At 66.3% G+C, this 82,073-nt stretch carries 81 protein-coding genes and 1 other RNA gene; 43 read left to right on the top strand and 39 right to left on the bottom strand.

All coding sequences use genetic code 11. From position 1 onward, the window contains the following. Positions 1-180: 180 nt before the first annotated feature. The 8 genes from QUV35_RS11480 to ompA all read right to left on the bottom strand — a co-directional run bounded on the left by QUV35_RS11480 (position 181) and on the right by ompA (position 5,518). Positions 181-402, bottom strand: coding sequence for a hypothetical protein (locus QUV35_RS11480; RefSeq protein WP_300873829.1), 222 nt, complete (start codon positions 400-402; stop codon positions 181-183). Between the two features lie 357 nt (positions 403-759). After that, positions 760-1,011: an AlpA family transcriptional regulator gene (locus QUV35_RS11475; RefSeq protein ID WP_300873827.1), complete on the bottom strand. Its 252-nt coding sequence runs from the start codon at positions 1,009-1,011 to the stop codon at positions 760-762. Positions 1,012-1,085: 74 nt separating this feature from the next. After that, a complete protein-coding gene (locus tag QUV35_RS11470) occupies positions 1,086-1,586 on the bottom strand; it encodes a hypothetical protein (protein ID WP_300873825.1) in 501 nt (166 codons plus the stop codon). A 3-nt stretch (positions 1,587-1,589) separates the two neighbouring features. After that, a complete protein-coding gene (locus QUV35_RS11465) occupies positions 1,590-2,828 on the bottom strand; it encodes an integrase arm-type DNA-binding domain-containing protein (RefSeq protein WP_300873822.1) in 1,239 nt (412 codons plus the stop codon). Between the two features lie 189 nt (positions 2,829-3,017). Further along, positions 3,018-3,394, bottom strand: a transfer-messenger RNA (tmRNA) gene (gene ssrA, locus QUV35_RS11460). A gap of 12 nt (positions 3,395-3,406) precedes the next feature. Next, positions 3,407-4,072 (bottom strand): HAD-IA family hydrolase, encoded by a 666-nt coding sequence (locus tag QUV35_RS11455; protein WP_300873848.1) that lies wholly within the window; start codon positions 4,070-4,072, stop codon positions 3,407-3,409. Between the two features lie 8 nt (positions 4,073-4,080). Continuing rightward, a complete protein-coding gene (ubiG, locus tag QUV35_RS11450; RefSeq protein WP_300873818.1) occupies positions 4,081-4,788 on the bottom strand; it encodes a bifunctional 2-polyprenyl-6-hydroxyphenol methylase/3-demethylubiquinol 3-O-methyltransferase UbiG in 708 nt (235 codons plus the stop codon). A gap of 67 nt (positions 4,789-4,855) precedes the next feature. Continuing rightward, positions 4,856-5,518 carry an outer membrane protein OmpA gene (ompA, locus tag QUV35_RS11445; protein WP_300873845.1) on the bottom strand — a complete coding sequence of 221 codons (663 nt, stop codon included), beginning with the start codon at positions 5,516-5,518 and terminating at the stop codon, positions 4,856-4,858. A 260-nt stretch (positions 5,519-5,778) separates the two neighbouring features. Here ompA and gyrA point away from each other — a divergent pair, with 260 nt between their 5' ends. From gyrA to lapB, 9 genes are all read left to right on the top strand, one after another. Continuing rightward, on the top strand, positions 5,779-8,418 hold the full coding sequence (gene gyrA, locus QUV35_RS11440) for a DNA gyrase subunit A (protein WP_300873815.1): 2,640 nt from the start codon (positions 5,779-5,781) through the stop codon (positions 8,416-8,418). Beyond that, on the top strand, positions 8,418-9,524 hold the full coding sequence (serC, locus tag QUV35_RS11435) for a 3-phosphoserine/phosphohydroxythreonine transaminase (RefSeq protein ID WP_300873813.1): 1,107 nt from the start codon (positions 8,418-8,420) through the stop codon (positions 9,522-9,524). Before gyrA ends, serC begins: the two co-directional genes overlap by 1 nt. A gap of 24 nt (positions 9,525-9,548) precedes the next feature. Further along, positions 9,549-10,646, top strand: a complete 1,098-nt coding sequence (gene pheA / locus QUV35_RS11430) for a prephenate dehydratase (RefSeq protein ID WP_300873810.1) — start codon at positions 9,549-9,551, stop codon at positions 10,644-10,646. Further along, positions 10,646-11,524, top strand: a complete 879-nt coding sequence (locus QUV35_RS11425; RefSeq protein WP_300873843.1) for a prephenate dehydrogenase/arogenate dehydrogenase family protein — start codon at positions 10,646-10,648, stop codon at positions 11,522-11,524. The genes pheA and QUV35_RS11425 overlap by 1 nt, the downstream gene beginning before the upstream one ends. A gap of 34 nt (positions 11,525-11,558) precedes the next feature. Next, a complete protein-coding gene (locus QUV35_RS11420) occupies positions 11,559-13,568 on the top strand; it encodes a bifunctional 3-phosphoshikimate 1-carboxyvinyltransferase/cytidylate kinase (RefSeq protein WP_300873807.1) in 2,010 nt (669 codons plus the stop codon). A gap of 184 nt (positions 13,569-13,752) precedes the next feature. Beyond that, on the top strand, positions 13,753-15,438 hold the full coding sequence (gene rpsA, locus QUV35_RS11415; RefSeq protein ID WP_069045964.1) for a 30S ribosomal protein S1: 1,686 nt from the start codon (positions 13,753-13,755) through the stop codon (positions 15,436-15,438). Between the two features lie 93 nt (positions 15,439-15,531). Beyond that, positions 15,532-15,852 (top strand): integration host factor subunit beta, encoded by a 321-nt coding sequence (locus QUV35_RS11410; RefSeq protein ID WP_300873800.1) that lies wholly within the window; start codon positions 15,532-15,534, stop codon positions 15,850-15,852. A gap of 59 nt (positions 15,853-15,911) precedes the next feature. Continuing rightward, complete coding sequence (locus QUV35_RS11405; protein WP_300873798.1) at positions 15,912-16,214, top strand: lipopolysaccharide assembly protein LapA domain-containing protein; 303 nt, start codon at positions 15,912-15,914, stop codon at positions 16,212-16,214. After that, positions 16,204-17,349, top strand: coding sequence for a lipopolysaccharide assembly protein LapB (gene lapB / locus QUV35_RS11400; RefSeq protein WP_300873796.1), 1,146 nt, complete (start codon positions 16,204-16,206; stop codon positions 17,347-17,349). The genes QUV35_RS11405 and lapB overlap by 11 nt, the downstream gene beginning before the upstream one ends. 24 nt (positions 17,350-17,373) lie before the next feature. Here the strand turns inward: lapB and QUV35_RS11395 are convergent, their stop codons facing one another. Both QUV35_RS11395 and QUV35_RS11390 read right to left on the bottom strand, forming a co-directional pair. Next, complete coding sequence (locus tag QUV35_RS11395; protein ID WP_300873793.1) at positions 17,374-21,045, bottom strand: hydantoinase B/oxoprolinase family protein; 3,672 nt, start codon at positions 21,043-21,045, stop codon at positions 17,374-17,376. 5 nt (positions 21,046-21,050) lie between these two features. After that, positions 21,051-21,593: a winged helix DNA-binding protein gene (locus tag QUV35_RS11390; RefSeq protein WP_300873790.1), complete on the bottom strand. Its 543-nt coding sequence runs from the start codon at positions 21,591-21,593 to the stop codon at positions 21,051-21,053. Between the two features lie 171 nt (positions 21,594-21,764). Between QUV35_RS11390 and QUV35_RS11385 the strand changes: the two genes are divergently transcribed. The 5 genes from QUV35_RS11385 (at position 21,765) to crcB (ending at position 26,188) form a co-directional block, all read left to right on the top strand. Beyond that, a complete protein-coding gene (locus QUV35_RS11385) occupies positions 21,765-22,739 on the top strand; it encodes a TRAP transporter substrate-binding protein (protein WP_300873788.1) in 975 nt (324 codons plus the stop codon). A 114-nt stretch (positions 22,740-22,853) separates the two neighbouring features. Further along, positions 22,854-23,357 carry a TRAP transporter small permease gene (locus QUV35_RS11380; protein ID WP_300873785.1) on the top strand — a complete coding sequence of 168 codons (504 nt, stop codon included), beginning with the start codon at positions 22,854-22,856 and terminating at the stop codon, positions 23,355-23,357. Next, entirely contained in the window at positions 23,350-24,645 is a 1,296-nt protein-coding gene (locus QUV35_RS11375; protein ID WP_300873783.1) for a TRAP transporter large permease subunit, read from the top strand. Before QUV35_RS11380 ends, QUV35_RS11375 begins: the two co-directional genes overlap by 8 nt. A gap of 81 nt (positions 24,646-24,726) precedes the next feature. Further along, on the top strand, positions 24,727-25,713 hold the full coding sequence (locus QUV35_RS11370) for a recombination-associated protein RdgC (RefSeq protein WP_300873781.1): 987 nt from the start codon (positions 24,727-24,729) through the stop codon (positions 25,711-25,713). A gap of 109 nt (positions 25,714-25,822) precedes the next feature. Next, positions 25,823-26,188, top strand: coding sequence for a fluoride efflux transporter CrcB (gene crcB, locus QUV35_RS11365; RefSeq protein ID WP_300873841.1), 366 nt, complete (start codon positions 25,823-25,825; stop codon positions 26,186-26,188). Positions 26,189-26,205: 17 nt separating this feature from the next. Here the strand turns inward: crcB and QUV35_RS11360 are convergent, their stop codons facing one another. The 5 genes from QUV35_RS11360 to QUV35_RS11340 form a co-directional block, all read right to left on the bottom strand. After that, entirely contained in the window at positions 26,206-26,523 is a 318-nt protein-coding gene (locus tag QUV35_RS11360) for a hypothetical protein (protein ID WP_300873779.1), read from the bottom strand. After that, complete coding sequence (locus tag QUV35_RS11355; RefSeq protein ID WP_300873776.1) at positions 26,510-26,764, bottom strand: MoaD/ThiS family protein; 255 nt, start codon at positions 26,762-26,764, stop codon at positions 26,510-26,512. The genes QUV35_RS11360 and QUV35_RS11355 overlap by 14 nt, the downstream gene beginning before the upstream one ends. A 57-nt stretch (positions 26,765-26,821) precedes the next feature. After that, a complete protein-coding gene (locus QUV35_RS11350) occupies positions 26,822-28,108 on the bottom strand; it encodes an FAD-dependent oxidoreductase (protein ID WP_300873773.1) in 1,287 nt (428 codons plus the stop codon). A gap of 81 nt (positions 28,109-28,189) precedes the next feature. Next, positions 28,190-30,037, bottom strand: coding sequence for an aldehyde ferredoxin oxidoreductase family protein (locus tag QUV35_RS11345; RefSeq protein WP_300873771.1), 1,848 nt, complete (start codon positions 30,035-30,037; stop codon positions 28,190-28,192). A 42-nt stretch (positions 30,038-30,079) separates the two neighbouring features. After that, the gene (locus QUV35_RS11340; RefSeq protein ID WP_056275763.1) at positions 30,080-30,556 is read right to left on the bottom strand and encodes a 4Fe-4S dicluster domain-containing protein; all 477 of its coding nucleotides are present in this window, start codon (positions 30,554-30,556) and stop codon (positions 30,080-30,082) included. 242 nt (positions 30,557-30,798) lie between these two features. On the opposite strand from QUV35_RS11340, the gene QUV35_RS11335 reads away from it, so the two are divergent. Then, positions 30,799-31,929 carry a helix-turn-helix domain-containing protein gene (locus QUV35_RS11335; RefSeq protein WP_300873767.1) on the top strand — a complete coding sequence of 377 codons (1,131 nt, stop codon included), beginning with the start codon at positions 30,799-30,801 and terminating at the stop codon, positions 31,927-31,929. Between the two features lie 10 nt (positions 31,930-31,939). Here QUV35_RS11335 and QUV35_RS11330 read toward each other — a convergent pair whose 3' ends face one another. Beyond that, on the bottom strand, positions 31,940-32,713 hold the full coding sequence (locus tag QUV35_RS11330; RefSeq protein WP_300873764.1) for a TOBE domain-containing protein: 774 nt from the start codon (positions 32,711-32,713) through the stop codon (positions 31,940-31,942). A gap of 74 nt (positions 32,714-32,787) precedes the next feature. Here QUV35_RS11330 and modA point away from each other — a divergent pair, with 74 nt between their 5' ends. The 3 genes from modA to modC are packed head-to-tail and all read left to right on the top strand — an operon-like array spanning position 32,788 to position 35,318. Beyond that, positions 32,788-33,534, top strand: a complete 747-nt coding sequence (gene modA, locus QUV35_RS11325; RefSeq protein WP_300873762.1) for a molybdate ABC transporter substrate-binding protein — start codon at positions 32,788-32,790, stop codon at positions 33,532-33,534. Between the two features lie 3 nt (positions 33,535-33,537). Further along, entirely contained in the window at positions 33,538-34,221 is a 684-nt protein-coding gene (modB, locus tag QUV35_RS11320) for a molybdate ABC transporter permease subunit (RefSeq protein ID WP_300873759.1), read from the top strand. Beyond that, positions 34,218-35,318, top strand: a complete 1,101-nt coding sequence (gene modC, locus QUV35_RS11315; protein ID WP_300873756.1) for a molybdenum ABC transporter ATP-binding protein — start codon at positions 34,218-34,220, stop codon at positions 35,316-35,318. Before modB ends, modC begins: the two co-directional genes overlap by 4 nt. Before the next feature lie 12 nt (positions 35,319-35,330). On the opposite strand, the gene QUV35_RS11310 is transcribed toward modC, so the two are convergent. The 11 genes from QUV35_RS11310 to QUV35_RS11260 all read right to left on the bottom strand — a co-directional run bounded on the left by QUV35_RS11310 (position 35,331) and on the right by QUV35_RS11260 (position 43,613). Next, the gene (locus QUV35_RS11310) at positions 35,331-35,885 is read right to left on the bottom strand and encodes a DUF427 domain-containing protein (RefSeq protein ID WP_300873754.1); all 555 of its coding nucleotides are present in this window, start codon (positions 35,883-35,885) and stop codon (positions 35,331-35,333) included. A gap of 18 nt (positions 35,886-35,903) precedes the next feature. Continuing rightward, positions 35,904-36,149: a PsiF family protein gene (locus QUV35_RS11305; RefSeq protein ID WP_300873751.1), complete on the bottom strand. Its 246-nt coding sequence runs from the start codon at positions 36,147-36,149 to the stop codon at positions 35,904-35,906. A 124-nt stretch (positions 36,150-36,273) separates the two neighbouring features. After that, the gene (locus QUV35_RS11300; RefSeq protein WP_300873749.1) at positions 36,274-36,699 is read right to left on the bottom strand and encodes a DUF3597 domain-containing protein; all 426 of its coding nucleotides are present in this window, start codon (positions 36,697-36,699) and stop codon (positions 36,274-36,276) included. A gap of 84 nt (positions 36,700-36,783) precedes the next feature. After that, positions 36,784-37,575 carry a hypothetical protein gene (locus QUV35_RS11295; RefSeq protein WP_300873746.1) on the bottom strand — a complete coding sequence of 264 codons (792 nt, stop codon included), beginning with the start codon at positions 37,573-37,575 and terminating at the stop codon, positions 36,784-36,786. A 34-nt stretch (positions 37,576-37,609) separates the two neighbouring features. Continuing rightward, positions 37,610-38,479 (bottom strand): ABC transporter ATP-binding protein, encoded by an 870-nt coding sequence (locus tag QUV35_RS11290; RefSeq protein WP_300873743.1) that lies wholly within the window; start codon positions 38,477-38,479, stop codon positions 37,610-37,612. Next, on the bottom strand, positions 38,476-39,474 hold the full coding sequence (locus QUV35_RS11285; protein ID WP_300873741.1) for an iron ABC transporter permease: 999 nt from the start codon (positions 39,472-39,474) through the stop codon (positions 38,476-38,478). The genes QUV35_RS11290 and QUV35_RS11285 overlap by 4 nt, the downstream gene beginning before the upstream one ends. 4 nt (positions 39,475-39,478) lie before the next feature. Continuing rightward, positions 39,479-40,519 carry an iron ABC transporter substrate-binding protein gene (locus QUV35_RS11280; RefSeq protein ID WP_300873739.1) on the bottom strand — a complete coding sequence of 347 codons (1,041 nt, stop codon included), beginning with the start codon at positions 40,517-40,519 and terminating at the stop codon, positions 39,479-39,481. Next, positions 40,506-41,240, bottom strand: a complete 735-nt coding sequence (locus QUV35_RS11275; RefSeq protein WP_300873737.1) for a molybdate ABC transporter substrate-binding protein — start codon at positions 41,238-41,240, stop codon at positions 40,506-40,508. The genes QUV35_RS11280 and QUV35_RS11275 overlap by 14 nt, the downstream gene beginning before the upstream one ends. Before the next feature lie 65 nt (positions 41,241-41,305). Next, entirely contained in the window at positions 41,306-42,049 is a 744-nt protein-coding gene (locus QUV35_RS11270) for a substrate-binding domain-containing protein (protein WP_300873838.1), read from the bottom strand. 65 nt (positions 42,050-42,114) lie between these two features. Next, positions 42,115-42,879 carry an ATP-binding cassette domain-containing protein gene (locus QUV35_RS11265; protein WP_300873735.1) on the bottom strand — a complete coding sequence of 255 codons (765 nt, stop codon included), beginning with the start codon at positions 42,877-42,879 and terminating at the stop codon, positions 42,115-42,117. Next, entirely contained in the window at positions 42,876-43,613 is a 738-nt protein-coding gene (locus tag QUV35_RS11260) for an ABC transporter permease (RefSeq protein WP_300873733.1), read from the bottom strand. Before QUV35_RS11260 ends, QUV35_RS11265 begins: the two co-directional genes overlap by 4 nt. Positions 43,614-43,766: 153 nt before the next feature. Here QUV35_RS11260 and QUV35_RS11255 point away from each other — a divergent pair, with 153 nt between their 5' ends. After that, positions 43,767-44,894: a substrate-binding domain-containing protein gene (locus tag QUV35_RS11255; protein ID WP_300873730.1), complete on the top strand. Its 1,128-nt coding sequence runs from the start codon at positions 43,767-43,769 to the stop codon at positions 44,892-44,894. A 16-nt stretch (positions 44,895-44,910) separates the two neighbouring features. On the opposite strand, the gene coaBC is transcribed toward QUV35_RS11255, so the two are convergent. Then, positions 44,911-46,137: a bifunctional phosphopantothenoylcysteine decarboxylase/phosphopantothenate--cysteine ligase CoaBC gene (gene coaBC / locus QUV35_RS11250; protein WP_300873728.1), complete on the bottom strand. Its 1,227-nt coding sequence runs from the start codon at positions 46,135-46,137 to the stop codon at positions 44,911-44,913. A 111-nt stretch (positions 46,138-46,248) separates the two neighbouring features. Here coaBC and QUV35_RS11245 point away from each other — a divergent pair, with 111 nt between their 5' ends. Genes QUV35_RS11245 through QUV35_RS11225 form a run of 5 tightly spaced genes read left to right on the top strand, consistent with a single transcriptional unit; the run spans position 46,249 to position 51,069 of the window. Further along, a complete protein-coding gene (locus tag QUV35_RS11245) occupies positions 46,249-47,919 on the top strand; it encodes a CTP synthase (protein WP_300873726.1) in 1,671 nt (556 codons plus the stop codon). A 13-nt stretch (positions 47,920-47,932) separates the two neighbouring features. Continuing rightward, the gene (gene kdsA / locus QUV35_RS11240; RefSeq protein ID WP_300873724.1) at positions 47,933-48,790 is read left to right on the top strand and encodes a 3-deoxy-8-phosphooctulonate synthase; all 858 of its coding nucleotides are present in this window, start codon (positions 47,933-47,935) and stop codon (positions 48,788-48,790) included. A gap of 44 nt (positions 48,791-48,834) precedes the next feature. Further along, positions 48,835-50,118 (top strand): phosphopyruvate hydratase, encoded by a 1,284-nt coding sequence (gene eno, locus QUV35_RS11235; protein WP_300873722.1) that lies wholly within the window; start codon positions 48,835-48,837, stop codon positions 50,116-50,118. Between the two features lie 2 nt (positions 50,119-50,120). Then, on the top strand, positions 50,121-50,405 hold the full coding sequence (locus QUV35_RS11230) for a septum formation initiator family protein (protein ID WP_300873721.1): 285 nt from the start codon (positions 50,121-50,123) through the stop codon (positions 50,403-50,405). A gap of 4 nt (positions 50,406-50,409) precedes the next feature. Then, positions 50,410-51,069 (top strand): ATP-binding protein, encoded by a 660-nt coding sequence (locus QUV35_RS11225; RefSeq protein WP_300873719.1) that lies wholly within the window; start codon positions 50,410-50,412, stop codon positions 51,067-51,069. 147 nt (positions 51,070-51,216) lie between these two features. On the opposite strand, the gene QUV35_RS11220 is transcribed toward QUV35_RS11225, so the two are convergent. Beyond that, positions 51,217-52,194 (bottom strand): Hsp33 family molecular chaperone HslO, encoded by a 978-nt coding sequence (locus QUV35_RS11220; RefSeq protein WP_300873717.1) that lies wholly within the window; start codon positions 52,192-52,194, stop codon positions 51,217-51,219. Positions 52,195-52,244: 50 nt separating this feature from the next. Beyond that, positions 52,245-52,769 carry a gamma carbonic anhydrase family protein gene (locus QUV35_RS11215; protein WP_300873715.1) on the bottom strand — a complete coding sequence of 175 codons (525 nt, stop codon included), beginning with the start codon at positions 52,767-52,769 and terminating at the stop codon, positions 52,245-52,247. Positions 52,770-52,807: 38 nt separating this feature from the next. On the opposite strand from QUV35_RS11215, the gene QUV35_RS11210 reads away from it, so the two are divergent. Together QUV35_RS11210 and dbpA are read left to right on the top strand one after the other, a co-directional pair. After that, complete coding sequence (locus QUV35_RS11210) at positions 52,808-53,653, top strand: ferritin-like domain-containing protein (protein ID WP_300873713.1); 846 nt, start codon at positions 52,808-52,810, stop codon at positions 53,651-53,653. A 16-nt stretch (positions 53,654-53,669) separates the two neighbouring features. Continuing rightward, positions 53,670-55,064, top strand: a complete 1,395-nt coding sequence (dbpA, locus tag QUV35_RS11205; protein ID WP_300873711.1) for an ATP-dependent RNA helicase DbpA — start codon at positions 53,670-53,672, stop codon at positions 55,062-55,064. A 9-nt stretch (positions 55,065-55,073) separates the two neighbouring features. Here the strand turns inward: dbpA and QUV35_RS11200 are convergent, their stop codons facing one another. Next, positions 55,074-57,299 (bottom strand): ATP-binding protein, encoded by a 2,226-nt coding sequence (locus QUV35_RS11200; RefSeq protein WP_300873709.1) that lies wholly within the window; start codon positions 57,297-57,299, stop codon positions 55,074-55,076. A gap of 88 nt (positions 57,300-57,387) precedes the next feature. Here QUV35_RS11200 and QUV35_RS11195 point away from each other — a divergent pair, with 88 nt between their 5' ends. The 5 genes from QUV35_RS11195 to msrA all read left to right on the top strand — a co-directional run bounded on the left by QUV35_RS11195 (position 57,388) and on the right by msrA (position 60,327). Further along, positions 57,388-57,639, top strand: coding sequence for a DUF3297 family protein (locus QUV35_RS11195; RefSeq protein WP_300873706.1), 252 nt, complete (start codon positions 57,388-57,390; stop codon positions 57,637-57,639). 49 nt (positions 57,640-57,688) lie between these two features. Next, the gene (locus QUV35_RS11190; RefSeq protein WP_300873704.1) at positions 57,689-58,267 is read left to right on the top strand and encodes a DUF1439 domain-containing protein; all 579 of its coding nucleotides are present in this window, start codon (positions 57,689-57,691) and stop codon (positions 58,265-58,267) included. A gap of 22 nt (positions 58,268-58,289) precedes the next feature. Then, positions 58,290-59,156 carry a PA4780 family RIO1-like protein kinase gene (locus tag QUV35_RS11185; RefSeq protein ID WP_300873702.1) on the top strand — a complete coding sequence of 289 codons (867 nt, stop codon included), beginning with the start codon at positions 58,290-58,292 and terminating at the stop codon, positions 59,154-59,156. 65 nt (positions 59,157-59,221) lie between these two features. Further along, complete coding sequence (gene msrB / locus QUV35_RS11180; protein ID WP_300873700.1) at positions 59,222-59,719, top strand: peptide-methionine (R)-S-oxide reductase MsrB; 498 nt, start codon at positions 59,222-59,224, stop codon at positions 59,717-59,719. After that, positions 59,716-60,327, top strand: coding sequence for a peptide-methionine (S)-S-oxide reductase MsrA (msrA, locus tag QUV35_RS11175; protein WP_300873698.1), 612 nt, complete (start codon positions 59,716-59,718; stop codon positions 60,325-60,327). Before msrB ends, msrA begins: the two co-directional genes overlap by 4 nt. Before the next feature lie 137 nt (positions 60,328-60,464). On the opposite strand, the gene xerD is transcribed toward msrA, so the two are convergent. Then, positions 60,465-61,385, bottom strand: a complete 921-nt coding sequence (gene xerD / locus QUV35_RS11170; protein WP_300873696.1) for a site-specific tyrosine recombinase XerD — start codon at positions 61,383-61,385, stop codon at positions 60,465-60,467. A gap of 134 nt (positions 61,386-61,519) precedes the next feature. Between xerD and QUV35_RS11165 the strand changes: the two genes are divergently transcribed. The 5 genes from QUV35_RS11165 to QUV35_RS11145 all read left to right on the top strand — a co-directional run bounded on the left by QUV35_RS11165 (position 61,520) and on the right by QUV35_RS11145 (position 66,564). After that, positions 61,520-62,479 (top strand): TAXI family TRAP transporter solute-binding subunit, encoded by a 960-nt coding sequence (locus QUV35_RS11165; RefSeq protein ID WP_300873694.1) that lies wholly within the window; start codon positions 61,520-61,522, stop codon positions 62,477-62,479. Between the two features lie 105 nt (positions 62,480-62,584). Beyond that, positions 62,585-64,651, top strand: a complete 2,067-nt coding sequence (locus QUV35_RS11160; RefSeq protein ID WP_300873692.1) for a TRAP transporter permease — start codon at positions 62,585-62,587, stop codon at positions 64,649-64,651. A gap of 3 nt (positions 64,652-64,654) precedes the next feature. Continuing rightward, the gene (locus QUV35_RS11155; RefSeq protein WP_300873690.1) at positions 64,655-65,086 is read left to right on the top strand and encodes a DUF1850 domain-containing protein; all 432 of its coding nucleotides are present in this window, start codon (positions 64,655-64,657) and stop codon (positions 65,084-65,086) included. Positions 65,087-65,123: 37 nt separating this feature from the next. Next, positions 65,124-66,044 (top strand): AEC family transporter, encoded by a 921-nt coding sequence (locus tag QUV35_RS11150; protein ID WP_300873688.1) that lies wholly within the window; start codon positions 65,124-65,126, stop codon positions 66,042-66,044. Between the two features lie 55 nt (positions 66,045-66,099). Then, entirely contained in the window at positions 66,100-66,564 is a 465-nt protein-coding gene (locus tag QUV35_RS11145) for a CreA family protein (protein ID WP_300873836.1), read from the top strand. Here the strand turns inward: QUV35_RS11145 and QUV35_RS11140 are convergent, their stop codons facing one another. From QUV35_RS11140 to QUV35_RS11130, 3 genes are read right to left on the bottom strand one after another with little or no spacing between them, the layout of a single operon-like run. Then, positions 66,565-67,299, bottom strand: a complete 735-nt coding sequence (locus QUV35_RS11140; protein ID WP_300873686.1) for a hypothetical protein — start codon at positions 67,297-67,299, stop codon at positions 66,565-66,567. Continuing rightward, positions 67,296-68,300: a mammalian cell entry protein gene (locus tag QUV35_RS11135; protein WP_300873684.1), complete on the bottom strand. Its 1,005-nt coding sequence runs from the start codon at positions 68,298-68,300 to the stop codon at positions 67,296-67,298. The genes QUV35_RS11140 and QUV35_RS11135 overlap by 4 nt, the downstream gene beginning before the upstream one ends. A gap of 6 nt (positions 68,301-68,306) precedes the next feature. Further along, positions 68,307-69,113 (bottom strand): ABC transporter permease, encoded by an 807-nt coding sequence (locus tag QUV35_RS11130; protein ID WP_300873682.1) that lies wholly within the window; start codon positions 69,111-69,113, stop codon positions 68,307-68,309. 155 nt (positions 69,114-69,268) lie between these two features. Between QUV35_RS11130 and QUV35_RS11125 the strand changes: the two genes are divergently transcribed. Then, positions 69,269-70,831: an acyl-CoA synthetase gene (locus QUV35_RS11125; RefSeq protein ID WP_300873680.1), complete on the top strand. Its 1,563-nt coding sequence runs from the start codon at positions 69,269-69,271 to the stop codon at positions 70,829-70,831. Positions 70,832-70,955: 124 nt separating this feature from the next. Here QUV35_RS11125 and queG read toward each other — a convergent pair whose 3' ends face one another. Next, complete coding sequence (gene queG, locus QUV35_RS11120; protein WP_300873678.1) at positions 70,956-72,053, bottom strand: tRNA epoxyqueuosine(34) reductase QueG; 1,098 nt, start codon at positions 72,051-72,053, stop codon at positions 70,956-70,958. A 42-nt stretch (positions 72,054-72,095) separates the two neighbouring features. Between queG and tsaE the strand changes: the two genes are divergently transcribed. Both tsaE and QUV35_RS11110 read left to right on the top strand, forming a co-directional pair. Further along, a complete protein-coding gene (gene tsaE, locus QUV35_RS11115; RefSeq protein WP_300873833.1) occupies positions 72,096-72,623 on the top strand; it encodes a tRNA (adenosine(37)-N6)-threonylcarbamoyltransferase complex ATPase subunit type 1 TsaE in 528 nt (175 codons plus the stop codon). After that, positions 72,620-74,065: an N-acetylmuramoyl-L-alanine amidase gene (locus tag QUV35_RS11110; RefSeq protein WP_300873676.1), complete on the top strand. Its 1,446-nt coding sequence runs from the start codon at positions 72,620-72,622 to the stop codon at positions 74,063-74,065. Before tsaE ends, QUV35_RS11110 begins: the two co-directional genes overlap by 4 nt. Here QUV35_RS11110 and QUV35_RS11105 read toward each other — a convergent pair. The 3 genes from QUV35_RS11105 to QUV35_RS11095 all read right to left on the bottom strand — a co-directional run bounded on the left by QUV35_RS11105 (position 74,062) and on the right by QUV35_RS11095 (position 76,658). Next, positions 74,062-74,580, bottom strand: coding sequence for an aromatic-ring-hydroxylating dioxygenase subunit beta (locus tag QUV35_RS11105; RefSeq protein ID WP_300873674.1), 519 nt, complete (start codon positions 74,578-74,580; stop codon positions 74,062-74,064). The genes QUV35_RS11110 and QUV35_RS11105 overlap by 4 nt on opposite strands. Then, complete coding sequence (locus QUV35_RS11100) at positions 74,577-75,911, bottom strand: aromatic ring-hydroxylating dioxygenase subunit alpha (protein ID WP_300873672.1); 1,335 nt, start codon at positions 75,909-75,911, stop codon at positions 74,577-74,579. The genes QUV35_RS11105 and QUV35_RS11100 overlap by 4 nt, the downstream gene beginning before the upstream one ends. A 93-nt stretch (positions 75,912-76,004) precedes the next feature. Next, entirely contained in the window at positions 76,005-76,658 is a 654-nt protein-coding gene (locus QUV35_RS11095) for a DedA family protein (RefSeq protein WP_300873670.1), read from the bottom strand. A 35-nt stretch (positions 76,659-76,693) separates the two neighbouring features. Between QUV35_RS11095 and mutL the strand changes: the two genes are divergently transcribed. From mutL to miaA, 4 genes are all read left to right on the top strand, one after another. After that, positions 76,694-78,655 (top strand): DNA mismatch repair endonuclease MutL, encoded by a 1,962-nt coding sequence (mutL, locus tag QUV35_RS11090; protein WP_300873668.1) that lies wholly within the window; start codon positions 76,694-76,696, stop codon positions 78,653-78,655. Between the two features lie 175 nt (positions 78,656-78,830). After that, on the top strand, positions 78,831-79,697 hold the full coding sequence (locus QUV35_RS11085; RefSeq protein ID WP_300873666.1) for an alpha/beta fold hydrolase: 867 nt from the start codon (positions 78,831-78,833) through the stop codon (positions 79,695-79,697). Between the two features lie 68 nt (positions 79,698-79,765). After that, positions 79,766-81,037 (top strand): multidrug effflux MFS transporter, encoded by a 1,272-nt coding sequence (locus QUV35_RS11080; RefSeq protein ID WP_300873664.1) that lies wholly within the window; start codon positions 79,766-79,768, stop codon positions 81,035-81,037. 13 nt (positions 81,038-81,050) lie between these two features. Next, positions 81,051-82,022, top strand: a complete 972-nt coding sequence (miaA, locus tag QUV35_RS11075; protein WP_300873662.1) for a tRNA (adenosine(37)-N6)-dimethylallyltransferase MiaA — start codon at positions 81,051-81,053, stop codon at positions 82,020-82,022. Positions 82,023-82,073 lie beyond the last annotated feature (51 nt).

Genomic DNA, 82,073 nt, shown 5'->3' with positions numbered 1-82,073 from the left:
TCGCTGGCCTTCACGCCATCGGGAACTACACGGGGTTTTGAACACCATCCCTAACCGTAGTGATGTTGACTTGTCCTGCGTAGATGTCAGCGGCTGTTTCTTTGATTACCTTACCGTTAGCCAAGCGAAAGGTCTTGCTGACGATGGCTGGTTTTCGAGCGTTTACGATTGAAAAGGCGATCATTGAAATACCGCCCTTCGCGCGTCATAAATTGCCGCTAACTCTGCGTCGGTCGCATCCTTGTTGATAGCAGCACCGATCAGCATGATGCGCCCACAAAAACCATCGGGCTTGATCCGCACCAGCATTGGCATTCCTACAATTTTTTCGTCAGCCCTAGATAGCCGGTAGCGAGTAGTTCTGCCTGGGTTTTCACGGAACCAGAGTTGATCTTCGTTCATACCCACCACACTTTGAATCACTGCGTAGTATTTTTTTAATCGTGGGCTAGTCTCTATGTGGTGATGGCATCGGACTGCGAAACGTGTGTGCATAACATCGGTGTCACCGACTGTTAGGACTGGGCCTTGAGCACCACATATTGAGCATAAGTGTTCACGCAGTGGATTGATCTGCCAATCTAAGGCGCGTTGTCGCGCGGACGTTTTCATTGATAGGTCTTTCGTTGAAGAAAACCCGAGTTAGCGCGAACAGCATCAAACCGTTAAAATCACGTCAGCATTTGAAGTGATGAGCCGGGTAGCGTGGACGCGCTACCCGGTTTTATTTTTGGCTGATGATGTCGGGATTGGTAGCAGTCATGCTGCCACCTGCAGCAGTTCGCTACGCCTTGCGTGCAAGCGCAGCACAAGCTCGCGAATCTGATCATCTGTCTGACCAGCAATCCGAGCGGCATTGATGGCCAAGATCTCGCCATCGGGCCAGCCCACCGAGCGGACGTTGATGTTAACGGGCTTGGGCCAAAGCCCCTTTTTCATCAAGCTGTAGATGCTCGCAGTCGAGCGGTACCCAGTTGCTGCCTTGCAGGTCTCTAAGCGCCAGATATTCATGAATACTCCCTATCCCGCCTTGGCGGTTGTTGCGATAAGTGGAGTAGACAAGCGGATTCAAAAGTGAACCCGGTTCAGTCACGTTTGTCTTTTGCTTGCCTTAGCAGGTTGCGGATGTGGTGTGGCGTGACTTTTAAACGGGCTGCCAACTTCGCCGCAATGTTGCGCTTCTCCGTGCCAGCGTCCAGCTCTTGTTGATACAACCTTTCCACCGCTTCCGGTGTGCAGCGCATATTTTTTCGCCTTGCAACGCCAGATTCGAGTCCCGCCACACGCCCTTTCTGGGCTAAAAATTTCTCCAGCCCCAAAATAACCAAAACGGCTAAAGCCTCGGGGCTGGGCGGGTGAGCTTGAACGTACCGTGTCCAGCCTTTCATATCAGCTTTCTCAAACGCTATGAACAGGCTTTCGGCCTCGAAGTTGGTGATAGCGTTCTCCATGTACTGGCCCCACTCGTCCAGCCGCTTTGGGTTTGGCGTTATGCCCATGGCCAGGCCAGCCTCGCGCCAGTTGTCCCAAAACTCCACGTGGTCTAGGTCGCTGAGTACCAACTTTTGGCGGTTAACTTTGTCCATCGCTCACGCCCTCTTAAATTCGAGAACCTCACCACCAGCGGCCAGCTTGTCCAAGTAATCGACCCACTGCTGCACCATCTCAAAACGCTGCTTGAGGTACTGGGTGCGGTTGTAGCTACGCCCTAACCTGTCTCTCGCACCATGGGCGAGGTTGGCTTCAATCATCAGGGGGTCAAGGCCCAGTTCGTCCACCAGCAGCGTCCTGGCGACTGCCCTGAATGCATGCGGCTTCTGCTCTTCTCCAAAGCCGATCGCATAGAGAGCGCTTCTGACCGTGTTGTCGCTGATTGGGCGGTCATGGCTACGCTCGCCGGGGAAAACGTATCGACCGTGCCCAGTAATGGGTTTCAGCCCTTCCAGCAGCGCCACGGCCTGAGTGGGCAGCGGGACAACATGGGCCTCACCGTCCGCTTTTTCTTGAACAGTGCGCTTCATCTTGGCGCTTGGAATCGTCCACGTTGCCGCCGATAGGTCAAGCTCTCCCCACTCCATCATTCGCAAATTGCCGGGACGCTGGTAAAGCATGGGCGTCAACTGGAGGGCCACTCTGACCACCACCCCGCCTTTGTAGTGCTTGATGGCTCTCATCATCTCGCCCACGCGCTTGGGGTCTAGGATGGCTGCAAAGTTTTTGGCGTGATAAGGCTTTAGCCGGGCCTTCAGCCCTTCGGTGACGTTGCGCTGTTCTGCATGGGCCGTGGGCAACCAGTAGTCCCAAACCTGTCTGGCGATATCCAAAACCCGGTGTGCTGTCTCGATGGCCTGCCTGTCTTCTATCTTTTGCAGCGCTGCCATCAGTTCCATAGCGTGTAGCTGGGCCATCGGACGTTTGCCTATCCATGGAAACAGATCCCGCTCCATGCGCCTGAAAACGGTCTTAGCGTGTACCTCTGACCACTTGGTAAGCTGCCTGGAGTGCCAATCGCGGGCCACGGCCTCGAAGGTATCGTCAGCCTGTGCGCTGGAGTGGAGTTTGGCCACCTTCTTGGCATGAATGGGGTCTACCCCCTTGCGCTTGAGTGCCTTTGCCTCGGCCTGCTTTGCCCTTGCATCGGCCAGCCTGATCTCGGGGTAGCTACCGAGCGCCAGCCGCATCTCTTTGCCATCCTTGCGGTACTTCAGGAACCAGCGTCTAGAGCCAGCAGGGCTGACCTCAAGGTAAAGCCCCCCAGCATCGGGGAACCTCGCTCTGGCTTTGTCAGGTGGGCAGGCAGTGGCTCTGCAAGCGGCATCGGTCAACATACGGGGGAACCTCTTGGGGGAACAAAACTACCCCCGATTGGCTTTTGGGGGAACACATGCCCCCGATGTTCCCCCGGCTATATCTGGCTGTCAATACCGCTTCCTGTCAGCCCTTGGAACAGAAGAGTGATGTTTTTCAAGGAAAAAGGCCGCTAAGTGGTGAAACTTAGCGGCCTTTAAACAGAGTGATGGTGGAGCTGGGGGGATTTGAACCCCCGTCCGCAAGCCTTCTTCGAGCAGTTCTACATGTGTAGCCGTCTGATTTGAGTCTCGCCGCCCGAGTCGCGCAGTGGCACGCTAAACGGAAAGCCAGCATCCTTGAGTCTCGCTCTGCGCCAAGGTGCCCGACGCAGAGCCAGCCGATGAAATTATCCTTGCAGCCGGGAGGTCTTGCGACCCCCTTGCCCAGCCCATCGGCCTGCTGTTGCAAGGCTCACCGCTGATTAAGCGGCGAGTGCGAAACGTTCGTCGTTTGCAGTTGGTTTTTTTCTGTTGCTTTACGAGGTGACAGAACCTCGACATGCCCTGCTGCGCGTCCGAACCCACGTCGAAACCAGTGCAGCCCCAAGTCGGCTAGTTTAAGACGTTTCGAGCAATTGCAAGACCTCAAGCGGCGAAGAAACTTCAGCGTCCGCACCCCAGGTTGCCACATCGGCTCCAGCGCCCAGGTAACCATATCGGGCTGCGACAGTCTTCATGCCTGCAGCCTGCCCGGCACGGATGTCCCGCTCATCATCGCCAACGTACACACACTGCGTCGGCAGCAAGGACAAACGGCGAGCGGCTTCCAGCAAAGGGGCAGGATGTGGCTTGGCGTGGGGCGTCGTGTCGCCGCAGATCACGGCGGACGCCGACTCGAACAGACCCATGGATTGGGTGATGGGCAACGCGAAGCGTTGGGCCTTGTTGGTCACCACTCCCCAGAGCAAACGCCGCTCGAGCAACGACGCCACAAGTTGGTCGACCTCATCGAACGCCCGCGTGCGCTGGGTCAGGCAGCCTTCGTACAAAAGGAAGAACTCTTCCCTGTAGTGCTCGTAGTTCGAATGTTGTGCGTCCATGCCGAAAGCCACATGCAGCATGCCCCGCGCCCCAGAACCCACATGGGGTCGATACTCTGCCAACGGTTTGGATGCAAGGCCCCTGCGCAGACGCATTTCGTCGGCTGCGGCTCCCAGATCGGGGGCGCTGTCTATGAGAGTGCCGTCCAGATCGAACAGAACAGCGCGTACACCCTTGAAGATCAAGGAATTCATGCCTTGCGGGTGGCGAACAGGTAGTTGACGCTGGTGTCGTCGCTCAACCAGTAGCGGCGCGAGAGCGGGTTGTATTCCATGCCACGCGTCTCGGTCAATTCAAGCCCGACACCACGTGCATAACCGGCCAGTTCGCTTGGCTTGATGAACTTGGCGTATTCGTGTGTTCCTTTGGGAAGCAATTGAAGGACGTACTCGGCCCCCAGGATCGCGAACAGGAAAGACTTCGGGTTGCGATTGAGCGTCGAGAAGAACACCCAACCGCCTGGTTTGACCAGCGTGGAACAGGCCCGCACGATCGAGGAGGGGTCAGGCACGTGCTCCAGCATCTCCATGCATGTCACCACGTCAAAAGCACCAGGTTCCTGCAAGGCCATGGCTTCTGCGCTGATCTCAAGGTAGTCGACGTTGGAAGTACCTGCTTCCAACGCATGCAACTGTGCGACCTTGAGGGCCTTGACGGAGAGATCGATTCCGGTGACCGACGCGCCCTTGCGGGCCATGGCATCTGAAAGGATGCCTCCACCGCAACCAATGTCCAGCACCCGTTTGCCTTCGATCCGCGCCAACGAATCTATCCAGGTCAACCGCAATGGGTTGATTTGATGCAACGGTCGAAATTCGCTTTCGGGGTCCCACCATCGATGGGCCAGATCGGAAAACTTGGCCAATTCTGCAGGATCGGCATTGAGGTTTTGGTTCATGCGTTGATTATCGTCAGCCCAAGAAAAAACCGCGCCAAGGCGCGGTTTTCTTGAGAATCCCGAGGGATTAGCGATTGGAGCGGGTGCCCACCACTTCCACTTCAACGCGGCGGTTCTTGGCACGGCCTTCGCGAGTGGCGTTGTCGGCCACGGGCTGGGTCAAGCCCTTGCCTTCGGTGTAGATGCGGTTGCTTTCAATGCCTTTGCTCACCAGGTAAGCCTTCACGGCTTCGGCGCGGCGGTTCGACAGGGCCTGGTTGTAACCAGCGGCACCGGTGGAATCGGTGTGGCCGACGGCGATCACGACTTCCAGGTTGATGCCGGAAACCTTGCTGGCGAGGTCGTCGAGCTTGGCTTTGCCTTCGGGCTTGAGGACGGCCTTGTCGAAGTCGAAGAACGCATCGGCGGCGTAGGTCACTTTGGATGCAGCAGGAGCAGGAGCGGCGGCCGGAGCGCGGGCAGGCGCTGGTGCCGGGGCAGCAGCAGGGGCGGGTGCTGGAGCCGGTGCGGGCGCGCGCGCGGGAGCTGCAACCGGAACGATGGCACCGTCGCAACCAACAGCAGCCGTTGCTGGCGTCCAGCTGGCATCGCGCCAGCACAGTTCGTTGGTACCGTTTTTCCAGGCCAGATCGCTGGTGCCATTGCGCCAGTTGTCGATGGTTTGGGCGCCGGCGGCCGTTGCCATGGCGGCGGTTGCGATCAGCATTGCCACTTTGTTGAGTTTTTTCATGGTTTTCCTCTTGGTAAGCCGCAGACTATCTGCGTACAAAAAAAGACGCTTGAAGTGACCACCACTCAAAACGCTGGATTTCATTGTGCCACAAGCGTCAAACGGCAGACGGGCGGCTCTGGTGCCTCGGGGACTCAATTCCAGCATCACCTGCATTCGTTGTTGGGTTACAACAAACAGTACGGGGTAATCTGCCATGGCGCGCCCCGTAAAATGGCGGGTTGCCTTTTGGCCCACCCGACGCCCATCAGCCCCTGCCCATGACACAGTTCGCCAAAGAGACCCTGCCCATCAGTCTTGAAGAGGAGATGCGCCGCAGTTACCTCGACTACGCGATGAGCGTGATCGTCGGGCGGGCACTGCCCGATGCGCGCGACGGTCTCAAGCCCGTGCATCGCCGGGTGCTGTTTGCGATGCACGAACTCAACAACGACTGGAACCGGCCGTACAAGAAATCGGCCCGTATCGTTGGTGATGTGATTGGTAAATACCATCCCCACGGGGACAGCGCGGTGTACGACACCATCGTGCGCATGGCGCAGGATTTTTCGTTGCGGCACATGCTGGTGGACGGTCAGGGCAACTTCGGTTCGGTGGACGGCGACAACGCAGCGGCCATGCGGTACACCGAAATCAGGTTGTCCAAGATCTCGCACGAGATGCTGGCAGACATCGACAAGGAGACTGTCAACTTCGGCCCCAACTACGACGGCTCCGAGAAGGAACCGCTGGTACTGCCGTCGCGCTTACCCAATTTGTTGGTCAATGGCTCTTCGGGCATCGCGGTGGGCATGGCCACCAACATCCCGCCGCACAACCTCAACGAGGTGGTGGACGCCTGCCTTCACCTGTTGAAGCACCCGGAAGCCTCCATCGACGAACTGATGGAGATCATTCCAGCGCCCGACTTTCCCACCGCCGGCATCATCTATGGCATCAATGGCGTGAAAGACGGCTACCGCACCGGCCGCGGACGGGTGGTGATGCGTGCCAAGTGCCACTTCGAGGACATCGACCGTGGTCAGCGCCAGTCGATCATCGTGGACGAGTTGCCCTACCAGGTGAACAAGAAGACGCTGCAGGAGCGGATCGCCGAACTCGTGCATGAAAAAAAGATCGAGGGCATCAGCCACATTCAGGACGAGTCCGACAAATCGGGCATGCGGTTGGTGATCGAGCTCAAGCGGGGCGAAGTGCCCGAGGTGGTGCTCAACAACCTGTACAAACAGACCCAACTGCAGGACACCTTCGGCATCAACATGGTGGCATTGGTGGACGGGCAGCCCCGCCTGTGCAACCTGAAGGACCTGATCCAGGTCTTCCTGGAGCACCGCCGCGAAGTCGTGACCCGGCGCACGGTGTTCAACCTGCGCAAGGCACGCGAGCGCGGCCATGTGCTGGAAGGCCTGGCCGTGGCACTGGCCAACATCGACGATTTCATCCGCATCATCCGCGAGTCGCCCACTCCTCCGGTCGCCAAAGCCGAGTTGATGGCCCGCCCATGGGACAGTCAGCTGGTGCGCGAAATGCTCACCAGGACCCGCGCCGATGGTGGTGTCATCAATGCCGACGACTACCGTCCGGACGGTCTGGAGAAGGCGTTCGGCATGGGTGGCGATGGCCTGTATCGATTGTCGGAGACGCAGGCGCAGGAGATCCTGCAAATGCGTCTGCAACGCCTGACCGGGCTGGAGCAGGACAAGATCGTGGCGGAGTACAAGGAGGTCATGGGCGAGATCGACGATCTGCTCGACATCCTGTCCAAGCCGGAGCGGGTCTCGACCATCATCAGCGACGAACTGGTCATCGTGAAACAGGAGTTCGGCCAGACCAAGCTGGGCGCGCGCCGCAGCGAGATCGAACACAACGCGCAGGACCTGGCCACCGAAGACCTGATCACACCCACCGACATGGTGGTCACGCTCAGCCACAGCGGCTATATCAAGAGCCAGCCTTTGTCCGAGTACCGGGCGCAAAAACGAGGAGGACGGGGCAAACAGGCCACGTCCACCAAGGAAGACGACTGGATCGACCAGCTCTTCATCGCCAACACGCACGACTACATCCTGTGTTTTTCCAACCGGGGCCGCCTGTACTGGCTCAAGGTCTGGGAGGTGCCCGCCGGCTCGCGTGGATCGCGCGGCAGGCCGATCGTCAACATGTTCCCGCTGCAGGAGGGTGAAAAGATCAACGTCGTGCTGCCGCTGACGGGCGAGATGCGCAGCTTCCCGTCCGACCACTACGTCTTCATGGCCACGAGCATGGGCACGGTCAAGAAGACCGCACTGGATGAATTCAGCAACCCACGCAAGGCGGGCATCATCGCGGTGGACCTGGACGAGGGCGACTTCCTGATCGGTGCGGCGCTCACCGACGGGCAGCACGATGTCATGCTGTTCAGCGACGGTGGCAAGGCCGTGCGCTTCGACGAGAACGATGTGCGTCCGATGGGGCGCAACGCGCGCGGCGTGCGCGGCATGATGATCGAGGAGAGCCAGAGCGTGATTGCCATGCTGGTGGCCGAAGACGAAGACCAGAGCGTGCTGACCGCCACCATCAACGGCTACGGCAAACGCACACCGATTGCCGAATACACGCGCCACGGACGCGGCACCAAGGGCATGATCGCCATTCAGCAGACCGAGCGCAACGGCAAGGTGGTGGCCGCCACGCTGGTGCACACCGATGACGAGATCATGCTGATCACCGACAAGGGCGTGCTGGTGCGCACACGGGTATCGGAGATACGCGAAATGGGGCGTGCCACTCAAGGCGTCACGCTGATCGCGCTGGACGAAGGCGCCGAGCTTTCGGGTTTGCAACGCATTGTCGAAAACGATGCCAACGTTCCAGAGCTCGAGGAGACGGACGGGGCGGGCGATCCGGGCCCTGAGGCGTGATGGCACGCCCGTTCAATTTCTCGGCCGGCCCTGCGGCCATGCCCGTCGAAGTGCTTCAGCAAGCGGCCGATGAAATGCTCGACTGGCACGGCAGCGGCATGGGCGTGATGGAGATGAGCCACCGCGGCAAGGAATTCAGCGCCATCATCGAAGCGGCAGAGACCGACTTGCGCGAGCTGCTCGCCGTTCCCCCGGAGTTCCGCATCCTTTTCATGCAGGGCGGAGGCCTGGCTGAAAACGCCATCGTGCCCTTGAACCTCTCGCGTGCCGGCAAGGTCGACTTCGTGGTGTCGGGCAGCTGGAGCGAAAAGTCCATGAAGGAAGCGGCACGTTATGCGCAGCCGCTGCTGGCCGCCAGCAACAGCGACTCGAACCACACCACCCTGCCGGCACCGGCGTCATGGACCCTCAGTGCGGATGCACGGTACGTGCACATCTGCAGCAACGAAACCATTCACGGGGTCGAGTTCCATCAGCTGCCCGACCTCAAGGCCCTTGGCAGCCGGGCGCCCCTGGTGATCGACTTCTCGTCCCACGTCGCGTCGCGAACGGTGGACTGGTCGCGCGTGGGCCTGGCCTTCGGCGGCGCCCAGAAGAATCTGGGGCCGGCCGGCCTGACCCTGGTGGTCGTGCGCGAGGACCTGCTCGGTCACGCCCTGCCCGCCTGCCCGAGCGCCTTCGACTACAAGACGGTGGCCGCCAACGGCTCGATGTACAACACGCCACCCACCTTCGGCATCTACATGGCGGGCCTCACCTTTCAGTGGCTCAAGCGCCAGACGGAGGGCGGCCTGAGCGGCGTCGCGGCGATGGAGCAACGCAACATCACCAAGGCATCGCTGCTGTACGACTTCATCGACAGCTCCTCGCTCTACTTCAACAAGGTCGCGCGGGACTGCCGTTCGCGCATGAACGTTCCATTCTTCCTGCGCGACGAATCCCTGAACGACGCTTTCCTGTCAGGCGCCAGGGCCGCCGGTCTGCTGCAACTCAAAGGGCACAAATCGGTGGGTGGCATGCGGGCGAGCATTTACAACGCCATGCCCCTGGAAGGGGTGCAGGCGCTGGTGAACCACATGCGCGACTTCGAAAAAACACGGGCTTGAATGCAGGCTCCAGAACCCAGAGACATGACCCAACCCACCCAGTCCAATGCCCTGGCGGCCCTGCGCGTTCAAATCGACGCGCTGGACCAGCAACTGCTGACGTTGCTCAACCAGCGCGCGCGCGTGGCCGAAGAGGTCGGCGTGATCAAGCGGCAGGAAGGCTCCCCGTTTTTCCGACCGGACCGCGTGGCCCAGGTCATCGAAAAAATCCAGGGCGCCAACCAGGGCCCGCTGCTGAACCAGCACGTGGCGGCCATCTGGCGCGAGATCATGTCGGCCTGCCTGGCGCTCGAAGCGCCCCAACGCGTGGCCGTGCTCGGTCCGCAAGGCACCTTTTGTGAACAGGCCGCCATCGAGTTTTTCGGCAGCGCCGCCAACCTGATCTACTGCGCCGACTTCGACGAGGTGTTTCACGCCACTGCCGCCGGCACGGCGCAGTACGGCGTGGTCGGCATGGAGAACTCCACCGAAGGTGTGGTGGCGCGATCGCTTGATCTCTTCCTGCGTTCGCCCGTGCATGTGGTCGGTGAGGTGAGCATGCTGATTCGCCACAACCTGCTGCGCCAGCTCAACACGCTCGATGGCGTCGAGGTGGTCATGGCGCACCCTCAGGCCCTGGCCCAATGCCAGAACTGGCTGTCGCAACACCTGCCGAAGGCCGAAAAGCGGGCAGTTTCCAGCAACGCCGAGGGTGCCCGGCTGGCCGCCACCAACCCCGCCTGGGCAGGCATTGCCAGCGAGCGCGCTGCCGGCCAGTTCGGTCTGCACATCGTCTCGCATGCGATCCAGGACGAAGCCTACAACCGCACCCGTTTTGCCGTGATCGCCTTGCCGCAGACGCTGGCGATGCCGCCCGCATCCGGGCGCGATTGCACCAGCCTGGTGGTGTCGGTGCCGAACCGGCCAGGCGCGGTGCACGACCTGCTCGTGCCGCTGAAGAACAACGGCGTCTCGATGACGCGTTTCGAGTCGCGCCCAGCCAAGTCCGGGCAGTGGGAGTACTACTTCTACATCGACATTGCCGGCCATCCGTCCCAGCCCCACGTTGCCGCAGCGCTTCAGGAGCTGCAGGGTCTGTGCGCTTTCTACAAGGTCCTGGGCGCGTACCCGGTGAACGAATGATGTTTGAACAACTGGGATTGATCGGCTGCGGAATGATGGGCGGGTCGTTTGCGCTGGCGCTCAAGCGTGCCGGTCTGGTCAAGCGCGTGGTCGGGTACAGCAAATCACCATCGACCACCGAGCGGGCGCGCCAGATGGGCGTGATCGACGTGGAGGCACCTTCTGCCCTGCTGGCTGTCTCCGGCGCCGACCTCGTGCTGCTGGCGGTGCCGGTGTCGGCCACCGAAGCCACTTTCAAGGCGATCCGGCACCTGGTGCGCGGCGACGTCCTGATCATGGACGTGGGTTCCACCAAGCGCGAGGTGATCGACGCGGCGCGGCGTGTGCTCAAGGATCAGGTGGGCGTGTTCGTGCCCACCCACCCGATCGCCGGCAAGGAAGTGGCCGGCGTGGAGCACGCCGATGCGGATTTGTACAAGGGTCGCCAGGTCATCCTCACACCGATCGAGCGCACGCTCACCGCGCAGCTTGAGAAGGCGCACAAGGTCTGGGCTGCGCTGGGCTGCCACGTCAAGCAGATGTCGCCGGAGGCGCACGACGCGGCCTATGCGGCGGTGAGCCACCTGCCCCACCTGGTTGCGTTCGCCCTGATGAACGGCATCCAGAGCCAGCAGCAGGCCGCCGACTTCCTGTCGCTGGCAGGCCCGGGGTTTCGCGACTTCACGCGCATCGCGGCCAGCGATCCACTGGTCTGGCGGGACATCCTGATGTCCAACCGCGAAGAGCTGCTGGCGCAGTCGCGTCTGTTCCAGCGCGCATTGCACGCCCTGGAAACCGCCATCAACGCCGACAACCCGGATGCGCTGGAGGCCCTGATCGATCAGGCCAGCAGTGCCCGCGCCCACTGGCGCATGACAGCCATCAAGCCGCAGGGCTGAGACCGCCCGACGTGGCTTGTTCGCGTCAACGCGCATGTACTCCATTCCTTTCCTCGACATTCCTCCGCTGGCTGCTGCCGGCGGCACCGTGCGCCTGCCGGGCTCCAAGAGCATCTCCAACCGGGTGCTCCTGCTCGCCGCCTTGAGCGAGGGCCACACCGACGTGGCCGACCTGCTGGACTCCGACGACACCCAGGTGATGCTCGACGCGTTGCGTCAGCTCGGTTGCCACATCGAGCCCCAAACCGACGGTGCCCTGCGGGTGCATGGCCTGGGTGGCTTGCTGCCGGTGCAACGCGCGCGGCTGTTTCTCGGCAACGCCGGCACGGCCATGCGCCCGCTGACCGCAGCGCTGGCGCTGCTGGCCTCCACGCACGGAGCCGAATTCGAACTCGGTGGTGTGCCCCGCATGCACGAGCGCCCGATCGGCGACCTGGTGGACGCCCTGCGCCAGCTCGGCTGTGCGGTGGAGTGCACGGGACAGGAGGGCTACCCCCCACTCAAGATCGGTTCGGGCTCGGCCACAGGCCTGCAACTCGACCAGCCCATCCGGGTGCGCGGCGACGTGTCCAGCCAGTTCCTCACGGCGCTGTTGCTGGCCCTTCCGCTGGCGGCGCAACAGCAGGCCATCGTGATCGAGGTGGTCGGCGAACTGATCTCGCGCCCCTACATTGAAATCACGCTCAATCTGCTCGCCCGATTCGGGGTTCATGTGCAGCGCGACGACTGGCAGCGTTTCACCATTCCAGCAGGCAGCCGATACCGCTCGCCGGGACGCATCCCGGTGGAAGGCGATGCATCCTCGGCCAGTTACTTCATTGCGCTGGGCGCCATCGCTTCGGGTGACCAGGGCATCACCATCGAAGGTGTGGGACTGGCGTCCATCCAGGGCGACATCCGCTTCGTCGAAGCCGCCCGGCTCATGGGCGCCGACATCACAGGTGAAGCCAACAGCCTGCACATCCGCCGGGGCGCATGGCCGCTCCAGGCCATCGAGCTGGACTGCAACCACATCCCCGATGCCGCCATGACCCTGGCCGTGATGGCGCTTTACGCCAACGGCACCACCACGCTGCGCAACATCGCCAGCTGGCGGGTCAAGGAAACCGACCGCATCGCGGCCATGGCCAACGAGTCACGCAAGCTGGGCGCGAGCGTCGAGGAAGGCGCGGACTTCATTCGCATCACGCCGCCCGAAGCATGGCGCCCTGCCAGCATCCACACCTACGACGACCACCGGGTCGCCATGTGTTTCTCGCTCGCCGCCTTCAACCCGGGCGGCCTGCCGGTGCGCATCGAAGACCCGAAATGCGTGGCCAAGACCTTTCCGGACTATTTCGAGACCTTGTTCGACGTGTGCAGCGCATCGCCCCGGGACATCCCGGTGCTCTGCATCGACGGCCCCACGGCATCGGGCAAGGGCACGCTGGCCGCCCGACTCGCGCAACGCCTGGGTTACCACCTGCTCGACTCCGGCGCCCTCTACCGGGCAACGGCCCTGGCAGCGCAGGACGCGGGCGTGTCGCTCGAAGACGAAGCCGCGCTCGCCCGCCTGGCCGCCCAGCTCCCCCTGGCCTTTCGCGACCACCGGGTCTTCCTGGCGGGCCGCGACATCACCGACCCGTTGCGCCTGGAGTCCACCGGGGGCATGGCGTCCAGGGTGTCGCAACACCTCGCGGTGCGCTCGGCCCTGCATGCCCTGCAACTGAGCTTCAGGCGCCTGCCCGGCCTGGTGGCCGACGGGCGCGACATGGGCACGGTGATCTTTCCCGATGCGCCCCTGAAGGTGTTCCTGACGGCGACCGCCGAGCAACGCGCCGAACGCCGCCATAAGCAATTGATTTCAAAGGGAATTGCTGCTAACATCGACAGTCTTTTGGCAGACCTGAAGGTGCGTGATTCGAGGGACTCATCCCGCGCGCATGCACCGCTCAAGCCTGCCGAAGATGCCTTGAGGCTGGACAACTCCGAACTGGACATCGAGCAATCGGTGCAGGTGGTGATGAACTGGTGGCAGGGCAAAACGGCGTTCTCGGGGAACTGAGCGCGCAACACAAACGGCCCTGACGGCACAGCCGGGCGCTCCCAGCCCGCATGTCTGACGGTTCTTTTCAACCAACCCCGCGGTGTATCGCACCGCAATGTCAACGCCGCCCACACGTCGATCCCTGCGCAAACCGAATCAAACCGGTTGACGGCGCCGACGCTGAGTGGTTTTAGGAAATTCAATGTCTGAATCTTTTGCCGCCCTGTTCGAAGAGTCCCTCAAACGCGCCGAAATGCGCTCGGGCGAAGTCATCACCGCTGAAGTTGTTCGCATCGAACACAGCCACGTGGTGGTCAACGCCGGTCTGAAGTCGGAAGCCTATGTGCCGCTGGCCGAATTCAAGAACGACCTGGGTGAACTCGAAGTGCAGGTGGGCGACTTCGTGTCCGTCGCCATCGATTCCGTCGAAAACGGTTTCGGCGACACCCTGCTGTCGCGCGACAAGGCCAAGCGCCTGGCATCGTGGATGTCCCTGGAGAAAGCGCTCGAGTCGGGCGAATTCGTCACCGGCACGACCTCCAGCAAGGTCAAGGGCGGCCTGAAGGTCATGGTCAACGGCATCAGCGCGTTCCTGCCCGGTTCGCTGGTCGACAGCCGTCCGACCAAGGACCTGACCCCGTACGAAAACAAGACCCTGGAATTCAAGGTCATCAAGCTCGACCGCAAGCGCAACAACGTGGTGCTGAGCCGCCGCGCAGTGGTGGAAGCCTCCATGGGCGAAGAGCGCGCCAAGCTGATGGACACCCTGAAAGAAGGCGCCATCGTTCATGGCGTGGTCAAGAACATCACCGAATACGGTGCGTTCGTGGACCTCGGCGGCATCGACGGTCTGCTGCACATCACCGACATGGCATGGCGCCGTGTTCGCCACCCGAGCGAAGTGGTCCAGGCAGGCCAGGAAATCACCGCCAAGATCCTCAAGTTCGACACCGAGAAGCACCGCGTCTCGCTGGGTCTGAAGCAGATGGGCGATGACCCCTGGATGGGCGTGGCCCGCCGCTACCCCCAGAGCACCCGCATGTTCGGCAAGATCACCAACATCGCCGACTACGGCGCGTTCGTGGAACTCGAGCCAGGCATCGAAGGTCTGGTGCACGTGTCCGAAATGGACTGGACGAACAAGAACGTGGCGCCATCCAAGCTGGTGTCGCTGGGCGACGAGGTCGAAGTCATGGTGCTCGACATCGACGAAGACAAGCGCCGCATCTCGCTGGGCATGAAGCAGTGCCGCGCCAACCCATGGCACGAGTTTGCCGAAGCGACCAAGCGCGGTGACCGCGTCAAGGGCCCGATCAAGTCGATCACCGACTTCGGCGTGTTCGTGGGTCTGGCCGCCGGCATCGACGGTCTGGTTCACCTGTCCGACCTGTCGTGGAACGAAACCGGCGAAGCCGCCGTTCGCAACTACAAGAAGGGCCAGGAAGTCGAAGCCATCGTGCTGGCCATCGACGTCGAGCGCGAGCGCATCTCCCTGGGCATCAAGCAGCTCGATGGCGACCCGTTCACCACCTTCGCGGCAGTGAACGACAAGGGTTCGATCGTCACCGGCAAGGTCAAGACCGTCGATGCCAAAGGCGCCGAGATCGACCTGGGCGAAGACGTGCTGGGTTACCTGCGTGCCAGCGAAATCAGCCGTGACCGTGTGGAAGACGCACGCAACATGCTGAAAGAAGGCGACGAAGTCACCACCGTGGTGGTGAACATCGACCGCAAGACGCGCAACATCCAGTTGTCCATCAAGGCCAAGGACGCCGCCGACCAGCAGGAAGCCATGGCAAGCCTGAGCCAGCAGTCCTCGCGCGAGAGCGCCGGCACCACCAGCCTGGGCGCCCTGTTGCGCGCCAAGCTGGACAACAACAACGGCTGAGTTCGATTGCCGGCGCCGGGTCAGCGTCATGCCTCACGGCATGTACCCTGAGCGGGCGCCGGTCCTTGAATGACCAAGCCCAGACCCGATCACATGACACGCAGCGACCTCGTTGAAGCGTTGGCCAGCCGGTTTGGCCAGCTGACCCACCGCGACGCCGAGTTCGCCGTCAAGGCCATCCTTGACGCCATGGGCGACGCGCTGGTCAAGGGCCACCGGATCGAGATTCGTGGCTTTGGCAGCTTCTCGGTCAATCGCCGCTCGCCGCGCGTGGGTCGAAACCCGCGTTCCGGCGAGAGCGTGATGATTCCCGAAAAGCGTGTGCCGCACTTCAAGCCGGGCAAGGCCCTGCGCGAACAGGTGGACGCCAGGACGGCAGAAATCCTCGGGCTGGACCCGAAGAAGCCCACGTGACGCTCGCTGCCCCGGCAGCGACCTGATCGCTACAATCGCCCCACCACAAAGGGGACGAATTGAAATACCTGATGTGGCTGCTCAACGCAGCCATTTTTTTTGTGTTGTTCGCCTTCGCGCTGAACAACCAGGACAGCGTGACGCTCAACCTGTTTTTCGGTGCCAGCTGGCAGGCGCCGCTGGTGCTCGTGATTCTGGTTGCCCTGGTTCTCGGGGTTTTTCTCGGTGTGCTGGTCATGCTGCCGCTGTGGCTGAGGGCCAAACGATCGCGCCGCCGCGCGGCATCGGCCACCGCCAGCACGTCCTTCGACGCCGATTCCACGCTTCTGCCCGATCCCGTCGACCGCCGTCATGGACTTTGATTTCACCTGGCTGCTGTGGGGCCTGCCGCTGGCGTTTGCGCTGGGCTGGGGCGCATCCCGCCTCGACCTGCGCCAGTGGCGCATGGAAAGCCGCCAGGCGCCCAAGGCCTACTTCCGGGGCCTGAACCACCTGCTCAACGAGCAACAGGACCAGGCGATCGATGCGTTCATCGAGGCCGTGCAGGGCGATCCCGACACAGCCGAGCTGCATTTCGCCCTGGGCAACCTGTTCCGGCGCAGGGGCGACTACGACCGGGCGGTGCGGGTGCACGAACACCTGCTGTCTCGCGCCGACCTCAGCAGCAAGGACCGCGACCGCGCGCAACACGCCCTCGCCATGGACTTTCTCAAGGCCGGCCTGCTCGACCGAGCCGAGGCCGCGCTCAACAAGCTGCAGGGCTCGGCGTTCGAAGGCGAGGCCTTGCTGGCCTTGCTCGGCATCTACGAACGTTCTCGCGACTGGCCTCGCGCCAAGGAGATCGCCCAACGACTGGAGACGGCCGAACAAGGCAGCTTTGCGCCACGTCTGGCGCATTACCTCTGCGAACAGGCCGAGATCGCACAGCGCAATGGGGACCTGGAGAACGCACTCCCGTTGCTGGAAGAGGCCGTTTTGCGGGCGCCCCAGCTGGCACGCGGCTGGATGGGCATATCGGCGCTCAAGGCGCAGGCCGGCAACACGTCCGAGGCCTTCGACGCACTGCTCCAGTTGAACCGCCACGCGCCGCAGTACCTCCCGCTGGTGGCCGCGCAACTGGCGGCCGTCGCACGCCAGTGCGGCAGGCAAGCCGAGGCGGTTGCGCTGCTGCAGGCCAGTCACGACCGTGCTCCTTCGGTGGACGTGACCGAAGCGCTGGCCGCCCTCAGCACCGACACCACGGCAGCACGGACCCGCTACCTGAACCACCTGGAACGCGAACCGTCGCTGGTGATCACGGCTCGGTGGCTGGCGGGTGAAACCCTGTCGGACCCCCTGGCGCAGGTGCCGGTGCAGCGCGCCCTGGACCAGGCGAGCGGACCGCTCAAGCGCTACCGCTGCGCCGCCTGCGGCTTCGAGGCGCGCCAGCACTTCTGGCAGTGCCCCGGCTGCCAGGCCTGGGACAGCTACCCGGCCCGGCGTGTGGAAGAGCTCTGACGATTCCCTGCGCTGCGGACAGCCCTAGGGTTTTCCGTAGCCGCCCCCACCGGGCGTGTGGATCTCGAAGATGTCACCGGGCTTCATCTCGGCCTGGCCGATGTGCCCCAGTTCTTCGACGGAACCATCCAGGCGCACAACGCGGTTGATGCCCACCTGTCCAGCCTGCCCGCCTGCCATGCCGAAGGCACCGTGCACGCGGCCGTTGGACAGGATGCTCGCGGTCATGTCTTCCAGAAAGCGCACGCGGCGCACACCGCCATGACCACCGTGCCAGCGGCCAGCTCCGCCCGAGCCTTCGCGGATCTCGTAGCTCTCCAGCCGCACCGGGAAGCGGAACTCCAGCACCTCGGGGTCGGTCAGGCGGGAGTTGGTCATGTGGGTCTGCACCACGCTCGTGCCATCAAAACCCTCGCCAGCACCACTGCCACCCGAGATCGTCTCGTAGTACTGGTGCCTGGCGTTGCCGAAGGTGAAGTTGTTCATCGTGCACTGGCTGGCCGCCATCACGCCGAGCGCACCGTACAGCGCGTTCGTGATGCAGCTGGATGTCTCCACGTTGCCCGCCACCACCGAGGCCGGCGGGTTGGGATTGAGCATGGAGCCGGGCGGGATGATCACCTTGAGCGGCTTCAAACAACCCGCATTGAGCGGAATGTCGTCGTCCACCAGCGTGCGGAACACATAGAGCACGGCCGCCATGCACACCGCGGTCGGGGCGTTGAAGTTGTTCGCTTGCTGGGCCGAGGTGCCGGTGAAGTCGATTTCTGCACTGCGCTCGGCGGTGTTCACCCGCACCGCCACCTGGATCTGCGCGCCGTTGTCCAGCGGCAAGGTAAAGGCGCCGTCCTTCAGACGCGTGACCACCCGGCGCACCGACTCCTCCGCGTTGTCCTGCACATGACCCATGTAGGCCTGCACGACATCCAGACCGAACTGGTCGACCATCTTGCGCAGTTCCTGCACACCCTTTTCGTTGGCGGCGATCTGCGCCTTGAGGTCGGCCATGTTCTGTTGCGGATTCCTCGACGGGAATTCGCCGCTCTGCAGCAGCGCCACCATCTCGGCCTCGCGCAGCACGCCACGGTCGACCAGCTTCACGTTGTTGATCTGCACGCCCTCTTCTTCGATGCGCGTCGAGAACGGTGGCATGGAGCCCGGCGTCGTGCCGCCGATGTCGGCGTGGTGACCGCGTGATCCAACGTAGAACATGGCCCCCACGCTCGGCGCTTCGCGCACGTCGCTGCCCCCCGAGGGGGCGTTCGCGCCTTGGGGCGGCCCGGCGGCGCGCAGGCCCTGCCCACCCAGGTACACCGGCGTGATCACGGTCACGTCGGGCAGGTGGGTACCACCGTGGTAGGGGTCGTTGAGTGCATACACGTCACCCGACTGCATCTTTCCCGCGTTCTCGCGGATCACGGTCTTGATGCTCTCGCCCATCGAGCCCAGGTGCACCGGCATGTGCGGCGCGTTGGCGATCAGGTTGCCTTCGGCATCGAACAGGGCGCACGAGAAATCGAGTCGCTCCTTGATGTTGACCGAGTAGGCGGTGTTCTGCAGTTGCAGTCCCATCTGCTCGGCAATGTTCATGAACAGGTTGTTGAACACCTCCAGCAGCACCGGGTCCACCGTGGTGCCCACCGCGTAAGTCACGGTGCGCGGAATGCGGCGGTCCAGCACCAGATGATCGAGCGCGGTGAGCACCGCTTCCCAGCCCGGCTCGACCACGGTGGTTGCGTTCCTTTCGGCAATGATGGCCGGCCCCGGCACCACATCACCTGGACGCATGTCCTCACGCACCACCAGGGCGGCATCGAGCCACTGGCCACCCGAATACATGCGCACGGTTTCGCGCCGCGGCACTTCGCGCGGTTCATGCGTCTGCAGCCGGGGTTCGTCGGGTGCATCACCCGCCAACACCGCTTCCACCGAAACCGCCTCCACCACCAGACGCTTGCCCTGCATCAGGAAAGCGAAGCGCTGCCGGTAAGCCGACTCAAAGCCCGCTTCGATGGCAGCGAGATCGCCAAACGGAATCACCAGGGCCGAGTCGCTGCCCTCGTAGCGCACATGCACCCTCTGGTGCACCCGGGCCTCTCCCGCGTTCACCTGCTGGCGTTCCAGCTCGGCCCGCGCGGTGTGGGCCAGGGCATCAAGCGCGTCGGCAACCAGGGGCAGGGAGTCGGCCGCCAGCGGCAGCTCCACCGCCTGCTCGCGAATCACGTTCTGGTCGGCCAGGCCCATGCCGTACGCGCTGAGCACGCCCGCCAGCGGGTGCACGAACACGCGCGTCATGCCCAGCGCATCGGCGACCAGGCAGGCGTGCTGACCGCCGGCGCCGCCAAAACACTGCAGCGTGTAGCGGGTGACGTCGTAACCGCGCGCGACCGAAATCTTCTTGATGGCATTGGCCATCTGCTGCACCGCGATGTTGATGAAACCTTCGGCCACCTCCTCGGGCGCCCGCCCGGTCTGCGTGGCGAGTTCGCCGAACTTCTGCTGCACCGCTTCCAGGCTGAGTGCCTCGTCGGCGCGGGGGCCGAACACCCTGGGAAAGTAGCCTGGCTGGATCTTGCCGGTCATGACATTCGCATCGGTCACGGCCAGCGGTCCACCGCGCCGGTAGCTGGCCGGGCCGGGGTTCGCACCAGCGCTCTCGGGTCCGACACGAAAACGGGCGCCGTCGAACGCGAGGATCGATCCGCCGCCCGCCGCCACCGTGTGGATGCTCATCATCGGGGCGCGCATGCGCACGCCGGCCACCTGGGTTTCGAACTCGCGCTCGAATTCGCCCGCGTAGTGCGAGACGTCGGTGGAGGTGCCGCCCATGTCGAAGCCGATCACCTTGTGCTGCCCGGCCAGGCCTGCGGTGCGGGCCATGCCGACGATGCCGCCCGCGGGGCCGGAGAGGATCGCATCCTTGCCCTGGAAGGCGCGCGCGTCGGCCAGGCCACCCGACGACTGCATGAAGAACAGCTTGACCCCGGGCATCTCGCCCGCCACCTGCTCCACGTAGCGACGCAGGATGGGCGAGAGATACGCGTCGACCACGGTCGTGTCGCCGCGGCTCACGAACTTCATCATCGGACTGGTCTCGTGCGAGGTGCTCACCTGGGTGAAGCCGACCTCGCGCGCCATCCGGCTCGCAGCCTGCTCGTGCCCGGCGAATCGATAACCGTGCATGAAGACGATGGCCACGCTGCGCAGACCGCGGTCAAAGGCCGCCTGCAGATCGGCGCGCAACGTCGCCTCTTCGAGCGCGTGCAGCACCTCACCCTGCGCGCCCAGGCGCTCCCGGGCCTCGATCACTTCGCTGTACAGCAACTCGGGCAGCACGATGCGACGGTCGAACAGGCGCGGCCGGTTCTGGTAGGCGATGCGCAGGGCATCGCGAAAGCCGCGGGTGGTCACCAGCAGCGTGGGCTCTCCCTTGCGCTCCAGCAGCGCGTTGGTGGCGACCGTGGTGCCCATCTTCACGCACTCCACCCGCTCGGGTGTGACGGCTTCGCCGGGTTGGAGCCCCAGCAGGTGGCGAATGCCCGCCACGGCCGCGTCCCGGTATTGCTCCGGGTTTTCAGAGAGCAGCTTGTGGGTGACCAGCGATCCGTCCGGCTTCCTGGCCACGATGTCGGTGAAGGTGCCGCCGCGATCGATCCAGAACTGCCAGCGGGTGTCGGGGCGGGTGCTCTTGGTCATGGCGTTCACAGGGATGCGGCAGAGCGGGCTGCCTGGTCGTAAATGCCGGAGAGCACGCGCAGCAGGCGCGCGAGCTCTCCGATGTCGTGGTTGAGCGCGTCGTCGGCCTTGAGCGCATTGATGAGGCAACTGTCCCGGATCTCCCGGTAGCGCAACACGTAAGCCTTGCCCGCTTCCGTCGGCCCGTAGGTCACTTCCTTGCCGTTCTTGCTGGAGAGCACCACGCCCAGCCCCTGCAGCTTCTTCAGGGCGTAGTTGATGAGGTGCGTGTCTTCCACGTTCATGATGAAGGCGATGTCGGCCAGCCGCTTGTCCCGTGCACGGTGCGTGACGTGGTGCAGCACCAGCACGTCCAGAGCGGTGAGGTCCTTCAGACCCGCTGCACTCATGCAGTGCACCACCCAGCGGTGAAAGGCATTGCCCGAGACGATGAGACCGAATTCGAACTCGCTCATCTCCGCGCTGTGGGGAGACACGAGGTGTGCCGACGACACGATGGGCTGCGAAGTTGCCGTGGCTGGCTTGCTGCTTGCTTTGGTACGGGCCATGGTGGTGGATGCCTTGATGAGGTGGGCCGAAGTTTATGTTTTTTTGCTGACGATTTGCCAATAATTTGTTGACATACAGGGAAAACACCGATCACACTTTGTCCGCTCACCGATAGAGTCCATTCGCTGCCCTGTCCTTCAGTTTCCCTCTACCTCAACGGAGCCTTCACCATGAAACGTCGCCTGTTCAGTGTCACCCTGGCCGCCTCTGCGCTGGCCTTGAGCCTGCCCGCTGCCGCACAAACCAAGTGGGACCTGCCGGCCGCCTACCCGGCCACCAACTTCCACTCGGTCAACCTGGCCACCTTCGCCGCCGATGTGCAGAAGGCCACGGGCGGCAAGCTGCAGATCACGGTGCATCCCGGCGCATCGCTGTTCAAGGCGCCCGAGATCAAGCGCGCGGTGCAGGGTGGTCAGGCGCAGATCGGCGAGATCCTGCTGGCGGCCTACCAGAACGAATGGCAGATGTTCGGCGCCGACGGCCTGCCGTTTCTGGCCACCAGCTACGCCGATTCGCAGAAGCTCTACCAGGCGCAAAAACCGATCCTGGAGAAGAAGCTGGCCGAACAAGGCATGACCCTGCTCTACACCGTGGCCTGGCCACCGCAGGGCATCTACAGCAAGAAGCCGCTGGCCAGCGCCGCCGACCTCAAGGGCAGCAAGTGGCGCGCCTACAGCCCGGCCACCTCGCGCATTGCCGAACTGGTGGGCGCACAGCCGGTCACCGTGCAGGCCGCCGAGCTGTCGCAGGCGCTGGCCACCGGCGCGGTCGAGGCCAACATGACCTCGGGCGCCACCGGTGTGGACAGCAAGCTCTACGAGCACCTGAAGTTCTACTACGACGTGCAGGCCTGGCTGCCCAAGAACGCCATCATCGTGAACAAGCGCGCCTTCGACGCGCTGGACAAGCCCACGCAGGACGCACTGCGCAAGGCCGGGGCTGACGCCGAGGCGCGAGGCTGGGCCGCCTCGCAAAAGGTCAACACCGACACGCTGGCCACCCTCAAGGCCAACGGCATGGCGGTGGAGCCACCATCGGCCGCGCTCAAGGCCGACATGCTGAAGGTCGGCGAGACCATGCTCAAGGAGTGGCTGGACAAGGCGGGCCCTGAAGGCCAGGCCATGCTGGACGCGTACAGGAAGTAAACACCCCCGCCGCGCTCCGCGCGGCCCCCTCCAGGGGGCGGCACCTGCGGCCTGGCAGAGCCAGTTCCGCGGTGCCTGCTGGTTGAGTTGGCTGGTACGCCACGAAAGATCTGGATGCGCAAATTCCTCGATTCCGTCTACCTCGGCGCGGCCTGGCTGGCCGCGCTGTTCATGATCGGCGTGCTGGTCATGGTGCTGCTGTCCGTGCTGGGCCGCCTGCTGCACTTTCATGTGCCGGGCACCGACGCCTATGCGGGCTATGCCATGGCAGGCGCGGGCTTTCTGGCGCTGGCGCACACGCTCAAGAGTGGCGAACACATCCGCGTCACGCTGATCATCGGCAAGCTCGGTGGTGGCGCCCGCCGCGGGCTGGAGCTGTGGTCGCTCACGGTGGCCGTGCTGCTGTCGGGGTTGCTGGCGTTTTATGCCTGGCGGCTCTCGTGGCAGTCGCACGTTTTTCACGACATCTCCACCTCGAGCGACGCCACGCCGCTGTGGATCCCGCAGATCCTCATGGGTCTGGGCACCACGGTGCTGCTGATCGCCTTCATCGACGAATGGGTGCTGGAACTGCTGGGCCAACGCTCGCACGCCGGCGCGGAGACGCGGCATGAATGACGTTCTTGTCACCTCGCTGCTGATCGTTTCGCTGTTTGCCCTGCTGGGCAGCGGCGTGTGGATCGGGCTCACGCTGGCCGGCGTGGCCTGGATCGGCATGGAAATGTTCTCGCCGCGCCCCGCGGGCGACGCCATGGCCATCACCATCTGGGGCTCGGCCAGCAGCTGGACGCTGACCGCCCTGCCCCTGTTCGTGTGGATGGGCGAGATCCTGTTCCGCACCAAGCTCTCGGAGAGCATGTTCCGGGGTCTTGCGCCCTGGGTCAACGCCCTGCCCGGGCGCCTGCTGCACACCAACATCCTGGGCAGCACCATCTTTGCGGCCGTCTCCGGCTCGTCGGCCGCCACCTGCGCCACCATCGGCAAGATGAGCATCCCCGAGCTCAGCAAACGCGGCTACCCGCCGGAGAAGATCATCGGCTCGCTCGGTGGCGCCAGCACGCTGGGGCTGTTGATCCCGCCCTCGATCATCATGATCGTCTACGGTGTGGCGGCCGAGGTGTCGATCGCCAAGCTGTTCGTGGCGGGGGTGATCCCCGGCCTGCTGCTGGCCGGGCTGTTCAGCGGTCACCTGATGGTGTGGGCCCTGCTCAACCCCGACAAGGTGCCGCGCAGCGATTCACGGCTGACGTTGAAAGAGAAGCTCCATGAATCGCGCCACCTGATTCCGGTCATCCTGCTGATCGGCGGTGTGATCGGCGCCATCTACACCGGCATCGCCACCGCCACCGAGGCAGCGGCCGTGGGGGTGGTGGGAGCACTCATGCTCTCGGGTGCACAGGGCTCGCTGACCCGCTCGACCTTCACCAGCTCGCTGCTCGGCGCCACACGGCTCTACTGCATGATCGCGCTCATCCTCTCCGGTGCCGCATTCCTCACGCTGGCCATGGGCTACATCGGCCTGCCCAGGCACCTGGCCGAATTCGTCACCGGCTTGCAGCTGTCGCCGGTGGTGCTGGTGATTGCGCTGGCGTTGTTCTACATGTTGCTCGGTTGTTTTCTCGACGGCATCTCCATGATCGTGTTGACCATGGGCGTGATCCTGCCCACGGTCACCGCCGCCGGCATCGACCTCATCTGGTTCGGCATCTTCGTGGTGATCGTGGTGGAGATGGCGCAGATCACGCCACCGGTGGGTTTCAACCTGTTTGTGCTGCAAGGCATGACGCAGCGCGACATCACCTGGATCGCCAAGGTCTGCATGCCCTACTTCTTCCTGATGGTGCTGGCGCTCGTGCTGCTGTGGTGGTTTCCGCAGATCGTGACCTGGCTGCCCTCGAGGATGTGACGCCGCCATCCCCTAAGATGCAAGGCCCGCCGCGCTGATCGTGGCGGGCTTTTTTCTTTTGGCAGATCAACAAGGATTTCCGTGTTCAAGAATGTGACGATCTACCGCATCGCGCCCGGCTGGAGCGCGACGCTGGAAGACATGGAGGCCGCACTGGACGCGGCCCGTTTCAAGCCCTGTGGCGCCACGCAGGACAAGTCGGTGGGTTGGGTCGAGCCTCGCGGTGAGGCGCACGGCCCGCTGGTGGAGTCGGTGGCCGGCCAGCGCATCCTGAAGTTCCAGATGGAAACCAAGGGTGTGCCCGGTTCGGTGGTGAAAAAGAAGGCGCAGGAAGAGGCCGACCACATCGAAGCCACCACCGGCCGCAAGCCCGGCAAAAAGGAAACCAGGGCACTGCGTGAAGACGCGCTGCTGTCGCTGCTGCCCCAGGCCTTTGCCCGCCAGATGAACGTGTGGGTGTGGATCGATGCACAAGCCGGCTGGCTGGTGACCGATGCCGGCAGCCAGGGCAAGCTCGACGAGCTGGTGACCGCGCTGGTGCGCGCCTTTGATGGCCTGGTGGTCACCCTGCTGCAAACGGCCGTGACGCCACAGACCGCCATGACGCAGTGGCTGTCGGCCACCACGCCCGACGAATGGCCGGGCGGCTTTTCGGTGGAGCGCGAGTGCGAGCTCAAGTCGGGCGACGAGGAGAAGTCGGTGGTGAAATTCACCCGCCACAACCTGGCCACCGACGAGGTGCGCCAGCACATCAGCGAGGGCAAACTGCCCACCCGCCTCGCGCTGAGCTGGGAGGGCCGCATCGGCTTCGTGCTCACCGAGTCGCTGCAACTCAAAAAGATCAACTTCCTCGATGGCGTGTTCGATGGCCGGCCCGACGAAGGCGAGAACGGCTTCGATGCCGACGTGGCCCTGTCCACCGGCGAGCTGCAGAAGCTGCTGCCCGAGCTGGTGGAGGCGCTCGGCGGCGAGATGGCGTTTGGCGCAGCGCCGGCTGGCGACACACCGGCCACGGCGCAGCCTGCCGCTGTCGCCGCCGACGGTGACGACGAAGGTCCACCGTTCTGAGCACCGCCTCCGTTCGGGCCGAGCCTGTCGAAGCCCCTCCACGAAACCTCGCGAGCCCTTCGACAAGCTCAGGGCGAACGGAAAGTGAGAAAGCCACGCCATGAACACCCTGCCCAGCGTCATCGCCATCTGCCTGGGCGCCTGCGTCGGCGCGCTGGCCCGCTGGCGGCTGGGCTTGTGGCTCAGCACACCCGGCGCACTGTTGCCTTGGGGCACGCTGGCGGCCAACTGGATCGGCGCCTACGCCATCGGTCTGGCCTTCGCCTTCTTCAATGCCCAGCCGCAACTCGACCCGGTCTGGCGACTGGCCATCGTCACCGGGCTGCTGGGCGCGCTCACCACCTTCTCCACGTTCTCCATCGAGGTGGTGACCCTGCTGCAGCAAGGCCGGCTGCTGCTGGCCAGCGGTGTGGCCGCTCTGCACCTGTTCGGCTCGCTGCTGCTGACCTGGCTGGGCATCAGGACACTGGGTTGAGGGCCCGGGCGCCGGCCTCAGCCGCCGCCACGCTGCATGTACAGATCGAAGCGCTTCATGAAGGCGTAGCGCTGCCCGGCGTCCAGCCCGCTGAATGCAAAATTCACCCGCAGCACCGGCATGCGCATGAGCGCGATCACCCGCGGCGGTTGCTGGGCCCAGTGCACCGAGAGCCGGCCGGGTGGCACCTCGATGTCGACCCGGCTGCCCTCGCGGTGCCAGACACAGGCGCCCACCGCCGCAGGCAGCCAGCCCAGCCACTCGGCCTCGGTGCAGCCCATGTCGCGCTCGAAGCGCTCGTCGTAGCTCGACTGCACCGCGTCAGCCTCCGGCAATCGGCGGCCAGATGGCCAGTACGTCACCCTCGACCAGCGTGGCGCTCAGGCGGTCCTCGGGCTGGATGTACTTGCCGTTGACCAGCACCAGGTGCACCAGCTTGGGCGGCAGGCCAAAGGGTTCGATGATCTGGCTGATGGGCGTGGCCGGGTCGATGTCCAGCGACACCTGGTTGCTGCGCCGGGCCTGCGGGGGCAGGTAGTCGGTGAGCGTGGCGAAGAGCTTGAAAGTGATGTTCATGGATGGCAGGGTCCCTTCGACAGGCTCAGGGCGAACGGGAAAAGGGACAGGTCATGTTCAGCGTCTGCGCTCGTCTGCAGCACCGGCCCACTGCCCCTGCCCTTGCGCACTCGCCAGGTAGGCGTCCATGAGCTTGGTGGGATCGTGCAGCAGGCGGTCTTTCCATTCACCCAGCTTCACCTGGCCTTCGACCAGTCCGCGCATCACACCCACGTGTTCGGTCCAGCCCACCGAGTTGCAGCCGACCATGACGTCGCCCTGGAACTGCAGGCTCAGGTGGCGGCCGCTGGCCTGGTCGGTCAGTTCGGCGTGTTCACCGCCGGGCACACCCTCCCAGTTGCCGAAGCTGGTGGAAATGAGGCCCAGCGTGTCGAGCACGTTGATCTGCGTCACCCCCTTGAGGTCGGCCTTCTGGCCCACCATGTTGAGCGCGGCCACGCGGGCCTGTTCGGCGGCATTGGGCTGGATGGCACTCACGATGGTCTTGCCGCTGACCTTGTCGAAAGCCTCGGCGCAGTCACCGGCGGCATAGATGCCACTGACGTTGGTCTGCAGGTGCTCGTCGGTCAACACGCCCAGCAGGCAGGTGATGCCGGAATCCTTCAAAAAGCCGATCGCCGGGCGCACGCCGGTGGCGCTGATCACCAGATCGGCTTCCACCGTCTGCCCGTTGGACAGCTTGACGCGCAGGCCCGAGTCGGGGCCGGAGCCGGCTTCGATCGCTTCGACCTTGGTGCCGGTGAAGACCTTCACGCCCTTCTTCTCGCACCAGTCGCGGATCATGCCGCCGGCCGTGGGGCCCATCATGCGCGGCACCATGCGGTCGCCCATCTCCACCACGCTGAGCGCCACGCCGCGCGCAGCCAGGGCTTCCATGATGATGCAGCCGATGAAGCCGGCGCCCATCTGCAGCACGCGGGCACCCGGCCGGGCCAGGGCCATGATGGCGCGCGCGTCTTCCAGCGTCCAGCAAGGGTGCACACCGGGCAGGTCCATGCCCGCAATCGGCGGGCGCACCGGGTGCGAGCCGGTGGCGATCAGCAGCTTGTCGAAGCTGAGCTGGCCGCCGTTGTCCAGCGTCACGGTGCGGGCCTTCGCGTCCACCGCCGTGACGCGACCCGTCACCTGCTCGATGCGCTGGTCGGTGAAGTGCGTGAGGCTCTTGCGCAGGTAGGTGCCGGTTTCCTTGACATTGCCGATCAGCAGGTAGGGAATGGCCATGCGCGAATACGGCGGTTCGGCCTCGTCACCCACCAGCGTGATGGTGTCGGCGGGGGCGTGCTTGCGAATGGTCTCGGCGGCGATGACACCGGCGGGGCCGGCGCCCAGGATGACGTGGTGCATGTCTTGTCTCCTCGAAAAAAGAAAGGGGGCAGCGTGGTGACTGCCCCCTGGGTTCAGGCCAAGGCCCTGTGGGGCGGGGCCTCAGAGGCTCAGGCGCGCCCGGGTCTCGGCGGTGGGGCGGCCTTCGCTGTCCCAGCCGCGCGCGGCGTAGTACTTGGGCAGCATCTCGGGCAGCTTGCTGACCATGCCTTTGGAGGCGCCGGTCTTGGCCGCTTCGGTCAGCAGGCGCTTGGGCAGGCTGTCGTCCTTGGACGTGAAGCCGGCGGCGTTGTTGAACTCGCGCTCCATGTTCCAGATGCGCTCGCCGATCTTCTCCAGCTCTTCGGTGGTGAATTCCTCGTTGCAAGCCGCCTGCAGCTGGGGAGCCAGGTCGGCAACACCCCAGGCGAAGGTGGTGAACACACACAGGCCCGACGAGTCGAAGGCCGCAGTGGCGTCCTGGAACGCCTTCACCAGTTCGGGCTTGCCTTCGGACTCGACCGGGTCGGTCTTGACCGGAATGCCCAGCACTTCAGAGGCGATGGTGTAGCCGCGCAGGTGGCAGGCGCCGCGGTTGGAGGTGGCGTAGGCCAGGCCGATGCCCTGGATCGCACGACCGTCGTAGGCCGGGAATTCCTGGCCCTTGACGCTCATGGACAGGTCGGGGTGGCCGTACTTCTTCGTCAACCGGGCCGAGCCCATGCCGATCTCCTTGCCGAAGCCCTCGCCCCGGGCGGTGATCTCGGCGAAGTGGGCCAGGGCCTGCGCCGAGCCGAATTTCGCGTCGATGCCAAGTTGCTCCTGCGTCAGCACGCCCATTTCATAGAGCTCCATCACCGCGCCCACGGTGGCGCCGAAGCTGATCGGATCGAACCCTTCTTCGTTGCACAGCAGGTTGGCGTACTGCAGGGCTTCCAGATCGTTCACGCCATTGGCCGCACCGAGCGCCCAGGCCGCTTCGTATTCGAGGCCGCCGTTGGCGCCCCAGTACTGCGGCTTGTTCTTCACCGTGAAGTGGTTCTCGTCCATCTTGCTGATGCGACCGCAGGCAATGGTGCAACCGAAGCAGGCCTGGTTGGTCACCAGATGCTTCTTGCCGTCGCTCTCGCGCGGCGTGACCATGGCTTCGGCCGAGATGTCCTTGGCGCCTTCGAACTGCACGTCGCGGTGGTTGCGTGTGGGCAATGCACCGATCTCGTTGATCACGTTCATGAGCACCTGCGTGCCGTAGGCGGGAAGGCCCTGTCCGGTCACCGCGTTCTCGGCCAGGATCTTCTTCTTCTCGAAGGTGGTCTTCATGAAGGCCTTGGGGTCGCGGATGTTCCCCACGCCCTTGGTGCCGCGCACCGCAATGGCCTTGAGGTTCTTGCTGCCCATGACGGCGCCCACGCCCGAGCGGCCGGCCGCGCGGTGCAGGTCGTTGACCACGGCCGCGTAGAGCACGCCGTTTTCACCCGCCTTGCCGATGCTCGACACACGAACCAGCGGGTCCTGCAGGCTCGACTTGAGCACCTCTTCGGTTTTCCAGACGCTCTGGCCCCAGAGGTGGCTGGCGTCACGCAGTTCGACGTCGTCGTCGTTGATGTACAGGTACACCGGCGTCGGGCTCTTGCCCTCGAAGATGATCATGTCCCAGCCGGCCATCTTGAGCTCGGCACCCCAGTAGCCGCCCGAGTTCGAACAGGCGATGGCACCCGTGAGCGGGCCCTTGGTGATCACGGTGTAGCGACCGCCCGTGGAGGCCATGGTGCCGGTCAACGGGCCGGTGGCCCAGATCAGTTTGTTCTCGGGCGACAGCGGATCGACCTTGGGGTCGACCTCGGTCACCAGGTATTTGCTGCCCAGACCGCGCGAGCCGATGTAGGAACGTGCCCACTCCGTGTTCAGCGCTTCGGTCTTCACGGTGCCCGCGGTCAGGTTGACGCGGAGGATTTTTCCAGCCCATGACATGTTGATGCTCCTTCAGTTGATCAGTTGGGGTCGCGCAAGGCGTCAGGCTGCAGAGGGCTGGTTGCCCAGCTTGTCGGCCCACTGCTTCATCTTGTCCATGCCGGTCCAGTTGGCATCGATGAAGGTGATGGCTGCGGTCGGGCAGGCCTCGGCGCAAGCCGGCTCGCCACCACACAGGTCGCACTTCTGGACCTTGCCGGTTTCCTGCACGTAGTTGATGGTGCCGAACGGGCAGGCAATGGTGCAGACCTTGCAGCCCACGCAGGTGGTCTCGTTGACCACCTTGGCGCCAGTCATCTTGTCCACCGTGATCGCTTCCACCGGGCAGGCGTGCAGGCACCAGGCCTCGTCGCACTGGGTGCAGGTGTAGGGCACTTTCTTGCCGGTGTGGTGGAAGTCGAAAACCTTGATGCGCGACTTTGAGGTGGCATAGGTGCCGTAGTTCTCGAACGAACAGGCCATTTCGCACTGCAGGCAACCGGTGCATTTGTCCGGGTTGATGTGCAAGACTTTTTGCATTTGTGTGTCTCCTGATGGGTAGCGGCAACCACGTGTCGTGCCTTGCCTATGTAGGGAAGTGCATAGGCATTGTTGGTCGCCAACACCACTTCACGCCAAGGGTTATCCCTAGTCGGAATGGGACGGCGAAGCGAAATTCTCAAATTGAAACAGTGCACGATGGGCATACTTGCCCACACGCACAGCGGGCCGACTTCGCGGCGCCGCAGCCTCTGACCATCCTTCCACACCCGAGCCTGTCCATGACATTGAACCGCGCCGTTCCAGCCGCTGCTCCCCCGGTGGAGCGTTTGCGCCTCATCGATGCAGCGCGCCAGTCGGTGTTGAACGACGGCGCCCTGGCGCCCTGGATCGAACCCTGGATCGATCGCTCGTGGCGGCGCTGCCTGCAGCAAGGCCTGCAACCCCGCCAGCGGCTGAATTTCCAGGCCGTCTCGGCACCGGCAACGCGCCAGGCCCTCGACGCCAGCCAGCCCTTGCTCAACGCGGCAGCGCCGGTCATCCGGTCGCTGGCGCGCACCATGGCCGACACCCACTACTTCGCCATCCTGACCAATGCGCAAGGCGTGGTGATCGATGTGAACGGTCCGATCGACCGCCACAACCCGCAGGCGGCACTGATCGCCCGCGTGGGCGTCGACTTGTCCGAACGCGCGGTGGGAACCACCGCCATTGGTGCCGCGCTGGCCGAGCAACAACCGGTCTGGCTGCACCGGGGTGAACACTTCTTCGACGAGGCTGGCGTCTACAGCTGTGCCGGCGCGCCCCTGTTCGGGCCCGACGGCCGCTGCGTCGGCATGCTCGACCTGACCGGCGTCAACGTGCCCGAGCGCCCGGCCCTCAAACACCTGGTCACCCAGTCGGCGCGCAGCATCGAAAACGCCATGGCGCTGGCCCAGCCCCACGAGCTGCTGCTGCGCATCACCTGGCCCGGCTGCACCCCAGCGGACGACAGCGACGGCCTGGTGTGCGTCGACGCCGACGGCACGATCACCGGCTCCAACCGCGCTGCGGCCACCATGCTCAGCCTGGTCGGCGGCACGCCCCCGATGCATTGCAGCGACGTGTTCGCCGTGCCCACCGACAGCCTGTTCGACATGGCCAGGCAACAGCGCACCACCACCGAGCTGCCGCTGTGGTCGGGCTTGCGCCTGCAGGTTCTGGCCCGGCACGGCCAGCACCACAGGCGGGCCGGGCAGCACGCCACGCGTCCGGCTGCCCAGGCCGGCGTCCCGCTGAAAGACGTTGAAACAGCGCTCATCCGCCAGGCGGTGGAAGATGCCCGGGGCAACGTGATGGAAGCGGCGCGGGCGCTGGGCATCAGTCGGGCCACCGTGTACCGCAAGCTGATGCGCAAACGGTCGGACGGCTGACCCGGGCGCGTCAGTCGGCCAGCCCGATCACCAGCGCGGCCGGCAGCAACTCTGCCACCGCGGCATCACCCACCCGCCCCTTGAACGGGTGGCGGGCAAAGCCCACCCAGTGTCCGCCGCCCAGCAGCGCCAGCACCACCTCGTCCTGCCGGGTTCCGGGCGAACAGCGCTCGATGTCACCGTGGAGCACGCCCGCCGCCGCCCCGGATGAAGCCAGCGACACCGTCACCGCCGTGGCCTTGCACAAGGCCAGCACCGCCAGCCCGGGCTTGAGGCCCAGCAGGTCTGCGCTTTCCTGCGTGATGCTGGAGACCAGCTGAGCGCCGCCCGGTGTGGCCAGCGTCACCTCCACCGTCGGGTCGCCCCGGGTCTGAGGCGCGCAACGCAGCACGCGACAGCGCAGCTGGTTGCGCATGCTGGTGCGCAGGCCGAGGCCGGCCTCTCCGATGGCGCCGCCGGCAAAGCGGGCCAGCACCTGCTGGCGCGCGCGGGCCATCTCGGCGGCGAGCGACAGCAGTTGCAGGCCCTGGGCGGTGATGCGCGCACCACCGCCGCCCACACCGCCCACGGTGCGCTCCACCAGCGGCACGCCGCCGAGGTTGCTCAGCGTGTCGATGGCCTGCCACGCGGCCTTGTAGCTGATGCCGACCTGGCGCGCCGCCTGCGAGATGGAGCAGCCGGCGGCCACATGGCGCAGCACGTCCAGGCGCTTGTCGGCGCTGGCGTCCGCCAGTGCCTGAGGCAGATCGGTGAGCGTGGGGGGCGTGCTTTTTCTGGTAGCCATGTGTGCTGTGGTGCCGTCTATACTTATCGTTATTCTGAATTGGAATAGCGGTTTTTTGTGAAAGTGGCGCTCCAATGTTCTCACGTTCACTGTGGTCCGCCCTGCTGTTGCTCGTGGCTGGCTCGCTGCACGCCGCCGAAGCCCAGGTGGCAGTGGCGGCCAACTTTGCCGAGCCGATCAAGGCCATTGCAGCGGTGCTGGAAAAGACCACCGGGCACACGCTCAAGATCACGGTGGGTTCCACCGGACGGCTCTACGCGCAGATCAGGAATGGCGCGCCATTCGACGTGCTGCTCGCGGCCGACACCAAGACACCCGCCCAGCTCGACACCGATGGTCTGGCGCAGCCCGGAAGCCGCTTCACCTACGCCACCGGCAAGCTGGTGCTGTGGTCGGCCGATGCGACCAGGGTGGATGCGCAGGGCGCGGTGCTCAAGAGCGGTGGTTTTCGCAAGCTGGCCACCGCCAACCCCAAGACGGCGCCGTACGGCGCAGCCTCCATCGAGGTGATCGACAAGCTGGGCCTCCTGGCGGCACTCACGCCGAAGCTGGTGCAGGGCGAGAGCATCGGCCAGACCTACAACTTCGCTTTCACCGGCAACGCCGAAATCGCACTCGTGGCCATGTCGCAGGTGCTCGAAGGTGGCAAGCTCAAGAGCGGCTCGATGTGGGTGGTGCCGCAAAACCTGTATGCGCCTATCCGGCAGGACGCGGTGCTGCTGAAAACCGGTGCCGGCAATCCGGCCGCGAAGGCGCTCATGGCGTTGCTGAAAAGCCCCGACACCCAGGCCCTCATCCGGTCCTTTGGCTACGACATCTGAGCCGTGCTGCTGACACCCTCCGACCTCCAGGCCATCGGCCTCACGCTGCAGGTGGCCGCGCTCACCACCGCCATCCTGCTGGTGCTGGGTGTGCCGCTGGCGTGGTGGCTGGCGCGCAGCCGCTCGGCGTGGAGCCGGCCGGTGGCTGCGCTGGTGTCCATGCCGCTGGTGCTGCCGCCTTCGGTGCTCGGCTTCTATCTGCTGGTGCTCATGGGACCCGAGGGCCCGGTGGGTGGGCTCACCCAGGCCCTCGGGCTGGGCGTGCTCACCTTCAGCTTTGCCGGGCTGGTGATCGCCTCGGTGTTCTATTCGCTGCCCTTCATGGTGCAGCCGGTGCTCAACGCCATGCAGGCGCTGGGTGAACGCCCGCTGGAGGTGGCGGCCAGCCTGCGAGCGTCGAAGCTGGACACCTTCTTCTCCGTGGTGCTGCCGCTGTGCCGGCCGGGCCTGGTCACCGGCGTGATCATGAGTTTTGCGCACACGGTGGGCGAGTTCGGCGTGGTGCTCATGGTGGGCGGCAACATCCCCGGCGTCACCCGTGTGGTGTCGGTGCAGATCTACGACCACGTGGAGGCGCTGGAGTACAGCGACGCTCACCGCCTGGCCGCGGTGATGCTCGGCTTTTCGTTCGTGGTGCTGCTCGCGCTGCAGCTCTACAACCACCGCCAGCGCAGGCACTCTCCATGAGCGACAGCCTGCAGCTCACCGCACGGCTGCAACGCCCGGGCTTCCTGCTCGACGTGGACCTGCGCCTGCCCGGGCGCGGTGTCACGGTGCTGTTCGGCCCGTCGGGCTCGGGCAAAACGTCCTGCCTGCGTGTGCTCGCTGGCCTGGAGCCGCAGGCCCGTGGTGTGGTGCGGGTGGATGGCGAGGTGTGGCAAGACAGCGCACAGGGCGTGATGCGGCCGGTGCACCAGCGCGCGCTGGGCTACGTGTTCCAGGAAGCCAGCCTGTTCGAGCACCTGAGCGTGCGCGAGAACCTGATGTACGGCTTCAAGCGCACGCCGGCCGCGCAGCGGCGCCACGCCTGGGACCATGGCCTGGAGCTGCTGGGCATTGCCCATCTGCTGGAACGCAGCCCGCTGGACCTGTCAGGAGGCGAACGCCAGCGGGTGGCGATCGCGCGCGCACTGGCCACCAGCCCGCGCGTGCTGCTGATGGACGAGCCACTGGCGGCGATCGATGCCGCGCGCAAGGACGACATCCTGCCGTGGCTGGAGCAACTCCACGCGCAGCTGGACATTCCCGTGGTGTACGTCACCCACTCCAGCGACGAGCTCGCGCGCCTGGCCGACCACGTGGTGCTGCTGAGCGAGGGCCGCGCGCTGTGCAGCGGGCCGGTGATGGAACTCATGACGCGCCTGGATCTGCCGCTGGCGCGTGGCGATGCAGCCGCCGCCTTGATCGAGGCGCACGCGGTCGGTCATTCAGCGGCCGATGCCTTGAGTGAGCTGGCGTTCGAGGGTGGGCGCCTGCTGCTGCCGCAAGCGGGCAGCGCCGCGTTGCCCCAGGGCTCGCCGGTGCGCGTGCGTATCCAGGCTCGCGACGTGAGCCTGTCGTTGCAGGCCCCCGAGCACAGCAGCGTGCTCAACGTGTTGCGCGCCACCGTGGTCGACGTGGTGGACGACTCACCCGGGCAGGTGCTGGTGGGCCTGCGGCTCGGTGACGGGCCCGGGTCGGCCCGGCTGCTCTCGCGCATCAGTCAGCTCTCGGCGAGCCGCCTGGGCATCGCGCCCGGTCAGGCCGTGTTTGCGCAGATCAAGGGCGTGGCGATGGTGCGTTGAAGCAGGTGCCGGCTACCAGCCCGCGCTGCCCGGCGCGCCCTTGAAAGGCCCGGCCAGGTCCGGCGTGATCCAGCCGCCATAAAAACCGCCCGGCTGCGACTTCACCACCTCGCCGCCCACCGTGCAATGCAGATTGGCCGGGTAAAAGGCCACACAGTCGGCCAGCGTCTCGGCACCAGCCAGCGGCTCGGGGTAACTCCAGGCCACACCCACCAGACGGCGGCCGCCATGCACCAGGCTCCAGTAGCTCGCCGGGCCTTTCCACTCACAAAACGAGCCACCGTCGGCCGGCTGGAACAGGCGGCGGTCCACATCGCCCCAGGGCAGGTAGAAGCTCGGGGGGTGGCCGGTTTCCAGCACACGCATGGCGCGGCTCGTGCGCGCGACCTCCAGGTCGCCCCATCGCACAACCACCTCGCGCGCGTCGGGTGCGAGCTGCGGCGGACGCGGAAAATCCCACACCGAGGTCTGGCCCGGTGCGGGTGTTTCGGCAAAGGGGGGACGCGCATGGCCACGCCAGTGCCACTGCTCACGCGCGGCGCGAAGCCAGTCGGGTGGCTCGCTCATCTCGCCGCAGTCACCGGCTCAGCCCGGCGCGCCCACGGCGTCCTTGACGCATTTTTTGGTGAAGCTGTTCTTGGCGGCACCGTAAATCTTCTTCTCGACGGCGGCGGCATCGCACGTGGCTGCGGCGTCCTTCTCGCACTTCTTCATGAACGAGGTCTTGGCTGCGCCCGCGAGCTTCTTCTCGGTGGCCGATGCCGTGCAGCTCGGCCCATCGGCCGCCCAGCTGCCCAGCGGCAACAGAACAGCCAGAACGATTGAACCCAAGCCGATTGCGCGCATTTGAAGCTCCAGCAATGAAAAAATTCATTGAAGGCCAGCGCAATGACACTGTCAATGCGCCGAGGCGGGAATCGAGGCCCGCCTCGGGTTCATACCAGCATCGAAAGTATCAATCGAACAGCTCTTTGGGGATGTTGCCGCCGTTGGCCGCGATGTGGGCCAGCACGTTCTTGTGCAGCCACATGTTCATTTTCGCCGAGTCGCCCATGAGCTCGTCGGGGCAGTACAGCTCCTTGGCCAGTTCCTTGCGCGCGGCCAGGCTGCTGTCGATGTCGAGCAGCTTGAGCAGGTCGACGATGGAGGTGCGCCAGTTGAGTTTTTGCGGATTGGCCGCGGCCTTCTGCTCCATCAGGGCGACGACATCGACCATGGTGATGGACGCCACGGGCGCCGGTGCAGCCGCAGCGGGCGCGGCAGCGGGCGCGGCAGGGGCTGGCGCAGCCGGTGCGGTCGCGACCGTGGCGGCCGGCGGCTGCGGCACGACCTTGGGCGATCCCATGCCGAGTTTTTCGAGGATGTTGCTGAAGAGTCCCATGATGTGTTCCTTGTGGTTGTGAACGAGAAAAAATGTCCGGGGGTCAGTATTGCCGCATTCCACCCGCAGGGACAAGCGGATCGCTCACGCTGCAGCGGTGTTGTTCCAGCCACCGAGCGAGGCGCGCCAGAGCCACCACGCCCCCAGCAGCACCAGCAGTGGCAGCACCACGGTCTGCATGAGAAAGAGAACGATGAGATCGATCACATGGGCCACCACGCTGTCCGCGTCGGCCTTGAGTTCATCGATCTTCGCGGCCAGCTTCTCGCGCAGCTCCCACCAGCGTGTGGTGGACTCCGCGGCGCTGCCCGCGCCACCCAGCGCTGCGGTGGACGATTCGATGGCCTGCTGGCTCACGGCGAACTGCTCTGCCATGAAGGCCTGGTAGCTGAGCTCGCTGGTGACGGCGGCCACCGGCACCACAAACCGGACCAGCAGCAGGGCCACCAGCAGCCGGCCCAGCCAGGGCGACGGCGGATGCGCGCGCGAGCGCTGCCACAGCCACCACGCCGCCAGCACGGTCAGCACCAGCGACACCACCCAGGTGGCGCCCATCTTCATCAGCAGCAGCTGCGCGCTGAACACCACGCTCACCAGCAGCATGAGCCGCGCGAACTGCTCGATCAGGTCGTTCACCGGGTCGAGCACCTGGCCGAGCGCCAGCGTCACATTGACGAACGCACCTCCGGTGACTTCGGTGCCCTGGATGACGGAGATCACCGCATTGAGCCCGCGCGCAGCGGCGAACGCGGCCAGGGAACGCTTGAGGCCGGCCTCGGAATAGGCCTGGGCCAGCTGGTCCAGCGGCTGCAGCCAGGTCAGACCGACCAGCAGGACGAGCAGGAAGGGAAGCAGGTAGCGCTGGGGCGGGTGCATGCGGATGAAGGTAGCACAGTGATGTGGCAACACTTCATTGACCGGGTCCTGCTTCGGCCCGACCAAATGCGGGCAGAAAGACCGGTGGCCCACCGGCGGCATCGTTCACCTGCACCACCCCCGCGCTGTAGAGCGCACGCAGGCCCCCGGCCTCGACCACCTGATCCGCCGCGCCCTCGGCCATCACCTGCCCTTCGCGCATGAGCAGGGCGCGGTCGGCGCAGCGCAGTGCCTGGTTGGGGTCGTGCGTGGTGAACAGCACCGCCAGGCCCTCGCTGGCCAGCGCACGGATGGCGCGCATCACCAGGCCCTGGTTGCCGAAATCGAGGCTGGCGGTGGGTTCGTCCAGCAGCACGGCACGCGGCTGCTGCGCCAGCGCCCGTGCGATCAGGACCAGCTGCCGTTCGCCGCCGCTGATGCGGTGCACCGACCGTTCGCCCAGGTGCGCCATGCCCACGCGCTGCAGCGCCCTGTGGGCGATGGCACGGTCTTGCGCGCCGGGCCGGGCGATCAGCCCCTGGTGCGCGGTGCGGCCCATGAGCACCATCTCCAGTGCGGTGAACCCGAAGGTGCTGGCCTGCCCCTGCGGGACATAGGCAAGCTCGCGCGCACGTTCGGCCAGTGACCATTGCGCCAACGCCCTGCCCTGCAGCCGAACCTGACCACCGAGCGCCGGCAACAGGCCGAGCAAGGTCTTGAGCAGCGTGGTCTTGCCGCAGCCGTTGGGGCCGAGCAGCGCGAGCACCTCGCCGCCCCGGAGCGCGAGCGACAGGCCTGAGCCGACCACGTGGCCAGGGTAGCCCACACGGAGGTCGGTGGCCTGCAGCATGGCATTCACTGGACCACCTTCGCCCTGCGGGCTGCGGTGCGAGCTTGCCTGGGAGCGGCCCGGCGCTGCGCTCATGTCCAACCTCTGGATGCACGGCGCAACAGCACGATGAAAAACGGCGAGCCGATGAGCGCGGTGAGGATGCCCAAAGGAACCTCCACCGGCGCGAGCGTGCGCGCCAGTGTGTCGATGAACAGCAGCAGCCCGCCACCCAGCACCGCCGAGGTGGGCAGCAGGCGCACGAACGACGGCCCCACGAGGAAACGCGCCAGGTGCGGCACCACCAGCCCGACCCAGCCCACGATGCCGGCGGCCGCCACGCTCGCGGCGGTGACCAGCGTGGCCGCAGCCACGATGAGCAGACGCAAAGCGGTGGTGCGCGCGCCCAGCGAGCGGGCCTCTTCTTCGGGCAGCGACATCACGTCCATGCGCCAGCGCAGCAGCAAGAGCACCACCGTGCCGATGGCCACCGGTGCGATGAGCGAGGGCAGATCGTCGGCGTGCGCGGAGGCCAGGCTGCCGAGCAACCAGAACGTGATGGCGGGCAGCTGGTTGTAGGGGTCGGCCAGCACCTTGACCATGCCGATGCCCGCACCCAGCAGCGAGCCGATGACGATGCCCGCGAGCAGCAGCACCAGCACCGGGTCACCGTGACGCACGGTGGAACCCACGCCGTACACCAGCGCCACGGCCAGCAGGCCACCGGCGAAGGCCGCCATCTGGATGCCGAACACGCCGAACGAAAAAAAGATGCCGAGCACCGCGCCCAGCGCTGCACCGGCCGATGCCCCGAGGATGTCGGGCGAGACCAGCGGGTTGCGAAACAGGCCCTGGAATGCCGCTCCGGCCACCGCCAGCGCCGCCCCCACCGCCACCGCAGCCAGCACGCGCGGAGCGCGGATCTGCCACACGATGGTCTGCATCTGCTCGTTGGGCGCGGGCGCACCCTGCAGCACAGTCCACACGAGCTGCCACAGGTCGCTCAGCGCAATCGGCGTTCGGCCCTGGGTGAACGCCACCAGCACACCCGCGAGCAGCACGCCCACCGCCCAGAAGGCACCGCCGCGCATGGGCTCAGTCCCGGCCTGCCAGCACGCGTTGAACCTGCGTGGGGCTCAGATCGACTTGATAAAACAGCTGGTGGAACTCGCGCGTGATCACCGACAGGTCCTCGGGAAACAGCGCCGGAAACACCTTGCTGCCCAGCCACCACAGGCCGGGCAGGCGGTTGACGCTGGGGGGAAAGTCGATCCAGCCGAAGGGCAGCTTGGGCGAGAGGTGCACGCGCCCGGTTTTCAAGGCGCTCACACTGCGCCACAGCGGGTTGCTGCGCACGGTCTGCGAAAACGTCTGGTCGATGGTGACGATGACCTCCGGGTCCCAGGCCAGCACCTGCTCCATGGACACCCGGGCCAGGCCGCCCTGCAGGCCCGCGGCCTCGTGGCGGATGCCCATGGCCTCGAACATCTCCACATTGATGGATCCGCCCAGGCCCGTCTCCAGGCCTTCGGGGCCGCGCGCGTAGTACACGCGGGGCTGCTCCGATGCGCGGGCAACCCGCTCGCGCACGGTGCGCAAGGTGTCGGCGGCGTACTTCGCCAGAAGCGCTGCGCGCTCCTGCCGGCCGGTGAGTTCGCCGAGCAACATGTAGCCGGGCGCCGTGGCTTCCAGCCGGCCGTCGAGCAGCGCGTAGGGAATGCCGGTCTGCGCCTGCACCCGATCGGCCAGTTCGACGAAGGTCTGGCGGGTCGAGCCCGCGTCCACGATCAGGTCGGGCTTGCTCAGCAGCAGCTGTTCAAGGTTGGTGGTGTTGCCGCGCCCGGTGAGACGTCCCACCTCGGGCCGGTTGCCGATGCCGGGCAACAGGAATTCGAGTTCGGGCCCGCGGTTGGCGCGCGGCCAGCCGATGAGCGCGTCGGGCGCGAGCGTGTAGAGCCAGATGGCGGCGGGCGGGCCGGCGGGGAAGATGCGCTGCACCTTTGCGGGCACGTTCACGCGGCGGCCCGCGCCGTCGGTGATGCTGCGCGTTTGCGCCCACGCCGGCAGGCCAGCGAGCGCGCCCGACGCGATCAGCAGATCGCGTCGGCGCAGACCCGGATCTTCAAGGCTGGCCAAAGCCGTAGCGCGCCAATGTGGCCTGCGCGGCGGGTGCCAGCAAGGCCTTGGCAAAGGCCTCGGCCGATGCGGGCGCACCGCGCCGCACGGTGAGGCCGTAGGCCGCACCCACCTGCAGGGTGGAGGGCACCTGCACCACCTTCAGGCGCGGCACCTCTTTTTGTGAGGCCACAGCGTTGGTGCAGTAGGTGAGAAACACGTCGGCCTGGCCCTGGTCCATGACCCAGGCGTAAGTGCCCCGACCGGCGGGCGGCTTGGGCGAGTCGGGGCCGCCGGTGAGCTTGAGCGCCTTGGCGTCGAGCGCGGCATACGAGCCGGCACGCACCGTCTCGGCCTTGCGGAACAGCTCCCAGGCGTAGTCGCCCGAAGGATCGGCCTTGGGTGTGGAGGTGCCGAGCTTCACCGCCGGGTTGAGCATGGTCTCCAGCAGGTTCTGCGGCGTGGCGTTCGTCCCCGCCTGCGTGAGCGCGCACAGGCTGTTGCGCACGAACACGGTGGGCGGCGCCCAGCCACCCGCGGCGGCCAGGCGCTGCGGGTGCTGGTTGTCGGCCGAGGCAAACACCTGCGCGCCCTCGCCTTTTTCAATGCGCTCGCGCAGCAGGCCCGAAGCGCCGAAGGTCAGCGCGATCTTCTGGCCGGTGCGCGCCTCGTGATCGCGCGCGATCTCGGTCAACACCTCGCGCAGACTGCCAGCGGCGTAGACCTGCAGGGGTTCTTGCATGACGGGAGCCTCAGGCGTGGCGCAACCCGCCAGCGCAGCGAGCGCGATGACCATCAGAGGGGTCTTCACTTCGAGGCGTTCGGGAAAAAGAGTTGTTCGCCACCGATCTTGTAGCCGGCGATCGCGGCCTGACCGGCCGGGCCGGTGACCCAGTCCACGAACTTCTGGCCTTCAGCCGTCTTCACCTGGGGGTGTTTGGCAGCGCTGACCAACATCACGCCGTACTGGTTGAACAGGCGTTTGTCGCCCTCGACCAGCACCGCAAGGTCGGCACGGTTCTTGAAGTTGAGCCAGGTGCCGCGGTCGGCGAGCACATAGGCCCCGGCGCTGGAGGCGATGTTGAGCGCCGGGCCCATGCCGCAGCCGCATTCCTTGTAGCCGGTGCCCTTGTTGGCATCGGTGTCGGTCATCTTCCAGAAGCGCAGCTCGGCCGCGTGCGTGCCGCTCTTGTCGCCGCGCGAGATGAACGGCGCGTTGGCGCTGGCCACCTTCTTCATGGCGGCCACGATGTCGCTGCCCTTGGTGCCGGCCGGATCGGCCTTGGGGCCGATCAGCACGAAGTCGTTGTACATGACCTCCTGGCGCTTGGCGGCAAAGCCGTCGGCCACAAATTTCTCTTCGGCCACCTTGTCGTGCACGAAGAGCACGTCGGCGTCTCCGCGGCGCGCCATGTCGATGGCCTGGCCGGTGCCCAGTGCGACCACCTTCACATCGATGCCGCTGACCTTCTTGAATTCGGGCAACAGGAACGAGAACAGCCCCGACTGTTCGGTGGACGTGGTGGAGGCCACCACGATGCTCTGGGCCATGGCGCCGGCACTGGCGAGCAAGGCGGTACCGAGGGCGGCGGCGAGGGTCAGGCGGCGGAATGCATTCACGAACTTTCTCCTTGAACAAACAAATGGGCCTGCGGGCACAGAGACCGCAACAGGTCGTGGTTGAAAAAATCGGCCACCGGCAGGTCGGCCAGCAGCCGCCCCTGCTCGAGGTAGATCACGCGGCTGGCCAGGCGTTTGACCTGGCCCAGGTTGTGGCTGCTGAAGACCAGCGTGGGCGGGCGCTCGCCAGCCGCTGGTGGGCTGCCCAGCGTGAACTCGGCGATCTGCGCTTCCACTTCGCGTTTGGCGTGCGGGTCCAGGCTGGCCGTGGGTTCGTCGAGCAGCCAGACGTCGGGCCGCAGGGCCCAGGCGCGGGCCAGCGCCACGCGCTGCTGCTGACCGCCCGAGAGAGCGCGTGCATTGCGCTCGGCAATGTGTCCGAGCTCCACACGGTCGAGTGCGGCCAGCGCCAGCGCGCGGGTCTCGCCCCATGCAACACCTTTGAGCCAGAGCCCGAGCTGGATGTTGAGCCGCACGCTCAGGCGCAGCATGTGCGGCCGCTGGAACAGCATGGCCACGCGCTGCTGGTGCGATGCCTGCACCTCGCCACCGCTGACACGCTGCAGGCCGTGCAGCGTGCGCAGCAATGTGCTCTTTCCGCTGCCGTTGGCGCCCACCAGCGCCACGCGCTCGCCGGCCTGGATGCGCAGGTAGATGTCGCTCAGGGCATGCAGCCGGCCAGCCGGGCCCAGGTGCACCTGCACGTTGCGCAGGTCAAAACACACCGCGGGCACCACCGCATTCACAGGCAGTCCACTCATGGCGTCACCAGCGTCAAGCGGGTGGCATCGGCGCTGTCGGCGCGCTCACGCCAGCGGCTCAGCAGCGACACCATGGCATTGAGCACCAGCACCACGCCCAGCAGCACCAGCCCGAGGCCCAGCGCAAGCGGCAGGTCGCCCTTGCTGGTTTCCAGCGCGATGGCGGTCGTCATGACGCGGGTGAACCCCTCGATGTTGCCGCCCACGATCATCACCGCGCCCACCTCGGACACGGCCCGGCCAAACGCCGTGAGCAGCACGGTGACGAGGGCGTAGCGGTCGTCCCAGGCCAGCAGCAGGCTGCGCAGCACCGGCCCGGCACCCAGCGAGGAGAGCTGCTCGCCATGGCTGCGGTCGGCGTCCTCCACCACCTGGCGCGTGAGCGCCGTGACCAGCGGCAGCACCAGGCAGGCCTGCGCGAGCACCATGGCCTGGAAACTGAACAGCCAGCCGAGAAAGCCCAGCGGGCCCGAGCGCGACAGCAGCAGATAGATGACCAGACCGACCACCACCGAGGGCACGGCCAGGAAGGTGTTGAGCAGGGTGAGCACGATGCCGCGCCCGGGAAACCTCGCGACCGCCAGCCACGCGCCGAGCACCAGACCCAGGCCACACGCCAGCAAACACGCGGTGGCACTCACGGCCAGGGACCGGCTGACCACCGACCACAGGCCCGGATCACCCGAGACCACCAGCTGCAATGCGGTGGTGACGCTGTCGGAAAAGGTGTTCATGTGGGCGCTGAGCATAGGGGCAATACTCCCCTGGGCAGCTACGTACTGACGCGGTATGAATCGCCGTGCATAGGCAAGTCTTTGCATACGATGCAGCCCTTGCTGCGGCGGTGCTGACAGGGGTCTGGTGCGCTTGGGGCACACTCGCGGTCCATGAAACAGATCGAGTTGTCGTACGCGTTCGCCAACCGTGCACCGGGTCGGTCCGGCGGCCATGCGCTGTTGCGCAACCCGATGATGGACGTGCTGCAGGCCGTGCACACCAGCGGCTCCATTTCGGCCGCTGCGCGCCAGCTCGGTCTGTCGTACCGCCACGTCTGGGGGCAGCTCAAGGACTGGGAAGCGGCCCTGGGCCAGGCGCTGCTGTTCTGGGAACGCGGTCAGGCCGCGCGCCTGACGCCGTTCGGAGAACGCCTGCTGATGGCCGAGCGCCTGGCGCAGGCGCGTCTGAAACCACAGATCGAAGGGCTGCGCGCCGAACTGGAGCGTGCGTTCTCACGTGCCTTCGACGACGCCGGCGACGAGGCCGACAGCGAGTTGCTCACCATCTACGCCAGTCACGATCACGCCCTGGGTGCCCTGCAGGAATTCACCGCCAGTGCCGCACCGGGCGGCCAGCACTCGGGCCGCCTGCACCTCGACCTTCGCTTCTGCGGCAGCGTGGATGCGATCCGTGCGCTCAACGAAGGCCGCTGCGCGATCGCCGGCTTTCATGCCCAGCCGTTTGCCGCCTCGGGCAGCCAGAGCGCGCGCACCTACCGCCCGCTGCTCAAGCCCGGCCTGCACAAGATCATCGGTTTTGCCCGCCGCGCCCAGGGCCTGATGGTGGCTCCCGGCAATCCGCTGCGCTTGAACACCATGGGCGACGTGGCGCGCCTGCAGGCCCGCTTCGTCAACCGGGCGCTGGGCACCGGCACCCGCCTGCTGCTCGACGAACTGCTCACGCAGGCGCTGCTGATGCCCGAAGACATCAGCGGCTTCGATCATGTGGAGAGTTCACACGCCGCGGTGGCGCAAGCGGTGGCCAGCGGTTCGGCCGACGTGGGGCTGGGCACCGAATACGCCGCGCGCAACCAGGGATTGGGCTTCGTGGCGCTCACCGAAGAGCGCTACCTGCTGGTGTGCCTGAAGACGGCACTGGAGCAAGCCGCCGTGCAGCGCCTGCTGCAACGCCTGCGCAGCCGCGACTGGCACGACATGCTGGCGAGCCTGCCGGGCTACGCGCCCGACCACTGCGGCGAAGTGGCAGCCATGAAGCGGCTGCTGCCCTGGTGGGACTGAGGAGCCCCGCGCTCGTTCAGGTGGGCAAGCGGCGCGCGATCTCCGCCACCAGCTGGCGCGCCAGGTCCAGTTTGGAAGCCCGGGGCAGCTCGAGCGTTCCGTTCGCGTCCACCAGCAGCAGCGCGTTGTCGTCCTGGCCGAAGGTGTCGGGACCGATGTTGCCCACCAGCAGCGGCACGCCCTTGCGCACACGCTTGGCCTGCGCATGCGCCAGCAGATCCTGGCTTTCGGCGGCGAAACCCACGCAGTACAGCGCGCCGCTCTGTGCCCGCAGGCTGGCGGCGATGCCCGCCAGGATGTCGGGGTTCTCCACAAACGACAGCGTGGGCACCTCACCCGAACCGTCTTTCTTGATCTTCTGGTCCATGGCCTGCGCCGGTCGCCAGTCGGCCACGGCCGCGGCGGACACGAACACGGTGGCGCTTTGCGCCAGCAGGTCCACCGTCTTGAGCATGTTCAGCGCCGACTTCACGTTGACACGCCCCACACCGCGCGGCGTGGGCAGTCCCACCGGGCCGGCCACCAGGGTGACCTGGGCGCCGGCCTCGTGGGCGGCACGCGCAATGGCAAAACCCATCTTGCCGCTGGAGAGGTTGGTCAGACCCCGCACCGGATCGATGGCTTCGAAGGTGGGGCCGGCGCTCACCAGGACCCGCTGGCCCGCCAGCAGCTTGGGGCTGAAAAAGCGGATCAGGTCGTACAGCAGCTCGTCCGGCTCGAGCATGCGGCCATCACCGGTTTCACCGCAGGCCTGCTCACCCACGCCCACGTCGAGCACGGTGGCGCCGTCGGCCCGCAACTGATCGATGTTGCGCTGCGTGGCCGGGTGGGACCACATTTCACGGTTCATCGCCGGCGCCAGGATCAGCGGGACCGTCTCGATGGGGCGCGCCAGGCACATCAGCGAGAGCAGGTCGTCGGCCCGACCATGCACCAGCTTGGCCATGAAGTCGGCGCTGGCCGGGGCCACGAGGATGGCGTCGGCCTCACGGCTGAGGTTGATGTGGGGCATGTTGTTGTCGGCGCCACCGGCACTGCGCGCATCCCACTGCGAGGTGAAGACCTGGCGGCCCGAGAGCGCCTGCATCGTCACCGAGGTCATGAACTGCTCGGCCGCCTCGGTCATGACCACCTGCACGGTGGCCCCCGCCTTGACCAGCGCACGGCAGAGTTCTGCCGCCTTGTAACAGGCGATACCCCCCGAGAGCCCCAGGACGATGTGTTTTCCAGCGAGTTCGTTCATGGGCGCAATGTAGCAGCCCGAGGGGCGCGGAACCCCTGCCGGGTACCGGTGGGGGGGCGGCATTTATAATCTCCATTTCCACCTCCTGCGAGCATCTGGTTCGCCCGAGACATGACCAAATTTGTGTTCGTCACCGGCGGTGTGGTGTCCTCCCTGGGCAAAGGCATCGCCTCCGCATCCCTCGCCGCGATTCTCGAGTCCCGCGGCCTCAAAGTCACCCTCATCAAGCTCGATCCCTACATCAACGTGGATCCGGGCACCATGTCTCCCTTCCAGCACGGCGAGGTCTTCGTCACCGACGACGGCGCCGAGACCGACCTGGACCTGGGTCACTACGAGCGTTTCATTGAAACGCGCATGAAGAAGACCAACAACTTCACCACCGGCAAGATCTACCAGTCGGTGCTGGAGAAGGAACGCCGGGGCGACTACCTCGGCAAGACGGTGCAGGTGATCCCGCACGTCACCAACGAGATCCAGGAGTTCATCCAGCGCGGTGCCGGCATCGGCACGGCGGACGCGGTGGACGTGGCCATCGTCGAGATCGGTGGCACGGTGGGCGACATCGAATCGCTGCCGTTCCTCGAGGCGGTGCGCCAGATGAGCCTGCGCATGGGCCCGAACAACTCGGCCTTCGTGCACCTGAGCTATGTGCCCTGGATCGCCGCCGCCGGCGAGCTCAAGACCAAACCCACCCAGCACACGGCCAAGGAGTTGCGTGCCATCGGCATCCAGGCCGACGCCCTGCTCTGCCGCGCCGACCGCCGCATTCCCGACGAAGAGCGCGCCAAGATCAGCCTGTTCTCCAACGTTCCCGAGTGGGGCGTGATCTCCATGTGGGACGTGGACACGATCTACAAGGTGCCGCGCATCCTGCACGAGCAGGGGCTCGACGGCCTGATCTGCGACAAGCTGCGCCTGAACACCCCCCCGGCCAGCCTCAAGCGCTGGGATGACCTGGTCTACGAGGTCGAGCACCCCAAGGCCACGGTGCACATCGCCATGGTGGGCAAATACGTCGACCTGTCGGACAGCTACAAGTCGCTCAACGAAGCGCTGCGCCACGCCGGCATGAAGAACCACGCCAAGGTCCAGATCGACTACATCGATTCGGAGACGATCACCCCGGCCAACGTGAACCAGGTGCTCGGCCGCTTCGACGCCATCCTGGTGCCCGGCGGCTTCGGCAAGCGCGGCATTGAAGGCAAGATCTGTGCGGCCCGGTTCGCCCGCGAGAACAAGGTGCCCTACCTCGGCATCTGCCTGGGCATGCAGGTCGCCACCATCGAATACGCGCGCCATGTGGCCGGTCTGAAGGACGCCAACAGCACCGAGTTCGAACCCGACACGCCGCACCCGGTCATTGCCCTGATCACCGAGTGGAAAGACGCCGACGGCAGCATCCAGCAGCGCAGCGCCAGCTCCGACCTCGGCGGCACCATGCGCCTGGGTTCCCAAAGCTCCGATGTGGCGCCCGGCACCCTCGCGCACCAGATCTACGGCCCGGTGGTCACCGAGCGCCACCGCCACCGGTATGAGGCCAATGTCAACTACCTCGACCGGCTGCGCGAGGCCGGCCTGGTCATCTCGGCGCTGACGCAGCGCGAGCAGCTCACCGAAATGGTGGAGTTGCCCCAGAGCGTTCACCCCTGGTACGTGGGCGTGCAGTTCCACCCCGAGTTCAAGTCGACCCCCTGGGCCGGCCACCCGCTGTTCAACGCCTACGTGAAGGCCGCGCTGACCCAGCAGAGCCAGACTTCGCCCGCCGTGGCCACCGCCTGACCGAGCCCACCCCATGAAACTTTGCGGCTTCGACATCGGCCTGAACCAGCCTTTCTTCCTCATCGCCGGCCCTTGCGTGATCGAGTCCGAGCAACTGCAGATGGACGTGGCCGGGCAGCTGAAGGACATCACCGGCGCTCTTGGCATTCCGTTCATCTTCAAGAGCAGTTTCGACAAGGCCAACCGCAGCAGCGGCACCACCTACCGCGGCCCCGGCCGCGACAAGGGCCTGGAGATCCTGGCCAAGGTCAAACGTGAACTCGGCGTGCCGGTGCTCACCGACGTGCACAGCGAGGACGACATCGCCGAGGCAGCAAAGGTCTGCGACGTGCTGCAGACGCCCGCCTTCCTGTGCCGCCAGACCGATTTCATCCGCGCCGTGGCGCAGAGCGGCAAGCCGGTGAACATCAAGAAGGGGCAGTTTCTCGCGCCGCACGACATGAAGAACGTGATCGACAAGGCGCGCGCGGCCGCGAAGGAAGCCGGCCTGAACGAAGACAATTTTCTCGCCTGCGAGCGCGGCGCCAGCTTTGGCTACAACAACCTCGTGAGCGACATGCGCTCGCTGGCCATCATGCGCGAGACCGGCGCGCCGGTGGTCTTCGACGCCACCCACAGCGTGCAGCTGCCCGGCGGGCAAGGCACCAGCAGCGGCGGTCAGCGCGAGATGGTGCCGGTGCTGGCGCGCGCGGCGGTGGCCGTGGGCGTTGCCGGCCTGTTCATGGAGACCCACCCCGACCCCGCGAAAGCCATGAGCGACGGCCCCAACGCCGTGCCGCTCAAGCACATGAAAGCGCTGCTCGAAACGCTGCTGGCGCTGGACACCGTGACCAAAAGAAACGGCTTCCTCGAAGACCATTTCAACGCCTGAAACCCTTTCACTTTCTTGTTTTTTGACCCAGAGGTAATGACCCCATGAGCGCAATCGTTGACATCGTTGGCCGCGAGATCCTGGACAGCCGCGGCAATCCCACCGTCGAATGCGACGTGTTGCTCGAGAGTGGCGTGATGGGCCGTGCGGCCGTGCCCTCGGGCGCGTCCACCGGTTCGCGCGAAGCCATCGAGTTGCGTGACGGCGACAAGGCCCGCTACCTCGGCAAGGGCGTGCTCAAGGCGGTGGAACACATCAACACCGAAATCAGCGAAGCGGTGCTCGGCCTGGACGCCTCCGAACAGGCCTTCCTGGACAAGACCCTGATCGACCTCGACGGCACCGACAACAAGGGGCGTCTGGGCGCCAACGCCATGCTGGCGGTCTCGATGGCCGTGGCCCGCGCCGCGGCCGAAGAAGCCGGCCTGCCGCTCTACCGCTACTTCGGCGGCATGAGCGCGGTGCAGATGCCCGTGCCCATGATGAACGTGGTCAACGGCGGCGCGCACGCCAACAACAACCTCGACCTGCAGGAACTGATGATCATTCCCGTGGGCGCACCGAGCTTTCGCGAAGCCCTGCGCTGGGGCGCCGAGGTGTTCCACGCGCTCAAGAAAATCATCCACGACAAGGGCATGAGCATTGCCGTGGGCGACGAAGGCGGATTTGCGCCCAACGTGGCCAACCACGAAGCCGCGATCCAGATGATCCTGGAAGCGATCAACAGCGCCGGCTACACCGCCGGCGACCAGATCGCCCTGGGCCTGGACTGCGCCGCCAGCGAGTTCTACAAGGACGGCAAGTACCACCTGGAGGCCGAAGGCCTGGTGCTCTCGGCCGAAGACTGGACCAACATCCTGGCGACCTGGGTCGACAAGTACCCGATCATCAGCATCGAAGACGGCATGGCCGAGGGCGACTGGGACGGCTGGAAGGTGCTCACCGAGCGCCTGGGCGCCAAGGTCCAGCTGGTGGGCGACGACCTGTTCGTCACCAACACCAAAATCCTCAAGGAAGGCATCGACAAACGCATCGGCAATTCGATCCTGATCAAGATCAACCAGATCGGCACGCTGACCGAAACCTTCGCGGCCATCGAGATGGCCAAGCGGGCGGGCTACACCGCCGTCATCAGCCACCGCTCGGGCGAGACCGAAGACAGCACCATCGCCGACATCGCCGTGGGCACCAACGCCGGCCAGATCAAGACCGGTTCGCTGTCCCGCTCCGACCGCATGGCCAAGTACAACCAGTTGCTGCGCATCGAGGAAGACCTGGGTGAAGTGGCGGTGTATCCGGGCCGCGCTGCCTTCTACAATTTGCGCTGACCATGGCCAACCGCCTCATCCCTGCCCTGCTGATCGGACTGCTGCTGGTGCTGCATGCCCAGCTGTGGTTCGGGCGGGGCAGTGTGCCGCAGGTGGCGAGCATGAAGCAGCAACTGGCTGCCCAGGACCTGGCCAACCGGGAAGCGCAGCAGCGCAATGACCAGTTGGTGAACGAGGTGCGAGACCTGCGGGAAGGCCTGGACATGGTCGAGGAGCTCGCCCGCGCCGAGCTGGGCATGGTCAAGCCCAACGAAATCTTCGTGCAGATCGCGCAGAACAAGCGCTGAGGCGATGGCGGCCTTGACGGTGGCGCTGCTCGGCGGCGAGTCCAGCGGCAAGACCACACTGGGCCAGGCCCTCACCCGTCAACTCAACACCCTGGGCATCGGCGCCACGCTGGTGCCGGAGCACCTGCGCGACTGGTGCGAACGCGCCGGCCGCGCGCCCACGGCGCTGGAGCAGGCGGGCGTGGCCGATGAACAAACGCGCCTGATCGACCAGGCCGCAAGCAGTGGCGCTCAGGTGGTGGTGGCCGACACCACGGCGATGGTGGTCGCAGCCTACAGCGACCGCGTGTTCGAGGACCGCTCGCTGCACGCGCCTTCGCTGGCCCGGCAAGCCCGCTACCAGCTCACGCTGCTGATGGGCCTGGACATGCCCTGGCAGGCCGATGGCCTGTTCCGCGACAGCGCCGCCATGCGGGCCGATATCGACGCCGTGCTGCGGCGAGAACTGCAGTCGGCCGCCATCCCGTTCCAGACCGTCTACGGCTCTGCACAAGCGCGACTGCAGCACGCGCTTCGGGCAGTGGGTTCCTTGCTCGGCCGCCCGCTGGTGGCGCACGACCCGTTGCTGGAGGCGGGCACCGGCCGCTGGACCTGCGAGAACTGCAGCGACCCCGAGTGCGAACGGCGGCTGTTCAGCGGGCTGTTGAATGCCCGTTCGGGCTGAGCCTGACCCCCTGTTCGGGCTGAGCCTGACCCCGTTCGGGCTGAGCCTGTCGAAGCCCATGCACAGGTGTTGGCGGGCCCTTCGACAGGCTCAGGGCGAACGGGAACGGGAACGGACTGAGCGCGAGCGGGCGTGGAGCCCGGGCCTTCACTGCTTCTGGCCGCTCGCGGGCGGCTGCCGGTCGGGTTGCAGGAACACCTGGGCCGCGTCCACCGGGTCGAACCGGTACTGCGCGCCGCAAAACTCACAGCCCACCTCGACCTGACCCTGTTCGCTCAGGATCGACTCGATCTCGTCGCGACCCAGGCTGCGCAGCATGCTGCTGACACGTTCGCGCGAACAGGTGCAGGCGAAGCGCGGACCACTTTCGCCCGTCATGGGTTCGAAGCGGCGCACGTCTTCTTCCCAGAACAGGCGGTGCAGGATGGTGTCGGCGTCCAGCGTGAGCAGCTCCTCTCGCTTCAGGCTCGAGGCCAGGATGGCGATGCGGTTGTAGTCCTCGTTCAGGCCGATCTGGTCTTCGTCGCGCGCTCCCGACTGGCCGGCCAGGTTGCCGCTGCCCTGCAGCGGCAGGCGCTGGATCAGCAGGCCGGCGGCCACGTGCTCGTTGGCGGCCAGCACCAGGCGCGTGTCGAGCTGTTCGCTTTGCAGCATGTAGTGCTCGATCACCTCGCTGAGCTTTTCCAGCTTCTCGCGCTGGTCACCAAACAGCGGCACCACGCCCTGGTAGGGCGCCTGCCCGGGCAGGCGGTCCTTGGGGTCCAGCGTGATGGCGCAACGACCCTGGTTGTTGACATTGACCATGTGCGAGAGCGGTGCATCGGGCGCCACTTCGCCGATCACGGTGGCGGTGGCGCGCAGCGAGAGGTCGGGCTGCACCTCGGCCACGGCCAGCTTCACCGGTCCGTCGCCCATGATCTGCATGACCAGTGCGCCGTTGAACTTGATGTTGGCCTGCATCAGCGTGGCCGCCGCGGTCATCTCGCCCAGCAGCTCGGTCACCGCCGTGGGGTAACCGCCACCGTCCCGGTGGCGTTGCAGGATCTCTTGCCAGGCGTCGGTCAGGCGCACCAGCATGCCGCGCACCGGCAGGCCTTCAAAGACGAATTTGTGGAGTTCGGACAAGCAGGACTTTCAGGAATCGTTCGAAAAAAACAGACGCTTGCAGATCGGGTTCAGCCGACCTTTTTCAAGCTCTTGCGAAACCGCTCGGCGTTGTCGGTGTAGTGCTTCGCGCTCATGCGCAGACCTTCGATCTGCTCGGGCGTGAGCGATCGGGTCACGCGCGCCGGACTGCCCAGGATCATGCTGCCGTCCGGGAATTCCTTGCCCTCGGTCACCAGCGCACCGGCACCCACGAGGCAGTGCCTGCCGATCTTCGCGCCGTTGAGCACCACCGCACCGATGCCGATGAGCGAGCCGTCGCCGATGGTGCAGCCGTGCAGCATCACCTGGTGGCCCACGGTCACGTTCTCGCCGATGGTCAAAGGCTGGCCCACGTCGGCGTGCAGCACGCTGCCGTCCTGGATGTTGCTGCCGCGCCCGATGGTGATGGTCTCGGTGTCTCCACGCACCGTGACACCGAACCACACGCTGCTGTCCTCACCCAGCACCACGTTGCCGATCACCTGCGCGTTGTCGGCCACCCAGGCCGAGGCGGCCACCCTTGGCGCCGTGCCGTCGAGTTCGTAAAGGGCCATGTGTCTTGTCTCCTGTGGCGAAACCTAGAATTGTAGGGATGCAAGCCCGCTCCGACCTGTCGCCCCCGCCCACCGTCTGCCTGCGCGAGGGGGCTCTGCAAGCCTTGTGCACCAGCGATCCGGACGACAAGCTCCGCGCCACCCACGCGCTTTTTGAAGCGCTGAAGCAGGGAAACACCCGCCTGGACCCGGCACAGCGCCTGGCGCCCGAACCCGGCCGGGCACTGCCGGGCCGACCGGCGCGGCCGGTGCTCATCGCGCCGGTCGATGTGCCCCAGCGCTCGCCGTTCACGCCGGAAGGCCTGGCGATGCTGCTGCACGCCGTGGCGCACATCGAATTCAATGCGATCGACCTGGCCCTGGACGCGATCTGGCGCTTCCCCGACATGCCGGCCGGCTACTACACCGACTGGCTCCAGGTCGCCCACGAGGAAGCCATCCACTTCGGCCTGCTGCGCGAGCACCTGCGCAGCCTGGGCCGCGACTACGGTGACTTCGCCGCCCACAACAGCCTGTGGGAGATGTGCGTGCGCACGCAGCACGACGTGACCGCCCGCATGGCCCTGGTGCCGCGCACCATGGAAGCGCGCGGCCTGGACGCCACACCACCGATGCAGGCGCGTCTGCGCAAGGTGGGCACGCCCGCCGCCATGCGCGCGGTCGAGATCCTCGACGTGATCCTGCGCGACGAGATCGGCCATGTGGCGGTGGGCAACCGCTGGTACGGCTGGCTGTGCAAACAGCAGGGCATGGAACCGCTGAGCCACTACCGCCGGCTGGCTCGCGAGCACTCGGCACCGCGCCCGAGGCCGCCGTTCAACGAAGCGGCGCGGCTGGCGGCCGGCTTCAGCGAAGCCGAGCTGACCGCCATGCACCAGGCGTGAGCCCCGATAATCGGGGATGACTTCCGCCCCCACGACCGCTTTCAGCACCCTCCCCCTTTCCCCCGCCACGCTGGCCAACCTGGAACAGCTCGGCTATCTGGAGATGACCCCCATCCAGGCCGCAGCCTTGCCGCCCGCGCTGCTGGGCAAGGACATCATTGCCCAGGCCAAGACCGGCAGCGGCAAGACCGCCGCATTCGCCCTCACCCTGCTGGCCAACCTGAACGCGCGCCGCTTCGCGGTGCAGACGCTGGTGCTGTGCCCCACGCGCGAACTGGCCGACCAGGTGACCACCGAAATCCGGCGGCTGGCGCGCGCCGAAGACAACATCAAGGTCGTCACGCTGTGTGGCGGCGTGCCGCTGCGCGGGCAGCTGGCCACGCTGGAACACGGCGCGCACATCGTGGTGGGCACGCCGGGCCGCATCATGGACCACCTGGAACGCGGCAGCCTGCCGCTGGACGCGCTCAACACCTTGGTGCTGGACGAAGCCGACCGCATGCTCGACATGGGCTTCTTCGACGACATCGTGACGGTGGCGAAACGGTGTCCCAAGACGCGCCAGACGCTGCTGTTTTCCGCCACCTACCCCGAGGGCATTGCCAAGCTCAGCGCACAGTTCATGCGCGAGCCGGTCACGGTGACGGTGGAGGCGCAGCACGCGGGTGCGCAAATCGAACAACGCTGGTACGAAGTCAGGGACACCGAACGCCTGGATGCGGTGAGCAAGCTGCTGGCCCACTTTCGCCCGGCCAGCACGCTCGCGTTCTGCAACACCAAGGCCCAGTGCCGCGACCTCGTTGCCGTGCTGCAGGCCCAGGGCATCAGCGCGCTGGCCTTGTTCGGCGAGCTGGAGCAGCGCGAGCGCGACCAGGTGCTGGTGCGCTTTGCCAACCGCAGCTGCTCGGTGCTGGTGGCCACCGACGTGGCGGCACGCGGCCTGGACATCACCAGCCTGGCCGCCGTGATCAATGTGGACGTGACGCCGGACGCCGAGGTGCACATCCACCGCATCGGCCGCACCGGCCGCGCCGGTGAAAGCGGCCTCGCGCTCAACCTGGTCAGCATGGACGAGATGGGCAGTGTGGGCAAGATCGAGCAGCTGCAGGGGCGCGAATCGAAGTGGCACCCGCTGAGCGAACTGGTGCCTACCGGCCAGGGGCCGCTGGTGCCGCCCATGGTCACGCTGCACATCCAGGGCGGGCGCAAGGAAAAGATCCGCCCCGGCGACGTGCTCGGCGCCCTCACCGCCGACCTGGGCTACACCCGCGAACAGGTGGGCAAGATCAATGTGAACGAATGGTCGACCTACGTGGCGGTGGACCGCAACATCGCTGCGCAGGTGGCCAGCCGCCTCAACGACGGGCGCATCAAGGGCAAGAGCGTGAAGGTGCGGGTGCTGGAAGACTGAGGCGGCGGTTCACGCCGGGTCGGGCGCCCCGGCTGCGCGCTGCACCACCTCGTGCAGCACACGATCGAGCTCACCGGCCTCGACGGGCTTGCGCAGCACGGCCGCGAACAAGGTCTCGATCTGGCGGGCATCGGCCTCGCCCAGATTTCCGCTGAGCAGCACCACCGGTGGCGGACGCTCCATCGACCGGATGCGCCGGCCCAGCCCCACGCCGTCGAGCCGCGGCATCGACAGGTCGGTGAGCACGACGTCCCAGCGCCGCGCCGACTGCACCAGATAGCTCCAGGCCTCCTCACCGTCCCGTGCGCGTGTCACCTGCCAGCCCCTGCGCTCCAGCAGTGCGCTCCACGACTGACGGACCAGCTGGTCATCGTCGACGAACAGCAGTTCACGGCGGTGCCTGTCCGGCGAAGGCATGGACGCGGGAAGACTCGTGGCCTCTGTGTCCTCACGGGCCGGCAGGTACACGCAGAAACGGGTGCCGTCGCCCGGCACGCTGGACAAGCCGATGTGCCCGCCATGGTGCGAGGTGATGCCCTGCGCCACCGACAGGCCCAGGCCGGTGCCGCGCCCCACGCTTTTGGTGGTGAAGAAGGGCTCGAAGACCCGGTCGATCAGCTCGGGCGCCATGCCCGGCCCGAAGTCGCGCACCTCGATCGAGAGGAAACGGCCCGGGCCCAGGCGCACCAGCTCCGGGGGATGCCCGTCCGGCTGCGGCAGGGTCAGCGCATCGATGGTGATCTCGATCCGGCCCTTGCCGTCCATGGCATCGGCTGCGTTGATCAGCAGGTTCACCAACACCTGCTGCAACTGTGTCGGGTCCCCCTCGACGAGGTCGCTGTCGACGCGCTGGATGGCCACGATCTCGCACTCGCGCGTGAGGCCTGCGCTCACCAGACGCCGGGTGTCCTCCACCAGGGTGGCGAGGTGCAGCCGTTGCAGCCTGGGCGCGGTCTTGCGGCCGAACGCCAGCAACTGGCGGATCAGCCCGTCGGCGTATTTCGTGGCCTTGAGTGCCTGACCGAGCGACTCGTGTCCGGGGTGCTTCTCTTCCAGGTCCTCCATCGTGAGCCGCACCCAGCCAGTGACGGCCGCCAGCGAGTTGTTGATGTCGTGTGCAATGCCACCGGCGAGCCGGCCCAGGGCCTCGGATTTCTGGCTCTGCATCAGTTGCGCCTGAATGGCTTCCTGCCGCTCGAAACTCAGGCGCTGCTGCAGGGCGTCCGCCTGCACCCGCTGCAGCAGCTGGTTGATGCCGCAAGCCAGCGAACTGATCTCGTCGTTGCCCTGCACCAGCACGGGAGGCGCTGCGGTGGGGCCGTCCCTGGCAATGACGTCGATGTCGCTGCAGATGCGCTGCAGCCGCTTGAGCAGGAACCGGTCCAGCAGCAGCACCAGCAGCAGGCTGGCCATCAAGGCGGTGAGGGCCACGGCGATCATGCCTTGCCAGGTCATTGCCTGGCCCTGCGCCTGCAGCCGGCGGTCCAGCCCGAGGACCAGTTCTGCCACCGGACGCCCCCGGTGGTCTTGCAGCACGGCATGCAGATCGGCGCGTTCGGCGTTGACTGGCAGCACGTAGAACGCCTGCCCATCGCGACCGGGCTCGGAGAAGTTCAGGCGCGCCGGCATCATCAGGACCTCGGCCAGGCTGAGGACCTCGACCTCGTCAAACCGTCGCACCGCAACCATGACGCCCTGTACGGCTCCGTCCATCACGTCCGGGTCCCGCACCGCGGCAGCGATCACGATCTCGAGGTTCCCCTCGACCACCCGCAGGGTCTGCAGCACGGTCTTTGGGTCTTCGCCCTTGAGCACCGGCAGGGCCAGTTCGCGCAGGGACGCGATGCGCCCGACCTCCAGCGCCGAGAGCTGCAGCGCGTCGTCCCGCGTGAGCGATCCGATCACCCTCGCCTGGCCATCGATCACCAGCACCTCCGAGATGCGCAGGTAACCCATGTTGTCCGCATCGAAGTTGTCGGACAGGAACGACGCCTGCCTGCCCTGGACGTAGTCCACCGCATCGCTCCAGTAGGCGTAGTCCTGGGTGGTGGCGCTCAGGGCCTGCACCTGCTGGTTGAACACCCGCCTGGCGCGCTCGCCCTCGCGCGCCGCGTGTTCGACCTCCAGCTGCGAGAACGAGTCAAGCACGATGTGTCTGACGCCCACCAGGGCGCCGGCCGCACAGACGGCCACGGCCGCGAGGATCAATCCCCAGGCCTTGTGTTGGAGTTTCATGATGAGGATTTATCGGCACAGGGGCCGGGAAGTGAAGCAGCAGGCGACCCGTGGACCGGCCGGCCACGATCTGGCCGACAATTCGCGCATGACCGATCCGATTCCCACCCCACCACCCCTGCCCGACCGCCTCTGCATCGACGCCCGCAGCCCGCACCATGTGGCGGCCGTCTTCGAACACGACATCGGCATCCGGTTCAACGACAAGGAACGCTTCGACGTGACCGAATACTGCATCAGCGAAGGCTGGGTCAAGGTACCCGCCGGCAAGACGCTGGACCGCAAGGGTCAGCCGCTGCTGATCCAGCTCAAGGGCCGGGTCGAGGTCTTCTACAAATAGAGACCATTTGCGCTGAACGCATGGGTGTGGCCAGACTCCCACCCCGCCTATGCACCGACGACTCTTCTTTTCAACCGCCGTGTGCGGCGTGTTCTGCAACCCCGCATGGGCCGGCACGTCCGAAGCCGACGACTCGCCAGCCAGGCCACCCGGCGTCACCGTGCCGACCGCTGTGCTGCAACGCTCGGTGGCCGGGCGCTTTCCGATCCGCTATCCGGTGCAGGGCCTGCTCAACCTCGACCTGCAGCCGCCGCGACTGAGCCTGCTGCCCGCACAGAACCGCCTGCGCGCCGAGATGGTGGTGGACGCCGCCGGCCCGGCACTCAACCGCAGTCACCGCGGCAGCTTCGACCTGGACTTCGCACTGCGCTACGAGGCCAGCGACCGCACGCTGCGCGCCCACCAGTTGCGCATCGACCGGTTGCGCTTCCCCAGCCTGCAGCCAGGCGTGGTGGAACTGCTCAACAGCTACGCGCCCGCGCTGGCCGAACGGTCGCTGCGCGAGGTGGTGCTGCACCAACTGCAGCCGCAAGACCTGCGCATGGCCGATGTGCTGGGCATGCAGCCCGGCCCGATCACGGTGACCGACGCGGGCCTGGTGATCGGCTTCGTGCTCAAGCCCTTGTGACACCCGGGCGCACAATCGCCCGATGAAAGTTCCTCCCCGACTCCAGTCCCTCGTTGAAGAGGGTCTCATCGACACCGTGGTGCGCCAGCTCATGAGCGGCAAGGAAGCCATGGTCTATGTGGTGCGCTGCGGGGACGAAACGCGCTGCGCCAAGATCTACAAGGAAGCGAACAACCGCAGCTTCCGCCAGGCGGTGGACTACACCGAGAACCGCAAGGTGAAGAACTCGCGCCAGGCGCGCGCCATGGCCAAGGGCACGAAGTTCGGCCGCGAATCGCAGGAAGCCGCCTGGCAAAGCGCCGAGGTGGACGCGCTCTACCGGCTGGCCGCAGCCGGTGTGCGGGTGCCGCAACCCTTCAACTTCGCCGACGGCGTGCTGCTCATGGAGCTGGTGACCGATGCGCATGGCGACGCGGCGCCGCGCCTCAACGACGTGTCGTTCACAGCCGCACAGGCGCGCCAGCACCACGCCACGCTGATCGGCGAGGTGGTGCGCATGTTGTGCGCAGGCGTGGTGCACGGCGACCTGTCGGAATTCAACATCCTGCTGGCGCACTCGGGCGAACAAGGCAGCGAGGACTTTCCCGTGATCATCGACCTGCCGCAGGCGGTGGACGCTGCGGGCAACAACCACGCCCAGCGCATGCTGCTGCGCGACGTGGCCAACCTGCGCGACTTCTTCGGCCAGTTCGCACCCGAGTTGCAGAAGACGCAGTTCGGCCCCGAGATCTGGAGCCTGTACCAGAGCGGCCTGCTCGGCATCGACACCCCCCTGCGCGGTCGCTACGAACGCACACCCGGCACGGTGGACCTGGGCAGCGTGATGCGCGAGATCGACGACGCCCGCGACGAGGACGCGGCGCGGCGCCTGCGCATGGCGCAGGCCTGAAGCGACCTTTGATCGATTACCCGTTGGGCCGCGTAAGGATTGCCGGCTGTGGTCGACTCACGGACATGAACATCCGTCCCAACCTCAACCGCCGCCAGACCATGAAACTGCTTTCCCTGCTCGGCCTGGGCGCCCAGGGCGTCGCCCCCGTGGCCAGCGCCGTGGCCGCCGCCGACCCCTGGAAACTCGACGAATCCGAGTGGAAGAAGCGCCTGACGCCGGCCCAGTTCGACGTGCTGCGCGAAGAAGGCACCGAGCGCCCGGGCAGCAGCCCGCTCAACGCCGAGAAGCGCCGGGGCACCTACCACTGCGCGGGCTGCGATCTGCCGCTGTTTGCGTCCGACACCAAGTACGAAAGCGGCACCGGCTGGCCGAGTTTTCACACACCGCTGCCGGGCGCGCTCGGCACCAAAACCGACTACAAGGCGATCTTTCCGCGCACCGAATACCACTGCGTGCGTTGTGATGGCCACCAGGGCCATGTGTTCAACGACGGGCCCAAACCCAGCGGCAAGCGCTACTGCAACAACGGCGTGGCGCTCACCTTCAAGGCGGCCGCATGAAGGCGCGCTGGCTTGGCGGCCTGCTGGCCGTGCTGGCGGGTGCGGTCCTGCTCACCGGCGCGGCCCTCGCCCAGACGGCGTCCGCCACGGCCAAGGCCACGTTCGCCGGTGGCTGCTTCTGGTGCGTCGAGGCCGACTTCGACAAGGTCCCCGGCGTCATTTCCACCACCTCGGGCTACATCGGCGGCACCGTGGCCAACCCGACCTACCGGCAGGTCTCGGCCAACAACACCGGCCACGCCGAAGCGGTGGAAATCGTGTTCGACCCGACCCGGGTGAGCTACGCCACGCTGGTGGAGAAGTTCTGGCGCACCATCGACCCGACCACCAAAGACCGCCAGTTCTGTGACGCCGGCAGCCCGTACCGCACGGCGATCTTCACGCACGGTGCGGCGCAGGCGGAGGTGGTCAAACGCTCGCTGGCGGCGCTGGACAAGAGCAAGCCCTTCAAGGAAGCCATCGTCACCGAGGTGGTCGCGGCCAGCACCTTCTACCCGGCCGAGGCCTACCACCAGGACTACTACCTGAAGAACCCGGTTCGCTACCAGTACTACCGCACGAGCTGCGGGCGAGATGCGCGGCTGGAGCAGTTGTGGGGCAAGCAATAGTGCGGGTGCACACCCCCCTTTCGGACTGAGCTTCCCTCCGTTCGGGCTGGGCCTGTCGAAGCCATCACCATCCCGTCACTGGCGGCCCTTCGACCGGCTCAGTGCGAACGGTCCGAGGGTTGCCCGGCTTGCCGCTGTCAGCCCCGCGGATGGTGCTGCGCCACGATGGTCTTGAGGCGCTCGCGGGCCACGTGGGTGTAGATCGTGGTGGTGGAGATGTCGGCATGGCCCAGCAGCATCTGCACCGCGCGCAGGTCGGCGCCGTGGTTGAGCAGATGGGTGGCAAACGCATGGCGCAGGGTGTGTGGCGACAAGGGTGAGGTGATGCCGGCGGCCAGTGCGTACTTCTTCACCAGCTGCCAGAACATCGCCCGGGTCATGGCCTCGCCCGCGCGCGAACCGCGCGAGGTGACAAACAGGTCTTCGCTCTGCAGGCCGCCCAGGATCTCGCCGCGCGCCTGCCCGAGGTAGCGCTGCAGCCACTGCCCCGCCACCTGACCAAACGGCACCAGCCGCTCCTTGTTGCCTTTCCCGGTGACTCGCAGCACCTGCTCGTTCATGCCCACGTGCCAGGTCTTGAGCGTCACCAGCTCGCTCACGCGCAGGCCGCTGGCGTACATCAGCTCCAGCATGCCGCGGTCGCGCAGGCCCAGTGCCGTGCCCACGTCGGGCGCGCCCAGCAGGGCTTCCACCTGTGCCTCCGACATCGTCTTGGGCACACGCAGCGGCTGGCGTGCCGGGGTCAGGCGCAGGGTCGGGTCGGCGCCGATGTGCCGCTCGCGCAGCGCCCAGCGGAAGTAGCGCTTGAACACCGTGAGCCTGCGGTTCGCGGTGGTCGCCCGGGTCTGGCTGTGGCGCGCACTGAAATAACCGTTGAGATCGGCCTCGGTGGTCTCGGGCAGGGTCTTGCCCTGCGTGGCCAGCCATTGGCCCAGCAGGACCAGGTCGCGCCGATAGGCGTCCAGCGTGTTGCGCGAGAGGCCCTCCTCCAGCCACAGCGCATCGACAAATGCACCAGCCAGGTCCTGGCTGGTCTCGGCCAGTGTCGGGTTTGTCATGGCGCACAGTATCGCGGGCGCTGCCGGGTTGGGGTAAACCCGGGCTGCCGAATACGCAGTTTCCTAGGGGTACAGGCAGGGGTGTTGCGGTATTCTGCCCCTTCGCCTTTTTGCCAACAACAGGAGACTCTCACATGCGTTTGATTCACAAGATCGGTCTGGGCCTGAGCCTGGGCGCTGCCCTCGTCACCGGCGTGGCCACGGCACAGCAACAACAGTTCGTCAACGTGTTGACCGGCGGGCAGAGCGGTGTGTACTACCCCATGGGTGTGGCGCTCTCGCAGATTTTCGCCAAGGACATTCCCAACACCCGCTCCACCGCCCAGGTCACGCGCGCCTCGGCCGAAAACCTGAACCTGCTGCAGGCCGGTCGCGGTGAACTGGCCCTGTCGCTGGCCGATTCCCTGTCCGACGCCTGGAAGGGCAATGCCGAGGCAGGCTTCCCGGCCAAGCTCGACAAGCTGCGTGGTCTCTCCGCCACCTACAACAATTACATCCAGATCGTCGCCAGCGCCGACTCCGGCATCAAGACCCTGGCCGACCTCAAGGGCAAGCGCGTCTCGGTGGGTGCCGCCAAGTCGGGCACCGAACTCAACGCGCGCGCCGTGCTCAAGGCCGCCGGCCTGAGCTACGCCGACCTGGCCAAGGTCGAGTACCTGCCCTTCGGCGAGTCGGTCGAACTCATGAAGAACCGCCAGCTCGATGCGACCCTGCAATCGGCCGGCCTGGGCGTGGCGTCCATCCGCGACCTGTCCACCTCGGTCAAGATCGTGGTGGTTTCGGTGCCTGCCGACGTGGTGGCCAAGGTGGGTGACGCGGCTTACCAGCCCGCCGTCATTCCGGCCAACACCTACACCGGCCAGACGATGGACATCCCCACGGCAGCTATCCCCAACTTCCTGGTGACCCACAGCGGCGTGTCGGACGACACGGCCTACCGCATGGCCAAGGCGATGTACGACAACATCGACACGCTCTATGCCGCGCACAACGCCGCCAAGGCCATCAAGCGCGAAAACGCCATCAAGGGCATGCCGGTGCCGCTGCACCCCGGCGCCGAGCGTTATTACAAGGAAGTGGGCCTGATCAAGTAAGGCGCCGACAGGCGACCGGGCGTTTCGGTGTTGCCCACGACACCTGCCCGATTTGACACGGCCCCTGAGCGGGGCCGTTTCCATTTCTGTTGACCCGAGGTTTCCATGAACGACAACAACACGCCTCCCTCGCCCGACAGCCCGGCCATCACCGCACCGGACAGCCACAGCAGCCCCCTGTCCGGCGCTGTGTTCTGGATCGCCATCCTGTTTTCGGCCTACCAGATCTGGATGGCGTCGTTCCACCCGTTCTCCAGCCAGGTGATCCGTGCGCTGCACGTGAGCTTCGTGCTGCTGATGATCTTCGCGCTGTTTCCGCCCATGGACGGGCGCAACGCCGGCTGGCGGGCCCTGGGCTGGCTGCTGGGCATCGCGGGTTTTGCCACCGGTCTGTACCAGTGGTATTTCGAAGCCGACCTGACCCAGCGCGCCGGTGAACTCACCAGCGCCGACTGGGTGGTGGGCGTGGTTGCGGTGGTGCTGGTGTTCGAAGCGGCGCGCCGCGTCATGGGCTGGGGCCTGCCGCTGATCTGCCTGATCTTTCTGGCCTACGCGGTGTTCGGCCAGCACCTGCCCGGCGCGCTGGCGCACCGGGGCTACGGCATGGACCAGATCGTGGGACAGCTGGGCATGGGCCTGGAGGGCATCTACGGCACCCCCACCTACGTGTCGTCGACCTACATCTTCCTGTTCATCCTGTTCGGCGCCTTTCTCGAACAGGCCGGCATGATCCGCCTGTTCAACGACTTCGCCATGGGGACCGTGGGCCACACGCGCGGCGGACCGGCCAAGGTGTCGGTGATCTCGTCGGGCCTGATGGGCACCATCAACGGTTCGGGCGTGGCCAACGTGGTCACCACCGGCCAGTTCACCATCCCGCTGATGAAGCGCTTCGGCTACAGCCCGGCGTTTGCGGGCGGTGTGGAAGCCACCGCCAGCATGGGCGGGCAGATCATGCCGCCGGTGATGGGGGCGGTGGCCTTCATCATGGCCGAGACCATCAACGTGCCCTACCTGTCCATCGTGCAGGCGGCCGTCATTCCCGCCATCCTGTACTTCGTGACCGCCTTCTGGATGGTGCACCTCGAAGCCGGCAACAAGGGCCTGACCGGCCTGGCCAAGGAAGACTGCCCCAACCCATGGACCGCCGTGCGCGAGCGCTGGTACCTGCTGCTGCCGCTGGCCGGTCTGGTGGCCCTGCTGTTCTCGGGCTACACGCCGCTGTTCTCCGGCACCGTGGGTCTGGCGCTGACCGTGATCCTGATCTTCGGCGCCGCCGTCATGACCGGCGTCAAGGGCCTGCCCTTGCGCGGCCTGTTCTGGGTGCTGCTGGGCATCGCCTGCGCCGGTTTCATCGAGTTCGGCGTGATCACCTTCTTCGTGATCACCGCCGTGCTGCTGGCGCTCACCTTCATCCGCCGGGTGGGCGGTGATGCGCGCCAGCTCGCGGTGCGTGCGCTGGTCGAAGGCGCGCGCCATGCGCTGCCGGTGGCCATTGCCTGCGCACTGGTCGGCGTGATCATCGGCGTGATCAACCTCACCGGCGTGGCCGCCGAGCTCGGCGGCTACATCATTGCCGTGGGGCGCGAGAGCCTGTTCCTGGCGCTGCTGCTGACCATGTTCACCTGCCTGATCCTGGGCATGGGCATTCCCACCATTCCCAACTACATCATCACCAGCTCGCTGGCCGCGCCGGTGCTGCTGGAGCTGGGCGTGCCGCTGATCGTCTCGCACATGTTCGTCTTCTACTTCGGCATCATGGCCGACCTCACGCCGCCGGTGGCGCTGGCGTGTTTTGCGGCGGCGCCGATCGCCCGGGAGACCGGGCTGAAGATCAGCATGCAGGCCATCCGCGTGGCCATCGCGGGCTTCATCGTGCCCTTCATGGCGGTCTACAGCCCGGCCCTCATGCTGCAGTCGGGCGACTGGATGGACACCTTGTGGATCGTGTTCAAGGCCCTGGTGGCCATCGGCATGTGGGGCGCGGGTGCCATCGGCTACCTGTTCGGTCGGCTCAACGTGGTCGAGCGCATCGTGGCCGTGGTCTCGGCGAGCTTCCTGGTGGTGGCGCTGCCGCTGACCGACGAGATCGGTCTGGGCGCGGTCGCGGTCTTCGTGGCCTGGCACTGGTGGCGCACGCGCCAGCAGCGCGCCCTGAGCGCAGCGCGCTGAGCCGTGGCCGGCCTGGGCGTGTGTCTGGTGCTGGCGGCGGTGGCCGCCGCGCCGATCCACGGGCCGGCCTTTGTGGCCACCGAACGCTTCACCCTGGCCTGGACGCATTCGATCGAAAAAGTGCGCTGGGAAGAGGACTACGCGGTGGTGGCCGCACCCGGGCGCGCGGCACCACCCGAACTGCGGGCCTTGAGCGCCCGGGTGAAGGGCTCGGGCGCCGGCATGGAGCCCCCGCCCGATGCGGTGCTCAAGGACGGCTGGTACAGCTACACGCCGGCGCAGCGCGCTCCGGGCGAACTGCGCCTGAGCCGATCGGCCTTCGTGCCCGACTACGAGCTGTGCATGAACGGACACTGCCGGCCCCTGTCGCACTGGCTGCCATCCGACGGCGGCGTCACCCGGCTCGGTGCCTGCCGCGAACCGCACAAGCCTTGAGGCCCGGACGCAGGGCGCCGCCCGGTATGCTCGGACGGTGAATTTCGCCCAACTGCTCTTCCCCGACTTCTCCCTGATCCTCTGCGGCTACCTGATCTGCCGCTTCACGGCGCTCAACCGCAAGGTCTGGGAACAGGTGGAAAGCCTGGTCTATTACTTCCTGTTCCCGGTGCTGCTGTTCCACAGCATCGTCAAAAGCCCGCTCGACCTGAACCAGGCGTCCAGCCTGATGGCCGCGGGCTTCGCGCTCGGACTGTGCGGCATCGCCCTGTCGTATTCGCTGCCGCACTGGCCCTGGGTCGGCAAACACCTCGATGTGCGGCTGCACGCAGCCAGCGCGCAGGTGGGCTTTCGCTTCAATTCCTTCATTGCGCTCGCCCTGGCCGAGAAAGTCGCCGGACCACCGGGCCTGCTCATGATCGCGGTGCTGATCGGCGTGTGCGTGCCGCTGTTCAACGTGGGCGCCGTGTGGCCGATGGCCAGGCACGCCAACAAGGGCTTCCTGCGCGAACTGGTGCGCAACCCGCTCATCATCGGCACGGTGTCGGGCCTGGTGGCCAACCTGCTGGGCTTTTCCATGCCGTTCTGGCTGGAGCCCACGGTCAACCGCATCGGCCAGGCCTCGCTGGCGCTGGGCCTCATGGCCGCCGGCGCGGGCATGCAGTTCGGCATGCTGGCCAGCGCCAAAACGCTGGGCGGCCTGGTGCTGGCGGTCAAACACCTGGGCATGCCGGTCATGGCGCTCGGCCTGGCGCTGCTGTTTGGCCTGGACCCGACCCAGACCACCATCCTGCTGATGTTCTCGGCCGTGCCCACGGCCTCCAGCTGTTATGTGCTGGCCGCGCGCATGGGCTACAACGGGCCTTATGTGGCCGGGCTGGTCACGCTGTCCACCTTGCTGGGCATCGCCAGCCTGCCGTTTGCGCTGGGCGTGCTCAGGCCACTGGCCGGCGCATGATCAAGCCCCTTTGCAGAAAGTCACCATGAACCCATTCCTTTCCTTTCACGCGCCCATGGGCGGTCTGGCCGTGGGCCTGTTGTTCGCTGCCTCGGTGGTTCACGCCGAGTCCATCGGCGAGGTGGACACGGTCTTCAAGTGGCTCGGGCCCGACCACAAGATCGTCGTCGACGCCTTCGACGACCCCCAGGTCAAGGGCGTGACCTGCTACGTCTCCCGCGCCAAGACGGGCGGCATCAAGGGCGGGCTCGGCCTGGCCGAAGACAAGTCGGACGCCAGCATCGAATGCCGGCAGGTGGGCGCGGTGTCGTTCACCGGCGACCCCCTGAAGCAGCAGGAGGTGGTGTTCACCGAGCGCACCTCGCTGGTGTTCAAGAAGCTGCAGGTGGTGCGCATGATCGACAAGGCGCGCAACACGCTGGTCTACCTGAGCTATTCCGACCGTGTCATCGAAGGCTCGCCCGACAACAGCATCACCGCCGTGCCGCTGCCCGCCGGCACCGTGATTCCGATGCGCTGATCAGCGCGGCGGCGCCACCAGATCGATGCGCCGTTGCAGGGCGGCCGCCGCCGCTGCATCTCCGGCGGCCTGTGCGCGTTGCTGCTGCACCCGCAGCCAGGCCAGCAAAGGCCGGCGCCAGCCGCGCGCCGACGCGGTGCCCACCGCCTGGGCGATCACGCCCGGCGTGGCACGGCCGCTGCGAAACAACACACCGGCGGCCACGAGTTGCGAGAGTGGATCTGTGATGGCGGCCAAGGCCGCGTCTGGCGCCGCGTTGCCGACCAGACTGCGGTGCACCTCGGGCAACAGCGCGGCATCCGCCGCTTGCGCCGTGCCCGCCAGATACCGCGCGTAGGCCTGCTCGGCGGGGGCGGCGTCCTGCGCCAGCGCATCAAACCCGGCGCAAGGCTCCACCACCAGACTGGCCACCCGCGTGGCACAGCGCAGCAGCTCCAGCCGCGCCACCAGGTTGACCTGTCCGGTGCGAGCCACCTCGTCACGCGCCCGTTTGAATTCGGCCGCCTCGATGCGGCTGTTGCCGCTGAGCCAGGCCTCGGTGGCGCGTTCGCTGCTGCCCTTGGCCTCGGCCGGCCAGTCGGGTGGGGGCGGGTTGCTGGAGCAGGCGCAGACCGCAAGCAGGAGTGCCGTGGCGCTCCCCGTCCAGAAATACCGCGGAACCGGCTTTGCCGGGCCGCAGGTATTGCCCCCTTGAGGGGGTGACGGGACCGAAGGGACCGGCGCGGGGGTGTTCATGGAAGTGTGATCTCCGTGTCGCGCGCAAACGGCCACCTGCGGTTGATGTCGTTGATCAGCCCGTCCACCTTGCGCAGGCTGGATTCGACCTCGCCGCGCAGCACCCCCAGATCGGTGGTGGCTTCGCGGGTGTTGCTGGCAATGCCCTGGGCTTCCACCAGCACGGCGTCCACCTTTTGCAGGCTGGTGCGGGCCTCGGCGAGCAGGCCGTTGAGCTGCAGCACCGTCGTGCGCGCGTCGGCGACCAGCCCACCGTCGGCCGAACCCTGGCCGAACACCTGCCTGTCGGCGTTGCTCACCAGGCTGTCCATGCGCGCGGTGAGTGTCTCGGCACGCGCCAGCAGCGCGTTGGCGCGTTCGACGGTGATCACCAGCTTCTTCGCGTCTTCGTCGTTGCCCATCAGCACACCCATGGCGCCCTGCGGGCCCTTGAGCCGCTCGGTGGCGCCTTGCAGGTTGGCCAGCGCCAGGGCCAGCGCTGCGTCGTCGCGCGTGAGGGCGGCCACGTTCTCCAGCACCTCGCGCATGCTCGCGGCCAGCTTGGGGATCTCGGCGGCCGTGTCGCCGCGCAGCACACCTCTCTCGGCGCCGTCGGGCAAGGCCGGGTCGTCCAGCACGCCGCTGTAGGCACGGATGCGCGTGCCGCCCACCAGGCCGCGCTCCATGGTGAAGATGCTGGAGGTGCGCAGCCACTTCGCGTCCTTGCTCGGCACATCGATCAGGATGCGGGCGGTGCCGTCGTCGCCCAGCTCGATGCGCGCCACGCGGCCGATGGCAAAGCCGGCGAAGGTCATGTCCATGCCGACGACCACGCCTTCGGAGTCGTCGGAAATCAGCACCAGCCGCTGCGTGTCTTCGAACATGCCGCGCGCAAACATCACGTACAGCGCCGACCCGATCACCAGCACCAGCATGACCCCGAGCAGCAGGGCGGCCTTGAACTCGAGGTTCCTGACCTCGGGAGTCTCTGGGACCTGGGGATCGTCGGGTGAGGCGTTCATGGCGTTTCAGTAGTAGTTGCCGACCAGCGAAATGATTTCAATGAGCAGCACCACCGAGAACAGGCGGGCGAATTCCGAGATGTCGCTGCGCCGGGCATACAAGCCCTGCGCGTCCTGCTGTGCGCTGCCGGCCAGCGGCACCACCGCCACCGCCAGGCTGAAGAACAGGGTCTTGAGGGTGAAGATCAGCGTGACGGCGGGCGTGAACACCTGGCCCACGCTGCGCGTGTAGCCGGGCAGGCCCCAGGGCGAGAAGCCGTAGACCGTGAGGTAGGTGAGCACCAGCGCGATCACGCAGCTCAGGGCGGCGAGCATGAGCACCGAGAACACCGAAGCCAGTGCACGCGGCAGCAGTTCGCTGGTCAACAACACCCCCTGGCCCAGTTCCTGCCCGGAGCGCTGGCGGGCAGACAGCTGCTCGCGCACGCGCTGGGCACCCGGCATGGCGTAGCGCGCCGCGACAAACATCGCGGCATACAGCGGAATCAGTTCGAGCACCAGGGTGCGCACCAGCACCTCGAGCGCGTATTGCGACAGGCCGTAGCTGTAGGCCGTGGCCACCACGATGCGGATCAGCACCAGACTGATCAGCGCCGAGAGCACCAGAAAACCGGTGAGCAGCGGCGCCGTGGCCTGGTAGATGTGCAGCAGCAGGCTCTGGCGACGCGCGCCGCGGGCATAGCTCGACGGCGTGAGCGCGGTCACCAGGATCTGCGCGCCCAGCATGACCACCTGCCACCAGGTGACCCAAGAGGCGCGCAGACGCTGACCCCAGCGGGTCATGAGGTTCTGGCTGGCAGACACGGGGTTCATCAGGCGATGATAGTGCGCGTTCGGTGAACGGATGCCCCGCGCGCGGTGTGCAAAGGTGACAGCAGGCTGGTGAAAACGCGCATGGTCAAAGCCGTCGATTCGGCTTCAATCGGTCCCACTGCCCACGCGGCCCGCCGTTTCTTCAGGAGCCCTGCATGTCCTTGTTCATTCCCCCGGTGGTGCGCCGCCAGACCATTGCCGATGCCCTGCACCGCACCGCGCTGCGCCTGCCCGACAAGACGGCCATCGTCTGCGGCGACACCCTCTGGACATACGCCGACTTCGATGCCCTGGTCAGCCGGCTGGCCGCCGGCCTGGCGCACCTGGGCGTGGAGGAAGGCGACAAGGTCGCCGTGCTGGCGCGCAATTCGCACGGCTTCGCCGCCCTGCGCTTTGCCCTGGCCCGGCGCGGCGCGGTGATGGTGCCGATCAACTTCATGCTCAAGGCCGACGAGGTGGCCTGGATCCTGCGCCACGCCGGCGCCAGGACGCTGGCCACCGACAGCGGCCTGGCGGCCCTCGCCCGCGAGGCCGCGGCGCTGGACACCGCCGTGGAGCGTTTCATCTGGCTGCCCGGCGAAGACCCGGGCGAGCCCGACCCTGCCATGCACCGCTTCGACCACCTTGCGGCCTGCCCCGATCCGCTGCCCGAGGTGAGCCTGGGCAGCTTTGACCTGGCGCAGATCGTCTACACCAGCGGCACCGAGTCCACCCCCAAGGGCGCCATGCTCACGCACGACGCGGTGCTGTGGCAGTACGTGAGCTGCGTGATCAATGCCGAGATCGCCGAGGTCGACCGTGCGCTGCACGCGCTGCCGCTCTACCACTGCGCCCAGCTCGACGTGTTTTTCGGCCCCGCCATCTTCATCGGCAGCAGCAACGTGATCACGTCCCGGCCGGTGCCGGACAACCTGCTGGCGCTGATCGAGCAGCACCGGATCACCAGCTTCTTCGCACCACCCACGGTGTGGATCGCGCTGCTGCGCTCACCCGCCTTCGATGCGGCGAAGCTGGGCAGCCTGGTCAAGGGCTATTACGGCGCGTCCATCATGCCGGTGGAGGTGCTCCGGGAACTGGCCGCGCGACTGCCGTCGGTTCGGCTGTGGAACCTGTACGGCCAGACCGAGATCGCTCCGCTGGCCACCATGCTCGGCCCGCAGGACCAGCTGCGCAAACCCGGCTCGTGCGGCAAGGCCGTGCTCAACGTCGAAACACGGGTGGTCAATCCCACCATGGAAGACGTGGTGGTGGGCGAGGTGGGCGAGATCGTGCACCGCTCGCCGCACCTCATGCTGGGCTACTTCAACGACCCCGAGCGCACCGAGGCCGCGTTCGAAGGCGGCTGGTTCCACAGCGGCGACCTCGCCACGATCGACGACGAGGGCTACATCACGGTGGTCGACCGCAAGAAGGACATGATCAAGACCGGCGGCGAGAACGTGGCCAGCCGCGAGGTCGAGGAAATGATCTACCGCCTCGGTGGCGTCAGCGAAGTGGCGGTGATCGGCCTGCCCGATGCGAAGTGGGTCGAGGCGGTGACGGCCGTGATCGTGGTCAAGGCGGGGCAGCAGCTCACCGAGGCCGAGGTGATCGCGCACTGCAGCGAGCACATGGCCGGCTTCAAGGCACCGAAGCGCGTGGTGTTCACCGACAGCCTGCCCAAGAACCCGAGCGGCAAGCTGCTCAAGCGCGAGTTGCGCCTGCGCTACGCGGGCTGAGGCCTGCCGCCCGGATGGACCGCACCCCGCAAGATCCCCACCTCCGTTCGGACTGAACCCATTCCCGTTCGGACCGAGCCTGTCGAAGTCCCGCCCACACCCCCCCTTGAGCCCTTCGACAGGCTCAGGGCGAGCGGAGGGGTGGGCGGGCTTGCGAAACCGCCCACTCCACGTGTTCGCGCACCAGCGGGCTCAGGTGATCCCTGCGCGCTGCGAGCGCCTGCAGGATCAGCGGATCAGGACCGGCCTGCAGTGCATTGCCCAGCGCCACCGCGATGTTGCGCAGCCAGCGCTCGTGCCCGATGCGGCGGATCGCGCTGCCTTCGGTGCGGTGCAGGAACTCGGCTTCGCTCCAGCCGAACAGCTCGATCAGCGAGGCGCCCGAGAGCCCCGCACGCTCATCGAAATCGGGCAAGGGTGAGCGCTGCGCGAACTTGTTCCAGGGGCAGACCAGCTGGCAGTCGTCGCAGCCGTAAATGCGGTTGCCCATGAGGGGGCGCAGGTCCACAGGAATCGGGCCGGCGTGTTCGATGCTCAGGTAGCTGATGCAGCGCCGCGCATCCAGGCGCTGCGGGCCGGTGATCGCCTGCGTGGGACACACATCGATGCAGGCGCTGCAACTGCCGCAGTGTTCGGTGGTGGCCTCCAGGGGCGGCAGCGCGAGGTCCACGAGGATCTCGCCCAGGAAAAACATCGATCCCGCCTCGCGGTGCAGCGCCAGCGTGTGCTTGCCGCGCCAGCCGATGCCGCTGCGCGACGCCAGCTCGACCTCGAGCACCGGGGCCGAATCGGTGAACACCCGGTACCCGAAAGGGCCGATGTGTGCCGCGATGCGATCACTCAGCGTCTGCAGGCGGCTTCGCAGCACCTTGTGGTAGTCCCGACCCCGCGCATAGATCGAGACCACCGCCTCGCCAGGGCGCTGCAGCCGCCGCAGTTCGATCTGCTGCCAGTCCTCGGGCGTGGCGCGCGGCAGGTAGTCCATGCGGGCGGTGATCACGCTGAGCGTGCCCGGCACCAGTTCGGCAGGCCGCGCGCGCTTGAGGCCATGCGCGGCCATGTAGGCCATGTCACCGTGACATCCAGCCGACAACCAGGCCATCAAACCGGGCTCTGCGGCCGACAAATCCACACCGGCCACCCCGATTTGGGAAAATGCAAGCTCCTGGCCCCAGGCCTGAATCTGCGAGACGAGTTGAGCGGCATTCAAAGCAACATTCATGTGACGAGCATTGTAGGAAGCGACACCGCTCCTGCGGGACCGCTGCGCGCGCCGCCGGCCTGGCAGGGCGGCTGGGCCACCGAAGAAGACACGCAGGCCTTTGCGCAGCGCCTGGCCCTGTCACCCGCCATTGCGCACGCCACCCTCACCCTGCAGGGCGACCTGGGCGCGGGCAAGACCACGCTGGTGCGCCACCTGCTGCGCGCGCTCGGTGTGCGCGGACGCATCAAGAGCCCCACCTACGCGGTGGTGGAGCCGCACAGCGCGATGGACTGCCCGGTCATGCCCGCCGGTGAGCCGCTGTCGGTCTGGCATTTCGACTTCTACCGTTTCAACGATCCGCGCGAATGGGAAGACGCCGGCTTTCGCGAACTTTTTGCCAGTCCGGGTCTCAAGCTGGTGGAGTGGCCCGAACGCGCTGGCGCGTTTCTGCCGACGGTCGATCTGCAGATCGACATCCAACCCGACGACATGAACCCCCACACCGACCCGGAACACGACAGCGCCCGCACCGTTCGCGCCACCGCCCTCACCGCCACCGGCCTGCGGCTGCTGGAGGCACTGGCATGACAGGACCGGTGAGTCGCCGCACCCTGCTGCGCACCGGCACGCTGGTGCTGCTGCTGGGCGTGCAGCACATCGCGCGCGGGGCCAATGTGCTGGCGGTGCGCATCTGGCCGGCCGAAGACTACACGCGCGTGACCATCGAGTCCGACGGTGCCCTCAAGGCGCAGAAGTTCTTCGTCACCGATCCGCCGCGCATGGTGGTGGACATCGAGGGCATCGACCTGCTGCCGGGCCTGCACGAACTCGTGGGCAAGCTCAAGTCGGACGACCCCAACATCGCCGGCATCCGGGTGGCGCAGAACGCCGCCAACGTGGTGCGGCTGGTGATCGATCTCAAACAGGCCATCCAGCCGCAGGTGTTCAACCTGGAGCCGGTGGCGGCCTACCAGCACCGCCTGGTGTTCGACCTCTTCCCGGTCAACGCGCCCGACCCGCTGGAGCAACTGATTGCCCAGCGCATGAAGGATCTCGACGCAGCCAGTGAACGCGCGGCGCGCCTGCTGGGCCTGGAAATGGGGCAGGTGGCCGGTGCCGCCGGCCACAGCGATCGTGTGATCGCCGCCACCCCGGCAGACGATCCGCTGGGCGCCCTGATCGCGCAACGGGGTCAGCCGGGCACGGCCAGGCCTGCCCCGCCGCCGGAGAACACCGGCACCGCGGTGGCCACGGGGCCCTCCTCGGGCAGTCCGGCGAAGCGCCCCGTCGGCCCCGCCGCCCGAACCGAGCGCCTGATCATCGTGGCCCTGGACCCGGGCCACGGAGGCGAAGACCCGGGCGCGATCGGGCCCGGCGGCACGTTTGAGAAAAAGGTGGTGCTGCAGATCGCACAAAAGCTGCGCGACCGCATCAACGACACGCGCGTCAACGGCAACCCGATGCGCGCCTACATGACCCGCGACAAGGACTTCTTCGTTCCCCTGCAGGTGCGGGTGCAGAAGGCGCAGCGTGTTCAGGCCGACCTGTTCATCAGCCTGCACGCCGACGCGTTCTTCACACCACGACCCCAGGGCGCCAGCGTGTATGCCCTGAGCACCAAAGGCGCCAGCAGCGCTGCCGCGCGCTGGATGGCCAACAAGGAAAACGCCGCCGACAAGGTGGGTGGCCTCAACGTGAAAGCCAAGGACGCCACCGTGCAGCGCGCCCTGCTCGACATGAGCACCACCGCGCAGATCAACGACAGCCTCAAGCTCGGCAACGCGATGCTGGGCCATGTGAAACGGGTTGGCAGGTTGCACAAGCCGCGCGTGGAGCAAGCCAACTTCGCGGTGCTGCGCGCGCCCGACATTCCCAGCGTGCTGGTGGAAACGGCGTTCATCAGCAACCCCGAAGAAGAAGCCCGACTCAACGACCCGAAATACCAGGACGACCTGGCCGACGCGCTGTTGCGCGGCATCGTGGCGTATTTCAGCAAGAACCCGCCGCTGGCGCGGAACCGGCAGATCTAAACGGGATAGATCAGCGAGTTCAACACCATCTCGCTGTCGTACACACAGGTCCGGCTTTGCAGCTTGAGGCCGTCCTCGGTGCTCACGAACGCATCGATGTAGCGACCCACCTGATAGACCTCGCTCACGCTGGCGGGCCTGGTGCGAAACACCGCGTAGTTGGCTTCGGCCCTGATCGGATCGTCTGCCGTGCCCTGCCCCGCGTGCGTGATGCGCGCCGGACTCACCACGTGGCGGGTGTAGTAGGGGCCGTGGTAGATGGTCTGGCTGGTGCCGTGGATGCGGTCGAGCAGCATGCCCCGGCTCTCCAGCGCGAGCAGCGCCAGCGGCAGGCCGCGGTCGAAGTTTTCGCGCGCCTGCACCCTGTAGCGGGCGTCTTCCACGAAACAGTCCGGCCAGTCGGTAAAGCGCCGGTCGTCGAGGGTGGCGGCATAGGCGGCGTTGAAACGGTCCACCGCGTGGTGCAGCCGCAGGCTTTGCAGGTCCTGGTCGATCCATTGCGGCATGTCGCTCATTCCCCCATGGCCTTGCGCCAGTAGGCGTACATCGACCGGATCAAGGTCTCGGTGACCATGTGCTCGGTGGGTGGCTGACCCACGCTGTCGCTTCTGCCATCGAGCTCCACCAGCGTGCTGCCGCCCGCGCCCCACTGGGCAAAGCCGTCCTGACTGAACTCGATCACCTCGCCGTCGTCCGCGCTCACGAAACCGGCCGGGCCGAACAGGTTGGCCTGTCGCAGGCGGCGCTGTGTCATCTCCTCGGTGTCGTCGGCGAAGCCGAAGTGGGTCCACACGAAATCGAACGTGCCGGCGCCGCGCGGCACGATGTGGCGGGTGGAGAGCGAGTTCACCTGCTGCTGGATGATCAGGCTCGGAAACAGCGTGATCATGGTCACCGTGGGCGTGATCGCCGTGCCCGGGTTGGACGGATCGTCGACCGTCCACCAGGCCTCGGGTGCCACGTCGAGCAGGCGCGCGTCGTGCAGCGCCATGTCGGCCTTGAAGCTGGTCACGCCTTCGGTCACGGCCTTGTTCGCACCACCCTCATTGCGCCTGGACATCATCACCGCATGACGACCGTGTTCGTCCATCACCATGCGGCTTTTCTGGTCGGCGCGCCACAGGCCGAAGGTGACGAACCAGGTGTGCAGCAGGCCCGGGTGGTACGGGTCCTTGATGTTCTCCATCATCAGTTTCCAGTTGCCCGGAATGCGCTGGCGGTTGTAGCCCAGCAGCTTGAGTTCGCGACCCCGGAAGATGCGCTCGAGCCAGGGCATCACGGCCGGGCCGATGTATTGCTCGAAGGGCTCGGCCTCCTCGCTGAAGGTGGCGAACACCAGACCATGCAGCACGGCCACCCGCAGCTTGGTCAGACCGTTACTGCCGAGGTCGAAGTCGGCCGGCATGCCGCCGTTGACGCATTCACCGTCCTTGACGCCGTCCTTGAACGGCAGGCCGGCCAGGTCGCCATTGAGCTTGTAGGTCCACTGGTGGTAGGGGCAGACAAAACTGCGCGCGTTGCCGGTCTGTCCGTCCATGGGCGGCTGGCAGAAGCGCACGCCGCGGTGCGCGCAGCGGTTCTCCACCACACGGATGCCCGGGTCGGTGGCGCGGTCGCGGGGCGCCACGCGGTCGCGCACCATGATCACCTGGCGTCCGCCCACCCAGCCGAGCTTGTAGTCGCCGGTGTCGGGGATCTCCACCGTCAGGCCCACATAGGACCAGTGTGGTCCGTAGAACAGACGTTCCAGCTCGCGCTGGTACAGCTTCGGGTCGGTGTAGGCCTGGAAGGGGATGCGGCTGGTGCCGCGGTCATGCCAATGCACGAGGGCTTGCGGTGCGTTCATGTCTCCTCACGCTTGGTGTGTGGGGGAAATGATAAGCCTACTGATCAATACCTGTCGTGCCGGTCATCGGCGGTGCCGCTCAGAGACGCAGACTCAGCCAGCGTCCCGCAAAGACTGCTGGCGAGCCCGCCAGGCGCCGAAGATCGCGATCAGGCCAGGCACGAGGATCAGCGCCCAGATGATGGTGCTCAGGTTGGCCTGAACCCAGGGCAGGTTGCCGAAGAGGTAACCCGCGCCCACCAGACCCACCACCCAGATCAGCGCCCCGACCACGTTGTAGGCCGTGAACGTGGAGCGCGTCATCTCGGCCACACCTGCCACGAACGGCGCGAAGGTGCGAACGAAAGGCATGAAGCGGGCCAGGATGATGGTGATGCCGCCGTATCGCTCGTAGAAGGCATGCGCCTGGTTGAAGGCGTTGCGGTTGAAGAACCGGGAGTTCTCCCACTGGAACACCTTCGGCCCGAAATAGCGGCCGATCGAGTAGTTGACCTGGTCGCCCAGCACCGCTGCGACCACCAGCAGCCCCATGGCCAGCGGCAGGCTCATCAGGCCCGCACCACACAACGTGCCCACCACGAACAGCAGCGAGTCGCCCGGCAGGAAGGGCATGACCACCACGCCGGTCTCGGTGAAGATGATCAGGAACAGCAGCGCGTAGACCCACACGCCGTAGTTCTGCACGAAGACCTGCAGGTGCTGGTCGACGTTGAGGATGAAGTCGATGAGAAAGGCGATGATTTCCATGGAGGCCGATTATCCCCGCGCCCTACAATTTGTTGGTGACAACCCCACCCAGCATCCCTCAGCGGCCCCGCCGGCCCATCCGCGAGCTCCCCGATGAACTGATCAGCCAGATCGCGGCCGGCGAGGTGGTCGAGCGGCCGGCCTCGGTGGTGCGTGAGCTGGTGGACAACGCCCTGGACGCCGGCGCCACACAGATCACACTGCGCCTGCAGGCGGGGGGCGTGCGGCTCATCAGCGTGGAAGACAACGGCGGCGGCATCGTGCGCGGCGAGCTGCCCAACGCGCTCAAGCGCCACGCCACCAGCAAGATCGCCAGCCTGTCCGACCTGGAATCGGTCGGCACCATGGGCTTTCGCGGTGAGGCGCTGGCCGCCATCTGCTCGATCGCCGAGGTCTCGCTGCTCACCCGGGTGGACACGGCCGACGAGCCCCACGGCTGGCTGCTCGACGCCCGCAGCGGCGAACTGCAGGCAGCAGCCCGTGCGCCCGGCACCACGGTGGAGGTGCGCGAACTCTTTTTTGCCACCCCGGCGCGGCGCAAGTTCCTCAAGACCGACGCCACCGAGCTCGCCCACTGCATCGAGGCGGTGCGCCGCCACGCGCTCGCCCGGCCCGACGTGGGTTTTGCGATCTGGCACGACGGCAAGCTGGTGGCGCAGTGGCGTGCGGTGGGCCGTGGCGGCATGGAAGCACTGCGCCAGCGCCTGGCCGACGTGCTCGGCGAGGATTTCGTGCAACAGGCGGTGGCGCTGGACTGGCCGCTCGATGCACCGGATGCCGCCGGACCCGGTCTGCGCGTGTGGGGCTTTGCGGGTCTGCCCGATGCCGCACGTTCGCGTGCCGACTGGCAGTTTGCCTATGTGAACGGGCGCTATGTGCGCGACAAGACCATCACCCACGCCGCACGCAGCGCCTATGAAGACGTGCTGCACGGCCACCGCCAGCCGGTGTATGCCTTGTTCGTCTCGCTCGACCCGGCACGGGTGGACGTGAACGTGCACCCGACCAAGATCGAGGTGCGTTTTCGTGATGGCCGCGAGGTCCACCAGGGTGTGCGGCGGGCGGTGGAAGCCGCGCTGGCCGTGCCGCGCTCGGGCGCAAGCGCCGAACCCGTGAACCCGCAGCCCGCCGCCGTCTGGGCACCGCCGGCGCGGCAGGAGGGCTTCGTGTTCCGGCCCAGGGAGCCCGAGGTGGGGCACCGGGTGAGCGATGTGGGCGCCTTGTGGGGTGGCGGGCCTGGAGGGGCTTCGACAGGCTCAGCCCGAACGGAGTTTGGCTCAGCCCGAACGGAGTCGGGCTCAGACCGTGCCGATGTCTTCCCGGGCTCCATCCCCTCTTCCGTTCGGGCTGGAACCGATTCCGTTCGGGCTGAGCCTGTCAAAGCCCCCGCCAACGGCGCGCTGCCCCCCGGCGACTGGCCGCTGGGTCGTGCCGTTGCGCAGTTGCAGGGCGTCTACATCCTGGCCGAAAACAACCAGGGACTGGTCGTGGTCGACATGCACGCGGCCCACGAGCGCATCGTTTATGAACGGCTCAAGCAGCAGCTCGACCACCAGCAGGTGGCCAGCCAGCCGCTGCTGATCCCGGCCACCTTTGCCGCCACGCCCGACGAGGTGGCCACGGCCGAAGACTGCACCGCAGTGCTGCAGGCCCTGGGCATGGAGATCACCACGCTCTCGCCGCGCACGCTGGCGGTGCGCGCCGTGCCCACCACGCTCGCGCAGGGCGACCCGGTGGAACTCGCGCGCAGTGTGCTCGCCGAACTCGGTCTTCACGATGCCAGCACCGTCGTGCAGCGGGCGCGCAACGAGCTGCTGGCCACCATGGCCTGCCATGGTGCGGTGCGCGCCAACCGCCGCCTGACGCTGGACGAGATGAACGCGCTGCTGCGCCAGATGGAGGTCACCGAGCGGTCCGACCAGTGCAACCACGGCCGGCCGACCTGGCGCCAACTCGGCATGAAAGAACTCGACGCGCTGTTCCTGCGCGGGCGCTGAGGCAGAACGGCACCAGGACGGGGTGGGCGAGCGGCTTCACACCTTCCTGGAGGGGATCGGGCGGGCAGCGACACGCCTTCGATCACCGGCTGTCATGCCGACCCGCGGCATGGCATGGAATGTGAATGGGCCCGATGTCTGAACTTTTTTCCGGATTGCCTGCTCCACCATCCTCATGAAACGCCTGATCGCCCTCCTGCTGGCCACGCTGGCACTGCTTGCCGGCTGCGCCACGCTCGACGAGAAGCAGCGCGCATGGATCTTTCAGCCGTCCGACCGCAGCTGGGCGGGCGGCACCTACGCCGCTGAAAGCATGCAGGACGTGTGGATTCACTTCACCTCGCGTGAAACCGGCAAGGCCGTGAAGCTGCACGGCCTGTGGGCGCAGAACGACAACTTCAGCGAGCGTGCCGACGCGCCGGTGCTGCTGTACCTGCACGGTGCACGCTTCAACGTCACCGGCTCGGCCTTCCGGGCCCAGCGCATGCAGGAGCTGGGCTTTTCGGTGCTGGCCATCGACTACCGCGGCTTCGGCAAGAGCACCAACGAACTCCCGTCTGAAACCCTGGCCTACGAAGACGCCCGCGTGGCCTGGGAATGGCTCGGTGAGAAGTACCCGGGGCGTCCGCGCTACATCTTCGGTCACTCCCTGGGCGGGGCCATCGCCATCGAGCTGGCGGCGCAGGTGAAGGACGAAGCCGGCACCGTGGTGGAAGGCACCTTCACCTCGATCCCCGACGTGGTGAGCACCTTCAAGTGGGGCTGGCTGCCGGTCTCGCTGCTGATCACGCAGCGTTTTGAAGCGGTCAAACGGGTGGCAGACATCGGCTCGCCCCTGCTGGTGGTGCATGGCGGCGCCGACCGGCTGATCCAGCCGGAGCTGGGCCGCAAGCTGTTCGATGCCGCGACCGGGCGCAAGGCCTTCGTGCTGGTGGAAGGGGGCTCGCACCACAACACCAATTCGGTCGGTCAGGCGCAGTACCGCACCGCGCTGGCCGCGCTGTTCGGCCTGGACGACTCGCTCCGCGTGGTCAAGCGCTGAGCCTGCCGTTCGCGGCAGCGGCGGCGCAGCGCGGGAAAACCCGGGGGTGTTCTGCTACCCTCGAACGGATGTCTGCCCAGTTGCCCAACACCGCCATGTCGCCCGCGTTCGTGGTGCTCATGCTCTCGCTGCTGCTGGGCCTGCAGCCCATCGCCACCGACCTGTACCTGCCCGCCCTGCCGGCGCTGACCGCCGGCTTCGGTGCGGCGATGTCGCAGGCCCAGCTCACGCTCACCTCGCTGCTGCTGGCCTTTGGCGTCTCGCAGATGTTCTGGGGACCGCTGTCGGACCGCTTCGGGCGAAGACCCATCCTGCTGGCGGGCATGGGTGCTTTCGTGGTGGCGTCGGTGGGCAGCACCTTTGCCCCGTCGATCGAACAACTCATCGTGTGGCGGGCGATCCAGGGTGCGGCCATGGGCGCGGGCGTGATGGGTGCGCGCGCCATCGTGCGCGACCTGTATGCACCCACCGAGGGCGCCCGCATGATGTCCAAGGGGCTCACCGGACTCGGCGTGATCGCCTGTGCCAGCGCGCCGCTCGGCGGTTTTCTGTCCGACCTGCTGGGCTGGCGCCTCTCGCTGATGGCGGTGGCGGTGTTCGGCGCCATCACGCTGGGCGTGATCGCCTGGCGCTTCGAGGAAACCCTGCCGGTGCGCAACCCGCGCGCCTTGCAGCCGGCCATGCTGCTGCGCACCTGGGTGCAGATCGCGCGCAATCCCACCTTCCGGGCGTTTGCGCTGCTCTCCGCCACCTCGTATTGCGGGCTGTTCACGTTTCTTGCGGCCTCTCCGTTCGTCTTCATCCAGGTGCTCGGCCTGTCCAAGACGGCGTACGGGCTGCTCATGATGACCATGTCGTTCAGCTACATCGTGGGCACCTTCATCTGCCGGCGCCTGCTGCTTGCGCTGGGCGTGCGGCGAACCGTGGCCGTGGCTGCGGTGTTCACGCTGGTGGGTGGCACCAGCATGGGTGTGCTCGCACTGATGGGCGTGCAGAACGTCTGGGCCATCATGGTGCCGTTCTACCTGTTCATGGTCGGCCACGGCGTGCACCAGCCCTGCGGCCAGAGCGGCGCGGTGGGGCCGTTTCCGCAGGCCGCCGGTGCAGCGTCGGCACTGGCCGGTTTCATCATGATGATCGCGGCCTTCGTGGTGGGCGGCTGGCTGGGTCAGAGCCTGGCCACGATCCAGGCCGGCAGCGGCACGGTGCTGCCGCTGACCAACGGCATCGCGTTCTGGAGCGTGCTGATCACGCTCACCGCCTGGACGCTGGTGCAGCGCCACGGCGAGAGCCGACCCGGACCGCAACGCCAGACCCCGGGCGTTGCGCCGCGGGCGTGAGAGGCTTGCGGCGATGAGCATCCCCAGCCCGACCTGCATCGCCCTGGCCGGACCCACCGCCAGTGGCAAAAGCGCGGCATCCATGGCCATTGCACAGCGCTGGCCGGTGGAGATCGTCAGCGTCGACTCGGCGCTGGTCTACCGTGGCATGGACATCGGCACCGCCAAGCCCACGCCGGCCGAGCTCGCGCAGGTGCCGCACCACCTGATCGACATCCTCGACCCCTTGCAGAGTTACAGCGCTGCCGACTTCGTGCGCGACACCACACGGCTGGTGGGCGAGATCCACCAGCGCGGGCGCACCGCCCTGCTGGTGGGCGGCACCATGCTGTATTTCAAGGCGCTGCTGGTCGGGCTGGACGACATGCCGGTGGCCGACGCTCTGGTCCGCGACCGCATCGATGCCCGGGCCAGGCTGCTCGGCTGGCCGGCCCTGCACAGCGAACTCGCGCGGGTGGATCCGGTGACGGCGGCGCGCCTGCCGTCGACGGATGCCCAGCGCATCCAGCGCGCACTCGAGGTGTTCGAGGTCTCGGGCCGGCCCCTCGCCAGCTTCCAGACCGGGCGCACCAGCAACCCCGACAGCCCGCTCGCCAGCAGCCACCTCATCTCGCTGGAACCGCTTGACCGCGCCTGGCTGCATGCGCGCATCGCGCAGCGCTTCGATGCCATGCTCGCCGGGGGTTTCGTCGATGAAGTGCTGCGCCTGCGTGCGCGCGGCGACCTCTCCACCGCGCTGCCGTCCATGCGCTGCGTGGGCTACCGCCAGGCCTGGGAGCTGCTCGATGCCCACGGCGGCACACTCGCGCCCGCGCCCATGGCCGAGTTGCGCGAGCTCGGCATCGCGGCCACGCGCCAGCTCGCCAAACGCCAGCTCACCTGGCTGCGTTCCATGCCGCAGCGCCGGGTCATTGCGTGCGATGCCCCCGACGCACTGGCGCGCGTGCTCGAATCGGTGCACAGCCTGCTGGGCGCACCCCCCTAGTGGACTGTAACGATTGAATCGGTAGTAATGCGTCGTGACAGATCACAGTAC

This window comes from Hydrogenophaga sp. (genome assembly GCF_030373225.1).
In the GTDB taxonomy this organism is placed as follows: Bacteria; Pseudomonadota; Gammaproteobacteria; order Burkholderiales; family Burkholderiaceae_C; genus Hydrogenophaga.
Note: the sequence above shows the minus strand (reverse complement) of the source record. Positions and strands in the feature narration are given on the sequence as shown.

Coding starts and splice junctions, on each gene's coding strand:
- QUV35_RS11480 (WP_300873829.1), bottom strand. CDS start 402: ATGAACGAAGATCAACTCTGGTTCCGTGAAAACCCAGGCAGAACTACT.
- QUV35_RS11475 (WP_300873827.1), bottom strand. CDS start 1,011: ATGAATATCTGGCGCTTAGAGACCTGCAAGGCAGCAACTGGGTACCGC.
- QUV35_RS11470 (WP_300873825.1), bottom strand. CDS start 1,586: ATGGACAAAGTTAACCGCCAAAAGTTGGTACTCAGCGACCTAGACCAC.
- QUV35_RS11465 (WP_300873822.1), bottom strand. CDS start 2,828: ATGTTGACCGATGCCGCTTGCAGAGCCACTGCCTGCCCACCTGACAAA.
- ubiG (WP_300873818.1), bottom strand. CDS start 4,788: ATGAACCAAAACCTCAATGCCGATCCTGCAGAATTGGCCAAGTTTTCC.
- ompA (WP_300873845.1), bottom strand. CDS start 5,518: ATGAAAAAACTCAACAAAGTGGCAATGCTGATCGCAACCGCCGCCATG.
- gyrA (WP_300873815.1), top strand. CDS start 5,779: ATGACACAGTTCGCCAAAGAGACCCTGCCCATCAGTCTTGAAGAGGAG.
- serC (WP_300873813.1), top strand. CDS start 8,418: ATGGCACGCCCGTTCAATTTCTCGGCCGGCCCTGCGGCCATGCCCGTC.
- pheA (WP_300873810.1), top strand. CDS start 9,549: ATGACCCAACCCACCCAGTCCAATGCCCTGGCGGCCCTGCGCGTTCAA.
- QUV35_RS11425 (WP_300873843.1), top strand. CDS start 10,646: ATGTTTGAACAACTGGGATTGATCGGCTGCGGAATGATGGGCGGGTCG.
- QUV35_RS11420 (WP_300873807.1), top strand. CDS start 11,559: ATGTACTCCATTCCTTTCCTCGACATTCCTCCGCTGGCTGCTGCCGGC.
- rpsA (WP_069045964.1), top strand. CDS start 13,753: ATGTCTGAATCTTTTGCCGCCCTGTTCGAAGAGTCCCTCAAACGCGCC.
- QUV35_RS11410 (WP_300873800.1), top strand. CDS start 15,532: ATGACACGCAGCGACCTCGTTGAAGCGTTGGCCAGCCGGTTTGGCCAG.
- lapB (WP_300873796.1), top strand. CDS start 16,204: ATGGACTTTGATTTCACCTGGCTGCTGTGGGGCCTGCCGCTGGCGTTT.
- QUV35_RS11395 (WP_300873793.1), bottom strand. CDS start 21,045: ATGACCAAGAGCACCCGCCCCGACACCCGCTGGCAGTTCTGGATCGAT.
- QUV35_RS11390 (WP_300873790.1), bottom strand. CDS start 21,593: ATGGCCCGTACCAAAGCAAGCAGCAAGCCAGCCACGGCAACTTCGCAG.
- QUV35_RS11385 (WP_300873788.1), top strand. CDS start 21,765: ATGAAACGTCGCCTGTTCAGTGTCACCCTGGCCGCCTCTGCGCTGGCC.
- QUV35_RS11380 (WP_300873785.1), top strand. CDS start 22,854: ATGCGCAAATTCCTCGATTCCGTCTACCTCGGCGCGGCCTGGCTGGCC.
- QUV35_RS11375 (WP_300873783.1), top strand. CDS start 23,350: ATGAATGACGTTCTTGTCACCTCGCTGCTGATCGTTTCGCTGTTTGCC.
- QUV35_RS11355 (WP_300873776.1), bottom strand. CDS start 26,764: ATGAACATCACTTTCAAGCTCTTCGCCACGCTCACCGACTACCTGCCC.
- QUV35_RS11350 (WP_300873773.1), bottom strand. CDS start 28,108: ATGCACCACGTCATCCTGGGCGCCGGCCCCGCCGGTGTCATCGCCGCC.
- QUV35_RS11345 (WP_300873771.1), bottom strand. CDS start 30,037: ATGTCATGGGCTGGAAAAATCCTCCGCGTCAACCTGACCGCGGGCACC.
- QUV35_RS11340 (WP_056275763.1), bottom strand. CDS start 30,556: ATGCAAAAAGTCTTGCACATCAACCCGGACAAATGCACCGGTTGCCTG.
- QUV35_RS11335 (WP_300873767.1), top strand. CDS start 30,799: ATGACATTGAACCGCGCCGTTCCAGCCGCTGCTCCCCCGGTGGAGCGT.
- QUV35_RS11330 (WP_300873764.1), bottom strand. CDS start 32,713: ATGGCTACCAGAAAAAGCACGCCCCCCACGCTCACCGATCTGCCTCAG.
- modA (WP_300873762.1), top strand. CDS start 32,788: ATGTTCTCACGTTCACTGTGGTCCGCCCTGCTGTTGCTCGTGGCTGGC.
- modC (WP_300873756.1), top strand. CDS start 34,218: ATGAGCGACAGCCTGCAGCTCACCGCACGGCTGCAACGCCCGGGCTTC.
- QUV35_RS11310 (WP_300873754.1), bottom strand. CDS start 35,885: ATGAGCGAGCCACCCGACTGGCTTCGCGCCGCGCGTGAGCAGTGGCAC.
- QUV35_RS11300 (WP_300873749.1), bottom strand. CDS start 36,699: ATGGGACTCTTCAGCAACATCCTCGAAAAACTCGGCATGGGATCGCCC.
- QUV35_RS11295 (WP_300873746.1), bottom strand. CDS start 37,575: ATGCACCCGCCCCAGCGCTACCTGCTTCCCTTCCTGCTCGTCCTGCTG.
- QUV35_RS11290 (WP_300873743.1), bottom strand. CDS start 38,479: ATGAGCGCAGCGCCGGGCCGCTCCCAGGCAAGCTCGCACCGCAGCCCG.
- QUV35_RS11285 (WP_300873741.1), bottom strand. CDS start 39,474: ATGCGCGGCGGTGCCTTCTGGGCGGTGGGCGTGCTGCTCGCGGGTGTG.
- QUV35_RS11275 (WP_300873737.1), bottom strand. CDS start 41,240: ATGCAAGAACCCCTGCAGGTCTACGCCGCTGGCAGTCTGCGCGAGGTG.
- QUV35_RS11270 (WP_300873838.1), bottom strand. CDS start 42,049: ATGGCCCAGAGCATCGTGGTGGCCTCCACCACGTCCACCGAACAGTCG.
- QUV35_RS11265 (WP_300873735.1), bottom strand. CDS start 42,879: ATGAGTGGACTGCCTGTGAATGCGGTGGTGCCCGCGGTGTGTTTTGAC.
- QUV35_RS11260 (WP_300873733.1), bottom strand. CDS start 43,613: ATGAACACCTTTTCCGACAGCGTCACCACCGCATTGCAGCTGGTGGTC.
- QUV35_RS11255 (WP_300873730.1), top strand. CDS start 43,767: ATGAAACAGATCGAGTTGTCGTACGCGTTCGCCAACCGTGCACCGGGT.
- coaBC (WP_300873728.1), bottom strand. CDS start 46,137: ATGAACGAACTCGCTGGAAAACACATCGTCCTGGGGCTCTCGGGGGGT.
- QUV35_RS11245 (WP_300873726.1), top strand. CDS start 46,249: ATGACCAAATTTGTGTTCGTCACCGGCGGTGTGGTGTCCTCCCTGGGC.
- kdsA (WP_300873724.1), top strand. CDS start 47,933: ATGAAACTTTGCGGCTTCGACATCGGCCTGAACCAGCCTTTCTTCCTC.
- eno (WP_300873722.1), top strand. CDS start 48,835: ATGAGCGCAATCGTTGACATCGTTGGCCGCGAGATCCTGGACAGCCGC.
- QUV35_RS11230 (WP_300873721.1), top strand. CDS start 50,121: ATGGCCAACCGCCTCATCCCTGCCCTGCTGATCGGACTGCTGCTGGTG.
- QUV35_RS11225 (WP_300873719.1), top strand. CDS start 50,410: ATGGCGGCCTTGACGGTGGCGCTGCTCGGCGGCGAGTCCAGCGGCAAG.
- QUV35_RS11215 (WP_300873715.1), bottom strand. CDS start 52,769: ATGGCCCTTTACGAACTCGACGGCACGGCGCCAAGGGTGGCCGCCTCG.
- QUV35_RS11210 (WP_300873713.1), top strand. CDS start 52,808: ATGCAAGCCCGCTCCGACCTGTCGCCCCCGCCCACCGTCTGCCTGCGC.
- dbpA (WP_300873711.1), top strand. CDS start 53,670: ATGACTTCCGCCCCCACGACCGCTTTCAGCACCCTCCCCCTTTCCCCC.
- QUV35_RS11200 (WP_300873709.1), bottom strand. CDS start 57,299: ATGAAACTCCAACACAAGGCCTGGGGATTGATCCTCGCGGCCGTGGCC.
- QUV35_RS11195 (WP_300873706.1), top strand. CDS start 57,388: ATGACCGATCCGATTCCCACCCCACCACCCCTGCCCGACCGCCTCTGC.
- QUV35_RS11190 (WP_300873704.1), top strand. CDS start 57,689: ATGCACCGACGACTCTTCTTTTCAACCGCCGTGTGCGGCGTGTTCTGC.
- QUV35_RS11185 (WP_300873702.1), top strand. CDS start 58,290: ATGAAAGTTCCTCCCCGACTCCAGTCCCTCGTTGAAGAGGGTCTCATC.
- msrB (WP_300873700.1), top strand. CDS start 59,222: ATGAACATCCGTCCCAACCTCAACCGCCGCCAGACCATGAAACTGCTT.
- msrA (WP_300873698.1), top strand. CDS start 59,716: ATGAAGGCGCGCTGGCTTGGCGGCCTGCTGGCCGTGCTGGCGGGTGCG.
- xerD (WP_300873696.1), bottom strand. CDS start 61,385: ATGACAAACCCGACACTGGCCGAGACCAGCCAGGACCTGGCTGGTGCA.
- QUV35_RS11165 (WP_300873694.1), top strand. CDS start 61,520: ATGCGTTTGATTCACAAGATCGGTCTGGGCCTGAGCCTGGGCGCTGCC.
- QUV35_RS11160 (WP_300873692.1), top strand. CDS start 62,585: ATGAACGACAACAACACGCCTCCCTCGCCCGACAGCCCGGCCATCACC.
- QUV35_RS11145 (WP_300873836.1), top strand. CDS start 66,100: ATGGGCGGTCTGGCCGTGGGCCTGTTGTTCGCTGCCTCGGTGGTTCAC.
- QUV35_RS11140 (WP_300873686.1), bottom strand. CDS start 67,299: ATGAACACCCCCGCGCCGGTCCCTTCGGTCCCGTCACCCCCTCAAGGG.
- QUV35_RS11135 (WP_300873684.1), bottom strand. CDS start 68,300: ATGAACGCCTCACCCGACGATCCCCAGGTCCCAGAGACTCCCGAGGTC.
- QUV35_RS11130 (WP_300873682.1), bottom strand. CDS start 69,113: ATGAACCCCGTGTCTGCCAGCCAGAACCTCATGACCCGCTGGGGTCAG.
- QUV35_RS11125 (WP_300873680.1), top strand. CDS start 69,269: ATGTCCTTGTTCATTCCCCCGGTGGTGCGCCGCCAGACCATTGCCGAT.
- queG (WP_300873678.1), bottom strand. CDS start 72,053: ATGAATGTTGCTTTGAATGCCGCTCAACTCGTCTCGCAGATTCAGGCC.
- QUV35_RS11110 (WP_300873676.1), top strand. CDS start 72,620: ATGACAGGACCGGTGAGTCGCCGCACCCTGCTGCGCACCGGCACGCTG.
- QUV35_RS11105 (WP_300873674.1), bottom strand. CDS start 74,580: ATGAGCGACATGCCGCAATGGATCGACCAGGACCTGCAAAGCCTGCGG.
- QUV35_RS11100 (WP_300873672.1), bottom strand. CDS start 75,911: ATGAACGCACCGCAAGCCCTCGTGCATTGGCATGACCGCGGCACCAGC.
- QUV35_RS11095 (WP_300873670.1), bottom strand. CDS start 76,658: ATGGAAATCATCGCCTTTCTCATCGACTTCATCCTCAACGTCGACCAG.
- QUV35_RS11085 (WP_300873666.1), top strand. CDS start 78,831: ATGAAACGCCTGATCGCCCTCCTGCTGGCCACGCTGGCACTGCTTGCC.
- QUV35_RS11080 (WP_300873664.1), top strand. CDS start 79,766: ATGTCTGCCCAGTTGCCCAACACCGCCATGTCGCCCGCGTTCGTGGTG.
- miaA (WP_300873662.1), top strand. CDS start 81,051: ATGAGCATCCCCAGCCCGACCTGCATCGCCCTGGCCGGACCCACCGCC.